This is a genomic window from Neobacillus sp. NPDC093127, from assembly GCF_044754175.1.
Lineage (GTDB): Bacteria > Bacillota > Bacilli > Bacillales > Cytobacillaceae > Neobacillus.
The window spans coordinates 1-115,343 of the sequence record NZ_JBIVOP010000013.1; the positions used below are offsets into that span (position 1 = coordinate 1).

Consider the following 115,343-nt stretch of genomic DNA (forward strand, 5'->3'; position numbering starts at 1 on the left):
TTTACCGTACATATGGAGTGAAGTGATGAGTAAAAGAAAGAATTTAGAAAAAGTTTGTGAAAAAGGAGGTTTTTATGAGTTAATCGACAGTCTCATATCTCCGCTTATATCGGCTTCTTAAGCTTCCTCTATAGACATTAGCCGGAAATCCTCCGCTTATGAATGCTCATACCTACGCGAAAATCAACAATGAAAAATAACAGAGCCTAAAACTAAATAACAGTATAAAAATGCTATCCAGGCATTTTTATACTGTTAAAATTATTTTGTTTCTTGTCCATACCAATTCATAAGTTGTTCAATTTGTTCCTTAATCAGAAATGGAGCATAAGGTCAACAACGAAGGGACAGGCACCACTTTTCTATTGTAAATTGTCGACCTCAGCCATTACTCCTGGAGTTTCACCCGAACGTTTCTTTGCTTTTTTCCATCCTTCTCACCCTCAGCCTGCTGGTTATGCTTAATGAAAAAGGAGAGGATTAGTCCAATTAAGGAAAGGACGGAAACTACCATAAAGGCGATATTCGCTCCGTGGATATCCGGATAGGCAATATCTGGCCTCTGTTTACCTGCTTCGGCTGTTGTTGTCATCACTGTAACAAGGATGGCGGTTCCTACCGAAGCTGCGATCATTTTCATCGTATTATCCATAGCCGCTCCATGGGGAATTAATCGTTTTGGTAACTGGTTCAAGGCAGCTGTTGCGACAGGCATCATGACCATCGAGAGACCAAACATTCGAATTCCATAAAGGACCGTAATATAGGTCATTGTTGTCGCTGGACTTAGATTAGTAAACGCAAAGGAAGCTGCTGTCATGATTGTTAAGCCAATCATCACAAGCCATCTCGCACCGATTTTATCAAAGATTCTCCCTACAATCGGTGACATGAAGCCGCTTATCAGCGCACCAGGCAATAAAGCAAGACCCGCGTCAAAGGCGGAAAATCCCCTCATTCGCTGCATAAACAGCGGGATAATCGTCTCAGCTCCAATTAAGCCCATAAAGCCAATCATTCCAATGATAATGGCGAACGGGAAAATCGAAAAGCTAAAAACACGGAATTCCAGCATGGGGTGTTTTAATCGTAATTGACGGAAAATAAAGACCAGCAATGAAACGCCGCCAATTAGGAGTGAAAGAAGGGTTGCTGTATGGGTCCAACCATAATTTCCTGCACAAGTAAATCCATATAGAAGCCCGCCAAACCCAAATGAAGATAACAGAATCGATAGGACATCCACTTTTGGTCTGGAAACCTCTGTTACATTTTTTAAGAAAAGGAATGCTACAATGATATCGATAAGCGCAATTGGTAAAATAATAAAAAATAACACTCTCCATGAAAAATGCGATGTAACCCATCCGGATAGTGCTGGCCCAATGGCCGGTGCGAAGGAAATCACAAGACCAACAAGCCCCATTGCTGCACCGCGCTTATTGATTGGAAAGATTAGTAAAAATACGGTGGTCATTAATGGCAGCATCACTCCTGCACCAATCGACTGAATGACCCTGCCTAAAAGGAGAATTGCAAAATTAGGAGCAAACCCGCACACAACGGTTCCAACTACAAAAATACTCATCGCCGAGATAAACAACTGCCTCGTGGTAAATCGTTCTAATAAAAAGGCACTGATGGGGATCATGATTCCATTCACCAGCATAAAGACGGTCGTTAGCCATTGCGCACTATTTGCGGTAATGTTCATTTCATCCATAATTGGAGGTATTGCTGTAATCATCAGTGTTTGATTCAAAATGGCTATAAATGTTCCCGCCAGCAACAGTCCCACAATCATTGACTGTTTATTGCCTGATTTCTCCATTTATCCAACTCCCCTGCTATAAAAAGTAAAATAACACTGTTACAGATTACCTTCTTTTCCTAATGAATTCCACTAAAACGTTTTAGGAAAGCGTAGAACCTTCATCTTAAAATTAGGATTTTCCTATAAGTTACCACTGTCTTCCCATACTTTATTATTTTCTTTTAAAAAATTATCAATAATAAAAATGAAGGCGCCAATGCGCCTTCTTAAAAAGTCGAAGAAATTCTATTTTCGTTTTCAAGCAAATCCTTAGGAATAGCTGCACAATTAATTGTGACAAACGGTTTTCCCTTCCGCTCACTTACGCTATGAATCAATCCACTATACTGTAAATCTCGGGTTTTCTCCTCAACAAAGATTTTTATCTCATTAACCGCCGGATTGAAATTTGTTGATCTCTATTTTTTTGATAGAGTTTTTCAACTTCATTTCGATGGGCAGCTTCTTCTGGATTAATCTTTCTCATTTTTACTGTTACTGATAGGAATAAAATATTGATGGTCATTTACCATCCCTCCTTGACCCTATGGGCGGTTAAATAAAATCAGTTATAAACCAAACTTAATAAAACGACCAGTCAGTTTATTTCATTATATTGTCCGTCTTAAATAATTGTCAATATAAAACAGACCTGTTTTCAAAAATATTTACCATGTAATAAGAGGCCTGCATGGACGCCTGCCTCTCAAAAATTTAAGCTTTAACTGTATTAATAAACATTTGTTTCATTTCAGTTAACACTTGATTATATGGATAATCCCTGTAAATCGTTTGTAAAGTGACACCGCTAATCATTGCCCAAAATAAATCTGCCATTATTTCTGGATTAAGACCCTGTTTTATTTCTCCTGTTTCCTGTCCTTCGGTTATAATACCAGCAAACAGTTTGACAAGATACTCAATTCTCCGGTCAGTTAATTTGTCAGCTAATTCCTTGTACCTGGATGCATGAAGTTTAAATTCATTATGAACAATAAATCTCCCTTTAGACTCATCTTTCGATAAATCCACATTTAAGTAAACGTCGAATAAGTAAGTTATTTTTTCCAAGTTATTTTTACACGATAAAAGACCTTTAGCTAAATTTTCATACGTTTCTTGCGTATCTGTGTCCATTAATTCGAGGTATATTTCATCTTTACTTTTAAAATAATTGTAAATGGCCCCTTTGCTTATCCCCGAATGCTCAACGATATCATCCATAGTTGCAGCTTGAAGGCCTTTCTTGGCGAAACATACTAATGCACTATCCAAAATCTCCTTCCTTTTCTTTTCTTTATGCGATTCTGAAACAATTGGCGGCATATTTGTTACTCCTTCCCCGAATAATAATAAGGTCTAAAGTTAATAAAACATAGATTCCCTATTTATTATAATGAAGTTTTAAAATTAAGAAACAATAAGGCTGGAAGATTAAAAAAGAATAAACCCTGTCCCCTTAATTTTTTCAAATTAAGGGGTTTTTTAGTTATAAAACCTAATCAATTTTATAAAATTTGAATAAGATGCGTTGTGCATTGTTATTTTAGTCATAATAGTGTACGACATACAGTATAAATGAATGAGGTGATGAACGCATGGGTTCTTTGTTGGATACTTTCTCGACGGAACTAAGAAGAGGAATGCTCACTTTGGCCGTTTTAAGTCAATTACGTACGCCCCAATATGGCTATTCACTCGTACAGCAGCTTGAAAATGCCGGTGTGGCCATTGAGCAAAGTACATTGTATCCTCTGTTGCGACGATTAGAGAAACAGGAACTCGTAACGAGCAGCTGGGACACAACCGAGAGCAGACCGCGGAAGTTTTATGTATTAAGTGACTACGGAATTGAAGTTTACAAGCAATTAAAGGATGAATGGAAAAAGATGACACTGGAACTAAAATCATTATTACAAGGAGATGAAGACATTGAATCTGATTGAGGTTTATGTGTATGAAGTAACAAAAAGGCTTCCTATTAAGACACGGGATGATATCGCTCTGGAGCTTAAGTCTACCATCGAGGATATGCTCCCGGAAAATTATACGGAAGTAGATGTGAAGGAGGCACTTTCCAAACTTGGTGATCCGGCAGTGCTCGCTGCAAGTTATCGTGATACACCTATGTATTTAATTGGACCGAATCAATATGATATTTACATTCTTACAATGAAAAGGGTTATACCATGGGCTATTTTGATTACAATCTCCATCCATACTTTCGAGAGTATTGTATCTTTTGAAGGTAAAGAAGCTATTCTTTCTGCAGTCATTAACTCCTTTGGGAATATAATCGGCAATGTGATAAATGTGCTCATTCAAGTGTTCTTTTGGTTCACGATTGTATTTGCTGTCTTTGAGAGAGTTGGCTTATCAAACTCTGACCTGCAACATAAAAAGAAATATGATAGATGGACGGCAGAAGATCTAAAGAATGTCGAAATCATTCCCAAGAAAAAAGCAATATCAAAAGGCGATGTTATTTTCGGCTTCATCTGGATAGCTATTTGGGCCATTGCATATTTCTATGCTGACCATCTTGTTGGCATTTATCGATCGATTGATGGTAACGGTTTGCAATTCGTTATGCCTTTGTTTAATCACGATACCTTGTTGTCCTACTGGCCTATCATGGTGATTTTAATCGTTTTGGAAGTAAGTTTGATCGTTTATAAAGGGACTGCAGCAAAATGGACAATGAAGCTTGTCATTATGAATGCGATTATTCGTTTATTAAGCGCGATAACTGTTATTGTCATCGCCAGCAATCCAAATTTACTTAACGAAGAAATCATTCCCTATATGGCGCAATTGTTTGAAACTACCTCATCAACTGTAGCTTATTCCTCGGAATGGATCTGGAAGATCATCGCAGCGTCCTTCATTGTCTCCATAATAATTGAAATATTCCAGAGTTATCGTAAAGCAAGAGTTTGATAATACTAAGAAAAACCGAGGAAGAACAGCACAAACTGGCACATATGCTTGTCCGATTGGTACAGGAATAATGGACAGAAAAGGCGTATAGGTTCATTTAACCTATACGCTTTTTCCCCTTGTCCTTTATTGAGCTAATTTTTCTTGAATATTCTCTGCATCTTTTACTCTACTATTTCTCATTTTGTATGAAATAAACAGTATGATTGTCCAGACTGGAGCAACATAGAGAGCCACTCTAGTAAAAGGTAGAAACGCCATAATAATGATGATGGAAATCATAAAGGCGATCGCAAAATAACTTGAGTACGGCCAAAAAGGCATTTTGTAAGAGAGTTTATCTGCCTCACCATTAGCTATCTTGATTTTTCTGAATTTCAACTGGCTAAAGAGTATGGCAAGCCAGTTGGAAACTAGTCCAACTACAACGATTGTAGAAAAGACGCTGAAAGCACTAGCAGGCATAATGTAGTTCATTAAAACACCAAGCAACTGAGAAGCAATTACAATAAGGAGACTAATAAAAGGTACTTTACTTTTATTTAGTTTACTTAAAAAACGAGGTGCCTTACCTTGTAAGGATAAACTATAAAGAACACGAGTTACAGAATAAATACCACTATTTAAAGCGGAAACCGCTGCTGATATGATAACTAAGTTAATAATAGACGCAGCTCCAGGTATACCCATTTTTGAGAAAACGGTTACAAATGGACTACCATTCGCACCAATCGTCTCCCAATCAAAGAGCGAGACCATAATCGTGATTGCCCCGACATAAAAGATTAGAATTCTCCAAAATACCCCATTGATGGCCTGTGGGATTGTTTTCTTCACATCTCCTGTTTCTGCAGCAGCTATACCAACCAATTCTACGCCGCCAAATGCGAAAGCTACTAATACTAGCGACAATATCCAGCCATTAATACCCATCGGGAAGAGGCCGCCATTATTCGTAAGATTACTAAATCCAACAGCATCCCCACCATTGCCAATACCAAACAAAATCATCGCTCCACCAAGAATAATCATACCAATGATTGCAACAACTTTAACAAGTGAAAGCCAGAACTCAATCTCACCATAAGCCTTTACCGTCACGACATTAATTAAAATGACCAAGCAAAGAACAAAGAGCGCAGAAACCCAGACGGGGAAATCTGGAAGCCAAAACTGAATATAATGACCGATGGCGGCATATTCCGCTGCTCCACCAGCCACCATACCTAATAAAGCATTCCATCCTAAGTAAAATCCAGCGAACGGTGAAATATACTGGCTGGCATATGTAACATATGATCCGGATACTGGATTTTCAACTGCCATCTCCCCTAAAGCCCTCATGATTAAATAGATGGCTACTCCAACAGCTAGATAAGCTAGTATTATGGATGGTCCAGCCGAATGGATCGCTCCAGCAGCTCCATAAAAGAGACCAACGCCAATTGCCCCGCCGATCGCAATCATTTGGATATGGCGGTTTTTCAAACTGCGGCTTAAGCCTTCCGTTTCAACGTTATGATTAGTATTTTTAGCTTTCATAGTTTACCCCCTAGTAATCTCATTAAATCAACGATATTCATTTCAGTAATTGCTTCTCTATCGGCAATAAAAGCTGTTAAAATCACTATTTCCCTGTGGACCTTTATAAATAATAATGTCTAGTCCATATTTGGTAGAGAAATGTTCCTTAAAAAAGTGAGGTTTGTCCCAATCGTATAAATTTTGTAAAAAAGGCTGCCTTAACCTATAATAGGCATAGGGAGTCTTCCTCAAGATATTAGAGTTTGTTTGGCCACTTACTCATATTGATATTTGGGAGGTACTCCTTTTCAATTGTAAAATCCTTGGCAAATAATCGAATGGTTGGATAAAATTCATTCGATTATTTACTTTTTAAAGCAATTAATTCCACTTCTACTAATACATTCTTTGGTAAATCAAGTACTGCAACCGTCGAACGTGCCGGCTTATGATCCATGAAGTATTTTCCATATATTTCATTGAATGCTGGAAAATCTGCCATATCTCTCAAGAAACATGTAGTTTTTACGACATGGGTAAAATCTTTTTGATTTTCTTTTAATAAATTTCCTAAATTCTCCATCACCTGTTCTGTTTGTTCATGAATCCCTCCTTTCACCACTTCATTAGTTAGAGGGTTAACTGGGATTTGACCAGATGTAAATAGGAATTCGCCTACTTCTATTGCCTGAGAATACGGACCTATTGCTTCTGGTGCTGCATTTGTATAAATGGTATTCATGTTTACTTCTCCTTTAATTTTTTAAAAATTCTGACTCTTTTTCGCAAAAAAGTAGTTTTCTAGATAAAATTTGATTGAAGTGCCGTATATAACCATATCGATAGCTATTTCGGCACTCACAATTTTTTAAAGGTAACCTGTATTACAACTTTTGCTGTTTTTACTTCGCTGCCTTTTTTATTTTAGATGCATTTACATGCATGTCTTCAAATTCTCTTGCGATTCTTTCAAATGCTTCTTTAATGATTGGTCTAGGGGATGGGATGCAAATTCTCTGGTACTTTAATCCTTCTTCTCCAAACATATTTCCATCTTCTAGTATTACATTCGCTTTGTTATATATTCGATCATGAACTTCCTCCGGTGAGAGGCCATAAGCACTAAAGTCCATCCACATGACATAAGTCCCTTCAGGAATTCTTACTTTTACGTGAGGCATCCTCTCTGCCAAGAAACTTACTACCCATTCCATTGTGCCATCAATATATTCTTTTAATTGGTCTAGCCAATCTTCCCCCTCATTGTAGACTGATATAAGTGCAGCAATCGTGAAAGGCGAACCTAATTGCATACCTAGAGTCTCATTGAATTTTTTCCTTAGCTCCGGATTTACGATGATTACGTTCGTGCAATGAAGTCCTGCTACATTAAAGGTTTTATTGATTGCTGTACAAGTTACAATATGACTATCATTACCCGTTGCTTTTGCTATTGGAATAAATGTTTGATTACGTCTAACTAAATCTCCATGAATTTCATCTGCAATGATAAGTACATTGTTTCTTTCGCAAATTTCAGATAATTTTTGAAGTTCTTCCATATTAAATACTCTTCCAGTTGGATTATGAGGATTACAGAGAATGAACATCTTTGTCTTTTCATCTTTTGCTTTCGCTTCAAAATCTTCGAAATCAATAGTATAATAACCGTCTTCATCACATGTAAGTGCATTATTAATCACTTGTCTTCGGTTATTTTCAATAGCTGCTGTAAATGGTGGATAAACTGGACGTTGAATAATAATCCCGTCTCCTGGATCTGTGAATGCCCTTACTGCAATATTTAAAGCATGGACAGTACCTGGACTATATATGATTTCCTCCTTCTTGATATACCAATCATACCTCTTGCTAAACCAATGTTGAATGGCCTCATAATACTCGTCTGGAAATACGGAATAACCGAATATCTTATGATCGACAGTTTTATGTAATGCGTCAATCAACGGTTGTGGGACGGGTAAATCCATGTCCGCTGTAAATAATGGTAAGGTCTCTTCATCATATCTTTTCGTAATACCAAATTCTTTAATTAAGTTTCCACCATCCCATTTTAAGGAATAGGTCCCTTTTCGATTGACTACTCCATCAAAATTATATTTCATGCGGAATCCACCTTTCATTTTTTTATGAACTTAAATACATAATTGCCGCTTAATAGGGATTGGTTTCAAGATCAAAGCGGCAATTCAGTAGAAACTCTATCATTTTGTTGCTTTGTATCAATTTTATTTAAATACCTATATACTGTCGCTTCTGATGTTTTCAAGTGCACGGAAACTTCTGATACAGCCCCCTTTATCAAAAACACACCTTTTTCATTCAACTGTTTAACGATCTCGATTTTTTCATCAGCAGACATCCTATCTGGAGGAATGTTTGCTTCTGAAAGGGTATTTAAAATAATGGATGTAGTGAGATCTTCGATTGATGTATGAAGATCTTCAATCGGGTTTCCGATATCAGATGGGGTTTTCCCATTTAGGTCTAAACCATTTGACGGGACCTTGTGTGTAGCATTGATTAAGCTGTCCAAGAGATTCCTAGTTTCAACCATAATGCTAAGATCCATGTTAAAGCAAAGCATTCCGACGACATTCCCAATTTCATCTTTAATGAAGTACGTGGATGAGCGTACAATCTTCCCATCTTGCGTTTTTCCAGAGTAATTGATAAGGTAATCTTTTTCGACGTATGATTTATTTTTTAATATTTTTAAGGCTAAATCGGTTAGTGATCCTCCAATCTTTCTGTTGCTTATATGGCCATTCTTAATTGCCACAATAGAATTTTCAATATTTCTCACATTATGTAGAACCACTTCGCATTGGTTCCCCATAACACTTCCCAAAAATTCAACCAATGGAATGTATGGTTGTAATTGAGAAGGAATGTTATTTCTCATTTTGATAATCCACCTCCTTGTAATCTATTTCAGTAACATTGATTAATCTACGCCAAAATAGGAGTTTAACCTTTACTCAGACCAAACTAGTAATTGACAAATTCCTTTGGAGCTAGTCAAATTCGATCCTCATTTGATTAACTTGATAATAAAATTTTTATCATTTGGATAATAAATTATCGTTGTAATAATTTATTATTAATGTGTTATGAATTTTATTATACATCAATTGAAACCGTTTTCAATATATTTTTTAAATTTTTATAATATTTATCATATTGTGAATAATCCTTCTCTAAAAAAGGGGGACCCCCAGCGTGCTAAAGCGTTAGCACGTCAGAGGTCCCAATGTCTTTCTTGTTATACGAGGTCATTTGTCTATTACCTGCTTACAAACTACGTTCTTTGATTTGGTTTTTAATTTTTTTGATAAAACTATTGAGCGAAGTACTTTCTGATTGTTGAGCCCCATACTTTCTAACATTCACTGCCTCTTCATTGACTTCACGATCCCCCAGAACCAGCATGTATGGAATCTTTTGCATCTGGGCTTCTCTTATTTTATAGCCCAGCTTTTCATTGCTTTGATCAATTTTCACTCTTACGCCTGATTGTTTCAGCTCCGCCTGAACCTTTAAACAGTAGTCTAAATGAACAGGAGAGACAGGGATGATTTGTACTTGGACCGGTGCAAGCCAAACAGGAAAGGCACCGGCAAAATGCTCGATTAATATGCCAAAAAACCGATCAATGGATCCATATATAGCCCGATGAATGACAACAGGACGAACCTTTTCATTCTTTTCATTGATATAAGTCAAATCAAATTTTTCCGGCATTTGAAAATCAAGTTGGATTGTCGCACATTGATGGCTCCGTTTTAGTGCATCTTTAATATGAAAATCAATTTTTGGTCCGTAAAATGCCCCGTCCCCTTCGTTTAAGTGATAATTAATTTCTAACCTTTCAAGGACATTCTTTAATGCTCCTTCAGAGATGTCCCAAATGCTGTCATCCCCTAAAGATTTCTCGGGACGAGTCGAAAGCTCCACCGAATATTCGAAACCAAAAGTGCGATACACTTGGTCAATGAGCGAAAACACCTGTTTAATTTCACTTTCAATTTGATCTTCACGAACAAAGATATGTGCATCATCCTGACAAAATGTCCGAACCCGAAACATTCCATTTAAGGCACCGCTGGATTCATGACGATGTACTTGACCGAACTCTGCCATCCGAATAGGTAAATCTCGATAGGAGTATAAGCTGTTTTTAAATACTAGCATATGGCCAGGGCAATTCATTGGTTTCATCGCAAATTTTGTCTCGTCGACATCGGAAAAATACATATTTTCATGATAATGGTCCCAATGACCCGACTCCTCCCATAAGCGTTGGTTCATCATAAACGGTGTGCGAACCTCTTCATAATTTGCCTCACTTTGAAGTGCACGTGAAAAATTTTCCAGCTCATTGCGGACAATTTGTCCTTTCGGTAAATAAAATGGCATTCCCGGTGCTTCCTCTGAAAACATGAATAACTCCAATTGTTTTCCTAACTTCCGATGATCACGTTTGGCTGCTTCTTCTAAGAAATGTAAATATTCCTGGAGATCTTTTTTCTTTTGAAAGGCAACTCCATATACTCGTTGAAGGACCTCGTTTTGACTGTCTCCTCGCCAATAAGCCCCTGAAACCCGAGTTAATTTAAATGCTTTAATGTAACCAGTCGATGGAAGGTGCGGCCCGCGGCAAAGGTCGATAAATTCTCCTTGTTGATACAGAGTTATTTTTTCATCTTTCTGGATGTCATTTAATAGTTCTAGCTTATAGGGCTCGCCTTTTTCTTCAAATAGCTTTTTAGCCTCTTCATATGTTACTTCCATTCGCTTTATTTCTAAATTCTCGTGGATGATATTTTCCATTTCTTTTTCAATCGATCGTAAATCATCGGATGTCAAACTATGTTCTAATTTCAAATCATAGTAGAATCCGTCTTCAATGACAGGGCCGATACCTAATTCCACGTTATCAAAGCGCCTTTTCACGGCTTGTGCCAATACATGTGCTGATGTATGCCTTAAGACATGCAATCCTTCTTCTGATTCTTGAGTAAAAATAGCGAGTTCGCCATCCTCTTCTAGCTTGAAGCTTAAATCTACCAGTAGTTCATCAAATTTCCCAACCACTGCATTTTTTCGTAAATTTGTGCTAATCGATTCGGCAACTGCTTCCACTGTAGTGCCTTTTGGAAACTCCATAATTTTTCCGTCTGGAAATTGAATGTTCATCCATTTTTCACTCATACTATATTCCTCCTTTAAAATAATAAAAAAAAAACACGCTCATCCCTATAGCAAGGGACGAGCGTGTTTAAACCCGTGGTTCCACCCAATTTCCCATAAGAAACTGAAAACTTATGGCTTTGGTGCTGTAACGCAGCATTAGACGATATTGGATACTTTAGTTCCCCAATACAGCTTCAAGGCGGTAAATTATTTTTCTAAGTTAGGAAGATCGCAGCTCTCCTTCCCTCTCTGTAAACCGAAAAAATAATTCATGTCCTTTTCATAGCTTTTATTATTTTGTAAAAAAATAAAAACGCACTCATCCCTGTAACAAGGGACGAGTGCGTTTACTCGTGGTTCCACCCAATTTCCCATAAGAAAAAACTTATGGCTTTGGTGCTGTAACGTAGCATCGACGGTTAATGGATACTTATTTTCCCCAATACAGCTCAGGAGGTGGTAAGATACTTTCTTGCATTAGGAAGATTTCAGCGTTCTCTTCCCTCTCTGGAAACCATTAAAAGTAGCTCATGTCCTCATCATTGCTTTTAATAAAATAAAAAATACATTTAGATTTGCTTCATAATACAATAAATTTCCATAAATAGCAACAACCAATTTTCATACTTTAAGTAATCTTTTTTTTCATTCCTTAATCCGAGGTTTAGTAGGATCACAGTTTGGTGTCTCAAGATTTGCAGATTCTGCTAATTTCATAATGTAATAACATTCTTCACGTAACATATGATCCGCCATTAACGGTGCAAATGTTCCTAATGCTTGATTGTTCAGTTTCAGTTCTTCTAGTTCCTGTAAAAAGTTTTGAAATAACTTTATTTCTAACAGGGTGTCTACATTCATTTTTGACAGTGCAGGAAACGTGGTCAAATTGGTTCTTAAATATCCCGCTAGCTCTACAGCTTTTAGATAAAAATCGTCAAAATTCTTCTTAAATGAGCTACTTTGCTCCTTTAATTTCTTTTCAACGCCGTCTAAGTTGGTGGAAATCGCCTCTGAATGACCTGCTGCATCTAATAACCATAAAAGATGATGATGTAATTCATGGTAAACAGGTGGGACTTGCCTGGCTTTTAAGTGGGTTAAAATTCTTAGATATTCTTCTAATTCATTTACCATATGATTAACAAAGGTGGGTGAAAGGTGGATTTTGATTTTTCCAATAAGGTGTTTTCTTATTAATTCAAATTTAAATTCCCGTAATTTAATCGCCTCTGTTTCAGCCTGGGCTGTTAATTGCATCAAATCAGTTGAATTTGCATGCTCAAGAAGTGTATCAAAAACCTGAATAAAATTTGCGGCTTGTTCAATTTCAGCCATTTGAACGGGGGCTAAAGCTTCATAAATAAACCGAGAATGGTCACCTAATATTTGAAGCCAAAAACGATGTTCAAATCTTGCTGTCCTCTCAAAGACATCATTCATGTGTTTTCCTCCCAGTAAAAAATAGCCATACTAGTTTGATGTTTATTCTGCTTTACTATTTCTTATGAATCGAAAAAAGAGTCAGACCCCCAGCGCTAAATCGTTAGCACGTCGTGGGTCTGACCTCAATGTCATGAGTTTACTCTTTTATTAAGTTTGATTATTTGTTTTCCTTAGTTTCCATCTCTTTTTCTAACTGTGCTACCTGAGCATCAATTGTATTGCCTTTGAAGTAACTTGTCACCTTCTGCTCAAGGCGGTCTAAGTAGGTTTCTATGTCCTTGAACTTTAAGTTAGATTGATTAGAGTAAGAATCTGATCCTAAAATCTGGTTCATTCCGATGTTAGCCCGAGTTATGTTTTCTCTTCCCATTAATTCCATTCGGCGTAGCTGCATATCCTTTAATTTCCGATTCATTTCTTCATGTTTTCTTTCTAATTCTAGTAGCTGCTTGGATACTGATGCAAGTGAAGCATTAAGGCGCTTCGCCCGCTCTGAATATTGTTGGTGCTCAGCTGTTGCAAACTGGCAGAGCTCTTCTTCTCCTGCTTTTAAAGCAACTTCCGCTTGGTACTTTCTTTTTTCGGCTAATTCCATCGCCTGGCTATACTCTCCCTTGAATTCATTCTTTAATTGAGATTGACGTTCAACCAATTTGCCCACCTTCACAGTTTCCTGCTCACATTGACGGAGATATTCATTAAGCAAAGCAATTGGATTTTCTTTTTCCTTTTTGTTAAGAGTTTCGTTTAAATCAGCGACGATAACATCTTTTATTCTTGAAAATAAGTTTCCCATGTTTATCTTCTCCTTTAATTCTAGTATTTTTTTAATTCATTCCATTGCTTTTCAAAACTAACGAATGGATCTGATTCATTTTTTGCTGCCGTATTTTTGTTTTGATTCCAATTTTTATAAACAAGCCAGAGCACATATGCGGCCCCCACTCCAATTAGAGCTGGTAAATGGTGAATTGTTGATGAAAGCACCATTAAGCCGATTATGATTAACCCGATTTTCCAGCCTGTTGATTCCGTCTTTAAGAACTGTTTAAAGATAAAGTATAGAATCGCTAGACTAACCAGTAATCCAACCATCGGGCCAATTGTATTAAGTAAAATAATGGCGGCAAGGCCACCTGCGAAAAGTAACGCAAATTTTTTCATTTTATTTTCCTCCTATATTTAACAAATCCTTTATCTTGATTTCATCTTACCTTTTTTCTACATGTTTCATAATTGCGCTTGAGCTTGATTTATCTATCGGACTTAAGACTTAGGTGATGTGGGACTATCAAATCAAGCAAGGAAAAAGGACTAACCTCGACTGGTTAGTCCTTAATTAATGTTCAAATCAAGATGTCTTTTTTCCCACACTATTTGGCATCTAAATTATTTAATGCCTGCCATTCTCTGTTCAACATACTCATTTCAAAATAGCTCCAATGGGCATTGCCAACTTTGCTGGCTTCCCTAATGAATCCTTCGGTTTTGAACCCGATCTTTTTATATAAGTTGACAGCCGCTTCGTTGAAATCATATACGGCTAAGCTTACTTTATGCAGATTCAATTGTTCAAATGCTATCTTTAAAAGGGCAAGGACCATCAATCTTCCAATACCTTTTCCTTGCAAGCTCTTATCCCCGATTAACACCCTGCACATTCGTGCCGTTCCATTTTTCCGATTAATAGTTCCTAAAGAAATGTGGCCAATTGTTTCGCCTGACTCCACAAGAATTACTTTATAAGCTAAATTGTCTGCGTTTTCGGAATTGGACATTCGTAAATAGTGCTCCAGCTGTTGTTCATCTAAAGGAAATTCCATACTAGTACCGGCCCATTGAACAAGAAAGTCCTGGCTATCAATCCACGACATAAGCTGCTGAAAATCTTCTTTTTCAAAAAATTGTAACTCGATCATTTTATTTGAACCTCCTTTACTAATAGTCGTAACGCTTCCGTTTGATCAATGGCTCGTTTCAAAGAATAGTTCACCTTATTGATTTTTCTCCTTAAGGAAGTCTGAATGAGGTGGAATTCATGACTATTTTTTTCAACCTCCGACATTTTTCTGATAGAAGATAGCGCAGGAATTGGGCACGATTTATTGGCAGGATCATGATCGAAAATATCATTTTCCACATAATTAAGTGGTACTAAAATGCGTGATATCTGGATCAAACCTTGGTTTAGCTCTTTCAAATCTTCTTTTTGTAAGGTGTCCATCGTTTTGTGTTGATAAATTTCTTTAAGTAAGGTTTCTAAATGACATAAGCGGTTTTGGGTTAGGTCTAAATCAATATGACCACTAGAAATTGCCCAATATTCACCCACCAGCTTTTTCAATTCCTTAACTGCTGCGACCTGATTGATAGGTACGATTGGTTCCGTCAAGACCTTGTAAATAGAAAGTGCGTAAATTTCACAGTCGCGTTTTAAATTGACTGGGTCAATTTTATCAATGGTATCTTCAACCGTATGCCACCACCACCCAAAACCTCCAGCTTTTTGCCCTTTAAAGAGTTCAAAAACCATTTTGGAATTTGGATCGTCTGAAATAGGTTGTTCGCTCATCCCCATAAACAAAGATGGAACACCCGCTCCCCAAAAGGATTGGTCTGCATATCTGCCGTATCGGCTTCCGATGAATGTTTGTTCAGCTATTTTCCATACATACTCAGCTGCAATTTCCTTTGTTTCAGCCATACAATTGCTTTCACTCAGGATGGTTGCCCCTTTCCCGCCAACAGAATCAACATAAAAATGCATGACACAATTTTCATGGATTTCTTCCCAATGGCTGTCACAGTAATTTTGCGAACCTGAATATCTGCCGTGTGAGTGTCCTGACCAAAAAGCAAACCGTAATGATCTTTTCATATTTTTTTGAAATTTGCTAAGTACTCTGGCTGCTTCGATCATTGTGGCATTAGCGGAACCATTATCCATTGCACCATAATGCCAGGAATCTATATGTCCACTGAACAACACAAAATGATCCGCTTCTTCATTACCTCGGATTTCCGCTGTTAATGTTGGGGTTTTAATCCATTTTGTATCAACCCTTGCATAAATTTCAACATTGTTTTCACCTTGATTAATCAGGGATTTAAGTGTTGTTCCATTTTCATTATTTATCGATATAACAGGGATTTTCGGAATGGAATCGATGTTTTCTTCGGATGGACTTCCCCAAACTGTGGAGACTATCATTTCATGTGTGTACGGTCCATTAATAAATATTGCACCGATTGCCTTTGAAGCTTCCAATTGTAGTAGAATTTCAGGCAGGGCAATACTCTCGACAACTGCAATCCGTCCATCTACAAGCTTAAGCTTTTCCTCAGAAAATTCACCGATATAGACTGCCGTTCCTTTCAATCCGTCAACATCGGTACTTGGTGCCATCGAATGGGTAATACATGCGATTTCTTGGTTTCCTGCTACTAATCTTGCAGGTCCTGGAATACTAATATAGGCATCGTGAAAGGTAAGTTTCGTTGATAGCCCAAAGCTTTCCAGCGTGCGCTTCGCATATTCAAAGGCTCGAAGTTCTTCCGCAGAACCGGATAACCTCACTTCCTTTGCAATTTCCCTGTTAAATTCCATCAACTGATTGCTGTCGATTTCGCTAGTGATTTCGTATTCAATTGGACTTAATCCGCTACTCATTTATCTTACCTCACTTTTTCATCTATATATTTATCGTCAGATCTAAGATGAATAAACAAGTGTCTGACCTCGTTTTTTAAGAGGCCAGACCCTAATAAAACTCATTATAGGAAAATACTATTCTTTTGACATTTTATGAAAGGGAACATACCATGTGTTCATCGGATTAATTTGGTAGCCTTTTACATAGTCCTTAACTGGCGCACTCTCTTCTGTTTGTGCGATGAAAGCGTAGGGAATATCTTCAGCCATGATACTTTGGACCTCTTGGTATATTTTTTCACGCTTCGCTTCATCGACGATTGTCCGCGCTTCTTCAAGGAGTTGATCTACCTTCTCATTACCGTAAAAAGCCGTATTGAATCCAGCTCCCTTGCTTGAAGAATGTGCAAGATACCATAGATTATAATCTGGATCCGCAAAATCTGGTGTCCATGCTCCAAGAGAAATATTATGACCTCCACTCGTGATTAAATCGAGATAGGTTGGCCAGGCATATTCTTTGATTGTAACTTTAGCTCCTATCTTTGCTAGATCAGATTGAATGGTCACAGCCATATTTTTATATACTTCATCATTTTGAGAAATAGAAATTTCAAAATTTAGCTTATTCTCGTAACCTGCTTCTTTTAGTAATTTTTTTGCAAGTTCAAGATCGTATGCGTTTAATGGGGTATCCTCGTTAAATCCAAACATGCCTTTTGGGACAGCCGAGTTTACTTTGAAGGCCTTGCCGAGAAATATATTTTCAATAATAGAATCATAATTGATGCTATGAACCATTGCTTTTCTAACAAGAGGATTGTCAAATGGTGGTTTTGATTGGTTCATGTCCCCATATACAATCTTATAACTTGGAGCTGTATAAATCTTGATCCCATTCTTCCCATCCATTTCAGCTAACGTTTCAGGTGACAAAGTTGTCGTATCTAATAAATCTACTTCACCCTTTTCTAACATAATTCGTGCTGTCGATGCCTCAGGGATAATTAACAAATTTACTTTATTAAGTGTAGGCTTGCCACCCCAATAATTCTCATTAGCTTTTAAAACAAGCTTCTGACCTCGATTCCAACTTTCAAGTGTATACGGCCCTGAACCCATTTCCTTATCTGACAAATATTTCTCGCCAAAATCATTTCCTTCATTTTCGGCTAATTTTGGATTGACGATATTTGCATATACCGTTCCTAACGTTTTCAAAAATGGACCAAATGCGTGTTTAAGTTTAATGGTAATAGTATGATCATCGGCAATTTCAAAGCTTTTTTCATCAATGACCTCTTTAAATTGTCCAGCAGCTGATTTTCCGATTTTCATTGCTCTTATAAATGAATATTTAACTGCTTCAGCTGTTACTGGGGTGCCGTCATGAAATTTGGCATCCTTCCGTAAATGAAAGGTATAGCTCTTTCCATCCTCAGATATATCCCATGTCTCTGCAAGCATTGGTTTAATATCTGTTGTTTCTCCATCGTAGGTAACTAAACGATCATAGAGCATATATGTGACTCGAAATGAAGTATTTGATGCAGTTCCGTGTGGATCTAAGTGAGGGATATCTTGGTTAGTAGCAAATGTGAGAGCATCTTTATTGCTCGGTTTACTATTTTCATTGGTCTCCTTGTCAACTGGCGTCGTATTTGCCTCTTCCTTATATTTCGAACAACCTGCTAATGCCAATAGAATACAAAAAAGGATAACCGAAAAGGCACGGAACTTTTTATTTTTCATCCTTTAATCCCCTTTCAAAGGCTATTCTGCTTTATTTTATTTTCATAGATATATTTCAAATTATATAAATTTTGCCAATTCATCTCTCTTTTGCCGACTTCTATTTCTTTTATACTACTAATTACATATTGGGTCAGTGGGAGCGATAGGTTGTGGTGGCACCCACGAGCAACAATTGGATTTAGGTCGAAATCCACTTCGGTTCTCCGATGCCGAATGGCCAAATCACGCCAAATTCCACTTTTCTGTTTTTTATTTTTTGACATCCATTCAGCAAGAAAATCCCATTCCTTATCTAATTTTCCTTGATTTTGATTTTCTCTTGGGAAAATTGATTCGGGTTTCCAGACATCGAATGACTTTAATTTTATTCCTTGCAAATGAGCTACTTCTAGCGACTCAGCACACAGCTCGATTAATGTAGGTCTTAAATCTTTTTTGCTGACTACAGCCGCCATAGTTTCATCAACAAGGGCTGTCGCATAAAGGAGAGAGGCATAAGAAAGCTTGCTCCATAAGTAACCAGGAATATTTTCAGTAACTGTTACAGGCCCCCAATTTTCGAGTAAACTTTTTAATTCTAGAAGTCTATTGGTCCATTTTCCATCGAATTCTCCGATTGAAACAGAGGATACCCCCCCATATAGAATCCGACCTGGTTCTAAATAATCTGCTGAGAAATTAACAAAACATAATAAAGGAGTGGGTACATTTAGGTGAGGAGGAATTTTTAAGTCTGTCAGTCCGTTTTGAAAAGAGACTACCTTTGTCTCACTATTCAAAAGCGGAAATACTTGCTCCATTGCCTCTTGAGAATGCTGAGCCTTTGTGCAAATAAATACCCATTCTAATGGTTTATTAATATTTAATAACTCTTCCGGGGTGTAAGCATCTACTCTAATTTGAAATTCTTCATCAGGACCTTCAATTCGAATCCCTTCCCCACGAACCTTTACAACATGTTCTTCTTCAATGTCACAAAATACGACCTCTTCCCCACCTTTCGTTAGGTAGGCTCCCAAAACCCCTCCGATAGCACCTGCACCAATGATGGTAATCAATCCGCTCCCTCCTAACTTTTATCAAATGATATTACAGGTGACAGCCAATCCAGCTTCACCTGTAATATCATTCATTATGATTGATTTATGGTCCGAAAAGCGTCGAACTCTTTGCCAATTAACTGACTAATTGCCTTGATAAAGGTATTGGTTGTGTGCGGTGTATCATAAAGGATTGAGAAATATTCTTTTCTTTTTTCTTTAGGGGTTTCCTTGTAGGCATTGCCTACCATCCACCGGCCGTAGTAATAACATGGATAATACGTTTTCTGGACTGGGTCAGAGAAGAAGCGGAATGCATTGTTTGCTTCAATTTCGGTGATTCCACCCCGATTGATCATGTAGTCGATTGTCTCTTCTTTCGTTGTTTTCCCAAGGTTATACATAAAACAAGCATTAGTAGTGAACATTCGCTGATAGTCTAAATAATTTCTTGCTAAAAGATATTGCTGTTTCTGCTCCTCATTAATACCCGGCGTATCATCGTTTACGTCATCCCAGCCGAGGAAGGTAAGCGCTGTTTCCGGTCCGCCTTCAAATAGGGCATTCGTTGGGCTATTAATTAAATAATAGGAAGCTTCTAGCGGGAGCTTGCCTTGCTGGAATAAATAATCCCAACGACAATAAAACGCCTGATGGCCAGGATAGCCTTCATGAGTCATAATTTGGGCCAAGATAGGTTCAGTCCATGGACGGTCAATATTAAAGGTTAAATTCCCCCGGAAGTTCCCCGTATATTTTGAATAACCACTCCAGAAAACACCACGGATTGGTTTAATCCAATCAATTCCATCTTCTTCCGGAAGACCGATGACCCGCTTTAATGTCCCTTGCTTGCTTAATTCGCGAAAGTTTTCGGCTACTGTTGTTACTTTCTCTGGTTCAATCACCGTATCGTTGCGCCAGGCAGCCGCCTTTTCCTGTAACGTTCCTTTATACCCTAAATCAGTCAACCCTTTTTCTACCAGTTCACCGGCATGCTCCATTTGGTTATCAGTGATCAATGTTGACGGAAGTTCCTGAATAGATGCAATCAATTTTTCATATGGAACATCATCGCCTTGCAGGCTGCGGGCAAAGTAACGGAACCCGTTTGTCATTGCCCTTACATATTCACCCTCATGTCCTTCTATCGACGAAATCGCCGTTTCTACTTCATCAAGTGCCTGGCCAATTTCATCAAACGTTTTGAGCGTGGGCTTTATATCACTATAACTAGCTGTTGCTACCTCTTGGCCATGGAGTTTCTCCGCTTGTTGATTTAAACTAACGACAATATCAACGATTTTTTCCCCTATTGGTGAATCAGTCCATCTTAGCACTTTCATCTCTCCCTTTTTTTAAAAAATTATTTTGCAGCCATTCTCCATAGATCTTCAATGTCAGATAAAATCAATTGAAGCATCATTTCGTATAGCTTTTCGCCTTTCTCTGCAGTAGCACTACCTGCATCACCTAAATATCCATCTTTGAATAACACAGTTCCCATTTTTTCAAATTTGATTTTCGGATTTAACTTCGATTCGTGATTTCCAACAAGACTTGGGTCCGCAAGCTTTTCATCAATAGCAAGAATTAAAGACGTTTCGTCCTCGCCGCCATGACCTGGTCCCTTTGTAATCTCTAAAATTTGTTCCCGATAATCTACCCACCAGTTAATCGTTAAGACATTCATTCCTAAATCAGCAAGTTTTTCAACAACACTAGTTAAACTGGCAATATTCCCGCCATGACCGTTAAAGAGGATGATATTTTTCAAACCATTTCTATGAAACTCTTTGCCAATCTCATACACATAAGCGGAAAACGCTTCAGCTGAGATGTCGATTGTTCCATCAAATGGCGCTAATCCCCAAGAATGCCCATAGGGAACTTCTGGAGCGATCAACACTTTCTCCCCAATCAATAAGTCTAAACGGCGGACAAATTCTCTTGGGATCCACACATCTGTCCCTAAAGAACAATGCGGGCCATGAGTCTCCATCATTCCAATTGGTAAAAGAACTGTAGTCACCGTTTTTTTTACCTCTGTAAATTGCTTTGCGGTTAAATTCATCATATACATCGCGAGTTCACCTCTTTAGATTGTTTTTCTGTCTAGTAGATTTTCGTGCCTTCTAAAAACCTAATGGATATGCTTCAAAATAATTTCTGCTAATAATGCTGCTCTGTAAGGAAGATTCGATATAAAAACATGTTCGTTTTCTGAATGTGCCCCATCTCCCTGTGGTCCAAGTCCGTCGATTGTAGGTACCCCAAGTCCGGCTGTAAAATTGCCATCACTTGCCCCTCCCGAAAAGCCTTCGCCAAGGTCGTAACCATGTGTTTGAGCAATTTCTTTCAGCTGTTGGTATAATTCAACAACCGAATCTGTTCTTTCTAATGGATATCGTTCGATTTCCCCAGTTATTTCTACCTTTGTCCCCTCGACAAAAACAGGTCGGTTCCTAATTTGCCGAACCAGCTTTTCGGCCTGATTCTTCTTGGTAATCCGTACATCAATCTCGGCGATTGCTTCTTTTGCAATTACATTCACTCTCGTTCCGCCATTGATCACACCGACATTGACGGATATTCCCTCCTCCCGATTAGCTAGTTTTTTTAAATCGATGATTTGATAGGCTAATTCTTCGATCGCACTTGCACCATCCCACGCATTTATGCCGGCATGAGCAGAAACCCCTGTTATCTTTAGGGTAAATTGCCCCGCCCCCTTTCGCTCCGTTTTGACGGAGGCATGAGGACTGATACTCGATTCAGGTACGAACACAACCGAACTTTTCCTTGCTTCCTCAAGAATGATTTCCTTCGAGTGCTCACTTCCGATTTCTTCATCTGTCGTGACAAGAAAGACAACTTTTCGTTTTCCTTGGACGCCTTTTTCTCGTAACGCATTAAGGGCCCAAAGTGTGATCGTCAAACCGCCTTTCATATCAAACACACCCGGCCCGTAAAGAATATCTCTATCTTGCTTGATGGGGATGGCTCCCTTGTCCCAAACCGTATCCATATGCCCGATGATTAAAATTTGTTCCGTTTCATCTCCTGTTCCATATGTAAATTTATACTGATTCCCTACTTCTTTTTTCCTAATTATTTCTACTGTACCGCCAACCAAGGATTCAAATTCTGCTTTTAACACATCACCACATTGGTCAACGAGCTCTTTTGTATGCGATGGTGATTCTGCCCTTGTTAACCCCATTAATGTTTTAGTAATAGAATCTTGGTTCTCTTTTAAGAAATTTAGTATAGTTGACACCTATCCTCTTCCTTTCATTGCTATTTAATCCCCTATCGCCAACAGTGGATCTTTCAAATTAATGGCCAAGGACGTAACTAAAAACAAAACAACACCATTCGTTTCCGCATAGTATTTTTTGATGGATTCACCGAATTCGTCGGTGATTTCCCCAAGTAATTCCCCTTTCATAACACTTTGACCAATAACCACATTTGGATACCATAATCCTGTGTAATCGGCGAATGACCAATCGAAAGTATTTAATAGTTTTGCCGGTGTATGTTTAACCGCACCATCCAATGCACCGATTGAGCGCATTGCATTTCTTACTCCCTCTTGTAAAAGCTGCGAGTTTTCTTTGTCTAAAATTCCTTGTTGACCAGCTTCCGCAATGATGGCCACTTTTCCCTGTAAGGCAGCAGTGCTATATGTCGAGCCACCTACTTGCCCTGTGGAGCCGACAACATATTCAATTCCAAATAATGAAGCTAACCTTCTTGAATTCTCTGTTACTTCAGCATTCTCGCTTACATGATAAATTGTAAAAGGAACTAACGCTTCAATCATGTCACCGCCGTGTAAGTCAATGATATAATCAGCCTCTTTAATGGCTGTTTCATTTAGGCAGTATGCCAGTTTTTCCGCGGCAGTTCCGTCTTCTTTACCAGGAAAGGAACGGTTTAAATTTTTATTGTCCTCTGGATGAACATAGATGCTTCGCGCATAAAAGGACCTTGGGTTTGCAATCGGGATAACAGCGATTTTCCCTTTTACTTCATTTGGCAATAGCGTTTTACCGACTTCGAGCGCGGCATCGATTGATGTATACTCACAGCCATGGATTCCCCCGAGAATGAGCACTGTAGGTCCTTCTACTTCTCCATTAATTAAAAACACAGGCAATTTTTCTTCAATCAGAGGAAATTGTAAATATCCCTTCACTTTTTCTCCGCGGCCAACAGAAAGGTTACCAAAATTCCACATGTCAAACCTCCTATAGAAAAAAATGGGGCAAAGCGACCGTATAAAAAATAACGATCGCTCTGCAAGAATGATATTAGTCTTTGGTTAACTTCTGGAATGGCACATACCAAGTGTTCATCGGATTGATTTCAAATCCTTTTACCCATGTTCTCACTGGTACTTGGACTTTACGCTGCGAAGGGAAAATATATGGAACATCCTCGGCCATGATGGTTTGAATTTCTTTATAGATTTCTTCACGTCTGCCTTCATCAACCGTTTGTCTGCCTTCTTCTAATAATTGATCCACTTTCTTATTGTCATAGAATGCTAGGTTAAATCCAGGACCTTTACTGGAAGAGTGGGCAAAATACCAAAGATTGTAATCTGGATCCGCGTAATCTGGGGTCCATCCGCCAATTGCTAACTGGTGCTTACCACTCGTAACTAAATCCAGGTATGTTGGCCATGCCAATGATTTAATTTCAAGATCAATCCCAATCTTTTTAAAGTCACTTTGCAGCATGACGGCGATGTTTTTGCGAACTTCGTTATTTTCTGAAATGGCAATTTCTAATTTAAAGCCTTTGTCCTGACCAGCTTCTTTTAGAAGTTCTTTTGCTTTTTCGAGATCAAAGTCATACAGTTTCACAGCGTCATTGTAGCCAAACATTCCTTTTGGAATGATCCCGCCGATCCGTTCCCCTGCGCCTAATAATACGTCGTTAATAATCGAATCATAATTTACGGCATGGGCAATCGCTTGACGCACTTTAACATTATCTAATGGTTTTTTCTCAATATTCATCGAAATATCATCTATTGCGTATCCTGGAGATTTAAGGATCTCAATCCCATCTGCGCCTTCCATTTGTTTTAATACATCCGGGGAAAGCATCGTATCGTCTAGTAAGTCAAGCTCCCCCTTTTCAAGCATTAAGCGTGCAGTGGCTGGCTCATTAACAATTTGGATATTGACTGTTTTTAATTTAGGCACTTCTCCCCAGTAATCGTTGTTTGCTTTCAAAACGAGCTTTTGACCGCGAGCCCAAGAATCTAACACGAAGGGTCCTGAGCCCATTTCTTTGTCCGCTAGATAAGCTTCGCCATTATCATTCCCCTCATGTTCAGCAAGTTTAGGGTTGACGATATTTCCAAACACGGTTCCAAGTGTTTTCAAGAATGGAGAAAACGGTTTAAGTAATTTTATTTTGATGGTATGTTCATCAACAATTTCAAAGCTATTTTCATCGATAACTCCATTGAATTGTCCAGCGGCTGATTTACCAATTTTTAATGCACGTGTATAAGAATACTTTACTGCCTCAGCGGTTACTGGCGTCCCATCATGAAACTTCGCATTTTTATTTAAATAAAATGTATAGGTTACCCCATCTTCAGGCAAATCCCATTTTTCAGCCAACTGCGGTTTGATTTCTGTGTCCGTTCCATCGTAGGTAACAAGACGATCATAAAGCATATAGGTTACGCGAAACGAAGTATTGGACGATGTGCCGTGCGGGTCTAGGTGTGGAATATCTTGGTTAGTAGCATAATTAAAGACATCTGGATTTCCAGAACCTGTTTTCTCTGTTTGCTTTGGCTGGTTGTCCTTTCCATCCGGAGTTGTTTTTGTTGTTTCCTGGTTATATTTATTACAACCAGTCAACGCCAACAGAAGCGTCAAAGCTAAAACAAGCATTTTTATTGCAAAATTGTTTTTCCTCATTCGTTTTCCCCCTCGTAATAGTTAACATTGGTTTTGTGGAACTTAGTTTTTTACGGTGCGATCACCCCTTTCAATTCGGAACACTCAGCGGTTTTTCGGATCTAATAGGTCTCGTAATCCGTCACCTAAAAGATTAAAACCAAGAACTGTCACTAGGATAGCTAAACCAGGAAACGTAGCAGCCCACCAGGCATCACGTAAAATTTCTCTACTGGACGAAAGCATCGCACCCCACTCTGGTGACGGCGGCTGGGCCCCTAAACCGATAAAGCTCAAGCCCGCGGCTGCGAGAATAACAAACCCGAGATCAAGGGATGCTTGAATGCTGGCCGGTGCAATCGAGTTGGGGATAATCTCCTTGAACAGGACCCTAATGGGATTTGCGCCAATCACTCGTGCCGATTCGACAAACTCCGCATTCTTAATGGATAATACGGAGGAACGGACAATCCGTGTATACCAAGGCCACCACGTGATGGCGAGAGCAAGCAGTACGTTTTCAATCGAAGGTCCAAGGGCTGCAGCAATCGACATAGCAAGAATGATTCCTGGAAATGAAAGAAAAATATCGGTAATCCTCATGATAATTTGATCAACCACTCCACCGACAAAACCAGCAATCGCACCGAGCACGGTTCCTACTGGAAAAGCAATCACAACCACTAGCAAACCAATTTTTAAAGATATTCTAGTGCCATAAATAATCCGGCTAAAAATGTCCCTTCCTACCTCATCAGTTCCAAACCAATGCTCTGAACTCGGCGGCAGCAATTTCTGTCCCAAGTTTACTTCCAATGGATCCTTTGGGGAAATCCAGGGAGCAAAAATGGTAAGAACAATGATCATTAATACGATGAAAAGTCCAATCAACGTTAATGGACTGGAGAATAAACGTCTAGCCATTCACTCTGCCTCCCCTTAATCATAATTTAGTCTCGGATCGATAACTTGATAGAGTATATCAATAATCAAATTAACCGTAATAAATAAAATAGCAATCAGCATCGTAACGGCCATAACGGCAGGAAAATCCAAATACGTAATTGCATTTACCGCATATTTCCCTAAACCAGGCCAGGAAAAGACCGATTCTACAAGGACACTGCCGCCTAGGGAATGGCCAAATGTCATTCCAAGCAGCGTCAAAATTGGCATCATTCCATTTCGTAATGCATGCCCGTAAAGCACCCTCGTATCTGTCCCTCCTTTTGCATAGGCGGTTCTAACATAATCACTTTTTAAAACTTCAAGCATACTGGATCTCGTCATCCTTGTAATCATCCCAATCGTTACCGCTGCTTGAGTAATACCAGGTAGAATGAGATGAATGATTGCTGATTGGAAAACCGTCCAATTCCCCGATAGTAATGCATCAAGAGTATACATACCGGTAATCGTTACTGGAGGCGACAGCCCCGTGTCCAACCGTCCAGATCCCGGAAGTATACCGAGTTGGAGATAAAAAAAGAGGAGAAGTAAAATTCCGAGCCAAAACGCAGGCATGGCAACTCCCATTAACGACATGACACGTGTAAACTGATCTGCTATTTTATCCTTCTTATTCGCACTAATGACGCCAAAAGGTATCCCTATTAAAATAGTGATGAACATCGAGAATAACGTTAATTCAAGCGTGGCTGGAAAATAAGCCTTAATATCCTCGATTACTGGCTGGTGGCTAAAGTTACTAAATCCAAAATCACCATGGACCAGGTTGTTCATATACGTTCCATATTGAACATATAGCGGTTTATTCAATCCCATTGTTTCACGGAGTTCTTCAATTACCTTTGCATCGGCATGAGGTCCTGCAGCTAATCTTGCCGGATCGCCGGGAATTGTATTTGAGATAAAGAAAGTCAAGACAGTGATGCCAAAAAGGATCGGAAACATTAGTAAGAGTCTCTTTATTATGTAACGGAGCGCATCCATTCCTACTCCCCTCCTTCAATTTGTTATGAAATAATGAGCCGCGGCTTTTCCAGTTGGGCTGGCTGAACATGGATACAAGCCGCCCAATGGCCCATTTCCTTTTCCCTCAGTTCAGGAACCTCCGTTTTACATTCTGCTGTTGCTACTGGACATCTTGTATGGAAAGGGCATCCACTTGGCGGATTCACCGGGCTTGGGAGATCACCTTGTAAGATGATCCTTTCTCGTTTCTTCGTCGGATCTGGCTGAGGCACAGCCGTTAATAAAGCCTTTGTATAGGGGTGCAACGGATTCTTATATAAATCTTCGACATTGGCAATCTCCACAATTTTCCCTAAATACATCACCGCAACGCGATCGGAAATATGTTGAACAACGGAAAGATCATGGGAAATGAACATATAACTTAAATTAAATTCCTTTTGCAGATCGACCATCAAATTCAAAACCTGCGATTGGACAGACACGTCCAGGGCAGACACAGGTTCATCGGCAATAATGAGTTTCGGGTTTAACGTTAGCGAGCGGGCAATGCCAATCCTTTGCCTTTGACCTCCGGAAAATTCATGAGGATACCGATCTAACTGCTCTTTTCGAATCCCGATTTTATCGATTAAAGATTCAATTATTTTCATTCGTTCTGCCTTGTTATTCATTCCATGGACAATCAATGGAGTCTCTAGAATACTCCGAATTTTACTCCTTGGATTTAAGGAAGCATAAGGATCCTGGAAGACTAACTGCATATCTTTACGGACAGATTTCATTTCTCTTCTCGGCAGATGGGTAATGTTTTTCCCGTTAAAAATGATTTCCCCTGAAGTCGGTTTTAAAAGTTGGAGAATCGTGCGGCCAAGACTGGATTTTCCGCAGCCAGATTCCCCGACAATACCCAATGTTTCACCGTGTTCAATGTGGAGGTTAACACCGTCAACAGCTTTTACTATTTTCTTTTCACCTAAAAACCCTTTTTTAATGGTGAAGTGTTGTTTCAAATCCTTTACTTCGAGAAGTGACATCCTCTTCCACCTCCTTCTTAAACAACCAGCATGCTGTTAAATGATCTTCTCCAACCTCTTGCATCGGCGGAATTTCCTGTTTGCAAATATCCATTTTCTTACTGCATCGATCGTAAAATCGGCATCCTGACGGCATCTGATCAGGTGATGGAACCATCCCAGAAATGGAACCCAGTTTTTCCTTTCTTTTCCCTAGTTTAGGTATTGATTCAAGCAACCCTTTCGTATAGGGGTGCTTAGGGTTTAGGAATAACTCCTTTACATTTGCTTGTTCCACCACTTTTCCGGCATACATCACAATTACCTTGTCGCAAACTTCAGCAACTACACCAAGATCATGGGTAATCATAATAATCCCCATATCATTTATTTGTTTAAGATGGTTCATCAAATCGAGGATTTGCGCTTGAACGGTTACATCTAAAGCCGTCGTTGGCTCATCGCAAATTAATAACTTTGGATGACAAGCCATCGCAATCGCAATCATAATTCTTTGTCTCATACCGCCTGATAATTGATGAGGGTATTCATTCACAAGGTCTTCAGCCCTTGGCAAGCCGACTTCCTTTAACAATTGAATGACTCTTCGCTTTCGCTCCGCCTTGTTACTATCCGTGTGAAGGATTAGCGCCTCTTCGATTTGCCTTCCAACTGTATGAAGCGGGTTTAAAGAGGTAAGCGGATCTTGAAAGATCATCGACATTTGATTTCCGCGAACTTTTTCCAGGCGCCGTTTAGAAAATTCGGTCACATTCTCATCATCCAAGAGAATCGATCCTTCAAGCTTTGCCTTTTCAGGTAGAAGTCTCATGATAGATAAAGCCGTTAAACTTTTTCCGCAGCCAGACTCGCCGACAATTCCTACTGTTTCTCCTTTTTCAACTTGAAAAGAAACATCATCTAAAATTTTTGTGTATTTTCCTTCTCTTTTTAATGAAAGAGCTACGCTTTTCACTTGAAGCAGCATAGGTAAAACACCTCCTCCTAATGTCAAAAAACATCCATTTTTTTCAAATCTTTAAGGGTGTGTAGATAATGATCGGAAAATGCCTTTTTTACCTTCTCTAAATCTTTTGATTTTAGGACATCTAAAAGATGTTTGTGGATATCGACCACGAGCTTTGCCCTTTCAGGAACTACGCTTGCTACAGTAAGAAACATTGCTCCAACCTGAGTATCTAGCTGCTGGTGCATATGAATTAATCGTTGATGCTTTGAAGCCAGCACAATCGTATGATGGAAAGAAATATCGCATTTTGCCTCTTGTTCCAAATCTTCCTCTTGATAGGCCGTTTTAAATTCCGCCAATAATTCTTCTAATCTCAAAAAGTCATTGGTTGTTAAGTTTGGTGCAGCCAATTCAGCTGCTTTTCCTTCAAGCAAGGCTCGCATTGTATAGATTTCATACGCATCCTGGTTAGATAATGTTGTAACAAATGTGCCCCTATTTGTTTCATGATTGATCAATCCTTCATTCTGAAGCATTCTTAACGCTTCACGAATGGGTCCCCTTGATATGTTTAATTTTTCCGCAAGCTGCACTTGATTTACTTTTTCTCCTGGTTTAAGAGTTCCATTCATAATCATTTTCCTAATTAAACCAGCCACGTGATCCGAAAGATTTTGATAGTTTATTAACATGCTGTTTCACCGGATTCATATCTTTCTTTTAGTTTAGATAAATTTTTCCAATCCATTTGAGCAGCCCCTGATTCAATATCTTTGATGAGGGAAATAAGTAATCGAGTTAAAGGCATTTGAATTTGGTGGATTGCGCCGATTTCAATAACTGGGACTAATTGAAAATCGATTTCTGTCTTCCGCTTTCTTACTGCTAAATCCCGCCAGATTCCACTTTTCGCCTTTTTATTAATTGCCATCCGCTTAGCGAGTTTTTCTAATTGTGCGTTCAAAATAAGTTCATCTCTAGTCTCTCTTGGATAGACATAGGTTGGTTCCCAATCATCAAAGCCTACAGGCTGGATTCCTTCCAACGCTGCAACCTCTAGTATTTCTGAACATAGTTCCATCAGCGTTGGACGAAACTCCTGGTTTCGCACAACTGCTGCCATTGTTTCATCCACTAATGCCGTTGCAAATAAAAGCCCTGCATAGGAAAGTTTCCCCCATAAATAGCCCCAAATATTGTTTGTTACCTCAACTGGTCCCCAACATGTTAAAAGTTCCTGTAAATCCAGCAGCCTTTTCGTTATTGATCCGTCTAACTCCCCTAAATAGATGGAGGCAACCCCTCCATAAAGAATCCTCCCAGGGGATAAATAATCCGCAGAAAAATTAACAAAGCAGCCAATCGTTCTTTCTTTCCCGATGATTTTTGAAATCACATTTTCACAAAGACCATTTTGAAACGATATTATTTTTGAATTTTCCGATAATAATGGCAATACTGATCTAACGGCTTCTTCTGTGTGCTGCGCTTTCACACATAAAAAAACTGTATCTAGCATTTTTCCCCTTCTGATTAATTCGTTAGGTGTATACGCCGAACATTTCACTGTAAAAGTTTGATCCGGTCCCTCAATGGTTAAACCATCGGCATTCATTTTGTTAATATGGTCTTCAGCAATATCACAAAAGGTAACTGGTTTCCCATCCTTTACAAGGTAAGCCCCTAGGACACCTCCGATTGCACCTGCCCCAATAATGGTAATATCCACGTCCCCAGCCCCCCTAAAATAATTGTTGCCCTCCATCTACCGAAATCGTTTGACCACTAATATAGCTAGCAAAATCTGAGGCAAAAAATAACACTGGATTTGCGATGTCTACTGGTTCTCCAAGTCGTTTCACAGAAATAGATTGAATTAAGCCCTCTTGTTGCGATTTAGTCATTCTTTCCCACTGTTTACGGGTAGAGGGATTGGAGAGGACAAATCCTGGTGCAATATTATTAACCGTTATTCCGAATGGACCTAATTCCTGAGCCATTTGACGGGTAAATCCAATTTGACCAGCTTTGGCACTCGCATATGCTTGAATACCTGTTAAACTAGTACTTCGACCGGCTCCACTAGAAATATTGATAATCCGTCCATACTTTTGTTTTTTCATATAGGGGGCGACAGCTTTTGTTGTAAAAAAAGCCCCATCTAGATTTACATTAAATATTTTTCGCCATTCATCTTCCTGAACATCTTCTATTGGTTGATTCACCTGTCCACAAACCCCGCCTGCGTTATTCACCAGGATATCAATTTTCTTATATTTATCAATTATGTATTTAATCAGGTCTATTACTTCGCTTTCCTTCGTAATATCACATGAAAAGGTATCAAATTGAGTTAGATGATCAGAATCCTTAAACCGGCCATTTATTTCATTTTTAACCTGTTCTAGTTCCTCAGCTAAGATATCCGTCCCAATTACATTGGCACCTTGACCCGTAAATGCACAACAGATCGCTGCACCTATTCCATGTGCGGCCCCCGTCACTACTACTGTTTTTCCTGTAAACAGCGAAAAGTGTAAACTGTTAACACTTTCAAACATATCATCTCACCTCTTTGTTTTTTATCATAACCGAATGCTTTTCAGAATGTCAAAGAATTTTTGGAATATTTTTAATTATTTCAAAAAGAGAAACTTAAAGAATTATATTAGTAAATTAAAAACCTGCCCCTCTGCTAGGCTAACTCGTTAGCCTTCTAAGGGGCAGGTACCAAATTTCCCGTCTAATCAGATGTTTGAAGATATCAATAGATAAAAAGAAAAGAACCCAGACACAGATTCTTCTCATTTGATCCCTATTTTGTTTCATTTGCTTGTACCTCCGCGGAAAACTCCCATGTCAGGCCGTTATCTTTCGAAAGAAACTTCCCTTTTACCTTTCCGCCTTGATAATCACCGGATGGCCCTTGATTAATAAGGACGGCTAAATGATCTTCTTCTTTAAAGGGCAGTTCGGCGGTAACAAAAATTTTATTATATTGATCAGGAATCGGAATCGATGCACTCACCCAGGAATCACCACCATCTTGCGTCACATTTAGATCAGGTTCTTCTGGATTTATAAATCCAGAGGATAAGAAACCTGTATGTTCATCCACAAAGCCACCGTCTTTTATTAACCTTGTCACGTTCGTTGGATTCGTTTCCTTCCACGACTTGCCGCCATCATGGGTGACATAGACATTGGACATTTCCTGTGACACCGTCCGATCTCCGGTAAGAATGACATAACCAAAATTTTCATTCAAAAAATCTACTTTTCGAAACCGGAGCGATGGATATTGTTCGGTGACAACAGCATCCTGCCAATGGTCACCTTGATCCAGCGAATATTTCAAAATAATTTTTTTAGCGGACCAATCAGGGCCATCTGAATATAAAAATGCGATCCGATTTTTTGAAAGGATATAACTTTTTTCTATAAGCTCTTGTTTATTGCCGCTGTACTCGCCTTCAAATAGTTTATCTTTGGCAATTGGAACAGTCTTCCAGGTTTCGCCTTTATCGAAGGTAATCTTGAGATAGTCGTATTGAAGCGAGTACTCAATGGCTTGATTAGCAAATTGGATTGGTACCTTTTGTTTATCTTTTGTATCCGTTATTTGATTTTCTTGAGGTTTTCTCGGTTCAATTGAAGATTGGAAATAAATCAAGGCGATGATTAAGAGTGCCACCATTAAACTGCTAATCCCAAGTAGGATATTTTTCACTTATCAAAACACCTCACGAAAAAATCGGCTCCCGTCTTCTTCTATTTTATTCACAACTATTATACTACAAATATACATAGAATATCTATGTATATATTCAGAATCGTACCGGTGCCTGACACCCGCTGCACTAATGGTTAGCAATCGAGAATTCGGCACCGAAATTTCCTACTCTTTGATGACCAATCCCATTAATGTAGCAAATTGAATTGCTTGATAAGATGAGACCTTGCAGCCTTTTAAATCCTCTATTGCCACGGTCAGTGTATCAAATGTGGAAGTACTAATATCAATTCCTTTTAGTGGCGTTTGATCAAAGTTTGCGCCATCAAGATTACAATGTTGAAATTCAACGCTTTTTAATTTACATTCAAAAAAATCGGTACTTTTTAATAACGTTTCCTGAAATTTTACTTTTTCAAGCTTTGAATTTGCAAATGTCGTCAAGTTTAAGACGGAATTATCAAACTGAGCATTTCCAAAACGTGATTCGGTAAAATCCACACCTACTAATTTACTATTTTTGAATACCACTCTGTGTATGGAAGACTTACTCAAATTGGCATTGGATAAATCGCAGTTTTCAAACAGCACATCCGTAATATCAATATTTTTAAAATCGGTATGGTTGAAGCGGCAATTCTTTATCACCATATTCGATAATCGCACTCGGCCAACCGTTTCATTTTCAAATACGGAGTCAACGACCTGACACATTTCTAATTCATGATCTTCTTCATAAAAAATATCTTGGAAATTCCTTGCAGGTAATTCAACTGAAATTTTAGGTGAGTCAATTTTCATATCTATGCCTCTTTCATCGAAGATTAGTGGATTTTTAAAATATATAGCGTATTATTTATTCATGATAAAATCTATCTTACATCAAGGGAAGCATATGAGCCAGCGCCAATCGTATCAAATATCGAATCCCCACAAAAAACAACAATCCTTTTAGAAGTGAGTCAAAAATAAAGAACAGGTTCCTATCTATGGACCCTGTTCTTTGTTTCATCTATTCAGTTAGTTCCTGCCAGTTCTTCCGCTGCATTCCTTTTAGAAACTAGCGACTCAATAACGTAGGCCATTTCAAATCCATCTTTAATCGCACCTGTAATGGAACCTGGATTGTTAGCGTCACCTAATACAAAGACATTATCAAAATGGCTTCGATAGAGCTCTTCTAGTGGATTATAGGCCTCTGTCCCCATGGAGAATACAACATGATCGACTTCAAATTCAGTTTGCGCAGCTGATACTTCATCCTCGACGATAACGGAATTTGGCAGGAGCTTTGCTACTTTCTGACCTTCGATAATCTCGACATTTACCTTTTTCAAACGATCCAACAGCATCAATCTGGTGTGGGCTGAGACTTTTTCGCCAGTGGCAGTAGGGATGTCAATCAATGTGACAGCGTTCCCCTTTTCCGCAAGCTGGCGGGTTACGCTATAGCAAACCATCCCACTACCAATTACGGCAATTCTTTTATCATTAAATGCTTTGCGTTCTAAAAGAACATCTTCATAGTCACATACATTCGTAAGATCATTTCCCTCTATGTCCGGAATGATTGGTTTGGCACCAGTTGCTAAGAATACAGCATAGGGATTTAAAGCTTTAATCATTTCAATAGAAGCCTTAGTATTTAGGCGCACATCCACCTTTAATCGTTCCATTTCATTGCTATGATATTGAATCATCCAATTCATTTTCTCTTTTGCTTTTGGAGCGGTAACAAGGTTCAATTGCCCGCCAAGCCTATTGTCCTGTTCAAATATGGTAACGTCGTATCCTTTTAAAGTAAGAACTCTTGCCGCTTCCATTCCGCCAGGTCCGCCGCCAACGATAGCCACCTTTCGCTTATCTTCAATCGGTTTGATTTCCTTAAACTCCAGTTCTCGGCCAGTTCTAACGTTAAGTGCACACAGAACGTGAGCGGATGACCTTGTACAATTTAGGCAGCAAATACACTTCCTAATTTCCTGATCACGGCCTTCCAATGCTTTCTTCGCCCATTCCGGGTCAGCGAGGTGGGAACGTCCCATCGCAATAAAGTCAGCTCTGCCCTCGGCTAAAATGTTGTCGGCAAATGCCGGTTCACGAATAACCCCAACGGTAATCACTGGGATCTTCACTACTTTTTTCATTTCCTCCGCAAGGTACACTCTCCCCCCTTGGTCGAACAACATCGATTCGATTATTTTATTCAAAGAATTATAGTTTCCGCAGCTAGCGTGAATGGCATCTACCCCGACTTTTTCCAAGTAACGGCAAATTTCCTTGCTTAATTCTACATTCGTTCCACCTTCTTCAAACTCGTCTACACTTAGGCGAATCGTAACCGGAAAATCCCAGCCGCATTTTTCCTTAATGCCAACAATGATTTCCTCGACAAATCTCATTCTATTTTCAAAGCTGCCGCCATATTCATCGGTCCGCAAATTGGTATTAGGACTCAGGAATTGGTTTATTAAGTAGCCATGTGCCCCATGAAGCTCGACCCCGTCAACGCCGGCAAGTTGACATCTAACCGCACCCATCACAAATTTATTCACGATTTCTTTTACTTCTGCAGTTGTTAATTCTCTTGGTTCTTCGCCAATTGCCGCACAAGTAACCGGACTTGGCGCTACGATTTGTCTCCCGCCGCCTAATACCATGGAAGTGGTTTCTCTGCCTGGATGTTGCAGCTGAACAAAAAGTTTTGCGCCATATTTTTGGACAGCATTTGCTAACCGATGAATCCCCGGTATGAAACGATGTTCATCTATTCTTAGTTGATTAAATGCGGCTCTGCCAAATTCATAATCGATTGACGTATATTCAACAATAATTAACCCGGTTCCCCCTTTTGCTCGTTCTTCATAATAGGCAATCTGATGGTCTGTGATTTCCCCATTCGGGCCTGCCAGATTCGTTCCCATTGCAGGCATCACAATTCTATTCTTCAAAACCAAACTGCCGATTCTTCCTTTTTCAAATAGATGACGGTACTTCATAAAACTAACGCCTCCTTTTAGGTTGCTCAACGTTTCACATAAACGATTGTAAAGTAAATATTTCCAACACTAATTATAAACGAACGCATCTGATACTTTGTGAATTTGAGGTGTCAATTTTTAGCCTAAAAGGTGTCAGGCACCAATTTCCACACCAAAAGGCTGCGTTGATAATATGGATCGAGAATTTCAGTAATTTTTTAAAGTTTGTATTGTAGTGAATAGGTCTAAATCTATCTATTGTTAAATATTTTATATGAAGCGTAAAATATGAGCTTTTTTGTAACAGATACTATATGGAGTAGGTGAGCCCAAATGTTTGCTGTTCATTTTTTAGAAAAGAAAAATGTTTTATTAACTCAGTTGCTAAAACGGGTACCATCTGTTGGGGAAGAGGTAAAAATTAAAGGTCGTAAAGCAAAGGTTTCAAGTGTAATTGAAATGGATGAAAAAAATATTCATGTACATGTAATCTTAGAAACCGTCAAAAAAACTAATGTGGTTATCGATAATTCTAAAAAGAAAAAAAGATGATAAAAATTTTTCTGATTATTTTTTACCAAAATAGGGAAACTAGTCAAAAACGGAGATTATGGTATGGAGAAGAAAATCGCTATTATTTCAGATATTCATGGCAATCAATCTGCTTTAAAAGCTGTACTTGACGATATTGGCCCAGAAGGGAAAATTGACCACATCTATTGTTTAGGAGATATAGTCGGAATTGGCTATGAAACAAATGAAGTGCTTGAATTGCTTTTTTCTCGTGGCGATATTTCTTTTGTATTGGGAAATCATGATGAAGCAATCCTAGATATCATCGCAGGCAGAGAACCTTATAGTAAGAAAAGGGAAAGGGTGCACCACGAGTGGATTGCCTCCCATTTAGACCGGAAATTCCTGCCATACTTATTGGCCATTCCAACAACAATTGATGCTGAATATAATGGAAAAAAATTTATTTTTGTCCACTATCATTTAGATGAACTCGGTGAATTTTTATCAGTTGATTATGAACCCACCATTGAAAAATTGGACTTCCATTACCGAGATTCATCTGCTGATATCGTCTGTTTTGGCCATCATCATGTAATCCATCATTTTAAAACGAAGAAAAGGCTCTATCTTAATCCCTGTTCGCTGGGATGTTATCCGAAGCCGCTCGCCTCTTACGCAATTTTGTCCATCGGCGAACACGGTGAAATCGGCGTAACATTTAAAGAAGTACCTTACGATAATAAAGAATTTTTATTAGGATACAACAGGTTGAAGGTACCGGATTCCGAGTATATTTTGAAAATGTTTCATGGAAATCAGCATCTACAATACCTGTGATTGCCTTCGCTCGCATGTTCACTTCAGCTGCCAATGGCGGCTGTTTTTTTGATTCGGAAAATAGTTTGGTGACTGATTTTTTGATGCGAAAAAAAGAGACAGCACCCCTGTCTCTTTTTATCCTCATTATCCATGAAAATTCGTTCCGTCCGTTGTTGCTTTTACAATCTCCGTGCGGATCACAAAGTCACCGAAGTGCTCACCTTCCCGGCGTTCTTTGGCAAAGCGGGAAAGGAGTACTTGCAGCTCGCTTAAGATTGCAGCTTCGCCAATGTTTTCGCGATACATTTTGTTCAAGCGGCTCCCGTTGCGGGCTGCGCCAAGATACATGTTATATTTGCCGACCGCTTTGCCAATAAAGGCAATTTCCGCGAGTCCAGGACGGGCACAGCCATTCGGACATCCTGTCATCCGAATCGTAATTTCTTCGTCACGCAGGCCATTTTCATCGACAATTTCCTCAATTTTATCGATAAGTTCCGGTAAATAGCGTTCTGATTCTGCCATTGCCAAACCACACGTTGGAAGTGCGACGCACGCCATCGAGCTGCGTCTTAATGCGGAGTGATGTTTGCCGTCGGACAGGCCGTATTTTTCCATTAGTTCATTTATTGTTTTCTTTTCCTGACTTGATACATTCGCAATGATTAGATTTTGATTTGCTGTCAGCCGGAAATCACCCGTATGGATTTTGGCAAGTTCATGTAAGCCTGTTTTGAGTTTGTAATTCACAAAATCTGCAACGCGGCCATTTTCGATAAACAGCGTATAATGCCATTTTCCTTGCATTCCTTTTATCCAACCGTAGCGATCGCCATTGTGATGGAACTGATATGGTTTTGCATCCTCCAAGCTCCAGCCAAGTCGTTTTTCCAATTCTGCCTTAACCGCTTCGAGTCCGAGGCGGTCTACTGTGTACTTGAAGCGGGCATTTTTCCGAACAGAACGGTTCCCGTAATCGCGCTGAATCGTAATCGTTTGTTCTGCCAGCTCCACCACTTTGTCTGGCGGGCAGAAGCCAATGACCTTTGCTACTTGTGGGTAGGTCGCCTTATCGCCGTGTGACATCCCCATCCCGCCGCCGATTGCCACGTTAAAACCAATAAGTTTGCCATCCTCTACAATCGCAATTAAACCAAGATCCTGTGAAAAAACGTCGATATCATTCGAGGGCGGGACAGCAATTCCAATTTTAAATTTCCGCGGCAAATAGAGTGCCCCGTACATTGGTTCTTCCTCAATTTCTGGTGTACCTGCCACTTTTTCCTCATCGAGCCAAATTTCATGATACGCTCTTGAGCGAGGTAATAAATAATCACTCAAATATTTCGCCCATTCATACACTTCGGAATGAATTTCAGATTGATCAGGATTCGGGTTACACATCACGTTCCGATTTACATCGCCGCACGCCGCAAGTGTTGTCAAAAGGGACTGATGAATCTCCTGAATCGTTTCTTTCATGTTCCACTTTAAAATACCGTGCATTTGAAACGACTGCCGTGTCGTCAGTTTAATCGTTCCGTTCGCATTCTTTTCTGCAAGCTCATCTAATACAAGCCATTGTTCAGGTGTAACCACTCCACCCGGAGCACGGACACGGAGCATAAACTGATACGCTGGCTCTAGTTTTTGTTTTTGCCGCTCATTGCGGAGATCACGGTCATCCTGCAAATAGCTGCCATGATGTTTCATTAGGCGGTTATCATCATCAGGAATACCGGCGCTGATTGAATCCTGCATAACCTCCACTAAAGTGCCGCGCAGATAGTTGCTTTTTTCTTTAATACGCTCAACATCGCTTGGTGCTCCCGCTGGCGCTGTTAAAATTTTCTTCACCATTTTGAAAAAATCTCCCTTCACTTCATAACGAATATGGCGTTCTACACTACCGATTACTTTGTAAAAATATTCAGAGAACCATCTAGTCAATATAGGCGGTGTGAGCAGAGCTTTGCTTCATCTTTTCGAAGTGAAAAATGGAGAGCTTCACCCAAATCGTTTAAATGATTCGTTTATTCGGCGCTCCGCCCCTTTTTCGATAAAATCAATATACATCACGCTGATACCGTTTGTTCTGTTGCATCTGTGTTAGATATTCCTCTGCCTTTTCCCGGCTCATGCCGCCTTCTTTTTCGATAATGGTGAGGAGCGTTTGATGGACATCATGGGCCATGTGTTTCTCATCGCCGCAAATGTAAACCGCTGCTCCGTCTTGAAGCCACTCGAACAATTCCTTGCTGTTTTCTTGCATCCGGTGTTGCACATATACCTTTTGATTGGTGTCACGTGAAAAGGCAACGTCCATTTTCGTCAGTGTGCCGTTCTTCAGCCATTTTTGCCATTCGGTTTGGTAAAGGAAATCGGTGACGAAATGCTGGTCTCCGAAGAACAGCCAAGATTTCCCTTGGGGGAACCCGGTTTCTTCACGCTCTTGCATAAAGGAGCGGAACGGCGCTGCACCTGTCCCCGGGCCAACCATGATGATCGGTGTTTCTGGGTTCTGCGGCAGCTTAAAGTTTTCGTTATATTGAATATAAACTGGCAATGTGTCCCCTGGTTTAAGTCGCTCAGCTGCCAAAATCGAGCAGACGCCATTTCGTTCACGCCCGTGCGCATCATAGCGGACGGCACCAATGGTTAAATGGACTTCATCCGGATTGGCTGCTAAACTGCTTGCAATTGAATACAGCCGGGCCGGTATTTTTCGAAGAATGCTTACAAACTCCTGTGCCGAACAAATCCAAGGGGTAAAATCACGAACTAAATCTAGTAAATCTCGTCCATCAAGGTACGCCTTTACCATTTGTTCATTTCCCGGTATGGTCAACTCTTTTAATTTCTTATTCGCTGAAAGCTGTGCCGCCTTCTCCAGCAGCGGTTTTGTTAGAATCGTAATTTCATAGTGGGAAAGTAAGGCTGTTCTAAGAGGCCGAACATCTCCCGGTTTAATCGTCACCAGTTCCTCTGGATTCCATTTCATTTCCTCAATAAGCAGGTCGACTAGTGCTGGATCGTTTTCCGGGTAAATACCCAGGCTGTCTCCCGGTTCGAATGTGAGGCCTGAACCTTCAAGGGATATCTCAAGATGACGCGTTTCCTTATTCGAGCCCCGGCCGTTCAAATTGATATTTTCAAGTACCTCTGCTTGAAATGGATTGGATCTGTCGTATACCGATTCTACTGCTTGATGGGCTATTGATTGCGACGGAGTTGGACTTTCGCCCTGTGCATCCCCTAAGCTGCCAAGGACTCCTTCCAGCCATTCTGCCGCTGGTTCATCATAATCGACATCGCAGTCAAAGCGCGGATATAGCCGGGTACCGCCGAGTTCTTCAAGGCGTTGGTCGAACTCTTTTCCCGTTTGACAGAAAAACTCATACGAACTGTCGCCAAGCGCTAATATGGAAAAATGAAGGTCTTCAAGCTTCGGTGCCCGTTTGCTATGAATAAATTCATGGAATGTGAGCGCACTATCCGGCGGGTCACCTTCTCCATGGGTGCTGACGATAATCAGAAGGGTTTGGACCTTTTTTAGATTATTTGGTTTAAAATCGCTCATCGATGTGACGGTTACTTGAAAACCGCTCCCCTCAAGCGTTTTCGCAGCCTTCTTCGCTAGCCCCTGGGCATTGCCCGTCTGTGATCCGTAAAGAATGGTTATTTCTTTTTGGATTGTTTGTTCTTTCGTATGTTGTTGTATCTTCTTTTGTTGTGTCACCTGTGCATCTGCTGTTCCCAATGCGGTATTCATCTGAGATGCAGTGAGAAAACCGCTGAGCCAAAATTTCTGTAATTCCGTCAGGGTCGGCAGAAGGCGATTTAGGAGCTCTGCCTGCTCCTGATTAAAAGGGCTGTTTAATACTTGAAGTTGCAATATTACCACCTCGCTATGGTATAAAAGTTGTTTATCGATATGTGGCGGTGTGCCGCAAACTTTTTTTGGGTTTGTGAAGGTCATAGTGTCCGTGGATACGTTTTTTTCCGGGTGACGGGCACTATGAACCTCTTATAGTGCCCATGAACGCTCTTTTTTCCGCGCGACTGGCACTATGAACCTCTTATAGTGCCCATGAACACTCTTTTTTCCGTCCGATGGGCACTATGAACCTCTTATAGTGCCCATGAACGCTCTTTTTTCCGTCCGACGGGCACTATGAACCTCTTATAGTGCCCATGAACGCTCTTTTTTCTGTGCGACGGGCACTATGACCTCTTATAGTGCCCATGAACACTCTTTTTTCTGTGCGACGGGCACTATGAACCTCTTATAGTGCCCATGAATGCTCTTTTTTCCGGTCGACGGGCACTATGAACCTCTTATAGTGCCCATGAACGCTCTTTTTTCCGGGCGACGGGCACTATGAATAGCTTTTCCATATAGCCGCCTAAACTTATTTTCCTATTGCCCTTTCGACCACGATATTCTCAAACATCTGATGCCCGCTCAATGGGCCGGTACCGAGAATTTCAAAACCTAATTTTTGCCGTTTAAGCACCTCTTGGTTTACTTCGCCAATAAGCATGCCTGAAAATAATAGGTAGGGGACGACAATCGTTCTGCCATCATTTTTTACACAAATAGTCTGTAAAGCTTCCTGGAGCCTTGGTTCTGCAGCGGCCAAATAACAAACCGATACGTGATTTACTCCGAGCCGATTCCTAATCCCCTCCGCAATAATGGCAAAGTTATCGTGAATTTTAGGATCGCTGCTTCCTCTGCCAACAATCAATAAACGGTCCTGCGGCTCTAAGGCACCTGCAGCATCACTGACAAGTTCAGCTGCTGCATCAAGAATTTTCTCCTGGATCCCAAAAGGATCCTTTACTTGAACCGCAATATGAGGAAATCTGACCTGTAGCAAAGACAGGACCTGCGGAATATCTGTTTTGATGTGGCCCGCAGCCAACAGAAACACAGGAACAACAATAATTTCAGTCGCACCTTTATCTACACATTGCTTGAAGCCTTCCTCAATAGACGGCTCAGTCAGCTCAAGGAAACTAATTTCTTGAATGGGTAGCTCGATTCGACCTATGACTCTTTCGATAAAGGCCCTCGCTTCCTCCGCTCCCTTTTTAGAGCGTGTGCCGTGGCCAATGTATAAAATGGCTTTCACCCTAACCGCTCCCCTCTGCCTTTATCCATGAACCAGCGGCAAATTGGGAACAATTTCTTCCTGAAACCAATTTAATTTTTTATGAAGACGGACAACCTCGCCAATGACAATCATGCTTGGATTAGAAATTCCTTCTACTTTCACCCGTTCTTCGATTGTCTCGAGTGTACCTGTCACGGTTCTCTGATCGCTTAATGTCCCCCACTGAACAACGGCAATTGGCGTTTGCGGTAGTTTGCCATGCTGGATTAATTGCAATATTATTGTTGAAAGCTGGGAAACCCCCATATAGACACAAATGGTATCGACTCCATTTGCTAGATGGTGCCACTTGTGCTCCGCTGCGACATCGCCTGCCTGGTGTCCAGTAATAAACGCAAAACTTTTGCTTAAGGTACGATGGGTAACAGGAATTCCCGCATAAGCAGAAACCGCAATCCCTGCCGTGATGCCAGGGATTATTTCGAACGGAACATCATGCTTGACACATTCCTCAGCTTCTTCCCCGCCGCGGCCGAAAACAAAAGGGTCTCCTCCTTTTAAGCGGACAACCTGATACCCATTTTTTGCATATTTCACCAAAAAGGAATTGATGGTCTCCTGTTTCATTGTGTGAAAATGGGGGAGCTTACCGCAATACACCAGCTGTGCCTCTTTTTTTGCATGCTTTAGTAGTTCGGGATTGACGAGCCGGTCATAGAGAATGACATCGGCTTGTTCGAGGCATCGCAGTCCTTTAACGGTAATTAAATCTGGATCTCCTGGTCCCGCACCAACTAAATAAACCTTGCCAGCCATGGCTTCCCAACCTTTCCCAACTAAATGATGTTTTTTTCTTGAAGGTATTGAAAAATTTGTCCGACTGCATCCTTTACTGTCAAAAGGTCGGAGCGGATGGTAATTTCCGGGCGTTCTGGCGCCTCATACGGCGAATCTATCCCGGTAAAATCCTTTATTTCACCGCGGCGTGTCTTTCTATAAAGCTGTTTTGGATCTCGGCGTTCACATTCTTCCAACGGACACTCGATGTAGACCTCGATAAACTCTTCTTTTTCAAAAAGGGCACGGACCTGGTCACGATCGGAACGAAAAGGTGAAATGAATGCCGTTGTCAGGACGGTGCCGCTCTCGACAAATAGTTTTGCCACTTCGCCAATCCTCCTGATATTCTCTGTCCGGTCATAATCCGAAAAGCCAAGGTCTCGGTTAAGGCCATGACGGATATTATCGCCATCAAGAACATATTCACTAATTCCCCGGCGGTGCAATTCACTTGAAACAGCATTGGCAATAGTTGATTTACCGGACCCCGAGAGTCCAGTAAACCAGAGGACACAGCTTCCATGACGATTTTGCACACGGCGGTCAGACTTCGTTATTGCCTCGGCATGCCAGGTGATATTTGTTGATTTTGACATGGTTGAATTCCCTCCTTACACCGTTAGATGTTCTTTCACTCCTTCAATCAGGACTTCGACAACTTCTTTTCGGCTGAAAGTGGACGGCGGCAGCTTCCCTGCACGCAGCAACTCTCTAACTTTTGTTCCGGATAGAATGACACGATCATGATGGCTATGCGGGCAAGTTTTTTCAGATGCCATCCCCTCGCATTTATTGCAATAAAAGCTGTGTTCAAAGAATAGTGGCTGGATACCAAGTTCCCCTTCAAAAAATTCGCTGAAAATAAGCTGGGCATCATACGTGCCATAGTAATTCCCGACGCCAGCATGGTCGCGGCCGACGATGAAATGAGTACAGCCAAAATTCTTACGGGCTATCGCATGAAAAATCGCTTCCCTTGGACCTGCATAACGCATGGCAGCAGGATAAACCCCGAGATGGACCCGTTCTGTAGGATAGTAATTTTCAAGCAGGACCCGATAGCTCTTCAAGCGGACATCGGCAGGGATATCGTCAGACTTTGTTTCGCCGACAAGCGGGTTGACGAAAAGGCCGTCAACCGTTTCCAACGCCGCTTTTTGAATGTATTCATGTGCACGATGAATCGGATTCCTCGTCTGAAAACCAACTATTGTCTTCCAGCCCTTTTTTTCAAACAATGCCCGGGTTTCCTTCGGCTCAAGCCACACATCGGCGAAAACCCCTTTTTCTGGTTTTTTTACGAGAGTGATTTCTCCAGCCACGTAGACTGGTCCTCGTTCATAAAGCCGCTTGACTCCCGGGTGGGCAAGTTCCAGTGTCTTATATACCTCAAGTGCTTCTTTGTCTAGATCAGGTTCATACCATTCCGCTACTTTAATCACGCCATAAACTTCTTTTTTAAAAATAAGCTTGATCTCTTCCCCGACTGTGAGGGTAGCTGCCGTTTCAGCGGGTACTGGGAGCGTCACAGGAATCGACCAAATCGTTTGATCCGCTAAACGCATCTGGTCGACCACCGATTGGTAATCTGCTTTGCCTAGAAATCCGGTCAGCGGACTGAACAGCCCCACGCCGATTAACTCCAAATCACTCAAAGCAATCGCGTCAATCTCCAGCTCTTTTTCGATATGCGCTACGTCATAGTTTGGATTAAAGGCTTGAACAAGCGTTCCTCCATGTGGTTTTGGTAAAAATGACATGTAAATCAAATCCTTTCTTCGATTAATTTACTGTATACCGGCATAAATGTGCCGCTTACTGGCAGATGCCGGATGTTTACTGGCGACTTTCCGCTCGTTACTGGCGATTAACCGCCGTTTACTGGCGACACTCCACTGTTTACTGGCGACTTGCCACCGTTTACTGGCAATTAACCGCTTTTTACTCGCATACCCACCATTTACTCTCGACTCACCGCCGCTTTCTCTCGATTACCCACTTCCACCACCGAATACTGTCTATTCTTTTGCAATCTGTTGCTGCACCGCACCTGCAGGTTTCTGCCGCTTCATCAATGACAACACGCCGAGAACAGAGATCAGCACTCCAACCATGGCAATGATTGGGTAAAAATTATGTTCGATGATCAATTGGATGAGGGTGTATGACAGCACCATCGATAGGACGGGTGATACAATCCAAACTGTCAGGAGCTGAACAACAATGTCTTTTTTCAATACCGCTTTGCCGTGCTTGGCGAACCCCATTCCTATGATGGATGAGGTTGTGATTTGTGTCAGTGGAACAGGTATCCCGAATACGGAGGCAACGGTTACAATGGTTGCACCTGTTCCCGAGATGACACAGCCTTCTTCGAGCCGCAGCGTCGTTATTTTTTTTCCATTCGTTTCGAGGACCCGCTGCCCCAGCAGCAGTGCACCCGCTGCGACAAACAACCCACCCCAGAAAATACCACTTCCAACAGCGAGGATGTTGGCACCCACAAGTGGGCCGGCAGCATTGGCAACATTGTTCATCCCGGCTGAAAAGGCTTCGAACAAACCCATAAACACAACCAGCACAGACAGAAATGGAACAGCTTTCCGAGTTTTCATCCAGCCTTTAAGCCTTCTATTTTCCAACAAAAACGAAGCAGCAATGGCGATGAAAAACGCGGTAAAAGGTGTAAGCAGCCAAAAAAACATAATCCAGACAAGCTTACCGACAAACACAGATTGATAAACAATCCCGGCACCAACGACAGATCCAACTGCCACTTCACTTGTAGAAAGCGGAATGCCAAAGATATTGGCCAAAAACAATGATAATGCTGCTGAAGCTAATACGATTAAGGCTACAGGCACGGTAAATGTACTAGATGGGACAATCCCGCTTCCGATCGTTTTGACTACTTCACCGCCGCCAAGCCAAGCACCAAGGAACACAGCGATACTGCACAGCAGCAAGGCCAGCCGTTTTTTCACGACACCGGCTCCATAGGCGATTCCCATCGAAGCCGCCGCACCACTGGCCCCAATATTTATGGCAAAAAATAACCCAATTGTTATCGCAATGATTGTAAGCAACGCTTTAGCCCTCCCTATTTGGTGTGTAAGCCACACTCCGTTTTGCCGATTCCAACCCAGCGTCCCGCTCGTGAGTCACCATCAACTGGAGCCGGTTGGGTACAAGGAAAACAGCCAATGCTTGGATATTGATGGTCATGCAGGGTGTTGTACGGGAGCTCATGTCTCCTGATGTAGCCCCAAACCTCATCCCATGTCCAGTGAATCAAAGGACAGATTTTGATATTCCTGAATTTTTCATCTTTATTAAGAAATTCAGTGCTTGCTCTTGACGGAGACTGTTCCCTCCGAAGACCCGAGATCCACGCTTGTTTTCCCGTTAATGTTTCCCTTAACGGAATAACCTTGCGAATATTGCAGCACTGGTTAGGATCAGTCTTCCATAACGCCGAACCATATTGTTCCGCTTGTTCATCGAGACTTAACTTCGGCTGTTTTCGCTCAATCCTTAACGACGGGAATCGAGCTTCAATCTTGTCAATGACCTCATATGTTTCTGGGAAATGCAGTTCCGTATCTAAAAAAACAATCCGGGCATCCGGTTGAATTTGCTGGATTAGGTCAATCAAAACAATCGCTTCAGCCCCGAAACTGGACGCATAGACAATTTCTTCGGAAGGGTAAGCCCGGTAGGCCCACTCCAGCACAGAATGGGCACCCTTGGTTTCATCCACGATTGGGAAAGTATCAGATATTTGCTGCCAATTTTGATACGTTATTGCTTCATTCATGGCTCAATGCCTCCTTATTTACTAAAAACTAACTTGAGTTTCAACTTTCGCAATCGCTCATACTGTCTGAAAAATACTTGCTCCGTCCGAAATTCAACAAAAAAAGGCAGTCTTCCACTTTGATAAAGTGAAGACCGCCTCTAGTTTGTCTAGTCAGCGATGCTTATACGATTGAAGACGAATCTTTTCATTTTTCTCAATTTGAACAATTTTGCCATCCTGGACAACTAACGTGATCGAGCCAAATTTTAAGGTCTCCATCATTTTCTCGAGATGTGCGATTAGTTCTTCCTTTTCATCTGCCTTCAGATTGATTCGTCTCCTTTCAAAAAAAAACGTCTTTCCCATCAAGGAAAGGCGTTAGAACTACCACTGTTTAACACCTTATCTCCCAAAATGAAGGTCATTTTGCTGGAATTAGCACCTTGCTTTGCAGGTTGCCGGGCTTCATTGGACCAGTCCCTCAGCCACTCTTGATAAGAATTGAATGATTATTGAAATTAATCCTATCATACCAATAGGTTTAATGTAAATAGGAAAACTAAATATTATAAAAATTCTTTTTAAGGGGTCTAGTTCTCTGACAAATTAAAGTGTTAATTCGCTGTAGGGACGGACTCTGTTAATGAAATATCAGAAGGATCGGGGAATTTAATATATTGAAATAGGTATACATGTGGTTTATTCGTGATACATATCACCAACTAAACTTCCCATTCCTTTTATAATAATGGTAAGAGGTGAGTTTTATGGACAAGAATTGGTCTGTTTCACTTGAACATGAGGATTATGAAAATGATGTTGAATTGATTGTAAAGGATGCTATTGACGCAATTGCGAATACTTCAAAGGGGTTTTATGTCAATATCGTCACACCGGCAGATTTCGGAAATCCTAATGATTATTTAACAGGGGCGCTGGCCTTATATTTTGGTGATAGCATTAAAAGCAAATTTATCGATCAATGCGGCTGTGGGGGCTATGTGCTTAGGGTATGGAAAAACAACTAGCTGGTACCACTCCCCCACTCCACAGCGGGGGAAATGGACCCGTTTTTTAACCGCTATCCCTTTTCAATTGATAAAGCCGCCTCTTTATTTCCTTCTCCATCTTTTGAAAAAAACTTTCCAAACTCTTTTTCGCACCTGCCGCTAATATGCGCTCTCCTGCTAGAGAAAGCGCACCAGTTACCTGAGCATCAGTGCTAAAGGTTAACTTGGATACGCCATGGGATTCTTCAATCATGATATCGGCTGTAGTATCAATCTCGCCAAGATTCCCTTTTCCTTTCACAAGCAAGCGATAAAAGGCAGGTGATTTTTCTTTTTCCCGCCGTATTTCAAAAATGAAAAGATCTTTAATCGGGCCTATACTAATCTCGAGTTCAGCTTGGTAACATCCGTTTGACTTTTCTACGAATGACTTACAGCCTGGCAGCGAGTTCCTAAGGATGTTTTCATCCTTTAAGTCCCTCCATACAATGCCCCTTGGTAACCCGAAGGTATATTCGTACTCGATTTTCAAATGTTTCCCCCCCTAAAACTGTGAAAGGGAGTAGAGGATCATTCCCCCTCCCCCTCATTCGTTTATTTTTATTCAAATTGGGGGGAAGTTGTTAAAATTGGACTATGCGGGTTGTACCCAAGATGTCTACTGTTTAGAGGTTCATGTATTTTTTACTTTAGCTACCCCTAACGCAAAATGACTCCAAAGAATGTTCTCTACTAATTCAGACTGTGATTCTTTGCAATCAATAATAAGAATAACTTCTGATTGCTTTCCTTTTAATAGTCTTTTTTTCTTTTTTAAAACTACTTCGGTTAAAAGTCTAATGGCAAATCCTATTACAAATCCGATAAATGCTCCGATAAGTCCCCAGTAAATGGGACCCCACGATAATTTAAACCCGATACTTGCTCCTATCACAGAAAATGCGGTGGCAAGAGCCATGCCAATATCGATTAGTGAGGTTCCGTCCGAACGGTGAAGCGTATCGAAAACTTTACGCTCCTCTTGCCGATTATCGAGGGGAACAGCAAATATATCTTGTTTTTTAATACCGTTTTTCTCCAAAGTAGATATCGCCATTTCTAGGCCCGGCTGATTTTCAAAAGTGGAAAAGAGCTGCACATCATCACTTCACTTTTTGTCCTTTTAGTATTCGGAAACCTGTTGATTGGTAATGTTCCATTAAATATTTCCTTTGTTCTTTTTCAAACAGTTTATTATTTTCAATCGAATTCATATAAGCATCGAAGGCGGAAAACCCATAGTGAGAAGGAAGGAATAATAGCCATTCTGGATTTAAAATAGTGGTAGCCTCTTTTATTTTTCCTAGGAATAAAAAAGAAATCGCTTCAAGGGCATGTGATTGATAAAAAAAGACGACTACCCAAACGATGACAAAGAACGCGGTCAAAATTCTATGGATATAAAGCTGCCCTAGCCCAGGCACAAATAGTGACCAGATGACGGCCATCAAGGGGTTTCTATTATCTAAATAATTTACCTCCCCTGGTCCTAAGCTAAATGAGTTGAAACGGTGGTCTTCATGATCCGCTAAAATAAACCCCTTGTTCAAGTCAACTGTGGTTCGATAACTATCCCAAATTCCAAATAGATAAACGGGAATATACATGAGTAACCATCTTGTATCCAATACTTCTTTTGTCATGGCTATATTTCCTTGAAATGAGTAAATCATGGCAAGGTTCACATGCGCTTTAATATTGATAACCACTTCCCAAATAAATAAGGCATATCCCCTAAGATATTTTGACAACAGCATATGTCCAAATCCAGGGAAAGCGGCTGACCACCAGGCAATGATATAAGGATTGCGTAAATGAATAAGCGTTGTACCAAGTATGCTAACATGGGCCTTATAACGTTTGGCGGTATTATCATTCTTATAGTTATCCATAAAAGGCCACCTTCAAAACAAATTAATTACCAATAGTTTTCCAAATAGTGGCTGATTTATCCTCATGAACATTCGTCCGGCACCAAATTTTTGATGATTGCTTGGGTATTTTGCTATACTCTTCCTAATGATAGATTTTAGAGAGAAAATCAAGGTGAGTGGATGATGGTGAAATATGCTAATTTAGATAATGTATCAAACAACAAATCGTTTAAAGACATGAGGAAATGGCAGAAAGAACGACGAAGTAAAGTGAAGGATTTATCGGTAAACATCGAACAATCTCCCACAAAAATAGTGAGGGAACTAGTCGAAAACAGAAGCCGGACTTCTTATACGTGGGTTGGCCATTCTACGTTTTTGATTCAGCTAAATGGCATAAATATAGTAACGGACCCTGTGTGGGCCAAGCGGATGGGGTTTCAAAAAAGATTAACGGAGCCGGGCATTTCCTTAGCAGATCTGCCGGAAATTGATCTCGTCGTCATCTCACATGGTCATTACGACCATCTGGACTTCCCCACTCTGAAAAAATTAAAAGGAAACCCGCATTACCTTGTTCCTGTTGGTTTAAAGTCCCTTTTTATCCGAAAGGGCTATCAGCAGGTGACTGAGATGAGTTGGTGGGAAAGCACCGAATACAGAGGGATAACCGTTCATTTTGTCCCTGCCCAACACTGGACAAGACGAACGTTGCGAGATATGAATTCATCCCATTGGGGCGGCTGGATTTTTCAAACTGCCGAAGAAACATATTATTTTGTTGGCGATACAGGCTATTTCGCCGGCTTTCAACAAATTGCGGACCGCTTTACAATCGATACAGTGTTTATGCCGATTGGCGCCTATGAGCCGGAGTGGTTTATGGCTGCATCCCATATTTCTCCAGAAGACAGTGTGAAAGCGTTCATCGAATTAAAAGCGAAACACTTCGTACCGATGCATTATGGCGCCTATCGTTTGGCCGATGACACAGGACCGGAAGCATTAGAACGGTTATACCGTGAATGGGAAAAGCGGCAGCTCCCCGAAGAACAACTAAAGGTGCTCTTACTCGGGGAAACTATTATGGGTTCTAAATAGCACTTTCAAAAGGGATACAGAATTAATTTATCGTTGGTTATTCAATTTGTTTTTAAAAGAAAAACGAGGAAGGCAGTTTGAGTCTGCCTTCCTCATTTTTTCCTGTATTGTTCAAATTGGAATGACTTATTTTGGATAAAGAATCTCATCGATAATCCCGTACTCTTTCGCTTCCTCAGCACTCATAAAGTAATCCCGATCGGTATCCTTTGCCACCTTTTCAACTGGCTGTCCGGTGCGTTCTGAAATAATTTGATTGATATGTTCTTTTAATTTTAAGATACGCCGTGCTGATATTTCGATTTCTGTTGCTTGCCCCCTGGCACCACCCAAAGGCTGATGGATCATGATTTCACTATTTGGCAGGGCGTACCGTTTTCCCTTTGTACCTGCAAGCAGTAACATCGCCCCGAATGAGGCGGCCATACCCGTGCAAATCGTTCGAACATCCGGCTGAATGTACTGCATTGTATCGAAAATGGAAAATCCTGCTGAAGTTGAGCCACCTGGGCTATTAATATAGAGAGAAATTTCTTTATCTGGGGCGTCCGCTGCTAAAAATAATAATTGGGCCACGACACTATTGGCCGTGTGGTCATTTATTTCATCGCCAATAATAATAATTCTGTCCTTTAGCAGCCTTGAATAAATATCATAAGAACGTTCCCCACGATTTGATTGTTCGATCACATATGGAATGGTACTCATTTACTTTTCCTCCTTAAAGCGATTAATTGGCTATGCCGCCATACAGAGAGTGCTTGAAGGGGAATAAGTTTGAATCGGTTGTAAATTCCGTGAAACAAGCTTTGGCACTTCACTAATACTTGTTAGCGATGGAATGGATCGAATCAGGACGGTTGGGTCTTGATTTTTCAAGGCTTCATAAAAAATGTCTGAAAGCTGAGCCCTCTCTTCCTGATCCCAAAATGATTCGGCTAAATATGAATGATCATCTTTTTCGAGACGTTTTTTCACCCGATGAAGACTTGCCTTCACGGCCATTTCTGTCGTGTTTACTAGCTCTGCTATTTCCTTTAACTGATATTGAAATGCCTCTTTTAACATAAAGATAACGGCTTGCTTTGGGGTAAAATGCCTCAAGAGCAAATCAACTGCATGTGATATTTCATCGAGTTGAGCTGTCAATTCATGAATGGAATGATCAATATCAGCCTCTACCGTCACATTTTTTCTTTTTCGAAGCAAATCAATCCAATGATGATAAGCAATTTTATTTAACAAAGCTGAACTCATTTGTTGCTGGTTATATTTTAATGCCTTAAGATAGGTCTCCTGTGCGATATCGTCTCCATCCCATGAGTTTTGGGTTAGAAAGCGGCAATATCGCTGAAGCTTTGGATAATATTCGCTCCACAGCCGATCATCAACCTGTGAATTTTCACTGCTGAAAGGGCTAAGCTTTTGTGGCATGGTTTTCACTCCTTTTGCACTCTCTACCCAATAAACGGTTCAAGAAGGATAAAAAGATACGGGGTCAAAAACTTTTTTATTACATTATATGCTAATTAACCTATTTTCAATTAGATAAATGGGAAATGAAATTTGCTGATACAAATTTTAACTATGAGTTTACATAACATTATTATGATTTTAATAAAAACGACAGCGAGCTGTCGTTTGTTTTCAATAAAGCCGTTTAGAATAGCTTTCATTTAAGCTTTCTTCTATTGTTTCGGCACTGCTATTTGGGAGCTTCGCGTGTTCAAATAATATTTGAGCAGCCGAAGGTAATGTTTCTTGATCAGCCCAGGAACTTGGGTCCCATAATCCTGAGCGTTTAAAGGCTTTTGCACAATGAATATAACATTCCTCTACTTCTACTCCAATTCCCACAAGAGGTGTTCGTCCTTTTACTGTCATCTTTTCAAGCAACTCGTTATCTCTTACTAATGCCGCCCTGCCATTAATTCTTAGCGTTTCTCCTAAGCCTGGTATGAAAAATATCAGCCCCACATTTGGATTTGATAGTATATTTCGCATGGTATCGATTCTTTTATTCCCTGGTCTTTCTGGGATGATCAAATATTTCTCATTTAGAACATGGACAAATCCAGAAACATCCCCTCGTGGCGAAACATCACAAAAACCAGAGGCATCAGCAGTAGAAAGAACTAAAAATGGTGACTTGGAAATAAAGGTTGAACAATGGTGATCAATATAGGTAATCACCTTATTTTTAACTAATTCACTTGGATAACCAACAAGGGAACGCAGCCCTTCTTCTGACTCAATAATATCTTTAAATGGATTGCCAATCTCCAAAAATATCCACCCCTTAAGTAAATAACCTTTCTCTAATTATATCGTTTTTGTAATAAAGAATGATTGTTTACTTAAAAGCAATTTTCTTTGATAAAAAGGGGAATGATTGCCCCCCCGGTGAAGTAACGTACTAACTTAATGGAGGGAGGCACCTTAATTCGGTTTATTTTAACTTCACGGGCACTATGAACCTCTCTTAGTGACCGGATCCCGCTTTTTTTCAGCTTTACGGCCTCTATGAACCTCACTTCCTATCAATCATCTAAACCGATGATTGCAGGAAGTGATCCGTTCCCCTGGATCCGGTGCTGATGGGTGTATACATTAAACCCGTTTCCTCGAATAAAGCCTACCGCGGTAATTCCAAGTTCCTCCGCTAAGTTTAAGGCAAGATTGGTTGGCGCTGATTTCGATAGGATAATTCCAACCCCAATCTTGGCGGCTTTCAGCAACACCTCTGATGAGATTCGGCCGCTAAAAGCTATTATCTTATCCTTTAGTGAAATTCGGTGGATAATGCAGTAGCCAAACAGTTTATCTAAGGCATTATGACGACCAATATCGGTTCTGGATACTACAATTCCATCACTTGTACACAGAGCAGCATTATGAACACCGCCTGTTTGCTGAAAATGAGAAGAGCTTTCCTGCATCTGCTTCATTAACTTGCGGCATTGTTCCGGCGTGATTGTCAATTTTGTCATTACCGTTTTTGCTGTTTTCACATCATTATGAAAGTAAAACTGCCGACCTTTTCCACAACAAGAACCAATAAATCGCTTCGAATGAAATTCTTTTAAAACAGAGTGTTTGTTTATCAGATCCACATAGGCGAATCCCCGATCTTCATCAATTTGAAGGGATTTGATATCCTGGTAAGCGCGAATAACACCTTCCGATGCTAAAAATCCAACCACCAATTCCTGCAAGTCAGATGGGGTACATACCATAGTGGCAAACTCGTTTCCGTCTACCGCAATAGTTAAAGCTGATTCAACAGCAACATCATCCTCATCCTCGAAAAAGTCTTGTCCGTTAAATCTGAGAATGTTTTGTGAAGTAGTGATTTCATTTAACACATGCTTTGCCCCTTTCCATGGAAAATTAACCTACTTCTGTTTCGAGTTCAGGAATTGGCTTTTCAAGATAGACGGTATCTTTCCTAGCGTTATATCGTTCTGCTTTTTCTACATGAACAGTGATATTGTAATCAGGGATTCCAGCAAATTTCTCATATCGGCCCCGCGGCAGCAAGAAGTTCCCCTCCGGAAAGTGCACTTCGATATTACCTGGTGCAATCTCAACAAATTTTGCTTTGCCTTGGAATACGCCGAAACCGTTATATACGACGATTCCTTCACCCTCGGCAATGCTTAGTTTTTGCCCATCGACAGTACTCATTAACACGTCATATCGACCTGCCCCGTTTAACGGATCGACCTCATTGTAAACCATTGAATTAAACTGCTTCCCACGTCGGGAGGTGACGATAAATTGTTCAGGCTTCTTATTTAAATCGGGAATATCAACAGGTATTAAACTTCCTTTTCCGTCCGGAGTTGGACAAATCCCGTCTTCACATAGCCAAGCGCCGCCCCACTGGAAGACGTCTCCCTGTACTTTCAAGTGTTGGATGCCCTCATAATCAGGGTTTGCATTCGCAATTTCACGACGAACGGCATAACCGTCAGCAAAATCAACCAAATGAGCCGTTTCCGGTTTCACACGCTTAGCAAGATCGATATAAATCTTCCATTCTGCCCGTGCTTCTTCCACCCTATTTTTGTTACCCGGTATCTCAGGTGAAAAATAAACCATCCTTTCTGTTGAAGTACTCGTACCGCCATCTTCCTGCTCATAACGTGTTTTCGCCGGCAATATGATGACTGCCTCTTTTGCATCGACTAATGTCGAGGTGTTTAAAATAATATCTTGGTGCACACGAATTTCTAATTCAGATAAGGCCTCTTTGATAAAATCAGGGTCAGGCATCGTCTCTAAAAAGTTACCGCCAGATAAGTAATAGAGTTTAACTTTGCGCTCATGGTCTTCTGGAAGGACAATGTTTTCCAGAGTAACTCCCACGATATCCCCCTGCCACTTTGGAAGTTCAAATCCCCAAAGCTGTTCGATTCTCTCGACAGTGTTCAGATCCCAGCCGCCGCCCGGTAAGACGAATGGATCAGCCCCCATTTCACCGCTTCCTTGAACGCTTGAATGTCCCCGGAATGGCATAAGACCTGCATGCTTTCGTCCGAGATGTCCACGAAGAAGTGCCAAGTTTGCCACTTGAGAAATATTATCAGTGGCAAATGAATGCATAGTAAGTCCCATAGCCCATGCATAAACAGCATTTTTACTGCCCGCTAACAGTTCAGCTAATTCAATAATCCGTCCTTTCGAAACACCGGAAGATTCAATGATTGCTTCCCACGATTGGTCTTGAACCTTTTTCTTCAGCTCTTCATAACCATTCACATGTGCCTCAACAAACTCGTGGTTGATTGCAGAACCATTCACCTTCTCATCCATATCAAACCAATGCTTCATAATTCCATGCATGAACGCGATATCTCCGCCAATGTTGACTTGATAGAAATCATCTGCAATTTTGGTTCCGAACAAGGCGGATTCCGGGTTTGAAGGAATCCAATACTGGTCCATCGCTGGTTCTCGGTATGGATTGACAACAATGATTTTGGTGCCCTTTTTCTTCGCTTCAAGCATGTATTTTGAAGAAACTGGTGAAGAGTTCGCTGCGACACTGCCCCAAAACAATAGGACATCTGTGCCAATCCAGTCTAAATAATTGCACGTTGAAGCTCCGACGCCAATCGAACGCTTTAACGCTGTTTTACTTGGTGCGTGACAAATCCGTGAGGCATTATCAATGTGATTAGTCCCAAGAAAGCGGGCTACTTTACCGGCCACATAATAGCTTTCATTTGTAATCCCGCGTGCTGTTAAATAAAAAGCAAATTGTTGTGGATTCAGCTTTCTCATTTTCAACGCAATCATTTCCGTCGCATGATCCCAAGTAATCCGCGAAAATTTTCGTTCCCCTTTACGGCGGATTAATGGATAGGGAATACGGCCAAGCTTCCGAAGCTCCGAGCTGTCATATTTCCTTAATTCATCTATATCTGAATGAAGAATTTCAGGCTTAATCGCAGGCATGGTATTGAGTCTTAGGACATTTAAGCGAGTTGTACACACATGTGGTCCTGTTAACGTCTGGTCATATAAACCGGATACACCAAGCGCGCAGCCGTCACATACCCCTTTTGAAAAGATATTGGCGGCATAGCCGAGATTATCTTTATTCTCCCAAGCGACCTTCATCGTATCGCGAATATGTTTTGGTTTCATTTTTCCTAGTCCAAAAGGAATTGGACTCACCCAGTGTTCGGGTGCTGGCACAACTGATTTTTTCTGTGGACCTGGATGTAATGTTTTTCCCATCCTTCATTCCTCCTCAAGATCTCCAATTTTAAAAACAAATAAAAAACCACCCAGGACAGCATTCATCTCAGGAAAAGGATGAATGCACCAAGGTGGTTAGTCTTCAACAGGTTCGCTGCCAAGTACCAACTATTTTAATAGTCATTAATTTTTAAACTTCTCTTCAATATCCCGATCAAACACGAAGATGGACATTCCTTTGTCCTCTTCGATATTGATATCAACAAATACCTTAACGAATTCTACTCCTAAAAGTTCCTCCATCTCAGCTGGGTGATTTTTCTTATAAATCTCCTTAACCATTTCGGTCCGAGCAGCCCGCAGCATTTGTTTTCCATCTTCCGCAGTAGCAATAAATTTTTCAATCGGAGATAAATTCCCCTCTAATTCACAGATTGCCCAGTTCTTACAAAAGGTTGTTCGCACTTGACTAGGACCTTTCCCCATATGCCGTTTACGATACGCACGAACAATATTACTAAATTCCGCTTCATATTTACTCAATAAACTCATCTCACTTGCTATTACTTCAGGTTTACATACAGTTAATGTTGTTAATATTGTATTAGTTTACTAGAAAATTTGCAACTTTCTTAACTTACCTGATTTTTCAATGGTGTATTTTTATTCATTGGGCCTCGTTTTAGCTTATTAATATCAACACGGATAAGTATTGAGATGACAAACGCTATGACAAACAATCCTGAGAAGAACGTTAAGCTGCCTGAGTAGCTGCCTGTTGTATCTTTAATCCAAGCGGCAAATAATGGACCAGCAAGACCTGCTGCTGCCCAAGCGGTTAGAATATACCCATGGATTGCACCGAGCTGCTTTGTGCCAAACAAATCACCGATATAGGCCGGAATGGAGGAAAATCCACCGCCATAGCAAGTATAGACGATAATTAACATCCCCATGAACAACCATTTAATCGATACCTCTGGTAAGAAGAAGAAAATCACCATTTGTAGGACAAAGAAGGATGTATATGTAGCAGGTCGTCCGATAATATCTGAAAAACTAGCCCAGCCAATTCTTCCTAAACCATTAAAGATTCCAATCGCTCCGACAAGAGCTGCGGCTGCCGTCATATCAATGCCGATACTTTCCATCGCCAGTGGCTTTGCAACTGCTAAAATCGCAATTCCACAAGTCACATTAATAAATAACATCAGCCATAAATACCAGAAACGTTTTGTTTTAACCGCTTCATTAGCCATCAGTTGTGATAAATCCATATTTGGTTTCGCTTTGCCACTATTAATTTTCTGTTTATATCCGTCGGGGAGCCATCCTTCTTCAGGCTTTTCAAGATAAAGTGAGGATAGCATCATGATGATGAAGTATGAAATTCCAAGTATGTAAAAAGTATTGGCAACACCTACTGTCTCAATGAGCATGTTCATAATCGGACTAGCAATGGCGGCTGCAAATCCAAAACCCATTATCGCAAGTCCGGTTGCAAGCCCCCTTCTGTCAGGAAACCATTTTACGAGCGTGGAAACAGGCGCAATATACCCCACTCCTAATCCAATTCCGCCAAGTGCTCCATAGAAAACATATAATAGGTATTTTGAACCTAAATGAACAGCCAGACCAGACCCGAGGATTCCCACTCCAAAAAAGAGTGCAGCTAGAAATCCTGATTTTCTAGGGCCATATTTTTCAACAAAGTGACCAAGAAATGCGGCAGACAAACCTAAAAATAAAATAGCAATACTAAATGTCAGAGCCACTTCTGAATCCGTCCATCCGAATAAGTCCTTTAATGGAGTCGTAAAATTACTCCATGCATACACAGAACCAATTGAAATGTGAATCCCAACTGCCGATAAAGCAATCAGCCACCGATTTTTTGTCTTTTTCATTTTTACTTACCTCTCCCTTTTGGAATTCATTTTATATAAAAGCTTTGTGAACAAATAAAAACCGTTGAAAAAATTCATTGTAGGTTCCTAAGAAAAAGGGAATCATAATGAATTCTTACAACGGTTTGCCTTAAACAGGGACGCTGTTAAGTACCAACAGTTATTGTTTAATAGAGTTATAAATACCTTTAACCGATCAACAGGAACGCTATTTCGTATTAAAGGTGATTCATAATTTTTTAAAAGTTCACAATTCGTTCACATTTGATGTTTTTTATCATACCATGCAAACGAATTCAATTCAAGAGAAATACATATCTAATGTTATCAAATTGTAATACTCTTATAACATAGTTGACAGAATTATCTGTTATAATTCCAATACACTAAATAGTATGAACATTCTGAAGATTAGTAATAAAATAATATTTTATATGAAAGTAGTGATGTTGAGTGATCAAAAGAATCCTAATATTGTTTAGCTTAGCCATCATGCTTACCGCGGTCGGGAACGAATTTTCTATACATATGGTTTATGCGGAATCGTTTAGTGACTTACATAATCAAGACTATTTAACCCAAGTAAAACAGGCTCCCATTCAAACAAAGCAATTAACAGCTGAACCAGAGGTTCCAAACCTCAAAGAAAAATTAGTAAGCAAACTATCAGCGGAACCAGAAATTCCAAATCTCCTTATTCATATAAATAACGAAATGAAACGTGTATCTGAAACTATTCAAGAGAATAGGATGAAAATTCCTGAAACAGTCAATGAGGCGGCATCGAAAATAAAGAATAAATACATAAGTACGGTCACGAGCGCAGGCAATAAGTACATGGGTAACTCTGTTTATGTGTTTGGCGGCGGAAGAAATGCCAATGATATTGCCCGTGGCAGATTTGATTGCTCCGGCTTTGTTCATTGGGCGTTTGCACAAGCAGGTATCGAAATCGGAAGCCATACAGATTCGATAAAAAAGGGCGGTCGTCAAGTTTCTCCTCAAGAAATGCAGCCAGGAGATCTTGTCTTCTTTGACACGTATAAACGAGACGGACATGTTGGGATCTATCTTGGTGACGGAAAATTCATTGGATCTCAAAGCTCTACCGGTGTCGCTATTGCCGACATGACAAAAGGTTATTGGAAAAAAGCGTTTAAAGGACGTGTGATTCGAATTTAATATAAGAAAAAGCCCTTAATTTTACCGTAAGAGCTTACAAAAGACATTTCTTATATTAAATTCTCATTGATTTTATTGATGCGAATCTCATGTTTATGTCGTCTTCTTTTTAGCCTATTAGCTTTTTCTTTTTCATAGAAATAATGAACAATAAAGTAAGAAATAATGCCCAGGATAACACCAAAAATGGTCATTCCAATTAAAGCATGGACTCCCCCATGAAGGAGGCCAACTAAACTATGGAAATCACCTTGCATTAATTGATGAAAAGAGAAAGATGTATGGTGTCCGATTCTGACTTGCATTGGAAAGATTGCTTTTCCAAGTGTTCTAGCAAACGGTAACAGAATCACGGGAAGCAGCGTTAGTTTTCCTATGACATTTCCGATGATGGAAGCCGGTAACGATCCTTTAGCCAACCGGACAATTGGTACAAATAATATATATATTAGTGAAGCCGTTGAAATAACCAGCATTTCCAAGCCAAAGCCCAGGGCAAATCCCAATGATACCTTTTTGGCTCCTCCAGGAGAACGAAGAAGTTTTAAGAAGTTTAACTTAAAAGCACGTCCAAGTCGTTGAAAAACATGATACTTTTTTTGTTTTATGCTCATAAGGTACCCCTCCTGATGAAAAAAAAGATAAGTTTATTATATTCTATATTAACGGTAAATTCTAACCCTTCAAAAAATTTTTTTCATATTAGGATAGAAAAAGCAGCATCATCAACACAGCATGTCAGCTGTATTTTCTATTTTACACTTTATTTATTAAAAAATAATAAAAAATTTATTATATATTGGTAAATGTTCATGGAAAAAACTAATTCCCGTCCATTGCCAAAGCAGGACTCGAAACGGTGTATTCGAGACTTAAGAATCAGGACCTCCTAATCATTTTTAAAATTATGACTTTTCCGTATATTCAGTCTTGCATTACGATGCTATTATTTACCTGTACATACTATATTTTAGGAGGATGATGTATTGAGGCTATTAAAAAGAACACTTATTTTTTTAGTTAGTATTTTGACTGTTGCTGTATCTTCGACCGTTTATGCAGCGCAGCCAGGATTATCTGATTTCCCCGAACCAGTTGACCCCCAGTCCTGGGTTCTTCCACGGGATATGACGTGGAATGATTACAAGCCCGTTCCAGGAGTAGACTGGAACACAGCTGACGTAAAGGCCGAAAGAGTCATCAGGGGCGCTCTCATCATTGTGGATTTCAAAGACCAGGATTTTATCTTGAGCCAGCCTAAAGGGTCAGAGATAGCCGGCAACCCGGTCATATCAGGAAAAATACCTCGCGATGAGCTCGGAAAGTTTTGGGAGGACTTCCTCAATAAACCTCAAGCGCTAAACAATTATCGGACAGTAAATGAATATTGGCGTGAAAACTCCTTCGGTAAATGGCAAATTGAGGTCAAATCCTTCGGTACGTATCGAATGGAGGGCAATGAATTCGAGTATGGTCTTAACGAGTTCGGGCAGACGGTAAACATGCCTGCCGGCTTCAAAGGCAGAAACTTACGGACAGAAGCTGTTAACGCAGCGAAGGCTGATATGGCTGCTTCAGGTGAAAAGTTCGACTTTAATTTTGTCATTCATGCAGGATATGATGAATCAGGCGTCTGGCAGGAATTTGGCGAAATGATGTTTCAAAATGCCGATGCGATAACAAATCCATTCGGTCCAATCGTTGCTGGAGCAAATGTACCTGGTATGCCTAATTCGGCGATTACCCGCTACGTACCGTGGACCTCCTGGTATGCTGCCAAAAGTATCTGGTCAAGTGCCGGCGGCGGCACATCCATCCAAGGTGAAAATGATGGAATGGGCGTATTTGCTCATGAATTTGGTCATATTATGAATCTAGGCGACAACTATAATAATCCATATGCTATTCCTGTATCCCGTACTTACTCGGGTCCTTGGGAAATTATGAGCCGCGGCAGCTTCAACGGTCCAGGTGGTTCACACACTCGCTGGATGGTCCCATCTACTCTCGGAGCATCCGCACCATCACACCATATGCTGCGAAATAAAATCAAACAAGGCTTCCTCGCGCCGGACCAATATTTGAGTCTAGACCGCGACAAACTTGCTGAAACTGGACCAGTGTTCGCCGATATTCTTGCGCGTGAGGTGCCTACTGGCAGCGAATTTGGACGCGAGGGAATACACGGCATCAATATCAGCATGGTGGATAACACACCAGCAAACTCACTAAATGACGATTGGCGTGCTGACATGCAGCGCGGGGCTAAATGGTACAATAACTATACAGTCGAAGTCGTCGACCGCGTGGGTTCTGATTCTTTTGTTCCGGACTCAGGAGTATTACTGGCGAAAACAAAGAATAGCGAAACTGCACCAAACATCTGGGTAGTAGACTCACATATAGAAGATATTAATAAAGTAGACTTCAAACGGCCAGATGGATCCACTGCCATGCTCTCCAAGGGGGATTATCAACAGTTAGCCGACGCCCTCTTTAAGGCTGGGACTGGTGATGATGTGGTTAGTGAGTACACAGATGAATATAACCGTCTTCACTTCTACATGTTAGATAAAAAATATGACGCAAAAGGTGCTCTTTCTTATCGGATAGCAGTGCGCCATCTCGATGGCGCCGGCCCCTTTGCACGTGGTGTATCTGTTGCAAACGGTAGTTCAGACTTTGCTGCACCAGGTAAAATAGCTGTCTACTATTTCAATGTAAAGAATACAGGGAATGCAACAGATCTCATTCGTCTTAATGCCAAAACTGTTGCTGGCTGGGAAATTCAGTTACAACATAACGTGATTGAAGTGGAAGCTGGTAAAACGGTTTCCGTACCAGTTTACGTAAAGATTCCTAAAGGCGGCAAAGGTCAGATGCAGCCAACACCGACAAACCTTACCTTCACTAGCACATCTGAGACTGATGCAGGAAAGACATCTACCGTGACTCGCCGTGTTGGCCCTGGTAATGGAAATTAAAGAATAATAGTAAAAGAGGTAATACCCCTTGGGTATTACCTCTTTTAATAGACTGCTAGATTCATAGGAAGCACATTTAAAACCAGCAGCCTCCAAAGGGAGACTGCTGGCTTGCATTTTCAGAGGAACATAGTCTACCTGTCAATAAATCATTGGTGGGTTTGGCAACACAGCTTACTTTTAAAAATTAACGCCTTTTTTCCCTTCCACGATCGGCAGGTTAATAACACTTTGGCCAAGATGGACATTGAAAGTAGCTCCTGTTGCCGAAGGAAGTGTCCGCTGATACGCGCTTCCTGCAATAATGACTCCGATGCGATGGCCTTTCTTAAAGACATAGTCATGAGGCAGTGCGCCCCACTCAAATTTATAATTTTTACCTGGATTTAGTGGATCTGCTGCTAAAAGTGATTTCCAATTTTGCGGATCAAACCAGCCTCTAGAGACAATTTCATACGATGCTGTACGGAACGTTTTTTCTGTCTCTCGATAGCAAGCATCATCTGTATCCGAACTTTCTCCCCAACAGCTTTCAGTTGCCAATGTTTTGATTCCTTCTCCACTTCCGGTATGATTGACCCTGGTATCCATTCCATAATCGACAATCATCACGGTTAAATTGGAATTATCCTTATCTACTGTTGCTCGAAGTGAAACTTCCGGTACACCGCTCATGCGCGCATCCTCGATTAGTGGTTCAGTGAGGAATACTAAACGGTCGCTTTTCACGGTCATTTCATTTGTGACCATCGCGGTTTCTGTTTGCCTCGGATTGTCTGTAAAGGTTTGCGTAAAATTACCTTTTACAGGACCAGTTGTTAAAACTCCAGGTGAATTTTCGTTTTCCCCAGGTGCAAAGCGGATTTTCGTTGATTTCACATTTTTCTCCGGCCATGAGGCATGGGTTTCCCAAACATCTGCTGCTCGTTCAATATCGACAGCAGGCTCATCCATAATGCCATTTTTCATGCCAAGAAGCCAGTAGTCAAACCAGCGATGCAGCGTATCGACCCACTCTGCTCTGCGGAAATCAAATGGATCGACGTGGCCTGTTTGCGCAAGCCATAGTTTGCGAGGCACTTTCTCCTTATTTAGTGCTTCCCACCAGTCATTGAAATGGTTCATCTTCACGTTTAAGTCATTTAAACCATGGATGGCGAAGACACTTGCCTTTACGTTTTTGATATCTTTCACATAGTTTCTTTCATTCCAAAAATCATTGTAGTCGCCGGTGGCGTCATCTGCCGCTTGATTTACACGATCAAACACATGCTGACACGTTGCTTTCCGGGAACTGTTTACCACCCTGCTTGCCAATCCGCCTGGCCCATTATTATAGTATGTTAGCCCTGCATAGCGGTAATAATTATACCAATTGCTTATTGCGCCAATCGGAACGATTGTTTTTAAGCCTTCTACTCCCGTTGCTGCGACACCATTTGCTAATGTGCCGTCATACGATTTACCGATCATCCCAACATTACCGGTTGTCCACGAGGCCTTTACCTCGTTATTATTTTTATCAACTGCCGTTGCCCTTCCATTAAGCCAATCGATGACAACTTTAATACTTTCAATTTCTTCATAACCGCCGGTAGTTGGGCAGCCATCCGATTGGTTGGTTCCTACCATATCCGGCAAGACAACTGCATATCCTCTTGGAACAAAATAATTATCATAATAAAGCGGAAACTTCTCATTAACCCCGTCTTTATCTTTGTCCTTTACTTCACTTTCATTGCCTCTTCCTAAACTCTCATAGTAAGGGCTGGCATCCATAATCACAGGTACCTTCAGCCCTAAGTCAGATTCTTTCGGCCGAATGATGTCTACGGCAATTCGATCAGGAACTCCGTTTTCATCCGTGTCAAGGCTAGATTGGACAAAAACGGTTTCACGAATGGCATCCTTGTAAGAATATTTCGGCTCTGATTTTACATTTGCCAATGAGTTTACTGCTTGACTCTTTTTCGGCGCTACTGTTTCCGCATTTGTATAATTCACAGATGATAGTGTTAAAGCAATGGTTGTTACTAATGTAGTTACTATTGAAAACGCTCTCTTTTTCATTAAATCCCTCCTTTACCCTAATAAATTCAATTGTAGGATATGGAGGGATCTGCCAATAGTGTATAAATTACCAATTTTCACACTATTAATTTTTATTTAATAGGTGAAAGGACTTACATCTTTTAATAGAGAATAGTCTTTTAAAAAATCTAGTTTACTCGTAAATTCGATCAATTAACATTCAACACTACTCGTTCTTCCTCTGCGCCTAATAAATTGGCTAAGTATTCTATGGTCGTTAAATATAGGATTCCATTCCCTTCAAGCTTTGGCGAATTTCCTAGTGGTACGGTCCTTCTAATTAGTTGAGCATACAGCTCTGGCTCGGTTAGCTTTCTTTCAAAAGCTTGATTCGAAATTGCTTTAATCAGCGCAAGTGCGCCGGATACATGCGGGGTTGCCATTGAGGTTCCACTAAGCTTTGCATATTTTCCATTTAGGAAGGTTGATAGTATATTTTCCCCTGGAGCGACTAAATCTACTTCCTCATTTGAATTGCTAAAATCCGAGATTTGGCGGCCCAGTCCGGTGGCACCGACACTGATTACCTCATTATAAGCTGCAGGATAGGACAACTCGTCTGTTGAATCCCGTCCGTCACCTTCGTTTCCGGCCGCACATACAACGAGAATCCCACTTGCGACAGCCTTTTTAATCGCCTCATGTAATTCAAGAACATCTGCTGGACCGCCAAGGCTCATTGAGATAATATCCACCTGTTGTTCAATCGCATAATAGATTCCATTGATGATCCACTCATATTGTCCGGAGCCATGTTTATCAAGAACCTTCACTATTAACAGATTGGCTTCCGGTGCAACACCGACTACTCCGAGATTATTGGCGGTTGCTGCCATGGTACCGGCAACATGTGTGCCATGACCATTGTAATCCCGATAGTTCGTTTGATCACTGCGGTCGTCTTTCGTAAAATTTCTCCCGCCAATAATTCGATCCTTTAAGTCGGGATGGGAACTCTCACAGCCAGTGTCTAAAATGGCGATGGTGATCCCTTTCCCTTTTGTTTTTCCCCACACTTCAGGAGCCTGAATCAATTCCACCCCTTTTGGCACCTCGGTTACATCTTCAAATTCTGCAATCACCTGGTACGGAATCAAGCGTACTTTTCGCTCCATCCAATTCCCTCCTAACAGATTTAATTGAAGCCAACCCATGATGTTAGTAATAGTTTAACAATTCTGAATATATTAAAAAAGGTTCCTTTGGAGTGTTTTTAGAGATTTTTTAACATACTAGATAACGAATCTGAAAAACAAGTAGCAATATGAAACATTTTACAGCATTTGATATATTCGTTACTTTCGAAAAGAATTTTTAATAAAAATTAAATAATCTAGTAAAACAATAGTGGTTTTATGTATGATACATTGATTTTAGCCTTTTAAAAAACCTGAGAGTTTGTAAGAATAAATAATGCTTCTATTTTGTGAAAAAGAATGAGTTGATTACATGTTGAACGTAAAAGAAGTTACTGACCAATTGAAGGACTTAGAGATAACAGATAGCGAACAGATCGTTTTACGTTGGATTTTGGAAGGGAAAATTAAAGCTAAGCGGACGAAGAAATTAAACATTGATTACTCAATCAAACCAGCTGATTTAGCATCATTCATATTAATAAAGCTGATTGAGGAAAAGAGCAAACAATTTGGTGTTGATTATCAACAATGGGAAAAAACGTTCCATGAAAACCAGAAATTAAAAGAGGAAATCGAAGAATTAAATAGTAAAATTCGCATCGAACAATCCAAAGTTCGCGGCTTAAAAAAAATGATATCAGCAGAATATGCTCTATCCGAGTCTCCACCTTTTACATACACCTCATTTTTAGGATTAGATCCGGATGCTGACAAAGCTTTGATAAAAAAAGAGTTTAAAAAATTACTTAAAGCTCTTCATCCTGATCGCGGAGGAGATGAACGGCTTTTTAAAGTGTTTTATGAACAGTACAGGAAATCCGGTGTTTAACCAAGGGTTTTATGATTATATACATGGAAACTCTCCTGATTAAATTCGGGAGATTCCCATGTACTAATAGAATGCAGCCTTTTTAAAAAGGCATTTAACACTTCTCGTTCTTACGATGAAGTGTTTTTTGTGTCTTCCAGCCCTTTTTTTTAACATTGGTTTCGCAAATCGCGAAATTTGTTCTAACAATATGACGCTTGTCCAATCAAGGTTAGAATTAGCAAATATATTACATAGTGGAGGGTTTTTCCCTTCTATTTTCTAATAGGAGGTGATTAGATATGTATGGTTATGGCGGCGGCTATGGCGGTGGAAGCAGCTTTGTATTAATCGTTGTATTGTTCATTCTGCTTATCATCGTAGGTGCTTCTTTCATGGGCTAGTAAACTGTCCGGAACACCGGGCACATTAAGGGGTTCATTTGTCCTTTGAATTTGAACTTCTAATGAAGGGAGGATGAATTAAATGACATTTGGATTTGGGGGATTTGATCGAAGAGAAAGGTTTTTTCGTGACGATTTTAGAAGAAGACGGTTTTTCCCCATTGAGATTGAAATCGAAATAGAGAGAAGAAGACGAATTGAAATCGAGATTGAGAGAAGAAGGCGGTTTGAATTCGAAAGGAGACGCAGATTCTTTTAGCGTTTATTTTAAAAAGTGTTCTTTTGGGCCTTCGGGCTCTTTTTTTAATATATAGAACCTTGAATAGTTGGACAAACCACTTTTGCTTTAACCCACAGGGCATTCACCTAAATTTTTTTAAAAAAACGATACCACATTTTACCTAGCTGCATTTAATGTAAGGTGAAGGAGGATGATGATTATGACTGAAACGAATTTTCATCAAATTGCCCATGAGTTGCTAAAGAAGGACGTTGAGGTTATTACGCTCCGAGGGGATTTTAGCGGACGGCTGATAAATGTAGGTACGGATGTGATTGTTTTGGAAAGAAGAGGTCGAATTCGTCCGGTGAATTTGGCGATAAGAATCGAAACCATTGTGTTAATTTATCGTGCCGAACAAATGCCAAGAGGACCATTTGGGTTTGCTCCAGAGGAATTTCATGAGGAACAACACCATGAGAGCAGCGATGAGAGAAAAAGATAAGGATTCAAGTGTTAGATTTTACCTGAGCGTGGCGGGTAGAATATCCTTCATAGCTCATATGAAGGACATTACCCGCCACGTAGGTGTTTTTTTAAATGGACGAGAATTCTGTTACCAACTGATCAAAACGCTTTAAGGCGTTGTTTATCGGTTCAGGCGTCATTAAATCAACGCCTGTTTTCTTTAACAATTCAAGTGGATAATCAGAACTTCCACTTTTTAAAAACTCTATATAAGCCTTTAATGTCGCTTGATCGCCGGCTAACAGCTTCTCAGCAATATGAATAGCGGAGGCAAAGCCAGTTGCGTATTTGTATACATAAAACGGCCGGTAGAAATGCGGGATTCTTGACCACCCGTATTTGACTTCATCATCAAAAACAACCTCATCGCCATTATATTGTCTAAATAAGGATTCGTATGTTTGATTAAATACTGCTACGTTTAGCGGCTTGCCTGATTCTGCGAGCTCATGAGTGATTTTCTCGAATTCCGCAAACATCACCTGGGTATAGAAGGTTCCTTTAAATTGATCGATAAAATGATTGAGTAAATGCTTTCGAATCGCTTCATCAGTTTCTTTATTAAGTAAATAGTTGATCAGTAATACCTCATTCACGGTTGAGGCCACTTCGGCGACAAAAATACTGTAACCGGCTGAAATTCTAGGCTGGTGCGAACTAGAGTACCAAGAGTGCATCGCATGACCGAATTCGTGAATCATCGTGAACATACTGTCTAAGTCGTCATGTTGATTTAGTAAGACAAACGGGTGGACACCGTATACCCCTAAATTGTAAGCACCAGACCGCTTTCCTGGTGTTTCTCGTACATCAATATAACGGGCCTCTTTAAACGTTTTCAGTGTGTTGACATATTCCTCGCCTAAAGGGGCTAATGCTTCTAAAATGGTCTCATAGGCGTCATCATAAGAAATTTCGATTTTCACCCCATTCACAAGCGGGACATTTAGATCATATTGACGCAATTCCTCCACCATCAGCTTTTCTTTTCGAATCGCTGTATAACGGTGCAGCGGCGCAATATTTGCTTTCGTGGCAGCAATCAGATTTTCATAGACTTCTTTTGGAACCATGTCTCCGAATAATCCCTTTTCCAGTGCTGAAGGATAGTTCCTTAGGCGTGCTAGGGTTACGTTTGTTTTAATATTGGCTGCCAGGGTGGAGGCAAGCGAATTTTTCAGCTGAAGGTATGGCTGGTAATAGGCCTTATAGGCTTCCTGGCGCTTATTTCGGTCGTCATCTTCAATCAGTTTGGAGTACATGCCACGCGTTAATGCCACTTTATCGCCATCATCGGTTGTTACCTCACCGAATTTGATATCGGCGTTATTCAGCATATTGTAAGTTTGGCTAGGGGCTGAGAGTGCTTCTCCTAGATGAGAAAGAATTTCTTCTTTTTCCTTGCTTAAAACATGTTCCTTATAACGGTAAGCTTCAAATAGATCCTTTTCGAAGTAATCAAGCCGCGGTTCTTGTTGAATAAATTCTCTTAACGTACTTTCTTCGAGGCTTAATAAATAGGGCATAAAAAACGATGTCGCTGCATTTAGTTTAACGGCAAGCTGTTTGGCGCGGTCAACCAGTGACTGTGCTTCGATATCCCTCGTGTCCACATCTGCCTGCAGCATTCCATAAACATACACAAGATTGAATTTACTCGATACTTCTTCTTTTTCTGTTAAATAAAGATAAAGAGATGTTCCATCTTGAATGGCGCCATCATATTGCTTTAATTTTGTTGTCATTTCTTCGATACAGCGATAGTCCTCTTCCCATTTTTCTAACGACGGATATATGTCCTCGATATTCCATTTCTCTTTCTCAGGTACCTCTGCTCTGGATTGATAGGTGTTCAACACAAGCATCCCTCAATTCGTTTTTTTTTCATGTTTTGATATTTTTATTATAACGGATTCGCTTGGAAATTTTTTAATAAAAAATCGCCATTTAATGTGAAATCGCTTCCTTCACCCGAAATACGTATGACATGGAAGTGACTTTTCTCCCTATAAAAATTTTGGATGATTTTGCTGAAAAAAAGTGGTGGACTTATTTTTTAAGCCTGCTATAATCCATATAGATACTAATCATTAATATTAAAGGTGGACATTATGGGGAACACTTGCAGGTATGTTGTCAACGCACTTGGAAAAGGTGGGGAAACATATTATACTCTTTGCAAAGATAAACAAGATTTAAAGAATTGGATAACCAATAATCGAGAGAAATTAATAATGGAAGAAATAATGATTACGGATAAACAGCAAAATCTATTTTCGAAATGGTTCAGCTCTAAAAAACTATATTAAAAGTGTGACGCCATTCCTCAGGAATGGCGTCCAGTTCGTATTTTCAACGATTACTAGTTTTTCTAAACTACTTCTTTTATTTCTACTTCCGCGAACTTCCGTTTTTGAATGTAGAGCAGTCTGATTGATAAAGCAATGCCTGCTGCTAGTAATCCGAAGGTTAATCCAATCCAATAACCTCTAGCTCCTAAGCTGGTAAAATGAGCAAGGAGGTACCCGACCGGAAGACAAATTAACCAGTAAGCGATTAAGGTCATGATAAAGGCAAGATTGACGTCCTTGTACCCTCTTAACGCTGCCTGCGCTGTTGCCTGAATGGCGTCGCAGATTTGAAAAAAGAGTGCAAAAATTAAAAAGTTCGCCGTTAAGTTGATAACCGCTGCTTCATTCGAATAAAAACCGGCAACCTGGTAGCGAAAGAGTACGACAAAGACCCCGCTCAAACTGGCAATTAAAATCGCCAGGTAAATCCCCAGCCAGCTGTATTGTTTCGCATCCTTATAGCGGCGTGCTCCGACCTCATATCCGACGAGAACCGTTTGGGCCATCGAGATACTGAGTGGAATCATGTAGAGAAAGGAGACGATGTTTAACGCCGATTGATAGGCCGCGATTGTCGTGACGCTAAACTTACTTAAAAGAATCGTGACAACGGCAAACATACTCGTTTCAAAAAAGGTGGACAGCCCCATCGGCACGCCGATTATTAAAATTTCCTTACATTTATCCCACGAAAACTCCTTCATATTGGCAAACACAGGAAACAAAGAAAATGGAACTTGTGTTTTCACGATGAAAATCGTCATGGCCAATATTGCCCAATAGGTAACCGAGGTCGCATACCCCGCACCAGCCCCGCCTAGTTCGGGAAAACCAAAATTTCCAAAGATGAGACAATAGTTCAAGAAGAAATTGAGTGGTAAGGCTAAAAGGAGGATGACCATTACCACTCTTGTTTTTCCGAGTGCATAAATAAACGAGCGCAGCACGTTAAAAATAAACAAAGGCAAAAGTCCATAACTTAGGCCAACCAAATATTCAAAAGCCGTTTTTTCTACACGGGCGGGCAGATTCATTTTATTTAAGATGGGATCTAACAAGAAAAATCCTGCGATGATAACGACCACGGCAATGATGACGGAAAGGTAGATTCCATGCTTGACAACTGAGGAAACCTCTCCATTCTTCTTCTCTCCGAAACGCTGGGCTGCAATAGGGGAAACAGCAAGTAGGATCCCGCTGATTCCCATGAAAACCGGACTCCAAATCGAGGAGCCAATCGCCACACCGGCAAGGTTGGAGGCATCATATTTGCCTGACATAATCGTGTTGAAAAAAACCATTGAAAACATGCCAAGCTGGGTGATTAAAATCGGTATTAATAAAACTAAAATTTGCTTTGTCTTTTCCTTGATGGTAAAAGTCTGATTCATAACGGGTACTCCTTATAAGAAAAGCGTAAGCGCCCTGTTCAGCGGCGTATGGCCTGGAGCGCTCCAACTGAGATAAAGGAAACACGAAGAGCCGTAGGCGATTCGATGTTGACTTATCGTAGGGCGGAGAGCGAAGGACACTAGCCGCTAGGGCGCTGGAGCTAGACAATTCTCAAAGTCTAATATGTATGCTTTCTTAAATAAAATTTTTAAAGCACGGACTTTCCTTGCCCTATTTCTTGATAATTTTTGATGGATTGTTGAGTTTGTACAGCACTGCTGTATCCACCACGAATTCCTCCGCCACGTCTTTCCCTTTAGCTAATTTCTTGGCGGCCACTTTTCCGTCGAACTCAAGTAAATCACCGGGGGCAAGTTCAAATTTCTTAAGTGTTTTGCTGTGGCTGCACCAGGCGAGTCCAAGCTCTAGCGGGGATTCCTGAACAATTTGTACATTTTCTAAAACGACCACTTCATCATTTTCTTCATTAAAAGGATTGTAGGTTAGGGCAAATTGTTTGACGGTGGCTGTAAAGTGAACTTTATCGACGGGAAGTTCGAGCTTCGGAGCCCTTTCTTTCTTTTGTTTCGTTTCTTTTGCTTTTGCGGGTTTCGCTGCTGCTACTTTTTTGGGAGTATCTGTGTCTTTGACAGTTTGTGATGGCTGGGTAACTTCTCCACTAGGTTCTTTTGCTGCAGACGGTGCTGGCTCTTTGCCCTCAACTGTCAACATGCTTTCTTTCCCAAAACTTGATTGCTGCATTTCTTTTAAATAGGCAGGGTGGATACAGGATAAATTCCCGTCTTGAAACTCAATCACTAATGTAGCAAATCCCCCTCCACTTCCGTAGGTCTCATATCCTTTGATGGTTACCTGACGCTGATAGTTTCGCTCCTTGTACCAAAATTCCTTTTTCGCTTCCTTTGCTGAGGATAGTCCCCACTCCTTCAGCTTGTCTTTATAATGCTCCACATCACGAAAAGTCTCGTAGTCCCCTTTTGGCGGAATATAGCGGGTCAAATCTGTTTGTTCTATATGTACATGTGCCATAACTACTACTTCACTTCCTTTCACTATGTATCTTGTTTGATTATACCATTTCAAGGGGAAAACCATAAGCTTCATGAATGCATGGTGAATGGCACATTAAGAGGTGGTTATTGTTGCATAAAAAAAAGACCCTTCGAGAGGGTCTTTTTCAACTTCGCTGGCTCTAATTATGCTTTGCGAACGTTAGATGCTTGTGGTCCACGTTGACCTTGCTCAACATCAAATGTTACTGCTTGGCCTTCGTCTAAAGATTTGAAACCTTCTCCTTGGATTGCTGAGAAGTGAACGAATACATCGTCTCCAGCTTCGCGTTCGATGAATCCAAAACCTTTTTCTGCATTAAACCATTTCACTTTACCATGTTCCATTTGTATATCCTCCTGCTGTGCGCTGTGCACAATGTATTACTATCCTTGCTCAAATCTTCAAGACAAAAAGCAGTATCACTTTAACGTTCTTTCCGACAGACAAAAATAATTCTACTTAACTATAACAGATGCAATTGGATAATGCAACCGAATAAAGGTCAAACAATGGTACAAGTTTTTTCGGTGGCTCCTCTATGAAAGCTAAGAATCCTCATTCGATTTCGCAAACATATATAAACCAAACGTTTTTCTTATCGATAATATCATTCCCATTAAAATCATATTGGAAAACAAGGAGCTGCCGCCGTAGGTTAAAAAAGGAAGGGCGATCCCCTTAACAGGCATGATCCCAACAACCATGCCGATATTTTGGAAAATTTGCACAGAGAAACTCAATGTGATTCCGGCACAAATATACATACCAAAAGAGGTTTGTGATTTATGACCGATTCTAATAATCCGATAAAGCAAAAGCATGAATAAAAGAACAACAAATGCGGCAATGATAAAACCGCCTTCTTCTGCTACAGTTGCAAATATAAAGTCAGTATGTTTTTCAGGAATGTAGACATTCCCCTGCATGTATCCTTTTCCTACAAATTCACCGCTCCCTACAGCTAGCAAGGATTTTTGACTTTGATAGGCTCCTTTACTATCCCCAGAAGGATCTAGCCACCCGATAATCCGCTCCTGTTGATGTGGCTTTAAGAGAGGAATTAAATCTTTATAAATAATGTCAGGCTGATAGTAAAACAAATAAACAAGCACCCCGGCAATAATAAGCGGAATCATCACAAAAAAAGCTACCAATTTCCGTTTTAACCCAGATAGGTACATCATGCCCCCAATCGCAATAAAGTAAAGAAAGACCATGCCCGTGTCTGGCTGCTGATAGACAAACAAAGAAGGCGGAATCGTGACGAGCAGAATTTTTCCAACAAGCAATAAATCTGTTTTCATTGTTCTTAGAAAATGAGTTGAATTATGCTTTGAAATGAGTCTTGCGACTAAAATAATTAATGCAATTTTGAAAAACTCAGATGGCTGTATCGAACCTAATAAGGGAATGCTAAACCATCTTTTCGCTCCATATATCACCGGAGCAATCATTTTCGGTGAGAAACGCAATAAAATAATGACCATAAACATGAAAATATAGGCGGGCCATGCTAATCTTTCAATTTGATCCATATCAAGCTTGGCCACAAGGATTAACAGGACAAAACCGATCATATAATTGATCCCCTGTTTCAAGGCGAAATTTTGTGCACCATACTGACCTGTCTGCTGACTGCTATAAATAAATACAATACTTATCATAAAAAAGGCCATCAAAATGAGCATGATGGCACCATCTAATCTTCTAAAAATTGTTGTTTCTGTGTTCAATTATTTCACCTTCAAACCATTTTGATCAATCAATACGCATGCCCCCGCTTACTAATCGGTGCTAGTGCTGCTATCTTCTGAAGATGCCAAGAAGTCTCGTAAAGCCTGCTTATTTTTTTCAAAATCAAGTCTTAGCACGGCCCCGACGTCAACCGTTTCATCCTCATATGAATCTTCAAGTGGTATTCGAATACTTTCCACTTTTTTGGAGTCCCCAGCAATTAACCCTTTACCAATTGATAGAATCGTCGGTGTATCGACATTTGTATCAATATAAGGCGTAGCCATCCCAAGGATTTTTGGCAGGTTTAATAAACTATGAACACTGACTGCTTGTTCTTTGATTTTTGAAACTACTTCCTGCTGTCTTTCCACCCGGCCGAAATCACTTAAGCGATCTTGGCGAAAACGAACATAGCCTAACAATTTATCACCATGTAATATTTGTTTACCAGGAAGAAGTGTCATCCCAATTCCGTGGGACATCTCATGTGGAATGTCCACTTCAATTCCGTTAGGGGCAACGAGGTCAACGATTTTTGAAAATCCTTCAAAGTCGACAATGGCATAGTAATTAATATCGACATCAAAATTTTCCTTAATCGTTTTTCTGACTAATTCTGGGCCGCCATATGCAAAAGCGGCATTGATTTTTTGCTTGCCATGTCCGGGAATATCGACATATGAGTCCCTCATAATCGAAGCGACTTTCATATTATGTGTTTTTTGGTTAAAATGGGCAATCATTAATGTATCAGATCGTGGATGTGCCTCACCGCGTGAATCACTCCCAAGTAATAAAATATTAATCTCGCCAAATTGAGGTTCAGCACCTTGGAAGTCATCATACGATGTTTGTCCGCCCTTATTCTTTCCATTACTCGCTTCTGCCAAGCCATTCTTATATTGATAGACACTATAAACAACGACGGATATAAATAATAGTAGAACGGTTAAAAGGCTGTTTCTAAGCCATTTCCGTTTCTTTTTTGTTCTTACTCTGTTTTCCATTTTACATATCACCTGTCAGAATCATTTTTTTCAAGCATTTTTGGATAGTAAATCTAAACCAAGTTTTACGGCGATTGCATCGTCTACATAGCCAATCGGAAAAATGTAATCCGGGATCACATCCACCGAAATAATAAAATATATGAGCACGCTGCCAATGATAGCTAGCTCAACAGGAGAACCATTCTTTAAACGAAACCGCTCAAACATTTCTTTTAACTGGCTGATAAACGGACCGATGCTGCCAACTTTTCTCAGCTTTTTCTTAAAACCAGTAAGAATCGTCTCTTTTCCCTCGTCGGTCTCTGCATATTGTTGATACTTTGCCAATTGCTGTTCAACCAACTCAATCGAAAACGTTTTATTGTTCAATTCAGTTGATTCGAGCACTCTTTGAATACTGTCAATCGACGAGTGAATATCTGAACTCTGCTGTTCTTGACTTTGCTCTACCGGGTACCCTGCAGCTACAAACAAATCAGTGATCGGATATTCAAGGCAGTCGGCGATTTTTTGTAAATGTTCAGGATTTGCCTTACGTTTCCCATTAATAATCCTTGAAATGGTTGCTGTATCAATTTTAGTGAGCTCACTAAGCTTTCTCATTGATAATGAACGTTCCTTCAGTAATTCTTTTAACAATAAACCAAGTTTACTCGTTTTAGGTTGATCCGTCATACTCTTCTATCCCCTTCGAACAGAAAAATTCAGCTTGTAATTCATATTTTTATAGATTAATAAATTTGTTCTCTTGTGAGAATATACCTAACGATTGACATTTTGTCAACAAAAGTATTCAACTAAAAGAAAGCGGTTATGGCAATGATTAAAATAATAATCCCGCTAATGATGGTACCGAATTCCCCTAGTGTAAAAGAACCAATGCGGATGGAAGCTAATTTATGACCTAACTTCACTCCGGCCCAAACACTGATAATACTGCCAATCGCAGCGGTAAGTGAAATAGCAAGCGGTGTAAAACCGAGAAGCCCGGCACCTAAGCCATTCGTAAGGGCATTCGCTGATAAGGCCACACCAAGTATTATCGCTTCCACCCAGCTAATTTCTCCTGAGTTGTCAACATCAGCTGCTTCGGGATTCTTAAGAATCCCCTTCATGCCTGAAGAGGGATTGGCTTGCTCTTGGCCTGCGTCTAAAGCCTTTTTTCGTGGTACAGCCAATAATATAATTCTGATGCCGATAATAATGAGAATTAACGAGCCGATCATCACGGGGAACAAACCTGGCAAAAACTTAGATAGCCAAACTCCAAAAGATATTCCCGCTATGCTCATCAGAAAACAAATCAACCCAATCAATAAATTAGCCGCTAGACCAATCCGGATTTTGCGTATTCCATACGTAATACCTACTCCTAAATTATCAACACTTGATGAAACAGCAAATGCCAAGATGATTAACCAATACAATGTAAATCACTCCTATTTTTTTTACATTGTATTGATCAAATTGACGAATAGTGCTTATTTTTTCAAAGAACATTGATAAAAAGTCAACGGTATTATTTAATAAACTCGTAGCCTACGAGGCGGGAACCTCGTCTCCTTTTAGAAAAAAATTATAAATGTAATAGAATCTTTGCGACTGTAAAGTATAAAATTAGCCCCGTTCCATCAACCAAGGTGGTAATAAATGGACCAGAAACAATTGCCGGGTCAACCTTTAACTTGTTCAAAATCATCGGCAAAACAGCCGCTACCATTGATGCCCAGATCACAATAAATAATGCCGAAATCGCAACAACAGCCCCAACGTTGAAATGAACACCGAGGAAGAAAGCGCGGATTAAAGCAACGGTCCCCATCGTCAGACCAAGAAATACACCTGTCGAGACTTCTTTCCTAAACACCTTGAAAATATCTTTAAATTCAACTTCCCCTACGGCCATTGCCCGCACTAATGTTGTTACCGTTTGTGAGCCCGTATTTCCCCCTGTCCCTATTAAGAGCGGCACAAAAAAGGCTAAAGCGATTTGCTCAGAAAGTGTGTCCTCATAATGCCGTAACACTGTTCCTGTGTAAGCTTCAGCGACAAACAGAATTAACAGCCAGCCGATTCTTTTTCGATAAATGCTCCAAATGGTATTTTTAAAGTATGGTTCAGTTAACGGTTGACTTCCGCCAAGCTTTTGAAAATCTTCGGTTGCTTCCTCACGAATAACGTCAATTAAATCATCAACGGTAAGGATTCCAATCATTCGCTGATTGTGGGTGACGACCGGAATGGCAACAAGGTCATATTTTGACAATACATCTGCCGCTTCCTGCTGATGAACATCAACAGAAACGTAAATCGGTTCTCCTTGAATAATTTCTTCTAACACTGTTCCTTCATTAGCCAAGATGATATCCTTTAAAGAAACAACCCCGACTAGTTCACCTTGTCTATCTACCACATAAATGTAGGAAACAATCTCTGCCTCATGGCCCACTTTTCGAATGTGTCCAAGTGTTTGCTCGACAGTCCAATGAGTTCGGGCCGCAACATAATCGATTGTAGCCAATCTTCCGGCTGTATTTGGTTCGTAGTTCATCAGCGTATTAATTTTCACCTGATAATCGTCTGGCAAATAGTCCATTAGTTTTTTCGCTTGATTCGGATGAACCGATAATAACAGATTTACGATTGTATCACTAGACATTTCATTTAATAGATCCGATTTAAATTGTTCCTTCATTCGAAGCAGAATTTTATATTGCAGCTCCGGTTCTAAATATTCAAGAATTTCTGCTCCAAGTGGCGTAGGCACTAAAAAGAAAAATGTTAATTGTTCTTCTATATCCAGTTCACTCACCATGGCAGCTATATCAAATGGCTGTAAATCACTTATTAATTCATTTAAATTGACTTGATTATGCTCTTGTAAGATTGTTTGCAATTCACGCATCATGTTTTGTTCCATGATCATAACCTCCATTATTTAAATTAACCCGAGGTATTTTATGTGTATTTTTCCATGATAAATTCGTCAAAATCCCCAATGAAATTAACATAAATATTAATGATGAGCCTCCATAACTTACGAACGGAAGAGGTACTCCTGTTATCGGCATTAAACCCGAAACGGCCGCTAGATTAAATATGACCTGTACCATGATTTGAAAGGTTAAACCAATAGCCAATAATTTAGCAAACGGATCTTTGGCTTGAAGAGCAATACGGACCCCACGGTACATGATAAAAAGATAAGAAAAGATTACTAACAGCAGTCCAAAAATCCCAAGCTCTTCCAAAATAACGGCCATGATAAAATCCGTATGTGCTTCGGGAAGATAGCCAAATTTTTGAATACTATGTCCTAGACCCTGCCCCCATGTCCCTCCCGATGCAATAGCATGGTAAGAACCAATTAACTGGTAACCGTCGCCGTAAGGGTCGGCAAACGGATTTCGAAACGACAAAATCCGGTTCATGCGATAGGGGGCGGATATGGCTAAAAAGCCAATTCCACTTACAGCTATACTTCCCAATAGAATCAGGTGAATAATCCGCGCTCCTGAACACAGAAGGATGAACCCGCAAGGTAGTAAAATGGCCGTGGCTGTTCCTAAATCCGGCTGTTTTAAAATCAGGAAAAAAACAACAGCCAAAATCAACAGCGGCGGCATGACACCCTTCCAGAAATGGGCAATATAGGCTTGTTTTTTTGCATATACGTTAGCAAAATATATGATCATCACAAGTTTTATCGCTTCAGTAGGCTGAACAAGCATTGGGCCTATTTGCAGCCAGCGTTGCGAATGGTTCCTTTCCACTCCGACCCCTGGAATTAACACCATGATCAATAATATAATCGATATCACAACCAAAATAGGGCTCAGTTTACCGTAAGCACGATAAGGAAATACTGCTGTTATGACCATCAGGACGAAGCCAATTCCTAATGAGTGTAGTTGTTTTGTATAAAAGTAACGAGAATCATGGAAATCGACCGAAGCGATCGGAAAGCTCGCACTATATACCATTACAAGTCCAAACAAACATAAGAAAATGGCCGCAATGACTAATAAAAGATCCATTTTTTTCAAACGATTTAGATCCATGTAATTACCTCTTGTTGACGATTATTGTAAACTTCGACACTGCCTAGCTAAAGTTTTGAAGGAAAAAAAATAGCCTTTATTTCTCAACTCGAGGAAATAAAGGCTATGTTTGCACATAAAAAAACTATTTTCGCTTGACAGTTTTTAGATAATTGACAGCTTAATAGATTATTACCTAAGTTTCCCCTCGTTCAAGTTTTAGCACTAAATAGCATAGGTATGTTGACCAGCTTCGTTAAAAAAGACCTTCTTCCGATCTTTCCTGTTGACCCATTGGCGTCTCTCGACGTTTTTGGGCAGAAGCGTTTCTCTACTTAGGAGCCTCACCTAACAGAATACTTTAAGTGTTTATTAGATTAATTAAAATATATGTTTTTGTTGTCGAAATGTCAACAAAATAATTCAACGGTGTACAGAATGTTTTTAAAAAAATTCTCCGTCAGGAAACACACTATTATTTTTTGATAATTCAATCGTTTTATTAAAAATAAAATTATTGTAAAATATATTTATTTTAAAATATTTAGTAGAAATAATGCGATTCGATTGTATAATAAATTGTATAATTTTAAAGTGAAAATGGTGAGGAACACATGCGCGCGTATAATGAAAAAATAAGTATCTATCATGGAATGGTGTCGACCGTTGCATTAAACCTAGCAAGTAACTTTTTCCCGATTTTCGCCATTTCCATTCTGGGAGCCACTAATTATCAAGTTGGTTTAATCAGTTCTCTTCCGCCGCTGGTAGCCTTAATCATGACGATACCAGCTGCGATTCTATTAAATCGCTTAGACGAGCAAAAGAAGACGGTCGCTATGTCAGTTTTAGGAGCGCGGGCACTATTTATCTTGTTAGTTGGTGTTATTTTTATTCCTGCTACTTACCAGGCATGGGCTTTTTTAATGATAATCGCATTGATGAACGTTCCGGGAACGATTTCGAACATCGGCTGGCAAACGCTGATTAGCGGGATGATTCGTGACGAGCGCAGAGGAGCCTTTTTCAGTGACCGCAATCGACTGTTAACCATAGTTGGGATGATTACTACCTTAATTATCGGTGTGGTGATGAAAAAACAAACCGATAATGCAGCTGCTTACCAAGGCTTGTTTTTTCTCGCCTTTATTTTTGGATTAGTAGAAGTATTCTTCCTAATGAAGCATAAGGAAACCGTACAGCCGAAACCGAATAAAGAGAAGAAGAACGCCTCGATGGACTGGTCCATCTTTAAGGATCAGGGGTACAAATGGTTTCTGATTACTGCATTATGCTTTAACTTCTCCTGGCAGATGGCTTGGGGGCTTTTTAATATTTATAATGTGAGGTATGCCCACGCGACCATTCTCTGGATTAGTATTTTTTCCGTTGGCAGTCAGTTGGTGCAAATATTCTCTTTCCCATTATGGAAAAAATGGGCAGAACAGAAATCAAACACATTAATGCTTGTCTGGGTAGCAGCCGGGATGGCTACAGCGCCGTTTTTAACGGTTTTGTCTACTAATCTCATCTATCTAACCTTCGTGCAAATGACATCGGGTTTCTTTGTATCTGGAACAATGCTGTTGTTGTTCAACCTCCTGTTGGAACAATCTCCACAGGAAAAGAGGACATACTGCATTACCACCTATAATGTCCTGTTATCGTTTGTCGCCTTTATGGCACCACAAATTGGAATCTGGCTTTTAGAAACAATCGGAATGCAAAAATCAATGGGCATAATCTCCGTATTTAGATTTATGAGTTCGCTTGTCTTTCTACTCATGTATATTAAATTTATGAAAAGCAAAAAAGGTTTAGGAAAAATGCAAATATAACGATGCTAAGTTTCATATTTTAGAAGGTGAGTTGATTATAATACGGGGGGAGAAACATGATCATAATTAATCATCAACCTGTTAAGCCCGATGAGCTCCTTTCCACTATTTCAAATGCTGAACAGAAAACCATCCTTAAACAAATGGCCGCCTTTAATGAAAATTATCTATATCGCTCTGTTGACCAATTAAAATTTGAACTTCTATTTAGAAGCAATACAATGAAGGCAGCCCGGGAGCTGAACAAAAGCGGTGCGAAGTTTACTACGTATAGCTATGCATTCTGCAATAAGAAGTATTGGGATCGCTTAGGGAACGGCGGCTTCCTTTTAAAGCCTGATGTTCGTCCTTCTGTCGGTATTTTAGACATCATAAAAAATGGAAAACTATACGCCTTTGAATGCTCCACTGGGATTGCCATTGTATTATATATCGCTGCATTATATTCGATGGGAGAAGAGAGGTTTAATATCCTGTTTGCCAGGCTTTACTTGATGGATTGGCAATTTGATGAGGACTTGCCGATTCTGCAGAAATATGGGGATGATTACCTGCCTGGGGATGTCCTGCATTTCAATAATCCCGACTTTGATCCGAAACAGCCATGGTGGCGGGCTGAAAATGTGATTTATTTTGGTGACGATCAATACTATGGACACGGGGTAGGGATCCAAAATGCAAAAGCCATTATTGACTTTTTGAATAAAAAGAGAAAGTCCGAACCGAAGACGTCAGCTTACCTTATGAGTATGATTACAAGACCTCATTATCAATTAATTTTTTACTGAAAAAAACTTGGCGGTGGGGTACTTCCCCTCGCCAAGCTTCTATTTTTTATTTAAGACGGCTGCACCGGCGGTACCAGCTTGATTTCCCGGTTGGCATAAATAGCCTCTATTTCAGCGGATTGCAACAATGTTTGAATCTCATTCGCAGGCAGTTTCATAGCCACTCCATTAAGGGCAGCTGTATAGGCATGGACAATGCGATAGGGAACTTGCTTTTCGCCTAAATACTTTTCCGCATCCTTCCGAAACCGTTCATGACTATCCTTGACGTCCTGTTCCGCTTGTTCCAATGTTAATGGAATTCCACTTGCTTCTGCCAAGGCGACAGCCGTTTTTGCGGGTTTTGTTTTAAAGTGAATAATGATCGTTACCTCTGCCGGGCTATTCATATTAATCTTTGGGTCAATATAAATATTCTGTGTCATTACCTCTTCCCCCTTAGGTTCTTCTTGTTCTACCTTTGGTTTACTCTGCACTTCCTTATCACGTTTAGTTTGTGTAAAAAACACTCCGACGCCTACCAAAGACAGCAGACAAAAAACCAGTAAAACCTTTCCCCCTTTTCGCAAATCCATACCTCCCTTCTATAAATAGGTATAGTTATACGCTACTACTCTTAGCCACTAATTGCAATTTGCTTCCATTATTTTTTTCATAGGGGTTCTATAAAATGAACTGCGGTGTCAGGCACCGCTCGTGGACAAATGTCCGCGTACGGTGGACATCTGTGGTGCCTGACACCCAATTGACCTTAGAAATTGATAAAGGCATCCTTTGCTTTTATTTCTTGTTTTATCATTTTGGTACTTTTTAACCATTCCGCGACCTCTTCCCAGGTTTCTCTGTCTTGGGAACCGAATGGTTTGTCTTTTGCGTCCATCAGCGGGAGGAGGATTTGCAGGCTTTTCGTTTCAATATCCTTTTCCAGTGGGGACGCCTTCTCTTCATGCCCCATTAATATAGACAAGCCTTCTACTGGGTGATCAACAACAAATTTTTGCCCCTTCGTAATGGCAGCGATAAATTTTTTAAATACTTCTGGTTTTGCTTTTAACCCTTTTTCACTAGCGACCAAAACCAATTCATAATAATCCGGAACCCCATAGTCTGCAGGATTTAAGGTTCGCATCGGGTACCCTTCTTTTTCCAACAATAATTTCTCATGATTGATAAATCCACCCATCAGGGCATCGGTTTTTTTCGTTGCCATCGCGGGGATTAAATCCCAGCCGACATCAACCATCTTAACCTTCTTCACATCCCCGCCATCTGACTCCATCATCGTTTGAATAATTGCTTCATCGAGTGGAATTGCTGGATAGCCAACTGTTTTGCCAGTTAAATCCTTCGGAGAATGGATTGGCCCGTCTGTGGGTACCATTAATTGATTTAATGGGTGGCGAACAATTGCAGCAAATGATTGCACCGGAATTTCCTCACCGCGTGCCACCAGCACCTGAGGCTGATAGCTGATCGCCATGTCAATTTTTTCAGCCGCAACAAGTCTAAGGGGATCATTCGTATCAGCCGGCATTTGGATATCCACATCCAGCCCTTGTTCGTTGAAATAGCCCTTTTCAATTGCAACGTATAGGAAGGAGTGCACCGCATTTGGATACCAGTCCAGCATTAAACTCACCTTTTGTAATTTACCCGTACTACCCGAGGTGTTATCGGATGCCCCTTTCCCGCATGCACTTACTAGAAATATTAATAAACAAATCATAATGAAAAAACCTTTTTTCACTGGCGAAGTCATCCTCTCAAGTTGCGAATTTTATTTTTCAATAACTGTTTTTCTATGAAACTAATTAATAAAAACAGCACAATGCCTAGCAATGACAACAGGAATATCGCGGCAAACACGGCATCTGCCTGCAAATTCCCCGACATCCGCCGGCTGAAGTAGCCTAAGCCAACACTTGCACCAAGCCATTCACCAATCGTTGCTCCGACAACACAATAAACGGCAGCCATCTTCAATCCAGACAGGATTGCCGGCAAGGCCATCGGCACTTGAATTTTTTTAAAAATCGCCCAGCGATTAGCACCCATAGTCAACAGTAAGTCGCGGTATTCCGTCCCTCCCGACTTCAGCCCATCATATGTACTTACAACGATTGGAAAAATCGCGATTAAAATCGTCACCGCGATTTTGCTCCAGATTGAATATCCGAACCACATGATAAAGATCGGCGAAATCGCTATCAGCGGGATGGTTTGTGAAATGACTAGGAACGGGTATAATATTTTTTCTAGCGCACGGGAAAAATGCATCCCCGCGCCAAGCAGCAGGCCGCCTGCAAGCGATATTGCAAAACCAATCAAAACTTCTAGGAGGGTTGCCGGCAAATGTTCTTGCAATAGGAGCTGCCTGTTTTCTATAAGTGACCGCCAGATTGCGGAAGGAGACGGTAATATGAAGGGGGGCACCAACCCTTTCCTGACAATCCACTCCCAACCACTAATTAATAGAATTGAAACAAGGATAAACAGGCCATACTCCCCCAGCCATTTTTTCCAGTTAATTTTCATGTTGAATCAAACGCTCCAGTTCTTGTTTCATCGTGATAAACTCCGATTGATAGATTAATTCCGTGCTTCTCGGTCGCGAAAGACTCACCTTTACTTCCTGCAAACTCTCCCGTCCAAGCAAAAAAATCCGGTCGCTTAACAGAATGGCTTCCTCTAAATCATGGGTGATGAACAATACCGTCTTTTGTAATTCGCCCCACAGCCCTAATAACCAACTGTGCATGTTTCGTTTCGTCAGCGAATCGAGTGCCCCAAACGGTTCATCTAGCAATAATAGGTTTTTACCCGTCATGATGGTTCTTAAAAAAGCAGCCCGCTGCCTCATCCCGCCGGAAAGCTCATCCGGATATGCTTTTTCGACTTCTGCCAAGCCAAATCGGGCTAACCATTCTCGAATCAAAGGAATTTTCCGCTGGCTATTTTCTTTCGACACCTCAAGCGGCAGCAAGACGTTGTCTAAAACCGTTCTCCATGGTAAAAGTAAATCCTTTTGCGGCATATAGCCTACTTTGCCTAACCTGTTTCCAGCGTTTTCGCCATTTATTCGGATTTGCCCTTGGTCAGGCTCTAGTAAACCAGTAATTAATTGAAAAAGGGTACTTTTTCCAGAACCGCTTGCACCTATAATAGAAACAAATTCACCGGCTTTTACATCCATTGAGATTTTTTGAAAAATGGATCTAGCGTTTTCAAAAGAGTATGTAAGTTTTTTGATTGATAACATTGATGGGTTAGACAGGCCAATCCTCTCCCTCGTAAGCCATATCCCAGAACATGTATTCAAAGCGGGAGGTCGTCAGGAAATGCTCTTCTAAAATCGCTAACTCCCGTTCTGGCTTTCCTCCTGTCAATTGATCTAACAACTCAATCAGCCAAATGGCTAGTGAACCAAATTCGTTTGAGGAATACATTTTTATCCAATCACCAAGAGTGGATGTTCACTAGCAGTTGGATAGTTATCTGCTAGCATCTTACTAATCTCCCAATAGCTCCATATGCAAGGAAACAGCGCGGAGGTTAATTCCTCAAGCGTCCCGTTTTGAGCGACATTCAGCATATACCGTGTATAGGCTAAGTTGATGGGATATGGCTTTGTTTCCTCCAGCTGTTGTCGGGTAATGCCGAATTTGGCAGCGTACCCTCTGTGCAATTCCATTTCTCTGTGCAATGTTTCATGGAGCAGCTTTGCAAAAACTGCCATTGTGTCGAGGTCCCTTGCTTTAACCGAACCCAATGCAAACAGCTTGGAATAGTCGATTAAAAACACGTAATCCTGCTTCATATACCGGATGAATGATTCCACAGGGAGGACGCCCTTGCCAATCCCGACAACAAAGGGGTGCTGATGAGTTTTCTCCCAAATTTCTTTTACCTTTTCATGTAGTCACAGCGAAAATTTCATGATAACTCCCCCATTTTGTGCGTTTAACTTCTAATATTGCTTCTCCATGCACCGAATTTCCGAAAAATCTCAATTGTTCTAACGACCTAATCCGTCTATCGGCGAATTTTGAGGTCCTATCGGCGAATTTGTCGTTTCTATCGGCGAATTTTGAGGTCCTATCGGCGAATCTGCACATCCAACCATATTTTAACGTGTGCTTAGTTTTTAATTGAATGACCTGCCTTGATTAAAACTTTCTTTCTTAAAAAAATCGTTAAAATCACCAACCCCAACAGAGCTCCGGCGAACGAGCTAAAGATAAATAAGGGGATGAATCCAAAAAGGGTTGCTTCTTTTCCAAGTAAAAGTGTTGCAACAGGCTAACAGAGAATCGCACCGATAATTCCCGTTCCAATTACTTCGCCAATGAAAGCAAAATAGATTTTTCTAGTTTTTAAAAATAATATCGATGCGAGCAATGCCCCGACCATACTTCCGGGAAAGGCAAACATGGAACCGGTTCCCATCATATTTCTGAGCAGGGAGACACAAAAGGCTTGAGCGACAGCGTAAAAGGGACCTAATAACACTGCTGACAAAACGTTTAGAAAATGCTGTATTGGAAAGACCTTTGTAAATCCAATCGGAATAGATACCATGGAACTGGAAATCGTGCCAATTGCAATCATCATTGCCGTAAGCGTCAGTTTATACGTTTTGTTCATTTCATTTTTCCTCCCCAACAATGTTTCTTAATACACGTGCTGCATCCATTGGTGAATCTGCCTGGCTGATGGCAGTAATCACGGAAACGCCATCTGCTCCAGCTTTAATGACAGAAGCAGCATTTTCACTTGTGATTCCGCCGATACCCACAATCGGAACGGTGTAACCCTCGTTTCTTAATGCTTGAATGAGTGTTGTCCCACGCGACGGCTTTGCATCCAACTTCGTTTTTGTCGGAAAAACAGGTCCAATCCCGAAATAATCAGCCCCATCCCTTAGGGCGATCATTGCCTCTTCATTGGTATGTACAGAAACACCAAGGATCTTATCGCCAATCCTTTCCCTCACTAATTTCACTGGCTCATCCTCCTGCCCGATATGAACACCATCTGCCTCAATCTCTAGTGCTAGTTCAATATCATCATTGACAATGAAAGGAATCTGGTGCTCTTGGCAGATTGCCTGGAGTTCTTTGGCAAGTGCGCGCTTTTCAACTCCCGTTAATGCCCCTTCTCCCTTTTCACGGAACTGAAAAAGGGTAATTCCACCTGCGATGGCTTCCTCTAATACTTGTTTTGGATTTTTCCTGCAGTTCGTACTGCCCATGATAAAATAAACACTTAATGCCTCACGCAAGTCTTTCATGACCCAGCCAACTCCTTTATGTATTTTCTTTTTCGATAGGCCCAGTGGTTTGTGGGTCCATTTCCCTGACCAATCACTAATTCATCTTCAATTGCTGCTTGAATAAAATCCTTCGCTGTTAAAACAGCTTGATAAACGTTGGAGCCTTTAGCCAATTCAGCAGTAATGACGGATGAGAAAGTGCATCCTGTTCCATGTGTATTCTTTGTTTGGATACGCTTACTTGTAAAAGTGTAGAACTCGGCACCATCAAATAATAAATCTGTTGATTCAGATTTATTTTCATCATGACCGCCTTTAATAACGATATTTTTCACACCTATTTCATAAAGTCGTTTGGCTGCCTCCTTCTTATCACCATATGTCCGAATCACCATGCCAGTCAGCACTTCCGCCTCAGGAATATTCGGAGTCACCACTTTAGCCAGCGGCAATAAATTCTTTTTCATAGAAAAAATGGCTTCCTGCTGGAGCAAGGAGGCACCGCCTTTTGCAATCATCACAGGGTCAACAACCACGTTCTCCCATTGATATTTTACGAGTTGTTCCGAAACGGCCTCGATGATTTCTGCGCTAAAAAGCATTCCTGTTTTCACCGCGTCTGCACCGATATCCTCCCCGATGGCCTCAATCTGTTTGGCAACTGCCTCAACCGTCATCGGATATACCGCATGAACTCCCAATGTATTTTGGGCCGTGATAGCAGTTAAAGCCGACATGCCGTAAACCTCTAATTCTTGAAATGTTTTCAAATCAGCCTGAATCCCAGCCCCGCCGCCCGAATCGGAACCCGCAATTGTTAATGCCTTTTTCATATTACATTCCTCCGCTCATTTTATTAAATAAAGCATATAAATTAACTTCATCTCCCGAAACCAATGACAATTGATTTAAAAATTCGATTTGGAAACTGCCCGGCCCCAGCTCCGCTGTTTTCTCGGCTGCCTGTTCCGCCGCAATGCCATAGTAAGCTAGAGCAGCTACAGATGCCGTGAGCAGATCCTTTTCCACTCCCGCAAAAGCTCCAATTACAGAAGTTAATAGGCAGCCGGTACCTGTTACTTTTGTCAAAATCGGGTGTCCATTGGCAACTGTATATGTCGTTTCCCCGTCTGACACGACATCCTCCTTTCCGGTTACGACGACGACACAATTTAATTTTTGGGCAGCGGTGGTGGCGAGATCAAGGAGGTTCCCTTTTGCATCTCCTGCATCAACGCCCTTAATTTCCCAATCCTCGCCAACAACATTGGCGATTTCGGCCCCATTCCCTCTAATCACTGAAACATTGACTTCGTTCATGATTTTTTGTGCGGTTTCGGTTCGATACCTGGTAGCACCCGCGCCAACCGGGTCAAAAATGACTGGAATATCGTGCTTATTAGCGGCATTTCCAGCCAGGATCATTGCCTCCACCGACTGTGGGTTTAACGTTCCAATATTCAAAACTAGTGAACTAGCAATCTGTGCCATATCTGCTGCCTCTTCGATGGCGTTGGCCATGACTGGTGATGCACCGAGGGCAAGAAGCCCATTTGCCGTAAAATTCGTGACGACAACATTTGTTATGTTATGGACAAGCGGGTTTACCTTTCTTACTTTTTGTAAAGTCTCAGATAATTTGATTTTTTCCATTTTAATCTCTCCCTTTTTTAAAAATAAAAAAACCAGATCCCCCAAAAAGGACCTGGTTAGTAAGCATGAGAATAAAATCACTTCACTCGACTACTTTCCTACGCTGGTATTACCCAGATCAGGTCCGAAGGGTTAAAAACTAAACGTTTTCTCTCAGCCTGAATACAGGGCACCCCTAGTAGATACATCACATATTAAATTATGTTCATATTAGCGCTAAATAAATTGGATGTAAAGGAAATTATTCCAATGATTAAGCTCTTTTGGGAAAAAGCTTAAAAACATTGCAGGATAAAACTAACATTTTCGAACCGTTTATTTTTAAAATCGTCTTTGTTCATGCAGTCGCCTTGATTAGAAACCTATTTCATCATATTAAGTTTCATCCTTTAGCTATATATCCATTTCCTTTTTTAGCTTTTCGCGAAATCCATAAGCTCTTTTAGTTCATTTGTAAACCCCTTAACCGCACGATGATCAACCACTGTAACTGGGACACCCATAAAACCAAGTTTCTCCACTTCCTTTTGATATTGAGAATTGGCAAACACGTTTCTGGTTTCAAATGGAATCCCTTCCTGTGTTAGTACTTTTTTGACCATATCGCATTCTATGCAGTCATTTGTCGTATAAACGATAACCTGTTTTTTCATTTTTCATTTTCCACTCTTTCTAAGTTTTTCGTATGTTATGCAGGAAATTGGGAATGCCACTCCTTAACTCGATAATTGTCAGTTCTTGCGCTTTCCCAAGCAATATTTACATTATAAACGATGACCAATAAAATACTATATTAGCAGTACAAAAGAAACAAATCACATCAAATTCTCGAGGATCACTCGAATAAATTACAAAAAAAACCAAAATGTCCACCTGGGGTGGACATTTTGCCGAAAGTGTCTTTTTGTGGTGCCTGACACCCCTTCTTTTAACCGTTTTGGCAGTTTTCATGTATGGGCTGGTATATTTTTTTGATAAATTTATTCATTAAATCCGGCAGTATTCTTTTACGTCTTGTCACTAGGGCAGTGACCATCGCCTTTTTTTCATCCTTTGACACATTCCAGTCATCAGGGATTACTTCAACGATTTCCTCTATTAATAAAATGGGAATGGTTTGAATTAACTCCAATTGCTCGATAAATTGTGTCTCATCCTCAATAAAGGAAGCCATTATTTGATGGGTTGTACTTTTTAGCAATTCAGTCGGGAGAGTTTCTAGATCAAATTGATTCCAGCTATAGGATCCGAAAATTTCGGCCTGGTCAATAATCGCTAACCGATAAGAATTCGCGGTTTCTTCTCGCAAAAGAATGTTCTTCCTCGTGCGGTCCCGATTACAAAGCCAGTAATCTAATAGAATGATTCCTGCTAACGTCTGGTGATTGATAATCTGGCTAACATTGGAAACCTGATGTCCATCCAAACAATTGGGAATATACAACGAAGCAAATTGATGTTGTGCAAGGCTCATCTCACTAAGCTCTGGCACTTGTGCAGAGAATTCTGGTGGAATTTCGATTATTTTCGCAAAGGGAATCGGGAGTCCAAGGTATCTTCCTAAGCCATATCCGACCCATTCATTTGGTAATGATTTTTCAAAACCAGGCTGAAAATATTTCACGACATAGTCTTTACCATCACTAAAAGTGATTAAATGAGCATTCGATTTTCCTTCTAGTTTCCTAAGATAAGTAAGGGGTTCGATCATTAAGGCTTCACCTCGTCATGACCAAGAGTATCCGCCTTGACTAATTTTTGCAATAAGCGAATATATTGTTCCGCTACCACTTGAATCGCGAACATCTCTTCCACCCTTTGAATGGCAGCCTGTGACATTTGTTGATGGATTTCTGGTTCGTTGATAATACCATAAATTTGATTGACAGCATCCTCGACATTTTGTCCTCGATAAAGCAGTCCTGTTTCACCATTTACGATAAGTTCGTTAATTGGCATAATATTGGAGGCAACTACAGGCACACCGCATACCATTGATTCGATAAAGGTATTGCCGAATGATTCTGCTTTCGTAGTGGCGAGTGTGCAGCCGCCTGATTGACGTATTTTTGCATATACATGAGGCATTTGCTGATAGGGAATGACAGGGAACCACTTGATAATTTCAGTGAGTTCCTCCTCTTGCCATACAGCGGCGAATTCTTCACGCTGGACACTTTGCGCTCCGCCAATGACCCAAATTTCAATATCATCACGTTCGCTGTTTATCTTTTTGGCGACCTCAATCAACATTGGCCAGTTTTTCCGTTTGTCCAGACGGCCAATCCAGCCGATGATCTTTTTACCGGTGGGAAGTTTGGGTATGCTCTCGTAATCAATTTCCTCATTCGATAAGGCTCGGAAAAAAGACGTATCAACGCCATTATGGATAACGTGGATAGGGATGTCCTCAGTAAGAATAGAAACCAAACGCCTTTGATATTGTGAAGGAACGATAATTAGTTCCGGCTGAATTCCATTGAAGGTTTTTAAATGGGGCTGAAGCTTGATCAGCTCAGGTGTGCGAGCTTCAATTAAAACGGGACCCTTATATTTGGCCTTTCGAATCCATTTATAGGCGGCCCCCGTGTCGACGACTATGATGGCATCATAGGCATTGTCCTTGATAATGTTAATAATCTCGTTTTTATCTTTTGTTAAATAAACTTTAGCGACATCCTGCATAATATGGAGCCCGCCGTGGTCGGTCGTATAAAGAAACTCAGTTTCAATTCCCTTCTTTTTAAAATAAATCGAACGATTTCGCCATCCGGCATTGACACCGCCAACAGTGAGCAGCCGCCAGATTACAAGTACTTTCATTTTGTCAGCTCCTTGTATTATTGGGTTCCCCTCCTCATTGAGAATGGCTTTTGTGTTTTGCCTGTCATCTTAATAATGGTCAATTTCCCCAGGCTCTGCAGGTAATTTATTTGTGGTGCCGGCTTTTGCGCTTACCAACTGTACGTACACGGTGTCTATCCCCTTCATACCGTTTTCCACCATGGTGATGTTTATCATGAGAGCGCCGGGTTTCCCCTTCATACCGTCTTTCTTGTTTACGGCCTTTGTCCCTGTCTCGATCCCTATCTCGATCTCTGCCTCGATCTCTGCCTCGATCCCTGCCTTGTTTTAGTTCCTGCTCAAGTGAATCCCAATATTGATCGATTTTTTCCATTACAGCTTCAGGGTCCTTTCCGCGAGCAAGCATCGTTTTGACCCATTCTTCCTTGAACACCTTTTGAACTAAGCCTTGTAATTGATTAACGTATTTTTGCTCATCCTCGGTTGTTAACAACTTTTTACTGAGATTTTTCAATGTCTCTTTGTTAGGCTTTTCCGGTAGTAGTACTTGGTAAATTTGATGGGATATCTCTTCCAGCCGGATGTAGTGCAGCCATTCCTCGTATAACTCGGGAGCCAATTCTTGAACATGTGTTAAAAATAATGCTTTATTTTCTTCCCCTAATGAATTCAATAATTTCCTTGGATACGGATAAACACGGTCGCGCCAAACCGTTCTGGCCACATCAATCACTTTTAAGCTGCCATCTTCTTGGACGTAAATTTGCCGCTTATGATGATCAATCCGTTCAAAACCGATTTCTTTAAATGTGATTAACATCTCAATTAGTTTGGAAGAAAGTGCCCGTGTTAGTGGCTGGGATTGCAGGTATTCACGCACATCGACCCCTCTAATAATATCCATCGCAATATAGAGCGGCCCTTTTGCATGTATTTTCGGAAAAAGCTCTGTCTTCTGTCCTAGCGATAAGGCATAGTGTTCCCGGTCACAATCTTCAGCATTACCAAACACTTTCACGCAAATATCGTCAGAAACTTGAAAAACCGCTCCTTGACGGCCTTTACCGAGCATGATTAGAGGAGTATTATTCTCTACTTCCACGTCCGCGTTTGCCACATTTAGAACTCGGATATCTTTTGTCCAATCTTTCAGTTGATTAATATCCATATTAACCTCCTTTAATACTAAATTAATTAGCAGACAATCGTTGTCCAATTGCTAATCGTAAGCTAATTAACTAATTCCGTTTTTCTTCTGACCTGACCAAAAGATTGTCTGATAAAAACCTATCATTTTTCGGTCTTGTCCTCTTTTATATTTAATTCATGAATGTAAGAAAATGTATAGGCATGCGGCTACAATACGAAAAAACTATAAGATGCATCTTTTTCGCACCCAGCCCTATATCGATACAAAAAGCCACCGTTCGAGAATTTCGAACGGTGGCTGCTATTTTAGCGGCGTTGAGACCGACTATCATATGTGGTGCCTGACACCACCCACTACCGCAACATTATCCCTGTTAAAAAGGTTAAAAATACGTGGGTGCCGAGTTTGACGGTTGGCTGGACTTGTGTGTCCTTGAGCGGATCGAGGCAGACGATGTCCATGGCGTTGACTTTTGGATGTCTGGCGGCTGCCAGTACTCCATCCAGCAGTTCAGCGGTTGTCATGCCCCCCGGCGTTGAGGCCGGTACCCCTGGGGCATACGCGATATCAAGGACATCCATATCCACTGTTAAGTAAATCGTATCCACTTTTGCTGCCAGCTCCGCTAAACATTGGCGGACAGTTTCTTCAATTCCTTTTTTCCTTGCATTTCGAAGAGTAATATAGTTGACGCCGTGTTCATCGGCGTACTGCTTTAAATCCTTTGTGTTAAAAAATCCATGCAGGCCGATATTGTACATATCAGTGCCCTTGACAACACCGCTTTCAATCAAATTACGCATCGGTGTGCCGTTCGAGGGTCCATTATCGGTCATATCTCGTAAATCAAAATGAGTGTCAAACTGGAGGATGCCGATTTTTTCAGCAGGCTTCGCTTGACGCAAGCCCTTGACCATCATCGCAGTAATCGAATGATCGCCGCCAATCGCACAAACCTTGGCGCCTTCAAAATGGTGATGAAGTGCCGCAGATGCCTCGATGATATTCTCATGACAGCGCCGGATATCTGTAACGTGCATGGGAACATCACCAGCATCCACCGCAATCCTCTCCGACAAATCAACGTCTTCGTCCAGATTATAGGTTGTAAAACCCTTCCAAGCGCGGCGGAAGGCGTCCGGAAATTCGGATGCCCCCGAAGCGCTGATTGATGAACGGGAAAGCGGGACTCCGACAACTACGAAATCGACATTACTTGTCTCTGGGGCTGGGCCAGTAGTCAAGGGTTGAATCCATTCGTGCACTTTGGAAACTTCAGCCCCTTGTTCCGGCCTCACCCATGTAAAGCTCGCTGGATTTAGTTTAGAATAGAGAAAGCTCTTCAATTAACTGCCCTCCCCTGACAACCACCTGACCATTTTTCACAACGGTATCCGTATGATTTACTCCATAGGAGTATTGAAGTTTCATATAATTCTCGACGTTAAAAATCGTCACGTCGCCTTTTTTGCCGGCTTCTAAACTGCCAATTTCGCCGCCTCGGTTTATCGCATGTGCTGCATTAATCGTCGTTGCCGTGATAACTTCTGCAGGTGTCATCCCCATTTTTAAACAGCCAAGATTCATGATAAATGGCAGCGATACTGTCGGTGATGAGCCGGGATTACAATCGGTGGACAATGCCACTGGCACCCCTAAATCAACCATTTTCCGGCCATTCGCAGACTCTGCCATTAAAAAGTAAGCCGTTCCAGGGAGCAAGACACCGACTACCCCCTTCTCAGCCATCGCCTGCATTCCTTTTTCCGATGCTTTTAATAAATGGTCAGCAGATACCGCACCAACTTCGGCGGCAAGTTCTGCCCCTTCATATGGTTCAATTTCATCGGCATGGATTTTCGCCAGCAGCCCGTGGCGCTTGCCCGCCTCCAGAATCCTCCTGGATTGCTCCGGTGTAAACACACCATGTTCACAGAAGACATCGTTAAATTCCGCAAGCCCTAGTTCTGCCACCTTCGGAATCATTTCCTCAATCAGGAGCCGGACAAATTCATCTGGCTGATCCTTATATTCCTTCGGGATCGCATGAGCCCCCATAAAGGTCGGAACAATATCGACCACATGCTTTTCATTCAGCTGCTTTACCACTTCCAGCTGCTTAAGCTCGGTTTCCCATTCCATTCCATAACCGCTTTTTGCTTCCACCGTCGTTACGCCATGACGCAAGAATTGATTCAGTCGTTCGTAGCTTTCTTGAAAAAGTTCTTCATGTGTCGCCGCCTGCGTCCGTCTTGTCGTCGCATGGATGCCGCCGCCCGCGTTCATAATCTCCATATAGGTAGAACCTTGCAGGCGCATGTTAAACTCATTTTCCCTGCTCCCTGCAAAAACAAGATGGGTATGCGGGTCAACAAGACCTGGTGTCACAAGCTTTCCGCTCGCATCGACTACTTCCGCTTCTGCCAAACGAGCTTCATACTTTGCAAGCAGTTCCGCGTCCCTACCAACCGCCTGTATGACGCCGTCCTCAATCCAGATACTGCCCTGCTCAATGATGCCAAGCTCAGACATCTCACCCTTTACAAGGGGAGCATGGGAGCTCCCCTGTAAAGTGACAAGCTGATTCGCGTTTCTGATAAAAATGGCTTTACTCACTTCCAACATCCTCTCAGTCTATTAGTCTTGTTGCAGCATTGGCATCTTGATGCCCTTTTCCTTAGCCGTTTTAATCGCCAGCTCATAGCCTGCATCAGCATGGCGGACAACCCCCATGCCAGGGTCAGTCGTTAAAACCCGCTCAAGGCGGACTTCCGCATCCTTCGTTCCATCCGCAACAATCACCATTCCGGAGTGCTGCGAATAACCCATGCCGACACCGCCGCCATGGTGCAGAGACACCCAGCTTGCGCCGCCAACGGCATTGATCATCGCATTCAAAATCGGCCAGTCAGAAACCGCATCACTGCCATCCCGCATTGCTTCAGTTTCCCTGTTTGGCGAGGCAACAGAACCTGCATCCAAGTGGTCGCGGCCAATGACGATTGGTGCAGAAACCTCACCCGAAGCAACCATGTCATTGATCACTTTACCAAAACGGGCCCGGTCGCCGTAGCCAACCCAGCAAATCCGTGCCGGGAGCCCTTGGAAGCTAATTTTTTCCTGGGCCATTTTCACCCATTTACATAAATGTTCGTCTTCTTTAAACTCACGGAGCAATGCTTCGTCAATCTTGCGAATATCTTCTGGATCACCTGAAAGGGCAGCCCAGCGGAATGGTCCTTTTCCTTCACAGAATAACGGGCGGATATAGGCGGGAACAAAGCCTGGGAAATCAAACGCGTTTTCCACGCCTTCGTCCTTCGCCACTTGCCGGATATTGTTACCATAATCAAAAGTAACCGTGCCTTTTTCCTGCATTTTCAACATCGCCTGCACATGAACAGCCATACTTTGCTTCGCAAGCTTCACAAAACCAGCCGGGTTTGCCTTACGCATTGCTGCTGCTTTTTCTAATGTAAAGCCAATTGGAAGATAGCCATTTAATGGATCGTGCGCCGAGGTTTGATCCGTTAAGACATCTGGATTGAAGCCTTTTTCAATCATTAAAGGTAACATTTCAGCTGCATTTCCTAATAAACCAATCGATAACGGTTTTCCGGCCGCCTTCGCCTCTTGAGCCATTTTTAAAGCTTCATCAAGGTCAGTTGTTTTCACATCAAGGTAAGCGGTTTCAATACGGCGGTCAATTCTTGTCTCATCGACATCAATCGCCAAGCAAACCCCATCGTTCATCGTGACCGCTAAAGGCTGCGCACCGCCCATGCCGCCAAGGCCTGCCGTTAATGTAATCGTGTGTTTCAATGTGCCGGCATACTCTTGACGGGCAAGCTCAGCAAACGTTTCATACGTTCCTTGGACAATTCCCTGGCTGCCGATATAAATCCAGCTTCCTGCGGTCATTTGTCCGTACATCATCAAGCCCTTTTTATCAAGCTCATGGAAATGCTCCCAATTCGCCCATGCCGGTACGAGGTTGGAGTTTGCCAGTAATACACGCGGTGCATCCTTGTGGGATTTCCACACAGCTACTGGTTTACCAGATTGAATTAATAAGGTTTCGTCGTTTTCCAATTCAAGCAGCGTTTTCACAATTGCATCATACGACTCCCAGTTCCGGGCTGCCTTGCCAATGCCTCCGTATACGACTAAATCCTCTGGTCTTTCAGCCACTTCCTGGTCAAGATTGTTCATCAGCATCCGCAGCGCGGCCTCTTGAATCCAGCCCTTGGCATGTAATTCTGTCCCTTGATAATTTTTAATCACTCGTGGTTTTGCCGTATTTGTTTCCATTATCGCCACTCCTTTTTTATCTTTATTTACCTATATTATAAAAATTAAATCTTCTGAAAAAAACCGTTGAAAACATAGATAAACGGTAGTATTTTTAGCAATAGATAGATAATATGGGCTTGGCAAATCAAGTAAATGATAATATTTTTAGAAATTAGTATTATTTTTATAAAAAAATAGACTCAAGTTTTATACTGAGCCCATCTCACCGTTCAACATAGTCACTTTTTTCATTCGGAACTCTCGCGGTGACGACCCGCTCAGCTCCTTAAAGATTCTGCTAAAATAATTTGAATTTTGGTAACCGACAAGTGCAGATATTTCTTTAACCGGCTTGTTTGTCTCCAATAATAACCGTTTCGCTTCCTTTATCCTGATGCCGGCCAAAACATCTGTAAAGCTTGAGTTTGTGCTCGATGCAAGCAGATGGCTGAAATAGGAAGGATTGCGGTCCACATATTTTGCAACATCTTCAAGACGAAGGCTGCTCTTGGAAAAATTCGCCTCCAAGAACGACATTGCCCGTTCAATCGGATCCTGCTTCAGATTTTGAATGCTTGTTTTGGCACCCACAAAAAGTCTTTGATTAAACAAAATGAGGTTTTGAACGGTCCGATAAAGAACGGTGTCATATAAAATCGAATTGAAAATATAGCGGTATTCCCGATCAAAATCCTGGTCTTCATTGAGGTTATATGTTTTCATGAATCTTCTTACTTGAGCGAGAATACTAGTCAGCCTGATTCTTACTAAGCCCGGTTCTGGAAAAGGATGATTTAACTGTAAAAACTCGTCATAAAGCCACTTTTTTATTTTTTCCAAAGCAAAGTTTGCTAGCATGTCGACCCATTCACGCTGTTCTGGCGGCGTTAAAAAGGGATCGGTGTGAACCCAATCCGGCGGATTGTCAAACTCCACGATCTGCTGATACCCCTTGTAATAGGTGAGCTCGAGCATTTTTCTAGTTTGCAAGTATTTTTGATTTAAGGTAAGTGTTTGGGATTGCCCCTTATGGATCACAATCGCCAGCGGGTCAGAAAACTCCTCCTCCCACCTTCTCATCGCTTTTTGGCACTGTTCTGTTATATTCGGACATGTTTCTTGAAATAAAACGATAACCATATCACTCAAAGGGAGGATACCATGTATATCTTTGAAAGGATATTCCGTTAAATAAGAATGCAGCGTGTCAATTGTTTCGTTACTTTCCGTTTGAAAAGCCGCAATGTGGTAGTTCTCTGTGCTAGCCGCCTGGGAGAGAAATAAGGCTTCATAGGAAATTTCTTTATGATAATAGCTGGAATGGAAGCTTCCACCCGTACTATTTTTTGCAGTTAGTTTTCGTGATGCTTTTTGATAGGCTGATTTTACTTTGGTGGTAGAAAAAGGTTTTATCATCAAATCAAGTGCCTGCATGTCAATCGCCAAGCGCGCCTTTTCAAAGGTTGCTTCCGCACTCGTTAATAATAAAACGGGGGCGTAAATCTGCATCAGTTCTCGAAAGGTTGTCCACTCTTCTTTACTGATCATATCGAGTTCCATTAGGACAACATCAGGTGTTTCTTTCTCAAACATAACGATAAATTCCTGAAAATCCGACGCCAAAAAAATGTTCGTCACAGGAATCGAAGAGGTTTTCAACAGCCATTTTAACCCCTCGCGCTCATTCAAATCCCGATCAGCAATCAACCACTTACCTTCCATAAGGCACTCACCCCTTCCTTTCAATTATACATAAAACCATGAAGCATCACGATATGAATGATTTCTTTCATATGTGTGAACGATAAGAACAAAAACCAAGGAGTGAGACACGTGCGCAGGATTTTTATTTTTGCAGTCATTATTGCCGCTTTCTTACCCGTTAATTTAGCGTTTGCAAACACCTTTGAATGGAATGAACCGGTTCGGGGCATTTACATCAAAGCCGCGAATACAAGTGGTCCTCAGTTCAATCATTTACTAAACCTTGTCAACCGCACCGACCTAAATGCAATGGTTATTGATATTAAGGATGACAATGGCAATCTCACGTTCAATCCTGGAAAAAAATCACCGTACTATGCTGCCAGTCGTCCTTATATTACAAATCCTCGAGGATTGATTCAGACGTTAAATGAAAATCATATTTACCCAATCGCAAGAATGGTTGTTTTTAAAGACAAGGTCCTAGCGAATTCGAACCCTAACTGGACTCTTAAGAACGCGCAAGGGATTTGGCGGAGTTCGCGCGGCGATTCGTTTACCAATCCATTTCATAGAGAGGTTTGGGACTATAATATCGGGATGGCGATTGAAGCTGCTAACATTGGCTTTAAGGAAATCCAATTTGACTATGTCAGATTCCCTGAGAAATTTGAATCGATTGAGGGTCCGCTTTCCTACACTGGAAAAGGGAGCAATCGCGCTGCAGCTGTGACTGAATTCGTTAAATATGCAAAGGAAAAATTAAAGCCTTATGGAGTGAAGATGTCTGTTGATACGTTTGGGAATGCCACGGTGATTCCGGAAGCCAGCGGGATCGGACAGAATTTTTCAGCAATCGCTCAGCATGTGGATGTGATTTCGGCAATGATCTATCCCAGTCATTGGACAGGCAGTTTCGGGATTGCCAAACCTGATTTAGAGCCCTACCGGTTGGTGGAAGAGTATGCAAAGGTTGAAAATAACCGCCTGAAGAAACTTGCGGCACCGCCAACATCGAGGCCTTGGCTCCAGGATTTTACTGCTGCCTGGCTTGGAAAAGGGAATTATAAGGTGTACGGCAAACAAGAAATCGAAGATCAGATTCGCGGCTTGCATGCGCAGGGAATCAATGAATTTTTATTATGGAACGCCGCCAACAGCTATACAAAAAACGTCGATTATACACCTTATTAATAGAAAGGCCAAATACACAATTGATAGGTATTTGGCCTTTTTTCTTGAATCGGCTGGTGGAAAATATGAGTTTCTAGGATTTCGGTTGTCGCCCAGAGAAAATAATCCCGAAAATAACGCCGAAAAGCACCATCATAAAATTGATGGTTCCCGTTGAAAGTGAAAGAAACTTGACAGTCATCCCATACCCATCATGAACCAGGCTAAATAGAAGCTGGTGGAGCATAGGCTGGTAAACAAGGAAATAAGGAATCAGGATAAGTGGAACTGCCCGCCAATTACGGCCAATTAAATATTTGGTGATTAGAAAATAAATAATGGCAAACAAAAAGCCAAACCCGTAAACAAACCAGTTAATATATTGCATAGCGCGGCCCGGCTGATCCATAAACGCCAAAATATTTATGTAAACAACCCAAAAAAGCGCAAATAAAATACCAAGAACCTGTGACCTAACAAAAAACCTCAACTGCAAACCTCCCTTCCCAATAGGAAATAATTTTACCACAACAAGGGTGTCAGGCACCACAAAAAGACATTTGTCCACGTGGAACGGACACCAAAAAAAAGGAAATAATCTTCAGAGAGAAAAAATCTTCAAAAGAAAAAAGGACAGGCGGGTTGTTATTAACAGCCTGCTGTCCTTTTTTAGGTATTTTTTTGTGTGCCGATTAGCCTACGTTTAGGCCGAAGTCTGTGGCGATGCGTCCGAGGCCGCCTTGGTAGCCCGAACCGACTGCAGAGAATTTCCACTCGCCGTTGTGGCGGTATAGTTCCCCAACGATAATGGCAGTCTCAACGGAGAAATCTTCTCCCAAGTCGTAACGAATGATTTCTTGATTGGTATCTTCGTTTACAATTCGGCAAAATGCATTCGACACTTGTCCAAAGTTTTGGCCCCGTGCTTCAGCATCATGAATCGTAATGACGAACGAGATTTTTTCCACCTGAGCAGGAACAGCAGTTAAGCTAACTTTAACCTGCTCATCATCGCCTTCCCCTTCACCCGTGCGGTTATCACCTGTATGTATTACGGAACCATTTCCGCCTTCAAGCTGATTATAGAAAATAAAATCACGGTCTGAAGCACATTTGCCATTAGCATCTAGTAAAAATACACTTGCGTCTAAATCGAAATCGTTGCCGCCATCATAGCGATTTGTGTCCCAGCCAAGACCAACAACGACCTTCGACAAACCTGGATTCGTTTTCGTTAAATCTACCTTTTGACCTTTAGACAATGAGATTGCCATAAAAACACCCTTTCAAATTTTATTTATTTATGTAACTTTCTAATTAAAATAGAAAGCCAATAACAAAATAAACCCACACTACTGATTATAGACAAAAAATATATCAAATCCTAAAATTACAATACCTTTCTTAAGTGTACAAAAATCAGCCATATTTTGCTACCATTATATTCATGATTATCCTGTCATTTCATCTCCAACCAGGTTAAGAGCAGAGAAATTTGGTTAAATTAAGAAAGTCAAACTTCGAATATGATAGTTATGCTATAATGAACTATTAGCAAAACGGGTTTACCGTTTATATTAAGCAGGGAGCGATTCTTTCAAATGATAAAAATTGAAATACCTAATCCGGATATCGTGATTACGAAAAAGAACCAAGTTGGCGAAAAGGTTGAAGCACCGCTAAGCAGTGTATACGGCTTTACAGATTACAATAAGATTCCCAGGGATAAGGGCGGAATCATCTTATTTTTCAACGCTGATGACGAATTAATGTATGTGGGCAAAGCCAGAAAATTAAGACCACGGGTAAAGCGGCATTTTGAAGATACTGTTTCCCCAATTAAATCGTATCGAGATGAAGTTTACAAGATTGCCGTCATTGTTGTCGATAATCCGATGGAGCGAGAAATTTACGAGACCTATGCCATTAATACTCTTCATGCAAAATACAATGTGGACAAGGTTTTCTATAAGTAATTCTCTATAGTGGCAAGTGCAGGTCCGAATCTTCGAAAACCTGCGCTTGTCATTTTTTTTAACTAATATCAGCTATTTTAAGAATCATTTCTTTTTCAATATGACTCGCGCGAATGCCAAATTGCGGCTTCAAAGGTTCTACTTTTTCACCCAATAAAATCTTAATCGCCAGGTAAGGAATATTGATGCCAGAGAGACAACTTACGTGCATTCCCCCGCTCATGCGCGGATTGATTTCCAGCAGCTTCGGCACCCCATTGTTATACTTCACCTGGATATTGAAAATATAGGGCAATCGATATTCATGATGAAACCTGTGTGCCAATTCGATTAGCTCCATGCTTTCAACAAGCTCCCGCACCCTTCCATCCCCCTTCATCCTTGGAATGGCAGCCAGCAGTTCCTCACTCGAAGCAAGGCAATCGATGCTATATTCCCTGCCTTCTAGATACTCCAGAACCATTAGATAGGGAAAGGTTTCCTGCTGAGCTAATATCTCGCAAGCATAGCTGTAGGGAATTCGATAACCAATCCCATGATGAAAAAGCTGATTGATTGACTCGATCTCGTCCTTAATCACGCGAAAGCCGTTTGCCCCTTCCCCAACCACAGGCTTGAAACAAACATTATGGCCTTTTTCCTTAAGGAGCGTGTAAGCCTTTTTAAAATCCCTAACCGTATTGACAACATAGTAGTCAGGAAGGGAAAAAATTTGCGGTCCATTTGATAACACTTGGTATGCGGCAGCTTTATTATCCATCGTCTCCATTAGTTCAGCATCTGGACAGAACAACACCTTGACACCGAGTGCTTCAAATTCCGCGAGCCGTTTAGAAATAAGCACATTTTCTTTCCGGGGAATGAAAATGTCGATCCCATACGTTTTGCAAAAATCAAGACAAAACTCTATATAGTCATGGCCATATATATCGGGTTCCACGAAGGCGAAATCACAATTTTGTAAATAGAGCGCATCTTTATTAGGATGTGTTCCATAGATAATAAATTTCCGCCTATCTTCATTAGCCCGTATCCTATCAATGTAATGCGAAACTGTTGTAAACCAGCGGTTAAACCAAATCTTCATTTTTATCCTCTTTCATGTTGTAGTTCAGACCTTTCCCATTATGCGCCAACTAGAACCATTTTATAATCTTAAATTAGCAATATTATTACAAATCACACAGGGTGTCAGGCACCGAATGAACTTTACATTATCAACCACTGAATGTCCCCTTTACAAAATCCCCAATCTCCTTAATCGCCTTTCTCGCTTCTGGTAAAAAATCTCCACCCATTTGCCAAACATGCCACATCCCCTCCCAAACTTTCAGCTTCACCAAAACCCCAGCATTGCGGGCCGCGGCCGCAAGCATTTCAGCATCACTTTGCAGAATTTCGTGGCTGCCAACCTGGATGAACAACGGCGGGAGACCTGTTAAATCGGCAAACACTGGTGAAATCAGCGGGTGATCGAGCGCTTCCTCTCCGGCATACATTCTGGCTGTTTTCCTCACACCATCCAAGTTCAGATACGGATCAACACTTCCATTTCTCTGGTAACTTTGCCCGCTGCTTGTTAAATCCACCCATGGTGAAAGACAGACAAGAGCTGCCGGAAGCGGTTCATTCTGATCCCTTAACACCAAAGCAGCGGCCATGCTCAATCCGCCGCCCGCAGAATCCCCGGCAAAAATAATCTTGTTTGAATGGTAACCCTGCCCAAGCAGCCAGCGGTAAACACGGACAGCATCTTCAATTGCAGCCGGGAATGGATGTTCAGGGGCGAGCCGGTAGTCCGGTGCAAGCACCTTTACCCCCGCCGCTTTGCCAATCCTAGCAGCCAGCGTTCGATGTGTTTGGACAGAGCAATAGCCATAGCCGCCGCCATGGAGGTAAAGAATCACCTTGTCATCCAGCGAGTCACGATAGGAAAGCCACTCTGCGTAGATTCCCTCGATTTGAAGCGGCTCAACCAGGCAGTTTTCCGGCATCTTTAATCTTTTTGAAGCGGCATCCAGTTTTTGCCGCCTTTCCGCTATCCCTCTTTTTTCTAAACTCTTACCGGCCACGCTCTTAGCCGTAAGTTTAATTACTTTTTCTAAAAAATAACCTTTGAAACTCAGCATGACCCCAATCTCCCTTTCAATCTTTGATTCCATTATTTAAAGATAATAAAGTATAAATTTTTGACTTTGAGAATTGTCTAGCTCCAGCGCCCTAGCGGCTAGTGTCCTTCGCTCTCCGCCCTACGATAAGTCAACATCGAATCGCTACGCTCTTCGTGTTTCCTTTATCTCAGTTGGAGCGCTCCAGGCCATACGCCGCTGAACAGGGCGCTTGCGCTTTTCTTTTCATTATACTGAAAAAATCTATTTTACAAATAAATTCCAGTCGAAAATTCTGCGTTATTTATTTATATTTCAAGATATTTGTAAAAATTCTGTAACAATTTGTCCATTGCGTATTGTACAATTGAGGTAACCGAAAAACGTAATGTGGAGGTTTTTTCGTGAAGCGACTTACTGAGCATCTCATTATTATTTCCTTTGATTGTTTATCAGCCTTAGACTTCCCAATTTTAAAAGACTTACCTCATTTTCAAACCCTATTGAAAAAAGGGGCGTTTGTTGAAAATGTCGAAACGATTTATCCATCTGTCACCTATCCATGTCACGCGACGATTGTAACTGGAAATTATCCGAACCGGCACGGCGTCATCAATAACACCATGTTGCAGCCAGGCAGGCTTTCGCCGGATTGGAATTGGTACCGTGCTTGCATTCACGGCACGACATTATATGATGAGGCGAAAAAGTCTAATTTGACAACCGCCGCTTTATTATGGCCAGTAACCGCCAAGGCGAAGAACATAGACTATAATATGCCGGAGATTTTTGCTAACCGCCCCTGGCAAAATCAAATCCTTGTTTCACTTATGAACGGTACCCCCGGCTATCAATTGGAGCTTAATAACCGCTACGGTCATATCCGCAACGGTTTGAATCAGCCGGAACTGGATGACTTTGTTTTAGCATCCACTGTCCACACCATTAAAACAAAGCAACCGAATTTATTGCTGGTCCACTTTACCGATTTGGACACCCAGCGCCATTATCATGGTTTTTCATCTGAGGAAGCGATCGCCGCAATCCATCGCCACAACGAGCGGCTGGGGAAAATTATGGAAGCCTTGAAGGACAGCGGACTCGAGGAAAACTCAACGGTAGTCGTGTTGGGTGACCATAGTGCTCTCGATGAAAATAAAGCAATCAACCTGAATGTCCTTTTACATAAACATGGACTAATCACAACCAACCCCAAATCAAAACTTATTAATTGGAAGGCTTATTGTAAAAGTTGCGATGGCTCTGCATATATTTACATGAAAGACAAACACGACACCGCGGCATTTAACGAAGTGAAACTTCTAGTAGAGTCCTTGCTCCAGGACCATGAATCGGGAATTGAAAAGGCACTTACCGGTGAACAAGCAGGAGAAAAAGGAGCAGACCGTACTTGTGCCTTTATGCTCGAGGCCAAGAGGGGTTATTATTTTTTAGAAGACTTTGAAGGGGAGTATCTCAAAACCATTTCGCAGGAGGATGTCACCGCAGATAAAAAGTACACCTTAGCCAGCCATGGATATTCACCTGAGAAAGAAAATTACGGCACGATTTTGATGGCAGCAGGCTGCGGGATAAACCCGATTACGCTGCCAAGCATTCGGCTGATTGATGAAGGCCCGACCTTTGCAAGGCTTCTAGGTGTCAGTCTGGGGAATACAGACGGCAGTGTGATTGAAGAACTTTTAAAAAAATAGGCTGTGATAAAGAACATTGTTGATTTTGAACACAATGTTGATTGGAGTGGAAGGCGCGAGACTCCTGCGGGAGCAGCGGGACAGGTGAGACCCCGCAGGCGCTTTAGCGCCGAGGAGGCTCACCGCCCGCCCCGCGGAACGCGAAGCGCCTGGAACGGAAATCAACATTCACTTATAACACAGCAAAAAAATAAAAAGGGGGAACTAGAATGAGTCGAATGTCAAAGCCAGAAAAGAGCTGGGTGTTTTACGATTGGGCAAACTCTGCCTACTCCATTCTCATTACTACCGCCATCTTTCCATTATACTTTAAAGAAGCTGCCAATAAGGCTGGCTTAGCGGGAGCTACTTCCACTGCTTACTGGGGTTATGCTAATTCGTTTGCGACACTGTTGATTTCCCTTTGCGCTCCCATTTTGGGGAGCATCGCCGATTTCAAAGGATTTAAGAAGCGATTTTTCAGCTTTTTCTTAGGTCTCGGAGTTGTCTTTACCCTGCTGCTTGCCGTTGTACCTAGCAATCAATGGCTTGTTCTTTTAATCTGTTATATGCTCACCGTCATCGGTTTTGGCGGAACCAATATTTTTTATGACGCGTTCCTGGTCGATGTGACGACAGAAGACCGGATGAATCAGATTTCTTCAAAAGGATATGCCTATGGCTATATTGGAAGTACTATTCCGTTTATTATCAGCATTGCACTCATCATTTTGTCACAGAAAAACATCATCCCATTATCCGTCCCCGTCGCAAGCCAGGCCGCATTTGCGATTACGGCTTTGTGGTGGGGCCTGTTCACCATTCCGATGTTAAAAAATGTAAAGCAGGTTTATTATAAGGAACGGGTGCCAAACCCAATTAGCAATGGTTTTAAACAACTTTTTGAAACGTTTAAAAAAATTAAGCTTTACCGGCCATTGTTTCTGTTTCTAATCGCCTATTTCTTTTATATTGACGGGGTTAATACAATCATTACGATGTCAACGGCATATGGGTCCGATTTAGGCATTGATACCAACAATCTGCTGATTATCCTGTTTGCTACCCAAGTTGTAGCGGCACCGTTCGCGATTATCTATGGGAGGCTTGCCGATAAATTTAAAGACAAAACAATGCTTCTAGTGGGGATTTTTGTTTATATCGTCATTTGTTCTTATGCCTATTTCTTAAAAACGACTTTAGATTTTTGGATTCTTGCGATGCTTGTTGCCTCTTCACAAGGGGGAATCCAGGCATTAAGCCGTTCCTATTTCGCCAAACTTGTCCCGAAAGAAAATGTCAACGAGTTCTTTGGTTTCTATAGCATCTTTTACAAATTTGCCGCGATTTTAGGACCATTTTTAGTTGGATTTACTGCACAAATGACCGGTAACACCAATAGCGGCGTCTTCAGCCTAATCGTCCTATTCATCATCGGAGGCATCATCCTCCTGCGTATACCGGAACCAAACAATATTTCAAAAACAAATTCAATATCGCACTAAGAAAAGCGCAAGCGCCCTGTTCAGCGGCGTATGGCCTGGAGCGCTCCAACTGAGATAAAGGAAACACGGTGAGCGCAAGCGAACCGATGTTGACTTATCGTAGGGCGGAGCGCGAAGGACACTAGCCGCTAGGGCGCTGGAGCTGGACAATTCTCGAAGTCGACATGATATAAATTCTTATATTTTAAACCAAAGGAGACCCCACCGACTTAGTGAGGTCTCCCTTAATTTGGGAAATGGTGCCTGACACCCACTTCCATTTCATTACTTTTTCATTAATTTTTGGATGGTGACTAGAACTTCATCCAAAACCTCAAAATCGCCATCTTGAATTCGTTCCACCACACAGCTCTTCATATGACCTTCCAGCAAAATTCTTGCGACGCTATTCAGCGCCGATTGAGTGGCGGAAATCTGATTGATCACATCATCACAATACGTATCTTTTTCGATTAACCCTTTAATGCCGCGAATCTGGCCTTCGATACGGTTCAGTCTTGTTACTAAGTTGTTTTTCACTTTATCTGAATGATGACTTTTTCGATGGCTGCCGTCATGGCCGCAACAGGAATCATCCAATAGTTCTTCGTTTTCACCTTGATCAAAAGACATTCAACCGCCCCCTTTTTCTCTTATTATATCATACCCCGGTAGGGTAAAACGATACGATATACTGCCTTTTATTCATTCTAAAAAATCCCGCTAAATATTCTAGAGAATTTTCCAAATCTCTGGTTCTTTACGCTCGCATTTATCGGATGAAATCATTTATAATAATTTCATAACTATCTGAAAGGTGTTGGTTCCATTGGCAAACCAATCTGAAGCGCCGAAAATTTCCGTTAATTCGACGGTATCTTTAAAGGCAATCGTGAAAGCCATTTTCAACGATACCATTCATGTACAAATTGGCGGAAAGATTATTACACTTCCAACAGCAGAATATCTGCTCGAAAAACCAACCCGATAAATCTTTCCTTTATTCAAGAAAGCCTCTCACTTTTAATAAATGAGAGGCTTTTTTGCACTTCACTTCGAAACAAGTGAAGGCTATTTTCGTTGCAGCAGCTGTTCAAAAAAAGGCAGATTAAAACTTCCATTATTTAATGACAGGAGTTCTTCTTTTTCATGTTCAGCCTGTTTAATATCAGATACTTCTTTATGAAGCCGTTCCATTTTTCGATCTAACTCCGCAGCCATTACTGCGGCGTCTTTTAATTCAGCAATCATCCGGTCCGGCACTTCTTTATTATATTTATAATATATTTTATGTTCTAAACTGGCCCAAAAATCCATAGCAATCGTCCGGATTTGCACTTCAACATAGGTTAATTCCTCTCGGTCAGACATGAAAATAGGAATTTCCAAAATCAAATGAAGGCTTTGATAGCCATTCGGCTTTGGGTTTTTAATATAATCCTTATAATCAACAACGCGAACATCCTTCTGTCCGCCAATCATCTTACTCAGTTCATATATATCCGAGATAAAGGAACACGTGATCCGAATCCCGGCAATATCCCTTACATTTTCTTTAATCGAAGCTAAAGAAAAATCATAGCCCTTCCGATATACCTTCTTAAAAATGCTTTCCGGCGACTTAATCCGCGATTTTACATGTTCTATTGGGTTATAGTCATGAATATAATTAAACTCATCTTTTAGTATATTTATTTTTGTATTCATTTCGTCTAATGCAAATTTATAAGCCATTATGAACCTTGTCAGTTCCACTTTCAATGCTTTCAATTCTTTCATATCAATCAATTGCTCAATATTCAATCAGCAACGTCCTCTCCATGGTGTTTGCCGGTTACTATGCTGGATCCGACTTTCTTGGTCCGTAGCTTTTCCAGAACATCTGGTGGAAATACCAAGCGGCATATAGCTCGGTTCAAGATTCATGTTAACATTATTTCACTATAATTCACACCCCTTGAATAATGAAATGAAGGTAACCTGAACATTTTTTTCTATAAAAAAATGATTGGTAATGAAGGAGATTATGATGTTTTTGCGAATAAATTAATGAATCGTTTGTTTATTTCTATGATAGATATGATTTACATTATTTGAAAGGTGTTGATTACTTTGGCCAATCAATCTGACTCTAAAAAAATCGCTGTTAATTCCACCATTTCCTTAAAAGGAATTGTGAAAGCCATTTTCAACGATACCATTCATGTTCAAATTGGCGGAAAAATAATTCCGATTCCTGCTTCTGATTTCCTGATGGAAAAACCAACACAGTCATAGCGTTTTCGTTCCCCCAGAAAGTCCATCACAACCATGGTGGGCTTTTTGATATCTTTAGTAAGTCAAATCCCAACCAAAGAAAGCGATGTCTCGCAAATGAGATAATCGCTTTTTTCTTTATTTTATCATTTGTGCTGCCTTTTATAACAGTCACAGGTGACAATATGGTCATTTACCATGCCAGTTGCCTGCATAAACGCATAACAAATTGTGGAGCCGACAAATTTAAAACCACGCTTTTTTAGGTCCTTACTTAGTATGTCACTTATTTCAGTCGTGGCCGGAACCTCTTTCATCTCGTTGAAGTGATTTTGGATTGGCTTTCCATCAACAAAGGACCAGATATACTTTTGGAATGAGCCAAATTCCTCGACCACCTGCAAATAGGCCCTCGCGTTCGTTATTACCGCGTTTATTTTCAATTTATTTCTGACAATTCCTTCATTATATAAAAGTTCTTCGATTTTATTATCATCGTAATGAATGATTTTTTCAGCTTCAAAATGATCAAAGGCTTGGCGGTAATTGTTGCGTTTCTTTAATATCGTATACCAGCTCAGTCCTGCCTGGGCCCCTTCGAGATTTAAATATTCAAATAGTAAGCGATCATCATAGACAGGTACACCCCATTCATTGTCATGGTAATCGATATATAGTGGATCCTGATTAACCCAGCCGCATCTATTCATTTTTCCCATTCCTCCCATTAAAGTGGTTCATTTCTCTGTAGGGGTTGATGCGTAAATAATGACGCATATCTTTATCCCCTAGATTATTTTTTTCTCTTCTATTTTATCGATTGTTTGTTATTAAAACAATTTTTTGTATACATAAAGAGGCAGGAGCGAGTTCGAAGTGACCGGATTTTCAATAGGAAACCGCTATCAGCCTCTCTATATGATCGGTCGCTCTCTTTTTCCATGCGTTCAATTAACCTAGTATAAAATAAAAACACCCCCAGTCGTAAATCCTTCTAACGACTTTTGGGGGTGTTTTATTTATTCATTATGCCACACGCTCATTCGTGCTGTTACCAGTACTTGCCGATTTTGTAACAAAACTAACTACAAATGTAACAACTAGGTTAATAATAAGTGCGATAACACCAACATTTAAATCCTTAATAAATTGTGGCAAAGCAGGGAATATTGTACCCACTGTTGATGCGCTGATGGTAATATATGCTACTGTAAACACCCCTACAGCGATTCCGGCGAAAGCACCCGCTTTTGTTACGATGTTCTTTTTAGCTAAGCTGAATACCAATGCTGGGAACAATTGTGTTACAAGACTGTAGCCCATTAATAACAAGGTTACTAGTGTATCCCCGCCTTTAAAGGTAAAGTATAGTGCGATGACCGCTACAACAGGTACTAGATTTTTAGCTAATTTTGCTATTTGTTGGTCAGATGCTTTTGGTACAAAAACTTTAAACACGTTTTTCGCAAGTAAAGTAGAAGCTGACATCATAATCATCGAACCTGGAACTATTGCTGTTAATAAGCCAGCAGCCCCAATTAATCCGACTACCCATGGATTAAATGTCTGCATCGAGAGCCTTAATAAGGCGAGGTCACCGGCTGGCCCTTCCAAACCTTTTACCTGAAGGATGGCCGCAAATCCTACAAAGAATACAAATAATAAGACTAGTTGGTATAGTGGCATGATGATCGCATTTTTCCGGAAAACCTTTGAACTTTGTGCAGAATAAATAGATCCGAAAGTGTGCGGCCACATATAGAAACCAAGTGCCGTTAATAGGACTGTGGAAATAAACCATGAAACACTTAAACCAGTATCAGGCAGGGCAAGGAAACCTGGTTTAGCTGCCTCGATTGCTTCAAACATTGGTTGGAAGCCGCCATAATAATGAATAGGCAAATAAATTCCTAAGAATAACACAACACCAAGAATCATGATATCTTTCATTACAGCTGTCCATGCCGAACCATGGATCCCGGAAATCATGACATAAACAGTTACCGAAATGACACCGATCCAAATAGCTGCAGTTGATGAAATGGAACCAGCTGATGCTTCTGAAACGATAATTCCTAAGCCTTTTAATTGCAGGACAAGATAAGGGATAAGAGCTACTACCCCTACAATCGATACAAAAACACCAAGAAAAGGACTTTTATATTTGCTAACGAAGAAATCTGATTGAGACATCAACTTGTTATCTTTGGCGTATTTCCAAATAGCAGGAAGTAACCAATACGACATGATATAAGCTAAACAACCGTAACCTAAGATATAATAGGTTGGACCGCCTTTACCATACGCCCAGCCGCTTCCCCCTAAGAAAGTAAAGGTTGTATAAATTTCTCCTGCCATTAATAAGAACACAAAGATTGTTCCAAAACCACGTCCACCTACTGACCATTGCTCAAGGCTCATGTCCTTGCCCTTTTGTGCCTGTACACCAAGGAAGATAGAAAAGGCTAAAAATCCGAAAATAATGATTAATGCTATATTCATTAGATTTCCTCCTCCTTATTTGCAGGATCAAGCTTATAAACCATTGCCATAATGGCGGAAGTAAGAACAACCCACATAACGATATAAAAGAGAATAAAAGGCATCCCGAACACGTATGGAGTGACTTTATTAGCAAAAGAGATCCCGCCAAGCAAGCCAATAAATGGAATAAGTGCAAGTAGATGTTGAATTTTCATAAAAATAACCCCCAATTGTAATTGCTAGTTTTGCACTTTTATTAAATAGAACCTTTGCTTATTCTCTATTATTCATACAAAGGTTCCTTTAATAACTTAAGCTAAAAACTTAAACGTGGCATGTAGGAATGTTTTGACACCAATTTCTAATGCATCCTCATCAACGGTGAAACGTTCGTGATGATGTGGATAAGTAATACCCAGCTCCTCATTACCCGCTCCAACATAGAAGTAGCAGCCTGGAGCCTTTTCCATGAATGCTGAGAAATCCTCACCGCCCATATTAGGTCTCATCAAATCAAGCGTCTTTTCATCAAATACCTCTCGTACTGTTTCTTCAATCACAGCTGTCACTTCGTTATCATTGATGACTGGACGATAGCCGAATTCATATTTGAATTCGTAATCAGCTTCATGTGCTTCAGTAATCCCCTTAACGATCCGCTCCATTTTAACTGGGATGGATTCTCGCAGCTTTGCATCAAAGCTGCGAACTGTCCCCCAAAGTTTCACAGAACCTGGGATAACATTGTGAGTGGTACCAGCAATAAATTGGGTCACGGAAATAACTAAATTATCCAGCGGATCCGTATTTCTTGCCACGATATGCTGAAGATTGGTTACAACCTGCGCAGCAATGGCGATGGAATCGACGGTTTGGTGTGGAAGTGCTGCATGACCGCCTTTTCCATTAACAGTAATCCAGAAAGTGTCCGGCGATGCCATCATGGGGCCGTAAACGACGCCAACCTTGCCTTTTTCGAGTGGTGACCACAAGTGTGCACCGATCACAAGGTCAACCCCATCCATTACTCCTGCTTCGACCATTTCCTCAGCACCGCCAGGGAAGAGCTCTTCTGCATGCTGGAACAAGAAACGAACTTCCCCTTTAATATACTCCTTCATTCCTGAGAGAATTTTTGCTGTTCCGAGCAGCATAGCTGTATGACCATCATGACCACATGCATGCATGACCCCAGGGTTTTGCGAAGCAAATTCGAATGTGTTCTCTTCTTGGATTGGGAGAGCATCCATATCGGCACGAATAGCGAGGGTTTTACCTGGCTCCGGGCCAATCAAACGTGCCATTACACTTGTTTTTGTCGGGTGAGAAATCTCTAAATTTCCAAAGGATTGTAATGTATCATAAATAAATTGAGCTGTCTTTTCTTCATGGAAAGATAGTTCGGGATTTTGATGCAAATGCCTCCTCCAGCTAATGACCTGTTCTCTAACTTCCTCTGCTAATCGATTAAGATTTACTGTTTCGCTGACACTCATGTTTGTCATCTCCTAGTTTGTTGTCTTTTAGTTTTTAAATTTATCTTCAATTATAGAACTAATCTGAATATTTTTTATTGTATTTTTCTACAAAATTCTTAACAAACAATTTGTGAAAATACACAAAAACGCACACCAAATTCCCTATTCCCTTATCATTACTTATAAAATCCATACATTTTTTAGCGAATTTTGTTACAATAGACAAAAGAAATGAAATGATAGGAATTTTCTAAAATCATCAGATAGTGAGGTGCACTATGAAGCAAACACTTAGCCATCGCCAGCTCCAATCATTAATTCACGTCTCCAATGTAATAAACTCATCGCTAGACATAGACACCATTATTGATTCCATAATGGTACAAACAGTATCGGTCATTGATGCTGCAGGCGGTGGTGTTTTATTCATTTATGACCCTGAACAAGATTTGCTGATCCCTAAGTCTGACAGCAATTTTAAATCTGACATATTAACGGTTCGATTGAAACCAGGTGAGTCCATGACAGGTCTTGCATTTACTGCCCAAAAATGTTTAATTTTTCATAACAGAACGGAAGTGGAAAAAGCAACGGCAACTCTTTCAGAATCGAATCATAAGCTGGTGGATCAATCGATTCCAACACTTACTTATTCTTCAATTTGCGCCCCAATTCTGTTAAAAGGCGAGTGCATCGGAGTGATTACGCTTGATTCATTTAATCCAACACTTCACTTTATTCCGGAGGATATTAATCTATTAACTGCGATTGCCCATCAAGCAGCCGTTGCATTAGAGAAAGCAAACCTTTACCACGAAAAAGAGCAGACTGTGAGGCAGCTTGAATATTTAAATAATACAATCTCTAAACAAAATGAGATGCTATCCCAATCAGTGGATATCCATAATCGACTAGCCGCACTTGTATTATACGGTAAAGGTTTAGATTCCATTATTAGTTATTTGTACGATACGACCGGCCATACGGTTTTGTTATTTGATGATCTCGGCGAATTGATATCTCACGCTTATAAAAATACCTTGTCAGATGATGAATTATTAACCATAACGGATAAAGCGCAGGAGTGGCTAAGAACACCTGGTACAGTCCGTTCATTCCTTGAAATAAACATGAATGAGGAGAATCAGTGTATTACCATCCTTCCAATTGGAGCAAAGGCGTCACTTTTTGGCTCACTTATTATCGTTTCCGCTAAAAAAATGCGTGAAATTGATATTGCAGCATTAGAGCATGCCTGTACAGTCATCTCGCTCGAACTAGTAAAAGATCAAGCCATTTTTGACGCACAAGAAAAAATAAAAGGCGAACTAATTGAAGGTCTTTTTTCCGGTAAAATGGATGGCACCATTTTGCAAAAAGCCAAACAGATGGATTTCGATCCTTTGGGTGACTATTTAACTATTATCATTCGGGTAGATGAAATGGACAATACTCATAAAAGGAACAGCATTATCCGCCATCTTGTCCAATTGGCCAATCGAGTATTTTTGAAAAATTCCTTAAATGGAATAGCCGTA

General features: G+C 40.9%; 108 protein-coding genes, 3 pseudogenes, 3 riboswitches and 1 other annotated feature (1 of these 115 running past the window's edge). Of the genes and pseudogenes, 21 read left to right on the forward strand and 90 right to left on the reverse strand.

Annotation, left to right across the window (positions count from 1 at the left end):
- Window positions 1–388: 388 nt before the first annotated feature.
- The 4 genes from ACIQCO_RS17310 to ACIQCO_RS17325 form a co-directional block, all read right to left on the reverse strand.
- Window positions 389–1,831, reverse strand: a complete 1,443-nt coding sequence (locus ACIQCO_RS17310) for an MDR family MFS transporter (protein WP_400430591.1) — start codon at window positions 1,829–1,831, stop codon at window positions 389–391.
- Between the two features lie 209 nt (window positions 1,832–2,040).
- Complete coding sequence (locus ACIQCO_RS17315) at window positions 2,041–2,151, reverse strand: sigma 54-interacting transcriptional regulator (protein WP_400430592.1); 111 nt, start codon at window positions 2,149–2,151, stop codon at window positions 2,041–2,043.
- A gap of 44 nt (window positions 2,152–2,195) precedes the next feature.
- Window positions 2,196–2,339: a YrzI family small protein gene (locus tag ACIQCO_RS17320; protein WP_400430593.1), complete on the reverse strand. Its 144-nt coding sequence runs from the start codon at window positions 2,337–2,339 to the stop codon at window positions 2,196–2,198.
- A 188-nt stretch (window positions 2,340–2,527) separates the two neighbouring features.
- Window positions 2,528–3,139 carry a TetR/AcrR family transcriptional regulator gene (locus ACIQCO_RS17325; protein WP_400430594.1) on the reverse strand — a complete coding sequence of 204 codons (612 nt, stop codon included), beginning with the start codon at window positions 3,137–3,139 and terminating at the stop codon, window positions 2,528–2,530.
- A gap of 272 nt (window positions 3,140–3,411) precedes the next feature.
- Between ACIQCO_RS17325 and ACIQCO_RS17330 the strand changes: the two genes are divergently transcribed.
- Complete coding sequence (locus ACIQCO_RS17330) at window positions 3,412–3,759, forward strand: PadR family transcriptional regulator (protein ID WP_400430595.1); 348 nt, start codon at window positions 3,412–3,414, stop codon at window positions 3,757–3,759.
- The gene (locus ACIQCO_RS17335; RefSeq protein ID WP_400430596.1) at window positions 3,746–4,753 is read left to right on the forward strand and encodes an HAAS signaling domain-containing protein; all 1,008 of its coding nucleotides are present in this window, start codon (window positions 3,746–3,748) and stop codon (window positions 4,751–4,753) included. Before ACIQCO_RS17330 ends, ACIQCO_RS17335 begins: the two co-directional genes overlap by 14 nt.
- A 126-nt stretch (window positions 4,754–4,879) precedes the next feature.
- Here the strand turns inward: ACIQCO_RS17335 and ACIQCO_RS17340 are convergent, their stop codons facing one another.
- The 27 genes from ACIQCO_RS17340 to ACIQCO_RS17470 form a co-directional block, all read right to left on the reverse strand.
- Window positions 4,880–6,295, reverse strand: a complete 1,416-nt coding sequence (locus ACIQCO_RS17340) for an amino acid permease (protein ID WP_400430597.1) — start codon at window positions 6,293–6,295, stop codon at window positions 4,880–4,882.
- Window positions 6,296–6,638: 343 nt separating this feature from the next.
- Window positions 6,639–7,019, reverse strand: a complete 381-nt coding sequence (locus ACIQCO_RS17345; RefSeq protein WP_400430598.1) for a RidA family protein — start codon at window positions 7,017–7,019, stop codon at window positions 6,639–6,641.
- A 160-nt stretch (window positions 7,020–7,179) separates the two neighbouring features.
- Window positions 7,180–8,403: a MalY/PatB family protein gene (locus ACIQCO_RS17350; protein ID WP_400430599.1), complete on the reverse strand. Its 1,224-nt coding sequence runs from the start codon at window positions 8,401–8,403 to the stop codon at window positions 7,180–7,182.
- A gap of 71 nt (window positions 8,404–8,474) precedes the next feature.
- Window positions 8,475–9,203, reverse strand: a complete 729-nt coding sequence (locus tag ACIQCO_RS17355; RefSeq protein ID WP_400430600.1) for a helix-turn-helix transcriptional regulator — start codon at window positions 9,201–9,203, stop codon at window positions 8,475–8,477.
- A 389-nt stretch (window positions 9,204–9,592) separates the two neighbouring features.
- Window positions 9,593–11,512 carry a threonine--tRNA ligase gene (gene thrS / locus ACIQCO_RS17360; protein WP_400430601.1) on the reverse strand — a complete coding sequence of 640 codons (1,920 nt, stop codon included), beginning with the start codon at window positions 11,510–11,512 and terminating at the stop codon, window positions 9,593–9,595.
- Window positions 11,513–11,562: 50 nt separating this feature from the next.
- Window positions 11,563–11,787, reverse strand: a binding site (T-box leader).
- Between the two features lie 352 nt (window positions 11,788–12,139).
- Window positions 12,140–12,937 carry a DUF2935 domain-containing protein gene (locus ACIQCO_RS17365; protein ID WP_400430602.1) on the reverse strand — a complete coding sequence of 266 codons (798 nt, stop codon included), beginning with the start codon at window positions 12,935–12,937 and terminating at the stop codon, window positions 12,140–12,142.
- Between the two features lie 160 nt (window positions 12,938–13,097).
- Window positions 13,098–13,736: a PspA/IM30 family protein gene (locus ACIQCO_RS17370; RefSeq protein WP_400430603.1), complete on the reverse strand. Its 639-nt coding sequence runs from the start codon at window positions 13,734–13,736 to the stop codon at window positions 13,098–13,100.
- Window positions 13,737–13,756: 20 nt separating this feature from the next.
- The gene (locus tag ACIQCO_RS17375; protein WP_400430604.1) at window positions 13,757–14,104 is read right to left on the reverse strand and encodes a lmo0954 family membrane protein; all 348 of its coding nucleotides are present in this window, start codon (window positions 14,102–14,104) and stop codon (window positions 13,757–13,759) included.
- 209 nt (window positions 14,105–14,313) lie between these two features.
- Entirely contained in the window at window positions 14,314–14,859 is a 546-nt protein-coding gene (locus tag ACIQCO_RS17380; protein WP_400430605.1) for a GNAT family N-acetyltransferase, read from the reverse strand.
- A complete protein-coding gene (locus ACIQCO_RS17385; RefSeq protein ID WP_400430606.1) occupies window positions 14,856–16,610 on the reverse strand; it encodes a M28 family peptidase in 1,755 nt (584 codons plus the stop codon). Before ACIQCO_RS17385 ends, ACIQCO_RS17380 begins: the two co-directional genes overlap by 4 nt.
- 117 nt (window positions 16,611–16,727) lie before the next feature.
- Window positions 16,728–18,344, reverse strand: a complete 1,617-nt coding sequence (locus tag ACIQCO_RS17390) for an ABC transporter substrate-binding protein (protein WP_400430607.1) — start codon at window positions 18,342–18,344, stop codon at window positions 16,728–16,730.
- 14 nt (window positions 18,345–18,358) lie between these two features.
- Entirely contained in the window at window positions 18,359–19,405 is a 1,047-nt protein-coding gene (locus ACIQCO_RS17395; RefSeq protein WP_400430608.1) for a ketopantoate reductase family protein, read from the reverse strand.
- 74 nt (window positions 19,406–19,479) lie between these two features.
- Window positions 19,480–20,727 (reverse strand): hypothetical protein, encoded by a 1,248-nt coding sequence (locus ACIQCO_RS17400; RefSeq protein ID WP_400430609.1) that lies wholly within the window; start codon window positions 20,725–20,727, stop codon window positions 19,480–19,482.
- Window positions 20,728–20,753: 26 nt separating this feature from the next.
- A complete protein-coding gene (locus tag ACIQCO_RS17405) occupies window positions 20,754–21,470 on the reverse strand; it encodes a creatininase family protein (RefSeq protein ID WP_400430610.1) in 717 nt (238 codons plus the stop codon).
- A 60-nt stretch (window positions 21,471–21,530) separates the two neighbouring features.
- Window positions 21,531–22,667 (reverse strand): M20 family metallopeptidase, encoded by a 1,137-nt coding sequence (locus ACIQCO_RS17410; RefSeq protein WP_400430611.1) that lies wholly within the window; start codon window positions 22,665–22,667, stop codon window positions 21,531–21,533.
- A gap of 24 nt (window positions 22,668–22,691) precedes the next feature.
- The gene (locus tag ACIQCO_RS17415) at window positions 22,692–23,633 is read right to left on the reverse strand and encodes a M14 family metallopeptidase (RefSeq protein WP_400430612.1); all 942 of its coding nucleotides are present in this window, start codon (window positions 23,631–23,633) and stop codon (window positions 22,692–22,694) included.
- A 73-nt stretch (window positions 23,634–23,706) separates the two neighbouring features.
- Window positions 23,707–25,341 carry an ABC transporter substrate-binding protein gene (locus ACIQCO_RS17420; RefSeq protein WP_400430613.1) on the reverse strand — a complete coding sequence of 545 codons (1,635 nt, stop codon included), beginning with the start codon at window positions 25,339–25,341 and terminating at the stop codon, window positions 23,707–23,709.
- Window positions 25,342–25,425: 84 nt separating this feature from the next.
- Window positions 25,426–26,244 carry a nickel transporter permease gene (nikC, locus tag ACIQCO_RS17425; protein ID WP_066086516.1) on the reverse strand — a complete coding sequence of 273 codons (819 nt, stop codon included), beginning with the start codon at window positions 26,242–26,244 and terminating at the stop codon, window positions 25,426–25,428.
- 15 nt (window positions 26,245–26,259) lie between these two features.
- The gene (locus ACIQCO_RS17430) at window positions 26,260–27,273 is read right to left on the reverse strand and encodes an ABC transporter permease (protein ID WP_400430614.1); all 1,014 of its coding nucleotides are present in this window, start codon (window positions 27,271–27,273) and stop codon (window positions 26,260–26,262) included.
- Between the two features lie 23 nt (window positions 27,274–27,296).
- Complete coding sequence (locus tag ACIQCO_RS17435; RefSeq protein ID WP_400430615.1) at window positions 27,297–28,292, reverse strand: ABC transporter ATP-binding protein; 996 nt, start codon at window positions 28,290–28,292, stop codon at window positions 27,297–27,299.
- Window positions 28,246–29,259, reverse strand: coding sequence for an ABC transporter ATP-binding protein (locus ACIQCO_RS17440; RefSeq protein ID WP_400430616.1), 1,014 nt, complete (start codon window positions 29,257–29,259; stop codon window positions 28,246–28,248). Before ACIQCO_RS17440 ends, ACIQCO_RS17435 begins: the two co-directional genes overlap by 47 nt.
- 23 nt (window positions 29,260–29,282) lie before the next feature.
- The gene (locus ACIQCO_RS17445; protein WP_400430617.1) at window positions 29,283–29,933 is read right to left on the reverse strand and encodes a GntR family transcriptional regulator; all 651 of its coding nucleotides are present in this window, start codon (window positions 29,931–29,933) and stop codon (window positions 29,283–29,285) included.
- The gene (locus tag ACIQCO_RS17450) at window positions 29,927–30,970 is read right to left on the reverse strand and encodes a ketopantoate reductase family protein (RefSeq protein WP_400430618.1); all 1,044 of its coding nucleotides are present in this window, start codon (window positions 30,968–30,970) and stop codon (window positions 29,927–29,929) included. The genes ACIQCO_RS17445 and ACIQCO_RS17450 overlap by 7 nt, the downstream gene beginning before the upstream one ends.
- A gap of 13 nt (window positions 30,971–30,983) precedes the next feature.
- The gene (locus tag ACIQCO_RS17455) at window positions 30,984–31,802 is read right to left on the reverse strand and encodes an SDR family NAD(P)-dependent oxidoreductase (RefSeq protein ID WP_400430619.1); all 819 of its coding nucleotides are present in this window, start codon (window positions 31,800–31,802) and stop codon (window positions 30,984–30,986) included.
- Window positions 31,803–32,056: 254 nt separating this feature from the next.
- Window positions 32,057–32,971, reverse strand: coding sequence for a WD40/YVTN/BNR-like repeat-containing protein (locus ACIQCO_RS17460; RefSeq protein WP_400430620.1), 915 nt, complete (start codon window positions 32,969–32,971; stop codon window positions 32,057–32,059).
- 168 nt (window positions 32,972–33,139) lie between these two features.
- A complete protein-coding gene (locus ACIQCO_RS17465) occupies window positions 33,140–33,775 on the reverse strand; it encodes a pentapeptide repeat-containing protein (RefSeq protein ID WP_400430621.1) in 636 nt (211 codons plus the stop codon).
- Between the two features lie 215 nt (window positions 33,776–33,990).
- Entirely contained in the window at window positions 33,991–35,973 is a 1,983-nt protein-coding gene (locus tag ACIQCO_RS17470) for an oxidoreductase (protein ID WP_400430622.1), read from the reverse strand.
- A 315-nt stretch (window positions 35,974–36,288) separates the two neighbouring features.
- Between ACIQCO_RS17470 and ACIQCO_RS17475 the strand changes: the two genes are divergently transcribed.
- Both ACIQCO_RS17475 and ACIQCO_RS17480 read left to right on the forward strand, forming a co-directional pair.
- On the forward strand, window positions 36,289–36,507 hold the full coding sequence (locus tag ACIQCO_RS17475; RefSeq protein ID WP_400430623.1) for a hypothetical protein: 219 nt from the start codon (window positions 36,289–36,291) through the stop codon (window positions 36,505–36,507).
- Window positions 36,508–36,570: 63 nt separating this feature from the next.
- Window positions 36,571–37,308 carry a metallophosphoesterase family protein gene (locus ACIQCO_RS17480; RefSeq protein ID WP_400430624.1) on the forward strand — a complete coding sequence of 246 codons (738 nt, stop codon included), beginning with the start codon at window positions 36,571–36,573 and terminating at the stop codon, window positions 37,306–37,308.
- Between the two features lie 126 nt (window positions 37,309–37,434).
- On the opposite strand, the gene cysI is transcribed toward ACIQCO_RS17480, so the two are convergent.
- The 9 genes from cysI to ACIQCO_RS17525 all read right to left on the reverse strand — a co-directional run bounded on the left by cysI (window position 37,435) and on the right by ACIQCO_RS17525 (window position 47,376).
- Window positions 37,435–39,150, reverse strand: a complete 1,716-nt coding sequence (gene cysI / locus ACIQCO_RS17485) for an assimilatory sulfite reductase (NADPH) hemoprotein subunit (protein WP_400430625.1) — start codon at window positions 39,148–39,150, stop codon at window positions 37,435–37,437.
- Between the two features lie 205 nt (window positions 39,151–39,355).
- Window positions 39,356–41,185: an assimilatory sulfite reductase (NADPH) flavoprotein subunit gene (locus ACIQCO_RS17490; protein WP_400430626.1), complete on the reverse strand. Its 1,830-nt coding sequence runs from the start codon at window positions 41,183–41,185 to the stop codon at window positions 39,356–39,358.
- Window positions 41,186–41,702: 517 nt separating this feature from the next.
- A complete protein-coding gene (locus tag ACIQCO_RS17495) occupies window positions 41,703–42,428 on the reverse strand; it encodes a sirohydrochlorin chelatase (protein ID WP_400430627.1) in 726 nt (241 codons plus the stop codon).
- A gap of 21 nt (window positions 42,429–42,449) precedes the next feature.
- Complete coding sequence (cobA, locus tag ACIQCO_RS17500; protein ID WP_400430628.1) at window positions 42,450–43,226, reverse strand: uroporphyrinogen-III C-methyltransferase; 777 nt, start codon at window positions 43,224–43,226, stop codon at window positions 42,450–42,452.
- Between the two features lie 20 nt (window positions 43,227–43,246).
- Window positions 43,247–43,846 carry an adenylyl-sulfate kinase gene (gene cysC, locus ACIQCO_RS17505; RefSeq protein ID WP_400430629.1) on the reverse strand — a complete coding sequence of 200 codons (600 nt, stop codon included), beginning with the start codon at window positions 43,844–43,846 and terminating at the stop codon, window positions 43,247–43,249.
- A gap of 15 nt (window positions 43,847–43,861) precedes the next feature.
- Complete coding sequence (sat, locus tag ACIQCO_RS17510; RefSeq protein WP_400430630.1) at window positions 43,862–45,010, reverse strand: sulfate adenylyltransferase; 1,149 nt, start codon at window positions 45,008–45,010, stop codon at window positions 43,862–43,864.
- 258 nt (window positions 45,011–45,268) lie between these two features.
- Window positions 45,269–46,336, reverse strand: coding sequence for a sulfate permease (locus ACIQCO_RS17515; RefSeq protein ID WP_400430631.1), 1,068 nt, complete (start codon window positions 46,334–46,336; stop codon window positions 45,269–45,271).
- Window positions 46,337–46,350: 14 nt separating this feature from the next.
- Entirely contained in the window at window positions 46,351–47,067 is a 717-nt protein-coding gene (locus ACIQCO_RS17520) for a phosphoadenylyl-sulfate reductase (RefSeq protein ID WP_400430632.1), read from the reverse strand.
- Between the two features lie 153 nt (window positions 47,068–47,220).
- Window positions 47,221–47,376, reverse strand: coding sequence for a YezD family protein (locus tag ACIQCO_RS17525; RefSeq protein ID WP_400430863.1), 156 nt, complete (start codon window positions 47,374–47,376; stop codon window positions 47,221–47,223).
- 72 nt (window positions 47,377–47,448) lie between these two features.
- Window positions 47,449–47,550: riboswitch (SAM riboswitch) on the reverse strand.
- A gap of 266 nt (window positions 47,551–47,816) precedes the next feature.
- On the opposite strand from ACIQCO_RS17525, the gene ACIQCO_RS17530 reads away from it, so the two are divergent.
- On the forward strand, window positions 47,817–48,077 hold the full coding sequence (locus ACIQCO_RS17530; RefSeq protein ID WP_400430633.1) for a CGCGG family putative rSAM-modified RiPP protein: 261 nt from the start codon (window positions 47,817–47,819) through the stop codon (window positions 48,075–48,077).
- 46 nt (window positions 48,078–48,123) lie between these two features.
- Here ACIQCO_RS17530 and ACIQCO_RS17535 read toward each other — a convergent pair whose 3' ends face one another.
- The 3 genes from ACIQCO_RS17535 to ACIQCO_RS17545 all read right to left on the reverse strand — a co-directional run bounded on the left by ACIQCO_RS17535 (window position 48,124) and on the right by ACIQCO_RS17545 (window position 49,990).
- Complete coding sequence (locus ACIQCO_RS17535; RefSeq protein ID WP_400430634.1) at window positions 48,124–48,591, reverse strand: SRPBCC family protein; 468 nt, start codon at window positions 48,589–48,591, stop codon at window positions 48,124–48,126.
- A gap of 141 nt (window positions 48,592–48,732) precedes the next feature.
- Entirely contained in the window at window positions 48,733–49,197 is a 465-nt protein-coding gene (locus tag ACIQCO_RS17540) for a hypothetical protein (protein WP_400430635.1), read from the reverse strand.
- Window positions 49,198–49,201: 4 nt separating this feature from the next.
- On the reverse strand, window positions 49,202–49,990 hold the full coding sequence (locus ACIQCO_RS17545; RefSeq protein ID WP_400430636.1) for a hypothetical protein: 789 nt from the start codon (window positions 49,988–49,990) through the stop codon (window positions 49,202–49,204).
- A gap of 162 nt (window positions 49,991–50,152) precedes the next feature.
- On the opposite strand from ACIQCO_RS17545, the gene ACIQCO_RS17550 reads away from it, so the two are divergent.
- Entirely contained in the window at window positions 50,153–51,073 is a 921-nt protein-coding gene (locus ACIQCO_RS17550) for an MBL fold metallo-hydrolase (RefSeq protein ID WP_400430637.1), read from the forward strand.
- A gap of 126 nt (window positions 51,074–51,199) precedes the next feature.
- On the opposite strand, the gene clpP is transcribed toward ACIQCO_RS17550, so the two are convergent.
- From clpP to ACIQCO_RS17585, 7 genes are all read right to left on the reverse strand, one after another.
- Window positions 51,200–51,781, reverse strand: a complete 582-nt coding sequence (gene clpP / locus ACIQCO_RS17555; RefSeq protein WP_400430638.1) for an ATP-dependent Clp endopeptidase proteolytic subunit ClpP — start codon at window positions 51,779–51,781, stop codon at window positions 51,200–51,202.
- Window positions 51,782–51,811: 30 nt separating this feature from the next.
- Window positions 51,812–52,507, reverse strand: a complete 696-nt coding sequence (locus ACIQCO_RS17560) for a sigma-70 family RNA polymerase sigma factor (RefSeq protein ID WP_400430640.1) — start codon at window positions 52,505–52,507, stop codon at window positions 51,812–51,814.
- Window positions 52,508–52,720: 213 nt separating this feature from the next.
- Window positions 52,721–53,359: a pyridoxamine 5'-phosphate oxidase family protein gene (locus tag ACIQCO_RS17565; RefSeq protein ID WP_400430642.1), complete on the reverse strand. Its 639-nt coding sequence runs from the start codon at window positions 53,357–53,359 to the stop codon at window positions 52,721–52,723.
- Window positions 53,360–53,613: 254 nt separating this feature from the next.
- On the reverse strand, window positions 53,614–54,438 hold the full coding sequence (gene fdhD, locus ACIQCO_RS17570) for a formate dehydrogenase accessory sulfurtransferase FdhD (RefSeq protein ID WP_400430644.1): 825 nt from the start codon (window positions 54,436–54,438) through the stop codon (window positions 53,614–53,616).
- Between the two features lie 25 nt (window positions 54,439–54,463).
- Window positions 54,464–56,821 carry an FdhF/YdeP family oxidoreductase gene (locus ACIQCO_RS17575; protein WP_400430646.1) on the reverse strand — a complete coding sequence of 786 codons (2,358 nt, stop codon included), beginning with the start codon at window positions 56,819–56,821 and terminating at the stop codon, window positions 54,464–54,466.
- Between the two features lie 144 nt (window positions 56,822–56,965).
- The gene (locus tag ACIQCO_RS17580; RefSeq protein ID WP_400430648.1) at window positions 56,966–57,325 is read right to left on the reverse strand and encodes a Na-translocating system protein MpsC family protein; all 360 of its coding nucleotides are present in this window, start codon (window positions 57,323–57,325) and stop codon (window positions 56,966–56,968) included.
- 89 nt (window positions 57,326–57,414) lie between these two features.
- On the reverse strand, window positions 57,415–58,689 hold the full coding sequence (locus tag ACIQCO_RS17585; RefSeq protein WP_400430650.1) for an L-lactate MFS transporter: 1,275 nt from the start codon (window positions 58,687–58,689) through the stop codon (window positions 57,415–57,417).
- 807 nt (window positions 58,690–59,496) lie between these two features.
- Here ACIQCO_RS17585 and ACIQCO_RS17590 point away from each other — a divergent pair.
- A pseudogene (locus tag ACIQCO_RS17590) lies at window positions 59,497–59,871 on the forward strand (C40 family peptidase); the annotation flags it as partial.
- 50 nt (window positions 59,872–59,921) lie between these two features.
- On the opposite strand, the gene ACIQCO_RS17595 reads toward ACIQCO_RS17590, so the two are convergent.
- Window positions 59,922–60,485 (reverse strand): DUF2062 domain-containing protein, encoded by a 564-nt coding sequence (locus ACIQCO_RS17595; protein ID WP_400430651.1) that lies wholly within the window; start codon window positions 60,483–60,485, stop codon window positions 59,922–59,924.
- Window positions 60,486–60,857: 372 nt separating this feature from the next.
- On the opposite strand from ACIQCO_RS17595, the gene ACIQCO_RS17600 reads away from it, so the two are divergent.
- A complete protein-coding gene (locus ACIQCO_RS17600; protein ID WP_400430652.1) occupies window positions 60,858–62,855 on the forward strand; it encodes a M6 family metalloprotease domain-containing protein in 1,998 nt (665 codons plus the stop codon).
- 180 nt (window positions 62,856–63,035) lie between these two features.
- On the opposite strand, the gene ACIQCO_RS17605 is transcribed toward ACIQCO_RS17600, so the two are convergent.
- Together ACIQCO_RS17605 and ACIQCO_RS17610 are read right to left on the reverse strand one after the other, a co-directional pair.
- Window positions 63,036–64,925, reverse strand: a complete 1,890-nt coding sequence (locus ACIQCO_RS17605) for a Xaa-Pro dipeptidyl-peptidase (protein WP_400430654.1) — start codon at window positions 64,923–64,925, stop codon at window positions 63,036–63,038.
- A 170-nt stretch (window positions 64,926–65,095) separates the two neighbouring features.
- The gene (locus tag ACIQCO_RS17610; protein WP_400430655.1) at window positions 65,096–66,061 is read right to left on the reverse strand and encodes a S8 family peptidase; all 966 of its coding nucleotides are present in this window, start codon (window positions 66,059–66,061) and stop codon (window positions 65,096–65,098) included.
- Between the two features lie 334 nt (window positions 66,062–66,395).
- On the opposite strand from ACIQCO_RS17610, the gene ACIQCO_RS17615 reads away from it, so the two are divergent.
- The 4 genes from ACIQCO_RS17615 to ACIQCO_RS17630 all read left to right on the forward strand — a co-directional run bounded on the left by ACIQCO_RS17615 (window position 66,396) and on the right by ACIQCO_RS17630 (window position 68,022).
- Entirely contained in the window at window positions 66,396–66,914 is a 519-nt protein-coding gene (locus tag ACIQCO_RS17615) for a DnaJ domain-containing protein (protein WP_400430657.1), read from the forward strand.
- A gap of 281 nt (window positions 66,915–67,195) precedes the next feature.
- Window positions 67,196–67,297 carry a YjcZ family sporulation protein gene (locus ACIQCO_RS17620; RefSeq protein ID WP_400430659.1) on the forward strand — a complete coding sequence of 34 codons (102 nt, stop codon included), beginning with the start codon at window positions 67,196–67,198 and terminating at the stop codon, window positions 67,295–67,297.
- Between the two features lie 82 nt (window positions 67,298–67,379).
- Window positions 67,380–67,556: a hypothetical protein gene (locus ACIQCO_RS17625; RefSeq protein ID WP_400430661.1), complete on the forward strand. Its 177-nt coding sequence runs from the start codon at window positions 67,380–67,382 to the stop codon at window positions 67,554–67,556.
- 181 nt (window positions 67,557–67,737) lie between these two features.
- Window positions 67,738–68,022: a hypothetical protein gene (locus ACIQCO_RS17630; RefSeq protein ID WP_400430663.1), complete on the forward strand. Its 285-nt coding sequence runs from the start codon at window positions 67,738–67,740 to the stop codon at window positions 68,020–68,022.
- A gap of 91 nt (window positions 68,023–68,113) precedes the next feature.
- On the opposite strand, the gene pepF is transcribed toward ACIQCO_RS17630, so the two are convergent.
- The 10 genes from pepF to ftsW form a co-directional block, all read right to left on the reverse strand.
- Window positions 68,114–69,901 (reverse strand): oligoendopeptidase F, encoded by a 1,788-nt coding sequence (gene pepF, locus ACIQCO_RS17635; protein ID WP_400430665.1) that lies wholly within the window; start codon window positions 69,899–69,901, stop codon window positions 68,114–68,116.
- A gap of 515 nt (window positions 69,902–70,416) precedes the next feature.
- On the reverse strand, window positions 70,417–71,787 hold the full coding sequence (locus tag ACIQCO_RS17640) for an MATE family efflux transporter (RefSeq protein ID WP_400430667.1): 1,371 nt from the start codon (window positions 71,785–71,787) through the stop codon (window positions 70,417–70,419).
- A gap of 232 nt (window positions 71,788–72,019) precedes the next feature.
- Window positions 72,020–72,892 (reverse strand): hypothetical protein, encoded by an 873-nt coding sequence (locus ACIQCO_RS17645; RefSeq protein ID WP_400430669.1) that lies wholly within the window; start codon window positions 72,890–72,892, stop codon window positions 72,020–72,022.
- Between the two features lie 113 nt (window positions 72,893–73,005).
- A complete protein-coding gene (locus ACIQCO_RS17650) occupies window positions 73,006–73,206 on the reverse strand; it encodes a cold-shock protein (protein ID WP_066086395.1) in 201 nt (66 codons plus the stop codon).
- Window positions 73,207–73,407: 201 nt separating this feature from the next.
- Window positions 73,408–74,595 carry an FtsW/RodA/SpoVE family cell cycle protein gene (locus ACIQCO_RS17655; protein ID WP_400430671.1) on the reverse strand — a complete coding sequence of 396 codons (1,188 nt, stop codon included), beginning with the start codon at window positions 74,593–74,595 and terminating at the stop codon, window positions 73,408–73,410.
- A gap of 51 nt (window positions 74,596–74,646) precedes the next feature.
- Complete coding sequence (locus tag ACIQCO_RS17660) at window positions 74,647–75,606, reverse strand: LCP family protein (RefSeq protein WP_400430673.1); 960 nt, start codon at window positions 75,604–75,606, stop codon at window positions 74,647–74,649.
- Window positions 75,607–75,636: 30 nt separating this feature from the next.
- Complete coding sequence (locus ACIQCO_RS17665; RefSeq protein ID WP_400430675.1) at window positions 75,637–76,284, reverse strand: helix-turn-helix domain-containing protein; 648 nt, start codon at window positions 76,282–76,284, stop codon at window positions 75,637–75,639.
- A gap of 122 nt (window positions 76,285–76,406) precedes the next feature.
- Window positions 76,407–77,036 (reverse strand): sporulation membrane protein YtaF, encoded by a 630-nt coding sequence (ytaF, locus tag ACIQCO_RS17670; protein WP_400430676.1) that lies wholly within the window; start codon window positions 77,034–77,036, stop codon window positions 76,407–76,409.
- Between the two features lie 149 nt (window positions 77,037–77,185).
- Window positions 77,186–78,517, reverse strand: coding sequence for a magnesium transporter (gene mgtE / locus ACIQCO_RS17675; protein WP_400430865.1), 1,332 nt, complete (start codon window positions 78,515–78,517; stop codon window positions 77,186–77,188).
- Complete coding sequence (gene ftsW, locus ACIQCO_RS17680; protein WP_400430678.1) at window positions 78,507–79,670, reverse strand: putative lipid II flippase FtsW; 1,164 nt, start codon at window positions 79,668–79,670, stop codon at window positions 78,507–78,509. The genes mgtE and ftsW overlap by 11 nt, the downstream gene beginning before the upstream one ends.
- Before the next feature lie 176 nt (window positions 79,671–79,846).
- Window positions 79,847–80,012, reverse strand: a riboswitch (M-box (ykoK) riboswitch).
- Window positions 80,013–80,263: 251 nt separating this feature from the next.
- On the opposite strand from ftsW, the gene ACIQCO_RS17685 reads away from it, so the two are divergent.
- Window positions 80,264–81,487 carry an MFS transporter gene (locus tag ACIQCO_RS17685; RefSeq protein ID WP_400430680.1) on the forward strand — a complete coding sequence of 408 codons (1,224 nt, stop codon included), beginning with the start codon at window positions 80,264–80,266 and terminating at the stop codon, window positions 81,485–81,487.
- Window positions 81,488–81,543: 56 nt separating this feature from the next.
- Window positions 81,544–82,275, forward strand: a complete 732-nt coding sequence (locus tag ACIQCO_RS17690) for a protein-glutamine gamma-glutamyltransferase (protein ID WP_400430682.1) — start codon at window positions 81,544–81,546, stop codon at window positions 82,273–82,275.
- 50 nt (window positions 82,276–82,325) lie between these two features.
- On the opposite strand, the gene ACIQCO_RS17695 is transcribed toward ACIQCO_RS17690, so the two are convergent.
- The 17 genes and pseudogenes from ACIQCO_RS17695 to ACIQCO_RS17775 all read right to left on the reverse strand — a co-directional run bounded on the left by ACIQCO_RS17695 (window position 82,326) and on the right by ACIQCO_RS17775 (window position 99,170).
- On the reverse strand, window positions 82,326–82,700 hold the full coding sequence (locus ACIQCO_RS17695; protein WP_400430684.1) for a protease inhibitor I9 family protein: 375 nt from the start codon (window positions 82,698–82,700) through the stop codon (window positions 82,326–82,328).
- 326 nt (window positions 82,701–83,026) lie between these two features.
- Entirely contained in the window at window positions 83,027–84,034 is a 1,008-nt protein-coding gene (locus tag ACIQCO_RS17700; RefSeq protein ID WP_400430686.1) for an ABC transporter substrate-binding protein, read from the reverse strand.
- Window positions 84,031–84,810: an ABC transporter permease gene (locus ACIQCO_RS17705; RefSeq protein ID WP_400430688.1), complete on the reverse strand. Its 780-nt coding sequence runs from the start codon at window positions 84,808–84,810 to the stop codon at window positions 84,031–84,033. Before ACIQCO_RS17705 ends, ACIQCO_RS17700 begins: the two co-directional genes overlap by 4 nt.
- Window positions 84,800–85,534: an ABC transporter ATP-binding protein gene (locus ACIQCO_RS17710; RefSeq protein ID WP_400430690.1), complete on the reverse strand. Its 735-nt coding sequence runs from the start codon at window positions 85,532–85,534 to the stop codon at window positions 84,800–84,802. Before ACIQCO_RS17710 ends, ACIQCO_RS17705 begins: the two co-directional genes overlap by 11 nt.
- 7 nt (window positions 85,535–85,541) lie before the next feature.
- Window positions 85,542–86,173, reverse strand: a pseudogene (gene tenA, locus ACIQCO_RS17715) (thiaminase II).
- A gap of 239 nt (window positions 86,174–86,412) precedes the next feature.
- Window positions 86,413–86,919: pseudogene (gene thiW / locus ACIQCO_RS17720) on the reverse strand (energy coupling factor transporter S component ThiW).
- Between the two features lies 1 nt (window position 86,920).
- A complete protein-coding gene (thiE, locus tag ACIQCO_RS17725; RefSeq protein ID WP_400430692.1) occupies window positions 86,921–87,565 on the reverse strand; it encodes a thiamine phosphate synthase in 645 nt (214 codons plus the stop codon).
- A complete protein-coding gene (thiD, locus tag ACIQCO_RS17730; protein WP_400430695.1) occupies window positions 87,562–88,380 on the reverse strand; it encodes a bifunctional hydroxymethylpyrimidine kinase/phosphomethylpyrimidine kinase in 819 nt (272 codons plus the stop codon). Before thiD ends, thiE begins: the two co-directional genes overlap by 4 nt.
- A gap of 1 nt (window position 88,381) precedes the next feature.
- The gene (gene thiM, locus ACIQCO_RS17735; protein ID WP_400430697.1) at window positions 88,382–89,200 is read right to left on the reverse strand and encodes a hydroxyethylthiazole kinase; all 819 of its coding nucleotides are present in this window, start codon (window positions 89,198–89,200) and stop codon (window positions 88,382–88,384) included.
- A 78-nt stretch (window positions 89,201–89,278) separates the two neighbouring features.
- Window positions 89,279–89,387: riboswitch (TPP riboswitch) on the reverse strand.
- A 226-nt stretch (window positions 89,388–89,613) separates the two neighbouring features.
- Window positions 89,614–89,853 carry a glutaredoxin family protein gene (locus ACIQCO_RS17740; protein WP_400430699.1) on the reverse strand — a complete coding sequence of 80 codons (240 nt, stop codon included), beginning with the start codon at window positions 89,851–89,853 and terminating at the stop codon, window positions 89,614–89,616.
- Between the two features lie 275 nt (window positions 89,854–90,128).
- On the reverse strand, window positions 90,129–90,911 hold the full coding sequence (locus ACIQCO_RS17745; RefSeq protein WP_400430701.1) for a HipA family kinase: 783 nt from the start codon (window positions 90,909–90,911) through the stop codon (window positions 90,129–90,131).
- Window positions 90,911–92,023 (reverse strand): glycosyltransferase family 4 protein, encoded by a 1,113-nt coding sequence (locus ACIQCO_RS17750; RefSeq protein WP_400430703.1) that lies wholly within the window; start codon window positions 92,021–92,023, stop codon window positions 90,911–90,913. The genes ACIQCO_RS17745 and ACIQCO_RS17750 overlap by 1 nt, the downstream gene beginning before the upstream one ends.
- 106 nt (window positions 92,024–92,129) lie before the next feature.
- Window positions 92,130–93,173, reverse strand: coding sequence for a hypothetical protein (locus ACIQCO_RS17755; RefSeq protein ID WP_400430705.1), 1,044 nt, complete (start codon window positions 93,171–93,173; stop codon window positions 92,130–92,132).
- Between the two features lie 335 nt (window positions 93,174–93,508).
- On the reverse strand, window positions 93,509–94,501 hold the full coding sequence (locus ACIQCO_RS17760) for an agmatinase family protein (protein ID WP_400430707.1): 993 nt from the start codon (window positions 94,499–94,501) through the stop codon (window positions 93,509–93,511).
- Window positions 94,479–95,771, reverse strand: a complete 1,293-nt coding sequence (gene hutI / locus ACIQCO_RS17765) for an imidazolonepropionase (protein ID WP_400430709.1) — start codon at window positions 95,769–95,771, stop codon at window positions 94,479–94,481. The genes ACIQCO_RS17760 and hutI overlap by 23 nt, the downstream gene beginning before the upstream one ends.
- 21 nt (window positions 95,772–95,792) lie before the next feature.
- Window positions 95,793–97,466 carry a urocanate hydratase gene (gene hutU / locus ACIQCO_RS17770; RefSeq protein WP_400430711.1) on the reverse strand — a complete coding sequence of 558 codons (1,674 nt, stop codon included), beginning with the start codon at window positions 97,464–97,466 and terminating at the stop codon, window positions 95,793–95,795.
- Window positions 97,467–97,655: 189 nt separating this feature from the next.
- The gene (locus ACIQCO_RS17775; RefSeq protein WP_400430713.1) at window positions 97,656–99,170 is read right to left on the reverse strand and encodes a helix-turn-helix domain-containing protein; all 1,515 of its coding nucleotides are present in this window, start codon (window positions 99,168–99,170) and stop codon (window positions 97,656–97,658) included.
- A gap of 111 nt (window positions 99,171–99,281) precedes the next feature.
- Here ACIQCO_RS17775 and ACIQCO_RS17780 point away from each other — a divergent pair, with 111 nt between their 5' ends.
- A complete protein-coding gene (locus ACIQCO_RS17780; protein WP_400430715.1) occupies window positions 99,282–100,346 on the forward strand; it encodes a putative glycoside hydrolase in 1,065 nt (354 codons plus the stop codon).
- 73 nt (window positions 100,347–100,419) lie between these two features.
- On the opposite strand, the gene ACIQCO_RS17785 is transcribed toward ACIQCO_RS17780, so the two are convergent.
- Both ACIQCO_RS17785 and ACIQCO_RS17790 read right to left on the reverse strand, forming a co-directional pair.
- Window positions 100,420–100,815, reverse strand: coding sequence for a hypothetical protein (locus ACIQCO_RS17785; protein ID WP_400430717.1), 396 nt, complete (start codon window positions 100,813–100,815; stop codon window positions 100,420–100,422).
- A gap of 202 nt (window positions 100,816–101,017) precedes the next feature.
- Entirely contained in the window at window positions 101,018–101,599 is a 582-nt protein-coding gene (locus ACIQCO_RS17790; protein WP_400430719.1) for a TerD family protein, read from the reverse strand.
- A 327-nt stretch (window positions 101,600–101,926) separates the two neighbouring features.
- Between ACIQCO_RS17790 and ACIQCO_RS17795 the strand changes: the two genes are divergently transcribed.
- Window positions 101,927–102,301 (forward strand): nucleotide excision repair endonuclease, encoded by a 375-nt coding sequence (locus tag ACIQCO_RS17795; RefSeq protein ID WP_400430721.1) that lies wholly within the window; start codon window positions 101,927–101,929, stop codon window positions 102,299–102,301.
- Between the two features lie 58 nt (window positions 102,302–102,359).
- On the opposite strand, the gene ACIQCO_RS17800 is transcribed toward ACIQCO_RS17795, so the two are convergent.
- Both ACIQCO_RS17800 and ACIQCO_RS17805 read right to left on the reverse strand, forming a co-directional pair.
- Window positions 102,360–103,388 (reverse strand): ATP-grasp domain-containing protein, encoded by a 1,029-nt coding sequence (locus ACIQCO_RS17800; RefSeq protein ID WP_400430723.1) that lies wholly within the window; start codon window positions 103,386–103,388, stop codon window positions 102,360–102,362.
- A gap of 130 nt (window positions 103,389–103,518) precedes the next feature.
- Window positions 103,519–104,430 (reverse strand): alpha/beta hydrolase, encoded by a 912-nt coding sequence (locus tag ACIQCO_RS17805; RefSeq protein ID WP_400430725.1) that lies wholly within the window; start codon window positions 104,428–104,430, stop codon window positions 103,519–103,521.
- Window positions 104,431–104,813: 383 nt separating this feature from the next.
- Between ACIQCO_RS17805 and ACIQCO_RS17810 the strand changes: the two genes are divergently transcribed.
- Both ACIQCO_RS17810 and ACIQCO_RS17815 read left to right on the forward strand, forming a co-directional pair.
- Window positions 104,814–106,124 (forward strand): alkaline phosphatase family protein, encoded by a 1,311-nt coding sequence (locus ACIQCO_RS17810; RefSeq protein ID WP_400430727.1) that lies wholly within the window; start codon window positions 104,814–104,816, stop codon window positions 106,122–106,124.
- A 209-nt stretch (window positions 106,125–106,333) separates the two neighbouring features.
- Window positions 106,334–107,608, forward strand: coding sequence for an MFS transporter (locus tag ACIQCO_RS17815; protein ID WP_400430729.1), 1,275 nt, complete (start codon window positions 106,334–106,336; stop codon window positions 107,606–107,608).
- A gap of 264 nt (window positions 107,609–107,872) precedes the next feature.
- Here the strand turns inward: ACIQCO_RS17815 and ACIQCO_RS17820 are convergent, their stop codons facing one another.
- Window positions 107,873–108,220: a metal-sensitive transcriptional regulator gene (locus tag ACIQCO_RS17820; protein WP_400430731.1), complete on the reverse strand. Its 348-nt coding sequence runs from the start codon at window positions 108,218–108,220 to the stop codon at window positions 107,873–107,875.
- Window positions 108,221–108,416: 196 nt separating this feature from the next.
- On the opposite strand from ACIQCO_RS17820, the gene ACIQCO_RS17825 reads away from it, so the two are divergent.
- Complete coding sequence (locus ACIQCO_RS17825) at window positions 108,417–108,578, forward strand: hypothetical protein (RefSeq protein ID WP_169803148.1); 162 nt, start codon at window positions 108,417–108,419, stop codon at window positions 108,576–108,578.
- An 80-nt stretch (window positions 108,579–108,658) separates the two neighbouring features.
- Here the strand turns inward: ACIQCO_RS17825 and ACIQCO_RS17830 are convergent, their stop codons facing one another.
- Complete coding sequence (locus ACIQCO_RS17830; RefSeq protein ID WP_400430867.1) at window positions 108,659–109,366, reverse strand: GTP pyrophosphokinase; 708 nt, start codon at window positions 109,364–109,366, stop codon at window positions 108,659–108,661.
- 333 nt (window positions 109,367–109,699) lie between these two features.
- On the opposite strand from ACIQCO_RS17830, the gene ACIQCO_RS17835 reads away from it, so the two are divergent.
- Window positions 109,700–109,864 (forward strand): hypothetical protein, encoded by a 165-nt coding sequence (locus ACIQCO_RS17835; protein WP_400430733.1) that lies wholly within the window; start codon window positions 109,700–109,702, stop codon window positions 109,862–109,864.
- Between the two features lie 125 nt (window positions 109,865–109,989).
- Here ACIQCO_RS17835 and ACIQCO_RS17840 read toward each other — a convergent pair whose 3' ends face one another.
- The 4 genes from ACIQCO_RS17840 to ACIQCO_RS17855 form a co-directional block, all read right to left on the reverse strand.
- Window positions 109,990–110,553 carry a DNA-3-methyladenine glycosylase I gene (locus tag ACIQCO_RS17840; RefSeq protein ID WP_400430735.1) on the reverse strand — a complete coding sequence of 188 codons (564 nt, stop codon included), beginning with the start codon at window positions 110,551–110,553 and terminating at the stop codon, window positions 109,990–109,992.
- 316 nt (window positions 110,554–110,869) lie between these two features.
- Complete coding sequence (locus ACIQCO_RS17845; protein ID WP_400430737.1) at window positions 110,870–112,345, reverse strand: sodium:solute symporter family protein; 1,476 nt, start codon at window positions 112,343–112,345, stop codon at window positions 110,870–110,872.
- Window positions 112,345–112,542 carry a DUF3311 domain-containing protein gene (locus ACIQCO_RS17850; RefSeq protein WP_400430738.1) on the reverse strand — a complete coding sequence of 66 codons (198 nt, stop codon included), beginning with the start codon at window positions 112,540–112,542 and terminating at the stop codon, window positions 112,345–112,347. Before ACIQCO_RS17850 ends, ACIQCO_RS17845 begins: the two co-directional genes overlap by 1 nt.
- 96 nt (window positions 112,543–112,638) lie before the next feature.
- A complete protein-coding gene (locus ACIQCO_RS17855; protein ID WP_400430740.1) occupies window positions 112,639–113,823 on the reverse strand; it encodes a M20 family metallopeptidase in 1,185 nt (394 codons plus the stop codon).
- 260 nt (window positions 113,824–114,083) lie between these two features.
- On the opposite strand from ACIQCO_RS17855, the gene ACIQCO_RS17860 reads away from it, so the two are divergent.
- Window positions 114,084–115,343: the 5' portion of a helix-turn-helix domain-containing protein gene (locus tag ACIQCO_RS17860; RefSeq protein WP_400430742.1), read on the forward strand. The gene runs 588 nt beyond the window's last position; only the first 1,260 of its 1,848 coding nucleotides appear in the window; its start codon is at window positions 114,084–114,086; the stop codon falls past the right edge of the window.

What these genes read in the sequence shown, in the direction of transcription:
- ACIQCO_RS17310 (WP_400430591.1), bottom strand. Translation starts at nt 1,831, where the DNA reads ATGGAGAAATCAGGCAATAAACAGTCAATGATTGTGGGACTGTTGCTG.
- ACIQCO_RS17320 (WP_400430593.1), bottom strand. Translation starts at nt 2,339, where the DNA reads ATGACCATCAATATTTTATTCCTATCAGTAACAGTAAAAATGAGAAAG.
- ACIQCO_RS17325 (WP_400430594.1), bottom strand. Translation starts at nt 3,139, where the DNA reads ATGCCGCCAATTGTTTCAGAATCGCATAAAGAAAAGAAAAGGAAGGAG.
- ACIQCO_RS17330 (WP_400430595.1), top strand. Translation starts at nt 3,412, where the DNA reads ATGGGTTCTTTGTTGGATACTTTCTCGACGGAACTAAGAAGAGGAATG.
- ACIQCO_RS17340 (WP_400430597.1), bottom strand. Translation starts at nt 6,295, where the DNA reads ATGAAAGCTAAAAATACTAATCATAACGTTGAAACGGAAGGCTTAAGC.
- ACIQCO_RS17345 (WP_400430598.1), bottom strand. Translation starts at nt 7,019, where the DNA reads ATGAATACCATTTATACAAATGCAGCACCAGAAGCAATAGGTCCGTAT.
- ACIQCO_RS17350 (WP_400430599.1), bottom strand. Translation starts at nt 8,403, where the DNA reads ATGAAATATAATTTTGATGGAGTAGTCAATCGAAAAGGGACCTATTCC.
- ACIQCO_RS17355 (WP_400430600.1), bottom strand. Translation starts at nt 9,203, where the DNA reads ATGAGAAATAACATTCCTTCTCAATTACAACCATACATTCCATTGGTT.
- thrS (WP_400430601.1), bottom strand. Translation starts at nt 11,512, where the DNA reads ATGAGTGAAAAATGGATGAACATTCAATTTCCAGACGGAAAAATTATG.
- ACIQCO_RS17365 (WP_400430602.1), bottom strand. Translation starts at nt 12,937, where the DNA reads ATGAATGATGTCTTTGAGAGGACAGCAAGATTTGAACATCGTTTTTGG.
- ACIQCO_RS17370 (WP_400430603.1), bottom strand. Translation starts at nt 13,736, where the DNA reads ATGGGAAACTTATTTTCAAGAATAAAAGATGTTATCGTCGCTGATTTA.
- ACIQCO_RS17375 (WP_400430604.1), bottom strand. Translation starts at nt 14,104, where the DNA reads ATGAAAAAATTTGCGTTACTTTTCGCAGGTGGCCTTGCCGCCATTATT.
- ACIQCO_RS17380 (WP_400430605.1), bottom strand. Translation starts at nt 14,859, where the DNA reads ATGATCGAGTTACAATTTTTTGAAAAAGAAGATTTTCAGCAGCTTATG.
- ACIQCO_RS17385 (WP_400430606.1), bottom strand. Translation starts at nt 16,610, where the DNA reads ATGAGTAGCGGATTAAGTCCAATTGAATACGAAATCACTAGCGAAATC.
- ACIQCO_RS17390 (WP_400430607.1), bottom strand. Translation starts at nt 18,344, where the DNA reads ATGAAAAATAAAAAGTTCCGTGCCTTTTCGGTTATCCTTTTTTGTATT.
- ACIQCO_RS17405 (WP_400430610.1), bottom strand. Translation starts at nt 21,470, where the DNA reads ATGTATATGATGAATTTAACCGCAAAGCAATTTACAGAGGTAAAAAAA.
- ACIQCO_RS17415 (WP_400430612.1), bottom strand. Translation starts at nt 23,633, where the DNA reads ATGTGGAATTTTGGTAACCTTTCTGTTGGCCGCGGAGAAAAAGTGAAG.
- ACIQCO_RS17420 (WP_400430613.1), bottom strand. Translation starts at nt 25,341, where the DNA reads ATGAGGAAAAACAATTTTGCAATAAAAATGCTTGTTTTAGCTTTGACG.
- nikC (WP_066086516.1), bottom strand. Translation starts at nt 26,244, where the DNA reads ATGGCTAGACGTTTATTCTCCAGTCCATTAACGTTGATTGGACTTTTC.
- ACIQCO_RS17430 (WP_400430614.1), bottom strand. Translation starts at nt 27,273, where the DNA reads ATGGATGCGCTCCGTTACATAATAAAGAGACTCTTACTAATGTTTCCG.
- ACIQCO_RS17435 (WP_400430615.1), bottom strand. Translation starts at nt 28,292, where the DNA reads ATGTCACTTCTCGAAGTAAAGGATTTGAAACAACACTTCACCATTAAA.
- ACIQCO_RS17440 (WP_400430616.1), bottom strand. Translation starts at nt 29,259, where the DNA reads ATGCTGCTTCAAGTGAAAAGCGTAGCTCTTTCATTAAAAAGAGAAGGA.
- ACIQCO_RS17445 (WP_400430617.1), bottom strand. Translation starts at nt 29,933, where the DNA reads ATGTTAATAAACTATCAAAATCTTTCGGATCACGTGGCTGGTTTAATT.
- ACIQCO_RS17455 (WP_400430619.1), bottom strand. Translation starts at nt 31,802, where the DNA reads ATGTTTGAAAGTGTTAACAGTTTACACTTTTCGCTGTTTACAGGAAAA.
- ACIQCO_RS17465 (WP_400430621.1), bottom strand. Translation starts at nt 33,775, where the DNA reads ATGAAAATTGACTCACCTAAAATTTCAGTTGAATTACCTGCAAGGAAT.
- ACIQCO_RS17470 (WP_400430622.1), bottom strand. Translation starts at nt 35,973, where the DNA reads ATGAAGTACCGTCATCTATTTGAAAAAGGAAGAATCGGCAGTTTGGTT.
- ACIQCO_RS17475 (WP_400430623.1), top strand. Translation starts at nt 36,289, where the DNA reads ATGTTTGCTGTTCATTTTTTAGAAAAGAAAAATGTTTTATTAACTCAG.
- ACIQCO_RS17480 (WP_400430624.1), top strand. Translation starts at nt 36,571, where the DNA reads ATGGAGAAGAAAATCGCTATTATTTCAGATATTCATGGCAATCAATCT.
- cysI (WP_400430625.1), bottom strand. Translation starts at nt 39,150, where the DNA reads ATGGTGAAGAAAATTTTAACAGCGCCAGCGGGAGCACCAAGCGATGTT.
- cobA (WP_400430628.1), bottom strand. Translation starts at nt 43,226, where the DNA reads ATGGCTGGCAAGGTTTATTTAGTTGGTGCGGGACCAGGAGATCCAGAT.
- cysC (WP_400430629.1), bottom strand. Translation starts at nt 43,846, where the DNA reads ATGTCAAAATCAACAAATATCACCTGGCATGCCGAGGCAATAACGAAG.
- sat (WP_400430630.1), bottom strand. Translation starts at nt 45,010, where the DNA reads ATGTCATTTTTACCAAAACCACATGGAGGAACGCTTGTTCAAGCCTTT.
- ACIQCO_RS17520 (WP_400430632.1), bottom strand. Translation starts at nt 47,067, where the DNA reads ATGAATGAAGCAATAACGTATCAAAATTGGCAGCAAATATCTGATACT.
- ACIQCO_RS17530 (WP_400430633.1), top strand. Translation starts at nt 47,817, where the DNA reads ATGGACAAGAATTGGTCTGTTTCACTTGAACATGAGGATTATGAAAAT.
- ACIQCO_RS17545 (WP_400430636.1), bottom strand. Translation starts at nt 49,990, where the DNA reads ATGGATAACTATAAGAATGATAATACCGCCAAACGTTATAAGGCCCAT.
- ACIQCO_RS17550 (WP_400430637.1), top strand. Translation starts at nt 50,153, where the DNA reads ATGATGGTGAAATATGCTAATTTAGATAATGTATCAAACAACAAATCG.
- clpP (WP_400430638.1), bottom strand. Translation starts at nt 51,781, where the DNA reads ATGAGTACCATTCCATATGTGATCGAACAATCAAATCGTGGGGAACGT.
- ACIQCO_RS17560 (WP_400430640.1), bottom strand. Translation starts at nt 52,507, where the DNA reads ATGCCACAAAAGCTTAGCCCTTTCAGCAGTGAAAATTCACAGGTTGAT.
- ACIQCO_RS17575 (WP_400430646.1), bottom strand. Translation starts at nt 56,821, where the DNA reads ATGGGAAAAACATTACATCCAGGTCCACAGAAAAAATCAGTTGTGCCA.
- ACIQCO_RS17585 (WP_400430650.1), bottom strand. Translation starts at nt 58,689, where the DNA reads ATGAAAAAGACAAAAAATCGGTGGCTGATTGCTTTATCGGCAGTTGGG.
- ACIQCO_RS17595 (WP_400430651.1), bottom strand. Translation starts at nt 60,485, where the DNA reads ATGAGCATAAAACAAAAAAAGTATCATGTTTTTCAACGACTTGGACGT.
- ACIQCO_RS17605 (WP_400430654.1), bottom strand. Translation starts at nt 64,925, where the DNA reads ATGAAAAAGAGAGCGTTTTCAATAGTAACTACATTAGTAACAACCATT.
- ACIQCO_RS17610 (WP_400430655.1), bottom strand. Translation starts at nt 66,061, where the DNA reads ATGGAGCGAAAAGTACGCTTGATTCCGTACCAGGTGATTGCAGAATTT.
- ACIQCO_RS17615 (WP_400430657.1), top strand. Translation starts at nt 66,396, where the DNA reads ATGTTGAACGTAAAAGAAGTTACTGACCAATTGAAGGACTTAGAGATA.
- ACIQCO_RS17620 (WP_400430659.1), top strand. Translation starts at nt 67,196, where the DNA reads ATGTATGGTTATGGCGGCGGCTATGGCGGTGGAAGCAGCTTTGTATTA.
- ACIQCO_RS17625 (WP_400430661.1), top strand. Translation starts at nt 67,380, where the DNA reads ATGACATTTGGATTTGGGGGATTTGATCGAAGAGAAAGGTTTTTTCGT.
- ACIQCO_RS17630 (WP_400430663.1), top strand. Translation starts at nt 67,738, where the DNA reads ATGACTGAAACGAATTTTCATCAAATTGCCCATGAGTTGCTAAAGAAG.
- ACIQCO_RS17640 (WP_400430667.1), bottom strand. Translation starts at nt 71,787, where the DNA reads ATGAATCAGACTTTTACCATCAAGGAAAAGACAAAGCAAATTTTAGTT.
- ACIQCO_RS17650 (WP_066086395.1), bottom strand. Translation starts at nt 73,206, where the DNA reads ATGGAACATGGTAAAGTGAAATGGTTTAATGCAGAAAAAGGTTTTGGA.
- ACIQCO_RS17660 (WP_400430673.1), bottom strand. Translation starts at nt 75,606, where the DNA reads ATGGAAAACAGAGTAAGAACAAAAAAGAAACGGAAATGGCTTAGAAAC.
- ACIQCO_RS17665 (WP_400430675.1), bottom strand. Translation starts at nt 76,284, where the DNA reads ATGACGGATCAACCTAAAACGAGTAAACTTGGTTTATTGTTAAAAGAA.
- mgtE (WP_400430865.1), bottom strand. Translation starts at nt 78,517, where the DNA reads ATGATGCGTGAATTGCAAACAATCTTACAAGAGCATAATCAAGTCAAT.
- ftsW (WP_400430678.1), bottom strand. Translation starts at nt 79,670, where the DNA reads ATGGATCTAAATCGTTTGAAAAAAATGGATCTTTTATTAGTCATTGCG.
- ACIQCO_RS17685 (WP_400430680.1), top strand. Translation starts at nt 80,264, where the DNA reads ATGCGCGCGTATAATGAAAAAATAAGTATCTATCATGGAATGGTGTCG.
- ACIQCO_RS17690 (WP_400430682.1), top strand. Translation starts at nt 81,544, where the DNA reads ATGATCATAATTAATCATCAACCTGTTAAGCCCGATGAGCTCCTTTCC.
- ACIQCO_RS17695 (WP_400430684.1), bottom strand. Translation starts at nt 82,700, where the DNA reads ATGACACAGAATATTTATATTGACCCAAAGATTAATATGAATAGCCCG.
- ACIQCO_RS17700 (WP_400430686.1), bottom strand. Translation starts at nt 84,034, where the DNA reads ATGACTTCGCCAGTGAAAAAAGGTTTTTTCATTATGATTTGTTTATTA.
- ACIQCO_RS17705 (WP_400430688.1), bottom strand. Translation starts at nt 84,810, where the DNA reads ATGAAAATTAACTGGAAAAAATGGCTGGGGGAGTATGGCCTGTTTATC.
- ACIQCO_RS17710 (WP_400430690.1), bottom strand. Translation starts at nt 85,534, where the DNA reads ATGTTATCAATCAAAAAACTTACATACTCTTTTGAAAACGCTAGATCC.
- thiE (WP_400430692.1), bottom strand. Translation starts at nt 87,565, where the DNA reads ATGAAAGACTTGCGTGAGGCATTAAGTGTTTATTTTATCATGGGCAGT.
- thiD (WP_400430695.1), bottom strand. Translation starts at nt 88,380, where the DNA reads ATGAAAAAGGCATTAACAATTGCGGGTTCCGATTCGGGCGGCGGGGCT.
- thiM (WP_400430697.1), bottom strand. Translation starts at nt 89,200, where the DNA reads ATGGAAAAAATCAAATTATCTGAGACTTTACAAAAAGTAAGAAAGGTA.
- ACIQCO_RS17740 (WP_400430699.1), bottom strand. Translation starts at nt 89,853, where the DNA reads ATGAAAAAACAGGTTATCGTTTATACGACAAATGACTGCATAGAATGC.
- ACIQCO_RS17745 (WP_400430701.1), bottom strand. Translation starts at nt 90,911, where the DNA reads ATGATCGAACCCCTTACTTATCTTAGGAAACTAGAAGGAAAATCGAAT.
- ACIQCO_RS17750 (WP_400430703.1), bottom strand. Translation starts at nt 92,023, where the DNA reads ATGAAAGTACTTGTAATCTGGCGGCTGCTCACTGTTGGCGGTGTCAAT.
- ACIQCO_RS17755 (WP_400430705.1), bottom strand. Translation starts at nt 93,173, where the DNA reads ATGGATATTAATCAACTGAAAGATTGGACAAAAGATATCCGAGTTCTA.
- hutU (WP_400430711.1), bottom strand. Translation starts at nt 97,466, where the DNA reads ATGGAAACAAATACGGCAAAACCACGAGTGATTAAAAATTATCAAGGG.
- ACIQCO_RS17775 (WP_400430713.1), bottom strand. Translation starts at nt 99,170, where the DNA reads ATGGAAGGTAAGTGGTTGATTGCTGATCGGGATTTGAATGAGCGCGAG.
- ACIQCO_RS17790 (WP_400430719.1), bottom strand. Translation starts at nt 101,599, where the DNA reads ATGGCAATCTCATTGTCTAAAGGTCAAAAGGTAGATTTAACGAAAACG.
- ACIQCO_RS17795 (WP_400430721.1), top strand. Translation starts at nt 101,927, where the DNA reads ATGATAAAAATTGAAATACCTAATCCGGATATCGTGATTACGAAAAAG.
- ACIQCO_RS17800 (WP_400430723.1), bottom strand. Translation starts at nt 103,388, where the DNA reads ATGAAGATTTGGTTTAACCGCTGGTTTACAACAGTTTCGCATTACATT.
- ACIQCO_RS17805 (WP_400430725.1), bottom strand. Translation starts at nt 104,430, where the DNA reads ATGCTGAGTTTCAAAGGTTATTTTTTAGAAAAAGTAATTAAACTTACG.
- ACIQCO_RS17815 (WP_400430729.1), top strand. Translation starts at nt 106,334, where the DNA reads ATGAGTCGAATGTCAAAGCCAGAAAAGAGCTGGGTGTTTTACGATTGG.
- ACIQCO_RS17820 (WP_400430731.1), bottom strand. Translation starts at nt 108,220, where the DNA reads ATGTCTTTTGATCAAGGTGAAAACGAAGAACTATTGGATGATTCCTGT.
- ACIQCO_RS17830 (WP_400430867.1), bottom strand. Translation starts at nt 109,366, where the DNA reads ATGAAAGAATTGAAAGCATTGAAAGTGGAACTGACAAGGTTCATAATG.
- ACIQCO_RS17840 (WP_400430735.1), bottom strand. Translation starts at nt 110,553, where the DNA reads ATGAATAGATGCGGCTGGGTTAATCAGGATCCACTATATATCGATTAC.
- ACIQCO_RS17845 (WP_400430737.1), bottom strand. Translation starts at nt 112,345, where the DNA reads ATGAATATAGCATTAATCATTATTTTCGGATTTTTAGCCTTTTCTATC.
- ACIQCO_RS17850 (WP_400430738.1), bottom strand. Translation starts at nt 112,542, where the DNA reads ATGAAAATTCAACATCTACTTGCACTTATTCCATTTATTGGCTTGCTT.
- ACIQCO_RS17855 (WP_400430740.1), bottom strand. Translation starts at nt 113,823, where the DNA reads ATGAGTGTCAGCGAAACAGTAAATCTTAATCGATTAGCAGAGGAAGTT.